Below are 114215 nucleotides of genomic sequence, written 5' to 3' on the forward strand. Positions count from 1 at the left end.
AGATCGAACCGCGCGGCACCATCGAGACCGAAGCAGCACGCCGCCTCGCCGACGACCTCAACAACCAGTAGTCACCAGCTAACCCAACACTTTCTGAGTCGGTAAAGACGACAGAAGGTGTCGGGTATCGGCGGGAGAGTGGCGTTGCCGGTCCGTGCCGTGGGGTGCGGGCCAGGACGAACGACCCGACGAACGAGGAACCGACATGCGCGAGACACCCGACGACCTCCGGCGACTGCAGGCCCTGCTCGACGCCTCGCTGGCCCGATCGACGGCCCACCTGCGGTCGATCATCAGCAGCGAGCGGACCATCACCGCCGAGCAGCTCACCAGCGTGCTCACCGGGATGTGCACGCTCGCGCTGTCGACCGTGACGGCGAAGGGCGAGCCGCGGATCAGCGCGGTGGACGGGCACTTCCTGCGCGGGAAGTGGCACTTCGGGACGGCCCGCGGGGCCGCCAAGGCACGCCACCTCGCGGCGCGGCCCGCCGTCAGCGCGGCGCACCTGCGCGGGGAGGACCTGGGGGTCTTCACCCACGGCACGGTGGAGGCGCTCAATCCGCTGGACGGCCGACCGGCCGCCGACTGGCCGGAGTTGCTGGCGTACTTCCAGGAGTTCTACGGGGCGGACACCTTCGACTGGGAGCAGGAGGTCGTCTACTACCGGGTGCACCCGTCCTGGATGACCGTGTTCGCGCCGGACTTCGACAAGCTGCGGGAGGCCGGGGCGGCCGGGCTGCCGCTGCTGGACGGCCGGGGCTGAGGTCCGGCGAGAATGGGAGCACGACGTCGACCGGAACGGAAGGGGAGCAGGTGCGCGCGAGCCGGGCCATCGCGCTGCTGCTGCTCCTCCAGGCCCGTCGGACGATGACCGCCGCGGAGCTGGCGGCCGAGCTGGAGGTCTCCGAGCGCACCGTCCAGCGGGACGTCGCCACCCTGGCCGAGGCCGGGGTGCCGGTGTACGCCGAACGCGGCCGGGCCGGGGGCTACCGGCTGGTCGACGGCTACCGCACCCGGCTGACCGGCCTGGAGCGCGCCGAGGCCGAGGTCCTGCACCTGGCCGGGCTGCCGGGCCCGCTGCACGACATGGGGCTGGCCGGGCCGGCGCTGGCCGCCCGGCTGAAGGTCGCCGCCGCGCTGGGCGACGCCCCCGCGGCCGCCGGCCGGCGGTTCCACCTCGACGCGCCGGCCTGGTTCCGCGCGGCCGAGCCCCCGCCGCTGCTCGCCGAGGTGTCCCGGGCCGTGTGGGAGGACCGGGTGCTGCACGCCCGGTACGCGGCGCGCGGCGGCACCCGGGACCGGCGGCTGGAGCCGTACGGCCTGGTGCTGAAGTCCGGGCAGTGGTACGTGGCGGCGCGCGGCCCGTCCGGCCGGGTCGGCTCGTACCGGGTCGACCGCTTCGAGACCGCCGAGGCCGGCGACGAACGGTTCGAACGCGACCCGGACTTCGACCTGGCCGGCTACTGGGACGCGGCGGCGGTGGAGTTCACCCGCACGATGCTGCGCGAGCGGGCCGTGGTGCGGCTGAGCCCGCTCGCGGTCGAGCGGTTGGCCGTCCTGCTGGAGCCGACCGCGGCCGCCGACGCCCTCGCCACCGCGGGCCCGCCGGACGCGGAGGGCTGGGTCACCGTGACGCTGCCGGTCGAGAGCTGGGAGATCGGCTACTTCGAGTTGCTGCGCCTCGGCCCGGAGGCCGAGGTGCTCCGGCCGCCCGCGCTGCGGGCCCGGCTGGCCGAGGCGACCCGCCGGGCGGCCGGGCTGTACGACTGACGGGCCGGCTGTCGTTCAGGGGCGCGGCGCCGCGGGCGGGGCGCCGGTGACGGCGGCGCGGTAGAGGGCCCGGGTGGCGGCGCCGAAGTGGGCGCTGTACGAGACCTGCGGGGTGTTGCCGCCGGTGTGGAAGCCGCCGATCAGCCCGATCACCGCCCAGCCGCCGAACCAGGGCAGCAGCATCGGCCCGCCGCTGGTCCCGCTGGTGAAGGCGTCGCAGGCGATCCGCGGGAAGGTGCCCGGCTCGGCCGGGTCGTCGCTGACCCACGCGGTGGTCCAGCTCCAGCAGCCCAGCGGCTTCTCCGCGCCGGCCGGGTACCCGATCATCCGCACCGGGGCGTGGAAGTACCCGGTGTCGGTGAGCAGTTGGACCCCGCCGGTGGCGTCCTCCAGCCGCTCGCCGTCCTGGTTGGGCCCGGTGACCGCGAAGGCGAAGTCGTACTCGGCGCCGGCGTGCGGGCCTTGGTCGTAGTACTCCTGGGCGACGTACACCCCGTTGCCGACGACCGGGAAGATCCCGAACGGCTTCCGCCCGTCGTGGTACTGCGGCACGAAGCCCAGGTGGCGCAGCGGGGAGCTGCCCGCGTACCCCTTGAGGCAGTGGCCCGCGCTGAGCACCAGGTCCCGGCCGGGGCTGCGGACCACCGAGCCGCTGCAGGTGCGGCCGGCGCCGGTGGCGTCGGTCCAGAAGAACGCCCCGGCCTGCGGGATGCCGTCGAAGCTCCGGCTCGGCGGGATGTACTCCCCCGGCTGCGGCCCGTCCGTCGTCGGCGCCAGGGCCGGGGTCCGGCCCGCGTCGACCGGCAGTGCGGCCGCCATCCGGGCCGCCGTCCAGTACGTCCCCAGCTCGGCCGCCGCCGGGTCTGCGGCCACGGATGCTGCGGCCACCGGTGCCGCGGCGGACGCCGCCGGGGCGAGCCCGGCGACCGCGATCAGGGCGGCCACGACAACGGCGGCACGGCGAACGGATCTCACCCTACACATCGTCAATTCCCCTTTCACAGACCGACATTGACATGCCCATCATCCAGGCCGGACCACCGGAACGCTCCGCCGGGGCACCGAAAAGGGCGAATCGTCGTCGGCCCGATGGCGGGCCGCCCACTGGAACGGCCCCGGCTCGGTCGCCCGGCACCCCGGGCTGGAAGAATGCGCTGGGCGAGCACCCGTCGAAGCCGCCCAGCCGCGCACAGCAAGGAATCGGTCCCGGATGGAAACACCCAGCAACCTGCCGGAGGACGCCGGAGAGGTCTTCCGGCGCTACCTCGGGGCCGTGGTCCTGCACAGCCAGGCCAGCGCCGATGCCGTCGGGCTCGGCGCCACCGACGCCTACGCGCTCAACGCCCTCCAACTCAAAGGGCCGATGACCTCCGGTGAGTTGAGCGTCCGCACGGGACTGACCACCGGCGCCACCACCCGCCTGATCGACCGGCTGGAACGCGCCGGGTACGTCCGGCGCAGCCACCCGGCCGAGGACCGGCGCAAGGTGATCGTCCAGGCCGTCGCCCAGCCCACCGAGCTCGACGCCGTCCTCGCCCCCGCCCGGCGCAGGCTCGGCCACCTGTTCGAGGGCCTCACCGCCGAGCAACTCGCCACCCTGTTCGACTACTTCGGCCGCGCCGCCGAAGCCCTGGAGGAGGCCACCGAGGAGCTCCACGCCGCCCGCTGAGCGAGCGGGGCTGTTCCCGGACGGCTCATTCCGTACGGACCCTGCGGCGGTTCGACCAGTGCCGGAGGCGGGCCAGGCTCAGCTCGACGGTGTTGACGGAGTCCCGGATCCGGTCGCGGTGCCGACCGTGGCCGACCAGGTCGCTGAGGTGGTCGCGGACCTCGGCCACCAGGTCGCCGATCAGCACCAGCACGGTGGCCGTGGTGACCTCCTTGCCGGTCACCGAGCCGATCGCCCAGTCCGCCTCGGCCCCGAGTTCGACCAGCAGCACCAGCAGGATCAGGGCGACCCAGATCGCCGTCTTCTTCAGGAACGCGACCAGGTTGACGCTCTCCAGCCGTACCGCGAGCCCGGTGCTGGCCACCACGACCACGCCCGCGGCGATGGCCAGTGCCTGCCAGGACTGATGGCCCAGGTCCAGCCCGAGGGCCAGGACCACCAGGACCCACGCGGTGCCCTGGATCAGTGCCCGCTCGGTGTACGGCGGTACCGCCGCGTGCCCGCCGGCCAGTGCCATCCCCAACTCCCCCTCGACCTCAGACAGATGCTCTCTGCGAGTGCAACGCCGGAGACGCCCGCCCGGCAGCGCCGCCGGTGTTAGGGCACCGTCAAGCCGGGCGCGCGCAGCCAGCGGTGCGCCCCCGTACGCGCCCCTGCGCCGCTTCGGCCCGAGCGGCCGTGGGCAGCGTTCCCTGGCGGGGGATTCCGATCGGAGGAGGACGGTATGCACCAGAACGACGGCCGGCAGCCCGGGAACGCACCCGGCAACGGGGACGGCGACCCCGACGAGCGCTACCGCCGGTCCAACGCCCTCCTGGTCGACGAGGTCCTCGGCTTCCTCTTCGCCGCCGCCCTGCGCGCCGCCGCCGAGGTCGGCGTGGCCGACCACCTCGCCAAGGGCCCCGGCACCCCCGCCGACCTGGCCGCCGCCACCGGCACGGACGCCCGCAACCTGTACCGGCTGCTGCGGCTGCTGGCCACCCGCGGCCTGGTGGCGGAGGACGAGTCGGGCCGCTTCGCGCTGACCGAGGCCGGGCAGGCGCTGCGCAGCGACGTCCCGTACTCCGCGCGGGCGGCGATCCTGATGCTCAGCGACCGCACCTTCTGGCTGCCCGCCGGGGAGTTGACCCGCTGTCTCACCGAGGGCGGCTCGGCCTTCGACGAGATCTTCGGGATGCCGTTCTTCGACCACTTCGCCCGGGACGCGCGCACCGCCGCCGTCTTCCACGACGGCATGGCGGCGATGTCCGACGCGGAGAACGCGATCCTCGCGGCCGGCTACGACTTCCCGTCGACCGGCACCGTGGTGGACATCGGCGGCGGCCACGGCGGCCTGTTGCTGGAGGTGCTGCGCCGCAACCCCGCGCTGTCCGGCGTGCTGTACGACCGCCCCCACGTCCTGGCCGGCCACCGCCTGGGCACGGCCCCGGAGGTCGAAGGCCGCTGGTCCCTCACGGAGGGCGACTTCTTCGAGGCCGTACCGCCCGGTGACGTCCACCTGCTCAAGCGGATCACCCACGACTGGGACGACGACCAGTGCGCGACCGTGCTGGGCCACTGCCGCCGCGCCCTGCACCCGGGCGGCCGGGTCCTCATCCTGGACGCGGTGGTCCCGCGCGGCAACGCCCCGCACCAGTCCAAGGCGCTGGACCTGCTGATGATGGTCTCCCTCACCGGCCGCGAGCGCACCGAGGAGGACTTCGCCGAGCTCCTCGCGAAGTCCGGCCTGCGGCTGTCCCGCATCATCCCGACCCCGACCGTCCTCTCCGTGGTCGAGGCCGTCCCGGCCTGACGCCCCCCGGGCCGGCCACCGCGCCGGACCCTTCGAGCAGGGCCGTCTCCAACTCGGCCAGCGCCCGCCACCAGCCGTCCACCAGGGCTTCCGGGCACGGCAGTCCGGCATCCGGGTGGAAACAGATCCGAGCCTGCTCGCCGTCACCGCTCAGGACGACGGCGAGCAGGTGGCCGGGGGTGAGCGGGCCGCGTGCCAGGAACGAGACGACCCGCAGCCCGTCGGGCGGGGTGTGGGCGGGCAGCGGACAGGACGAGACGATCGCCGCACTGTAGCCGGGGGCGCTGAACAGCCGCACGGCCGTACGGGCCACCGACGCGGGCAGGTACCGGACGGTGTCCTGTACGGCATGCCGGGCGGTGACGGTCCGGTGGTGCAGGGCCCGGATGACGCGGGCCAGCCGCTCGGCAGGGGAGACGCCCTGGCCGGGCAGCAGCAACCGGGTGGAGAACAGCCGGTTGCCGTGCTGGAGGCCGTGCCAGGTCTGTTCGGTCGGGTGCCGGGCGTCGAGCGGGACGAGCACCGGCAGCTCCGCCAGGTCGAGGCCGCAGGCGGTGGCCCAGTGGGCGACCGCCGTCCCGACGGCGCCGAGAAAGACGTCGTTGGCGGTCCCGCCGCTCCGGGCTCCGATGGCCTTCAACCGGGCCAGGGGCAGGTCGACCACCCGCATCGGTCCGGGCCGGCCGGTGAGGAACGGGAACGGTCCGGGTCGGTACGCGAGTCCCCGGGTCACGTCGGCGGCGGTGCGGGCCGCGAGCCGGACCAGGTCGGCGGCGTGGCGGCGGGCCGCCGGTCGGGGGCGTACCGGGGCCGGCCGCGGGGTGCAGCCGAGCAGGGCGAGCCCGGTGCGGGCGGCGGCCAGGCCGTCCTGGAGGGCGTGGTGCACGGTGTGGACGACGGTGAACCCGGCGGCGCCGGGGGTGTGGACGATGCGCAACCGCCAGGCCGGACCCGGAACATCCAGGGGTTCGTCCAACCAGGTCCGGGCCAGGGCCTGTTGATGGTCGGCGTCCACCGCCTCGACGACCGCCACCTGCTCGGCCGCGTCGAACGGATCCGGCGCCCAGCGGCGGGCACCCGCCGGCCCGTGCAGGCGCAGCGCCAGGAACGGCAAGCGGGCCACCAACTCCTCGGCGCGACGGCGTAGTTCGGCGGCGGTCGGCACGGGACCCAGCACGGTGTACTGGAAGGCCATCTCCCAGCGGGTGGTCGGCGGGTAGCCCTCCATGGCCGCCAGGAACGCCACGTCCAGCGGGTGGGGGCGACCGGTCACCCCGCCGCCGTCCCGGTCAGGGCGGTGATGCGGTCGGCCGCCTGCTCCAGGCCCGGCACGACGTGGGCGACCAGGTGCCGGTGCGGGCTGTTCCCGATCGGGTCGATCAGGACGCTGTGCGGGGTGGCGGCGAACAGGCCGAGGTCGTTCGGCCCGTTGCCCACCACCAGTACCCGGTGCGCCGGCAGGTCCAGCGTGCGCAGCACGGCGCGGAACTGGCGGGCCTTGAGCGCGGCCATCTCCGCCTCGTCGGCCGCGTACATCTCCAGGTCCGTCAGCACTCCGTCGTGGCCGTACCGCAGGCGTCCGCCCCCGTGGGCGAGGGCGGCGCCGAGCCTGCGGGCGGTGGCGTCGGCGTACTCCTGCGCGGAGGAGGTGATCAGCACCAGCGGCACCCCCGCCGCACGGAGCGCGCCGAGAAAACGGTCGGCACCCGATCGGAGCGGCACACCGCTGAAGGCCTCCGCCAGGCGCTGACGGGTCGCACCGGCCCACAGGGTCCGCAGCGCCTGGCGCAGCGGCTCACCGGTGAGCGCGCCGGCCCGGTAGGCGCGGTACAGCCGGGCGTGGGCGGAGACCGGCACGCCCAGGGCCCGGGTCACGGCCAGGGCGGAGCTGGTGGCGGTCAGGGTGCCGTCGATGTCGCACACCACCGCCCCGAGACCCGCCCGCGCGGTGTCCTGGCCCTTCACCGACCCGGGCCGTTCGCGGCGGCGCAGGCCCGGTAGTAGCCGACCGGCATGGTGGCCAGTGCCTCCAGGCCGGTCCGCCGGTCGGGGTCGGGGACGGCCTGCGCGATCAGCTCCAGCGCCCGGCGGGTGTGCAGTTCGACGGCGTCCAGGGCCCGCTGCCCGGCGCCGGTGGCCGCCGCCAGCTCGGTGGCGCGGGCGGTCCGCTCCTGGCTCAGCGGGGGTGCGGAGGAGTAGAGGGCGGCGAGTTCCCGCCCCGCCGGCCCCGGGTCGGCGAGCGCGTCCACGGTGACCAGGGTCCGCTTCAGGCTGGCCAGGTCCGAGCCCGTCCGCTTGCCGGTCCTCGCTTCGTCGCCCCACACGCCCAGCAGGTCGTTGACGTACTGGAAGGCCACTCCCGCCGTGGTGAAGGCCTCGGTCAGCTGCTCCACCACCGCCGGGGCGGCGTGCGCGGCATGGGCGCCCAGCCCGGCGCAGGCGCCGAGGAAGATCCCGGACTTCTGCCGGCTCATGGTCAGGCACTCCGCCATGGTGACGTCGTCCCGGGTCTCGAACGCGGTGTCGGCGTCCGCGCCCTGGCACATGGCGGCCACCGTCGTGCCCAGCAGCGTCACGGCCGCCGCGGGCAGTTCCGGGTCGGTGCCGAGCACGCTCGTGCCGAGGGCGAGCAGCGCGTTCCCGGTCAGCAGCGCGGTGGGGGTGCCGAACACCGACCAGACGGCCGGGCGCCCGTGCCGGACGGCATCGCGGTCCAGGACGTCGTCGACCACCAGGGTGAAGCCGTGGACCAACTCGACGGCGGCCGCGGCGGGCAGGGCCGCGTCGGTGTCCGCCCCGAGCGCCTCCGCCGTGGCGAGGACGAGCGCGGCCCGGATCGCCTTGCCGGTGGCCGCCCGGGCGGGGGTTCCGTCGGCGTCGGTCCAGCCGAAGTAGTAGCGGCCGGCGTCGCGCACCGCGCCCGGTGGCAGGCCGTCCACGGTCCGGCGCAGCACCGGATCGACCAGGCGGCGCGCCTCGGCCAGATGGGCGGCCGGGACCTGCCCGGCGGGGGGCGTGGGGGTCGTGGTGGTCATGCCGCGTTCTCCTCCCAGTCGGCGACACCGGGCAGCGCCCGGTCCGTCATCGCGGTCAGCAGCGCCCGTCCGGTCCCGGTGAACGGGCCCCGGGCCGCCGTGTCCAGGGCCGCCCGCCGCCGTTCCAGCACCATGGCGCGCACCCGGGCGACCGCTCCGGTGGCCGTGAGCACGGCCCGCAGTTCGGCCAGCTCGGCGTCGGTCAGGCCGGGGCGACCGAGCAGCCGCGCCATGGTCGCCCGCTGGGCGGCCGTGCCCGCCTCGGCGGCCAGCGCGACCACCGCGGTGCGCTTGCCCTCCCGCAGGTCCTCCCCGCCCGTGTCGGCGGCGGTGACGTCCTCCAGGTCGTCCTGGAGCTGGAACGCCTCCCCCAGCGACCGGGCGTAGCCGGCGAGCGCGTCCGTGCCCGCCCGGTCGGCCCCGGCCATCGCCGCCCCGATCAGCAGCGGGCCGCGCACCGTGTAGGCGACGGTCTTCGCGTCGATCACGGCGAACGCCTCCTCGACGGTGCCGAAGGGCTCGGACGGCTCGGCCAGGTCCAGGAGTTGCCCGGTCAGCAACTCCTGCCTCATCAGCCCCAGTTGGGTGCGGGCCGCGGCGGGTACCCCGGGTTCGTGCAAACGTTGGAAGCACTCGTCGGCCCACAGGGCCGCCAGATCCCCCAGCAGCACGGCGGCGCTGATGCCGTACCAGGCGTCCCCGCCGCGCTGCGCCGCGCAGGCCCGGTGCACCGTGGGACGGCCGCGGCGCAGCGCGGAGCGGTCCACCACGTCGTCGTGCACCAGGGCGTGGCCGTGCAGGAGTTCCAGTCCGACCCCGATGTCCGCCAGGCGCGGGTCCGGGGGACCGTCGCTGACGGCCCGCCATCCGATCCGGCAGAACAGCGGCCGAACCCGCTTGCCCGGGCCGCCCAGGAAGGCCCGCAGGGCGTCGACCGGCGCGGCCGGTCCTCCGGCACCGGGCTCGCCGGAGAGCCGCTTGGCGTCCAGGAACGCGTGCAGGGCCCGGTCGACGGCCGCATGGGTGGCGGCCAGCCAGTCGCGGGCGGCGGTCGTCTCCGCCACCGGCGTCAGCCGGGGTACTGCTGCTGGTGCGCTCATGCCGTGAACCGCCCCCTCCCGTCCGCCGCGACGCGTTCGGTCGCGTACGGGACCATCCCTTCGGGCACCCGGTAGGCGCCCGGCGCACAGCCCCTCGCCGCGCACCCGGCCGAGCCTGCCCCACCAGTCCCATGCCATTCGCGGCCACTCGCCTGCCCCACCTGTTCGAGTGGTTACTGTGCGATTTTCCGACCGTACGGTGAGGCCGGCTGGTAAAGGGACGGCGGCGGGCGTGGGAAGTCGCTCTGTCGACTTCCCACGCCCGCTGTACCCGCCGGACCAGGTCACCCTCCCGTCAGGTGGCGGTCAGCGGAGCTGGAAGGTCCACTCCTGCTTCCAGCCGCCCTCGCAGGTCCACACGCCGAGCTGCTTGAAGTCGGAGTCCTCGGTCAGGCAGTTGTCCTTGTCGATCTGGATCCGGAACTTGCCGCCGCCGAGGCTGACGACCTGCCACTTCTGGTTGTCGGTGCCGCCCCACGCCTGCTGCTCGGCGACGTAGGTGTCGGGGTTCTCGGTGAGGTTGTAGCCGAGGTCGTTGACGATCCGGTAGCGGTCGCCGCCCAGCGGCTTGATCGTCCAGGTGGACCCCTTGTAACCCAGGACCCCGGCCGCGATCGGCGCGCCCCAGGTCGAGGTCTCGGTCGGTGCCGTCGCGCCCAGTCCGTTGGAGAGCTTGATGAACAGCGGCCGCTCGGTCGGAACGGACTCCGCCGGGTTCGGGTTCGGGTCCGGCTTGGGCTTCGGGTTCGGGTCCGGCTTGGTCGGGTTGGTCGGGTTGGTCGGGTTGGTCGGCGTGATCACGCCGCCGGACGCGTTTTCGAGGACCCACCCCTGGTGCCAGTCCTGCTTGCAGGTCCACACACCGAGCTGCTTGAAGTCCTCGTCGTGGGCGAGGCAGTCGTCACCGGAGATCCGGATCTGGTACTTGCCGTTGCCGATCCCGACCAGTTCCCACTTCTGCCGGTCGGCGTTGCTCCACGGCTGGAGTTCCGCCAGGTAGCCGCTGTTCTCGGTGAGGTCCAGCCCGTACGAGCTGGTGATCCGGTAGCGGCCGCCGCCGACCTGGGTGAGCTTCCACTTGGACTCGTTGCCGCCGCGGATCCCGGCGACGACCGACGCGCCGGCCGAGCCGCTGACCGGGACGGCGCCCAGGCCGTTGTCGAGCTTGAGGGTCACATCGGCGCCGTTGCCGGGCGTGGGCGGATTGGTCGGGTTGGTGGTCGGCGGGGTGCCGCCCCAGGCCCAGTTCTGGTTGGGCGCGTCCCGGTTGGTCTCGGAGCCGCAGGACCAGGTCACCACCGGGCTGCCGTTGCCGGTCTGGCCGCTGTAGTCGTCGATGCAGGCGTCCTTGGAGCGGTCCTCCTGGTCCACCAGGTGCCGGAACCCGCCGCTGGCCGACATGTTCCAGCGCTGTCCGGGGTTGTCCAGGCAGTCCCAGATCTGCAGCTTGGTGCCGTTCCCGGTGTTGTTGCCCGGCACGTCCAGGCACTTGCCGTTGGCCGCCTGCAACCGGTACCCGTTGTAGGTCCACCGCTGGGCGTCGCCGCCGTTGCACTCCCACATCTGCACGGGGGTGCCGTTCGCGGTGCCGTTGCCGCTGACGTCCAGGCAGGCGTGGTAGCCGGGGCGGCTGGAGTCGGGGGTCAGGCTGCCGGTCCTGGTGCCGTAGCCGGAGCGACCGGGGAAGTGGATGGTGCGCACGTCACCGTCGCACTTGTACGGCCGCGCGGTGCCCGAACGGCAGGTCCACGACTCCTTCTTGACGCTGTCGCCGTCGTTGCCGACGAACGCCCAGTTCATGAAGCCGCCGTCGGTCCGGTTGCGGAACGTCGAGTCCCCCTGGAAGACCCAGATCCGGAACACGTCGTAGCCGGAGGGGTCCCGCTTGTCCTTGTCCATGTAGTGCTTGAGCTTGTAGGTGGTGTCGAGCAGCACCCCCTTGATGTCCGCCTTGTACTCGCCCTTGAACCATTCGGTGTCGTACAGGTCGGTGCCCACCGTCTTGTACACCATGACGTTGAACCCGGGGAACTTCTGGCTCAGCTTCGACGCGGTGTCCTGGGTGAACTGCGCATTGTCCAGCTTGTTGTTGTTCGCGGCGTCGCGCATGCCCCGGATCATGTCGAAGGCCGAATTGATCAGCGAGGTCATGCAGTTGCCGCCGCCCACCGAGGCGGGCGTTCCGCAGCTGGTGTCCACGGGGGCGGCCGCGGACGCGGTCTGCGCCTGCACGGTCATTCCGCCGGTGAGCACGGCGACCGCGACGACCCCGTGAGCCAGGGCGCGTTTCAGTCGGAACAGGGACTTCATATCGGATCCGTCTTTCTACTCGGTAAAGACGGATCGTAGGCCCCGGAATCCTCCGAATGGATTCTCCATACGGAATCCATATGACGGAATCGAAAGCCCTGACAACTTCCGGATCGACCCGATAAGAATTCATTACCGAATGAACCGGAATGCGGGATCCCCCGTTGCCCGGCCTGAGCGGTCCCGCGCCACCCGATGGCCCGGCGGCAACCGCCCAAGCCGTGGCGGCATCCGGTCAGGCCTTGGCGGCCGCCAGGACCGTGTCCGTCGTCACGACCTTGGCGAAGCGCATCGCGTGCAGGGTCGTGGCGGTGGCGCGGGCGAACTCGGCGGCGCGGACGACGGTGCCGTCCGGGCCGGTCATGTCGAAGGCGTGCATGGCGTCGGTCGGGAAGATCGCGTCGTAGCCGAGGTTCCCGGCCATCCGGGTGGTGGTCTCGCAGCACACATTGGTGATCATCCCGCTGATCACCACCTGCCGGACGCCGCGCTGCTGGAGCCAGGCGTGCAGGTCGGGGGTGCCGTAGAAGGCGCTGTTCACGGTCTTGGTGATGTGCAGTTCGGGCGTGAGCGCCGCCACGAAGTCCTGCAGCCGGTGGCCGGGCGTGCCTGCGGCCAGCGGCCCGCCCGGGGCGGTGTGCTGCACGGTGACGATCGGGCGCCCGGTGGCCTGCCAGGCGTCGATCAGGTCGGCCATCCGCTGCTCGGCCTGGGGGTTGTCGCGGGGGCCGAAGTAGTCGGCGTCGTGGAAGCCCTGCTGGACGTCGATGAGCAGCAGGACCGCGTCGGGGTCGAGGGTGAGCGGGGCGTCGAAGGCGTCGGTGTTCGTCATGACGTCCATCCTGGGCGGCGGCCGGCCCCGGGCGTGATGGGCAGGAATGCCAACCATCGATATATTCCTGCCATGCGAACGGTGGGTTGCCTGATCTTCGACGGTGTACGGGCCTTCGACTACGCGGTGATCGGCGAGGTGTGGGCGCAGCGGTCCTCGCGGACCGCCGTGCCCGCCTTCGAGCTGCGGGTCTGCGGGCCGGACGGCGCCCGGGTGCGGCTGGACGGCGGCCTGGAACGCGTCCCCGACCACGGGCTGGACGCGCTGGCCGACTGCGACCTGGTCATGGTCCCGGGCGTCGAGGACCCGTCGGCCGTCCCCGGTCCCGACGTCCTCGATGCGCTGCGGGCCGTCCACGCCCGCGGCGTGCCGCTCGCCTCGCTCTGCGCGGGCGCCTTCGTGCTCGCCGAGGCCGGGCTGCTGGACGGCCGGGAGGCCACCACCCACTGGGCGCTCGTCCCCGAACTGGCCCGCCGCTACCCGGCGGTGACGGTCCGCCCCGAGGTGCTGTTCACCGGCGGCGACGGCCTGTGGACCTCGGCGGGGGTGGCGGCCGGGATCGACCTCTGCCTCCACCTGGTCCGCACCGCCCACGGCCAGCGGGCCGCGGCCGCCATCGCCCGGTCCATGGTCACCGCCCCGTTCCGGACCGGCGGCCAGGCCCAGTTCATCCCCAGCCCGGTCCCGCCGCCGACCGGGGACGACCCGCTGGCGCGCGTCCGCGCCGGGATCCTCGCCTCCCTCGACACCCCGTGGACGGTGGGCCGGATGGCCGCCGACGCCGTGATGTCGGAGCGCACCTTCGCCCGCCGCTTCACCGCCGCCACCGGCACCACCCCGCTGCGCTGGCTGCTCGACCAGCGCATCCTCGCCGCCCAACGCCTGCTGGAGGAGAGCGATCTGCCGGTGGACGCCGTCGCCACCCACTGCGGCTTCGGCTCGGCGGTCTCCCTCCGCCCGGTCTTCACCTCCCGGGTCGGCGTGCCGCCCCGGGAGTACCGCCGGGCGTTCCGCGGCCGGGAGGACGGGTAGGGCTCGGGGCGATTGGCGCTTCGCGGCGCCCAGGACCGCCGCGAAGCGGCAACAGGACCGAACGGGATCCACCACAAGTCAACAGCCCGGCACACCGCGGCGGTCCCGCTCGGCCCGACGGGCGCACCGAATCGCCTGGACGACCGGATCCCGGGTGCGGGAGGGTGTCCGACAGCCGGACGCCAATCGGGCCGTCCGCTCGTGAAGGAGTGCTGACCAGGTGAGACTCGACTACGACACCGCGTGCGACTGCGCCGACCTCTCGGCGACGGCGGAGGAGTACGAACGCCTGGCGGACGCGGTGGCCGCCGATGGAGGGAGGGTCGACGTCAGGATCGAGCCGGGCGTCGACGCGCTGGCGGGGATCGAGGTCACGGGGACAGCCGGCCCCGGGGTACTGCTCGGCCTCGACTCCGAACGGCGGGTCCTGGTGGTCAGCGGTGACGACGCCGGCCGGGCGCTGCTGGCGGACATCCTGCGCGACCTGGGCAGCTACGAGGACGGCGGCCACCTGCACATCGAGTACCACCCCGGGCACTACTACCTCGTCGAGGGATCGGTGGCATTGATCGCCAGCAGCCCGCACGGGGGCATGCCGCGCCGCTAAGTGGACGTCAGGGCGCAGGGGGGCGCAGCACGAGCTGTGGGAACCGACCGCAAGCGGAAGTCACGTGCGATTCTGTTCGCAAATGTTGACTCCTGGGCAATTCCGCTTCATATTGGCCGTGTTCACGCAAAGGCACCTTCCCTCTCCCCCGGCCCACCACAGGCCGGGACCCCCAAGGAGCCGGCTTGTTCCCCATGGCCTCACCGCGCCGCACACCCTCCCGCCCGCTGTCCGTCGCCGCGCTGGGCCTCGCCGCCGGGCTCGCGCTCACCGCCTGCTCCACCGGCCAGGAGTCGACCTCCGGGGGCGCCGCCTCGGTCGCCCCGGTGAGCGGGAAGATCTCGATCAGCTACCTGCAGAAGCAGGGCGACCAGGAGTACTTCGTCGGCGAGGCCGCCGGTGCCAAGGCCAAGGCCGCCGAACTCGGCGTGGACCTAAGGGTGGTGGACCTCGGCAGCGACGCCAACAAGACCGTGAGCGAGGTCCGGTCCGCCATCGCCCAGAAGAGCAACGGCCTGATCGTCGTCGTCCCGGACCCGGCCGTCGGCCCCCAGGTGGTGCAGCTGGCCAAGGACGCCAGGACCGCGCTGCTCACCTCGGACGACCAGGTCTGCGCCACCGGGCCCGACCCGGCGAAGTGCGCCAAGGCCGACCTGGTGCCCCGGGTCGGGTTCTCCGGCACGCAGATGGGCACCGAGGTCGGCAAGCGGGCCGCCGAGGAGTTCACCAAGGCGGGCTGGAACCCGGCCGACACCCGGATCATCTCCGCCTGGCAGCAGGACGTCACCGTCTGCGGTGACCGGGTCAAGGGCGCCGAGGCGGCCTTCTCCGCGACGGTGCCCGGCGTGCGGACCATCGACGTGGCCACCGACAACACCCCGACCGGCGCCCAGGACAAGGTCGCCGCCACCCTCACCGCCAACCCGGGCGTCAAGCACTGGGTGGTCTGGGGCTGCAACGACGAGAACGTCCAGGGCGGCGTCACCGCGCTGCAGAACGCGGGCGTCTCCCCCGCCGACATCGACGGCGTCGGCCTGGGCGCCTACCTGGCCTGCAAGGACTGGGGCAGCGGCAAGCCGTCCGGAATGAAGGCCGCGCTGTTCATCAACGGCAAGGACGTCGGGGCGCTCGCCGTCCAGACCCTCTACGACCGGCTGAAGAACGGCAAGGAGATGCCCGCCGAGGCCTTCGCCCCGACCAAGATGGTCGACGCGGCGAGCTGGCAGTCCGTCGGAGTGCCCTGCAGCTGACCCTCCGGCCGAGAGGCCGGACCCGCTCCGCCAGGGAGGCCGCGATGACGCACCGCTCCCCCGTCCCGCCCTCGGGACCCGCCACCGAGGGACTCGCCGCCGAAGGCATCGGGAAACGTTTCGGCGCCGTCCGGGCGCTGGACGACGTGACCCTGCACTTCCCGCCCGGCCGGGTCACCGCCCTGATGGGCGAGAACGGCGCGGGCAAGTCCACCCTGCTCAGGATCCTGACCGGCGACCACCGCCCGAGCGAGGGCACCGTGACCCTGGACGGCGTCCCGCTCGCACTCTCCTCACCGATGGACGCCCGCCGGGCCGGGATCCGGATCATCCCGCAGGAGCCGGAGATCATCCCGCACGTCTCGGTCGCCGAGAACGTGTACGCCGGTTCGCTGCCGCGCCGCACCGGCCACCGCCTGGACCGGCGGCTCGACCGGACCGAGCTGCGCCGCCGGATCACCGCCGACCTGGCCCGGCTCGGCTTCGCCAAGGTCCTCGACCCCGACCTGCTCGGCTCCGAACTCACCGCCGCCCAGCGTCAGTTGGTGGAGATCCTGCGCGCCCTCACCGGCCGGGTGCCGGCCCGCGCGATCGCCTTCGACGAGCCCACCTCCTCGCTCTCCGAGCAGGAGAGCGAGGCGCTCTTCGCCCTGATCGGACGGCTGCGCGCGGAGGGGATCGCGGTCGTCTACGTGTCGCACCGGATGAAGGAGGTCTTCCGGCTCGCCGACCGGATCGCCGTCCTGCGCGACGGTGCGCTGGCGGGGGTGGTGGACGCGGCCGGGGCCGACGAGGCCGGGATCGTCCGGCTGATGGTCGGCCGCGACCTGTCCGCCCTGTTCACCCGGGAGCGGGTCGCCACCGACCGCGTCGTCCTCGACGTCCGGGGCCTCACCACCGACGCCGTCCGCGGCATCGACCTGCGGGTCCACGCGGGCGAGGTGGTGGCCCTGGCCGGACTGATCGGCGCCGGCCGCTCCGAACTCGCCCTCGCCCTGGCCGGGGACGCGCCGATCCGCTCGGGCACCGTCCTGCTGGACGGCGAACCGCTGCGCCTGCGCGGCCCCCGGGACGCGATCGCCGCCGGGATCGGCCTCGCCCCCGAGGAGCGCAAGGCGCAGGCACTGCTCCTGCACCGGACCGTCCGGGACAACACCGCCCTGGTCAGCTACCCCGCGCTGCGCCGCCGCCGGTTCGTCCGCCGGGCGCAGGAACGCGCGCTCGCCCAGGAGTACGCCGACCGGCTGCGGGTCCGCGCGCCCTCGATCGAGGCCGAGGTGCGCACCCTGTCCGGCGGCAACCAGCAGAAGGTGGTGCTCGCCCGCTGGCTGGCCCGCCGCCCCGGGCTGCTGATCCTCGACGAGCCGACCCGCGGCGTCGACATCGGCGCCAAGGCCGAGATCTACCGGATCATCGCCGACCTGGCCCGCGACGGCGTCGCCGTCCTGGTGGTCTCCTCCGAACTGCCGGAAGTGCTCGGGCTCGCCGACCGCATCGTGGTGCTGCAGAACGGCCGGGTCACCGGCGAACTCGACCGCGCCGGGGCCACCGAGGAGGCCGTCCTCGCCCTCGCCATGGCCGACGACCTGGCCGCCCCCACGATCGCCGACGACCTGGCCGTCCCTGCCCCGCCCCCGTCGCCCCAGGACCCCAACTCCCCGACCGGAGCCGCCTGATGAGCACCAGCGCCGTCCCCGACAGCGGACCGGAGCGGGCGCACCCGGCGCGCCGCGCGCTCGCCCGGCTCGCCGCCCTCGGCGGGCAGAACCTCAGCCTGCTCGGCGCGCTGGTCGCCGTCCTGGTCCTCTTCGGCTGGCTCAACGACAACTTCCTGAGCTGGGACAACATCCAGGGCATCACCGAGGCCGTCACCATCGCCGGCCTGCTGGCCGTGGTCCAGACCGTGGTCATCGTCTGCGGCGGCCTGGACATCTCGGTCGGTTCCCAGGCCGGCCTGGCGTCCGTCACCAGCGCGATGGTCTTCACCTCCACCGGGTCGAGCGCCCCGCTGGGCATCGGCGCGGCCCTGCTGATCGGGGCGGCCATCGGCCTGCTCAACGGCGGCGTCATCGTCTACGGCCGGGTCAACGCGACCATCGCCACGCTGGCGGGGCTGGCCGCGTACAAGGGCCTGGCCCAGCTGGTCTCGGGTGGGCGCGCCCAGGGCTACGTCCTCGGCGACCCGGTGTTCGTCTTCCTCAGCCGCGGCAAGGTCGCCGGGCTGCCCACCATGGTGTGGCTGCTGATCCTGGTCGCCGCGGCCGTCCACGTGCTGCTCACCTACACCGACATCGGCCGCAACATCTACGCGATCGGCGGCAACCCCACCGCCGCCCGGCTGGCCGGCATCGCCCTCAACAAGTACCTGATCTCCGCCTATGTGCTGGCCGGCACCGTCGCCGCCCTGGCCGGCGTCCTGCTCACCGCCCGCACCGGCTCCGGGCAGCCGGTCTCGGGCAGCGAGGGCCTGGAGCTGCAGTCGATCACCGCCGCCGCGCTCGGCGGCTGCGCCCTCAAGGGCGGCAAGGGCGGGGTGGGCGGCACCCTGCTGGCGGTGGCGCTGCTGGGCGCGCTGCAGAACGGGCTCACCGTCGAGGGCATCAACTCCTTCTGGCAGAACGTCGCCCAGGGCACCCTGCTGGTCGCCGCCGTGGTCGCCCAGCAGCGCCGCAACCGGGAGCGCGCCATCGGCCTGCCGGCCTGAGCCGGCTGCCCGCCCCGGCCCTCACCCCGGCCCCCGCCCCGGCCTCCGATTCACTCTTTCGGCTACTTGCCCAGCAGGAAAGTAGGGCGTACTTTCCTTGTAGGAAAGTAAGCGTCCGAAGGGGAGACCACCATGAGTACACCCACCCCCTCCGAGGCCCGGGACGCGCTGGCCCGCGTCCGCAAGGCCCGCCTCCACGCCGCCGAGTCGCTGCGCGCCCCCTGGTGGGTGTGGGCGGTGTTCGGCGCCGTCATGGCCTCGTTCCTCGCCGCCGACGACTTCGGCCCCACCGCCCGGAGTGTCGCCTCGCTCGGCCTCGGCGCCCTCGCCGTCGCCTGGGTCGTCGCCGGGCGGCGCAGCCCGCGGATGGCCGCCGCCTCCGGCACCCCGCACCGCAGCGCCCTGCCCACGTACGCGGGGCTTCCCGTGACGCTGGTCGCGTTGGTCGCCGTCGCCGTCGGGTACGGCACCGGCCATGCCGTGCACAGCCTGCTGACCGGCTCCGGCATGCCCGCCTGGATCCGCGAGCACCCGTACACCACCGCCGCCCTCCCGTACGCCGCCCTGTACGTCGCCGCGGGCCTGCTGGCCGGCGCGGTGCTGCGGCGGCTGGCCCGTCGCACGGCGGTCCGGTGAACGTGACCGGACCGACCGCGGGCGCCGGGTCCGGCCTGGACCAGCTCCTCCTGGACCCGACCAGGCTGACCATCGTCTCCCTGGTGTCCGCGACCACCTGGTGCGAGTTCGCCTTCGTCCGCGAGCACGCCGGGCTGAGCGACTCGGCGCTGTCCAAGCAGCTCACCACGCTCGGCGGCGCCGATCTCGTCGAGATACGCAAGGGCCGTGTCGGGGCACGCCGCTGCACCTGGGTGCGGGCCACCGACGCGGGCCGGGAGCGGTTGCGCGCACACGTGGCCGCGCTCCAGCAGATCGCCGACCGGGCCGGACAGGCCGGGCGGGCCGCCGCGGAGCACCCGGCGGGTGGCCCCGACCCGGGGCCCGGCCGACCGGTGTGACGTCGGGTCATCGAAGCCTGCCCCCGACTCTGCCCTTCCGGCCCTTGTACGGGCAACGCCGCCCGCCGTACACCGGCATGGATACACAGCGACCGCGGTGCGAACCGCCTGTCCAGGAGGTGGATGTGCACGCGCACGACCCGAAGACGCAGAGCCAGTCCGAGCGCCGCGACCGCGGCCGGCCGGCCGCACAGCGGCAGTCCGTCCCGGCGGACCCCCGCTCGCTCGCCGCACTGCAGCGCTCCATCGGCAACGCGGCCGTCGTCCAACTGCTCAAGCTGCAGCGGGAGTCGGAGGAGGAGACGGTCCAGCGCTCGACGGTCCACCAAGTGCTGCGGTCGCCGGGCCGTCCGCTGGCCGACGGCGTACGGACGGAGATGGAGGCCCGCCTCGGCGCCGACTTCAGCAGCGTGCGGGTCCATGACGGCCCCGCCGCGGCCCGCTCGGCGGCCGAGATGAGCGCCCGCGCCTACACCTCAGGCGAGCACGTCGTGATCGGCCAGGGCGGCGGCGACAAGCACACCCTGGCCCACGAGTTGACCCATGTCATCCAGCAGCGCTCCGGCCCGGTGTCCGGCACCGACCACGGGAACGGCCTGTCCGTCAGCGACCCCGGCGACCGCTTCGAGCGCGCCGCCGAGGCGAACGCCGTCCGGGCGCTGAGCGGGCCCGTGCCCGACGCCGCCGTCCAACGGGTCGCCGAGCAGTCCCCGTCCGCAGCTCAGGAGCTGGCGGTGCAGCGCGCGTACACCGGCACCCCGTACGAGATCTACGGCGGGGTGAACGGCAACGGCGTCGGCACCACGATGCACGCCGAGCTCCACCCCGGCCAGCTCCCGACAGGCTCCATCCCCAAGGAGCAGCCGGCCTGGTGGCCCAAGAGCGGCGCGACCGGCGCCTGGTTCTCGAACTTCATGGTGCAGGGGCACCTGCTCAACCACAACGTCGGCGGCCCCGGCGTCATGAAGAACATGACGCCGATCACCGCGTCCGCGAACTCGGCACACCACAAGACGGTCGAGAAGAAGCTCAAGGAGGAGGTGCTGAAGAAGGGCCACATCGTCGAGTACTACGTGGAGGCCGACTACAGCACCCACCCCGACGCCGCGGACTTCCTGACCGGCGACGCCAATGTGGACGCCGACATCGACGCCAACTACGCCGACAAGCTCGCCGGCAAGCTCCACGCCGAGTACACGGTCTACGACACCACCGGCAAGGAACTGGGCGGCGACGCCTGGGAGATCGAGAACAACCGGCTGAAGTGACCGCACCCGCTGGCGCCGCCGAAGGCGCCGAAGGAGACGTACGTACGTGATCGACCCCCGTGCCCGACTGACCGCGATGATCACCGACCTGGAGCGCAACCCCCGCGTGGAGCTCCTGGAGGCCACCGTCGCGCCACCGACCCCACCGGCCGACCTCGAGTCCGCCGTCCGCCTGGCCGACGGCCGCCTCCCGGCGGGTGTCGAGGCCTTCTACCGCGAGGTCGGCGCGGTCCGCCTGACCTGGCGGCACACCGTTCCCGAGCTCCTGAACAACGACCTCTCCGACCAGGGCCTGATCAACCTGCTGCCGCTGCACCAGGTCCTCGGCGACTGGCAGGGCATCACCTGGCACTCGGAGGAGGACCAGGAGTTCCGCGCCGTCCGGCCCTTCGACCGGTTCACCTCCGAGGCCTGCGCGGCGTTCGTCCCCCCGCGCGACTCCGTCCACTACCACTACCTCGGCGAGGAGCTGCACGACACCGGGTACTCCTTCGACGCCTATCTGGAACGGCTGATCGCCTCCCGCGGCTTCTGGTACTGGCCGCAGACGCTCTGCCCGGGCCTGGAGAAGAGCGCGGAGGTCACCGCGTTCCGCCGCGTGATGCCGGCCGTCTTCCCGGACTACGACGACGCGCTGTTCCACCCGGCCGGGCACTGAGCCCGCTCGCGGGGCCCGCCACCTCGGCCGGGCCCCGCGAGGGGTGGGTGCGTACGGGGCCCGACCTCCTGATAGAACGATCGGGCCCTGCTCACCAGCGCCCGGAGAAACACCGTGAGGAAACCGTTCAGCCCGCTGTCCTACACCCCCGAGGAGAGCGCCCGGGACCACGAGGACTCCGCCGCGGGCAAGACCGGCACGGCGCGCCTGCGGTACATGGCCCAGGCCGCGCAGGACTGGACCGATGCCGAGTTCCACGAGCGCGCGCTGGCCCTGCTCGACGGAGTGGCGGCGGCCCGCCCCACCTTCCGCAAGCTGAAGTGGGCGCTCCCGGACTACGCGTCCGCCCTGTTCCGGGCGGGCCGGACGAAGGAGGCCTGGGCCACGATCGAGGCGGCGGAGAAGCACGCGCGCAAGGCGGGCGGCTCCGACGCCTACGAGGACCTGGCCGACTGCCTGGCCGCCGCCGGCCACCCGGCCCGGGCCGCCGACCACTACACGACCGCCCTCGACCTCCTGCTGCTGCGCGGTGACGACCCGCACCCCGCCCGGGCCCGCGGCAACCCCCGGACCGAACCGATCCCCCGGATCCGCGCAGCCCGCCACCGCGTGCGCGAACTGCTCGCCCCGGGCCGGGAGCAGGACCGGTCGGCCCGGATCGCCGCCTGCCTCGACGCCGTCCGAAACGTCGACCGAACCGCCGGCCAGGGACGGCGCGAGCTGGTCGTGAACCTGGCCGCCACGGTCGAGGTCACCGACCCGGGCGGCCCGGGCCACCTGATCCTCCAACACACCGAGACGCACGCCGAGTGGCGGCTGGCCCTGTCCGCGTGCGGCACCTTCGCCATGCTGCTGCGGGTAACCACGGGCCCTCCCCGCCGCCTCCGGAGACTCCGGACCGAACCGGTCGAACCCGCGGCCACCGACACCGAGCGGGCCATCCTGGACACCGTCCTGGAGGCCGGCTGCACCCTGCTCCGGGCCGAGGACGCCGAGTCCGCGGTGACCTGGCCCGGCCCGCTCGGCGAACCGGTCGACGGCCCGCTCCACCGGGCGCTGTTCGGCCCCCTCCCGGGCATCGGCGGGCGTCAGAAGCGGCAGGTCAGCAACTCGCCCCGGGCTGCACGGGCTTGAGGTCCACGAGGTAGCCGTCGACGGCGTCGGTCACGCAGGCGTTGCTGCGCCCGTAGGCGGTGTGGCCCAGACCCTGGTAGGTGAGCAGCATGCCGCCGGGGAGCTGGGCGGCGAGGCTCCGGGCGTCCTGGTACGGGGTCGCCGCGTCGCCGGTGGTGCCGACGACGAGGACCGGTGGCAGGCCGTCGGCCTGGACGCGGTGCGGCTTCGTCGGGCCGGTCGGCCAGGTGCGGCAGGTGAGGTCGGCGAGCACGGTGGCGGCGCCGAAGGGGCCGGACTCCTGGTGGGCGCGGTCGAGCAGCCGCCAGTAGGCCTGCGGGTCCTCGGGGTGCGGGTTGTCCAGGCAGTTGACGGCCGTCAGGACCTCGCCGCTGTTGTCGCGCGGGGCGGGATCGGCGGTGGCCTCGGCGGAACCGTCGCCCTGGAGGTCCTGGCCGTGGTCAGCGAGGTCCGCGAGCTTGCCGCCGTCGCCCTTGCACGCCGCGGTCAGGGCCTCGGAGAGCGGCGCCCACTGCGCCTCCGGCGTGTACATCGACGCGGTGAGGGCACCGTGCAGGGCGTTCTCGTCGAGCCGCCGGTCGCTGCCCTTGATCCGCAGCGGGTGGCGGGCGGTCTTCGCGTAGAGGTCGGCGATGAGCGTGCGGATGCCGTCCGGGGTGGCGGCCGGGCAGACCGGTCCGACGACCTTGGCACAGTTGTCGGCGTAGTCGTCGACGGCCTTGCGGAAGGCGCGGCCACCGCTCAACGCCTCCTCGGACCAGTCCTTCGCGGGGTCCATGGCGCCGTCGAGGACGAGGGCGCGCACCCGCTGCGGGAACTGCTCGGCGTAGATGGTCCCGAGGTAGGTGCCGTAGGACCAGCCGACGTAGCTGAGCTTGTCGTCCCCGAGCGCCGCGCGCAGTACGTCCAGGTCGCGGGCGGCGTCGAGGGTGCCGATGTGCGGGAGGATCTCGCCGCTGCGGGCCCGGCAGGCGGCGGCCGTGCGGTCGGCGTCGGCGAGGGCGGCCCGGCGTTCGGCGTCCGTACGCGGGTAGAGGGGCTGCGGCGCCTCGTCCCCGGCCTGGTCGGGCGCGTCGTCCGGCGGGGTGCAGTCCACGGCGGGCTTGCTGCCGGCGACGCCGCGCGGGTCGAAGCCGACGATGTCGAAGTGCGCCCTGGCCGCCTTGGTGAAGGAGTCGACGCCACCGTCCTTCAGCTGGTCGACGCCGGAGGCGCCCGGTCCGCCCGGGTTGAAGACCAGGTTGCCGATGCGCTGGTCCGGCATCGCGGTGGCCGCCTTGACGACGGGGAGGACGAAGGTCTTCCCGTTCTCCGGGTGGGCGTAGTCCATCGGGACGGTCAGGGTGGCGCAGCGCAGGTCGCCGCAGGCGGTCCAGGCGAGCTTCTGCCCGTAGAAGGGCTGGAGTGCCGGCCGGGACGAGGCCTCGACCGTCATCGTCGCCCGTGCGGCGGTCGCGCCGGGGGTGCAGGCCGCGAGCGGGACGGCACCCAGCACGGTCAGGGCCAGGGCGAGGGCGGCACGCTGCTGGAGGGCGCGGCCCGCTGTCCCGGGGACGCGCGCGGCCGACCGCTGCTCCCGGTGCTCGGCCGGCTGCCTGTTCCTGGTGAATCGCTGCACTGCTCCGGTCCCATCCCACGTCGGCTGTCGGGTACGGGGCAGGAGCTTGACCTGGGCACCGTGAGGTTTCGATGAAGCCGGTGCGGCTATCCTTGGCCGCCGTGCGAGTACTGGTGGTGGAGGACAACGACGACCTGCGGTTCGCCCTGACCGCTGCCCTGCGGGCCGACGGCCTCGCGGTGGACGAGGCGGCGGATCTACCCGGAGCCGACGAGGCGCTGTTCATCACCGACTACGACTGCGCCGTGTTCGACCGGATGCTGCCCTCCGGTGACGCCCTCGACCACGTGCGGGAGCTGCGCCGGGCCGGCCGTACCGTGCCGGTGCTGTTCCTCACCGCCCGCGACCGGGTCGCCGACCGGGTCGACGGGTTCGCCGCGGGCGGCGACGACTACCTGGTCAAGCCCTTCGCCGTGCCCGAGCTGATCGCCCGGGTCCGCAACCTGTGCCGCCGGGCCGGCACCGTCGCCCCGCCCGTGCACCGCCTGGCCGGCCTGGAGATCGACACCGCCCGCCGGCAGGTGCGCCGGGACGGCGTGCTGCTGCTCCTGACCGCCAAGGAGTTCGCCGTCCTGGAACTGCTGGCGACCCGCGCCGACCGGGCCGTACCGCGCGGCGAGATCGTCGAGAAGTGCTGGGACGAGATGGCCGAGCCCAACTCCAACGTGGTCGACGTCCTGGTCTCCCAGCTGCGCCGCAAACTCGGCGACCCGCCGCTGATCCACACCGTCCGGGGCGTCGGCTACCGGCTGGCCGAGGCCGGCCCGTGAGGGCGCCCCTGCGCCGGCACCGGCCCGTGAGGGCGCTCCTGCGCCGGCGCCGGAACACGGCCGCCCGCACCCCGGCCGAGCACCGGGCCCGACGGCTCCGCCGGCGCCTCACCGCCCTGTACGTCCTGACCAGCGCCGTCGGCCTGGTCGCCCTGGCCGCTTTCGCCGTCCACAGCGACGGCGTCTCCCGGCGCCACCAGACCGACAGCGAGCTGAAGGTGCAGGCCACCCAGGCCCTCACCGAGCTCTCCTTCGACGACAACGGCGCCCTCGACACCCACAACCTGGCCGAGTTCGTCGACGTCTCCTGCCCCGCCGTGACCGTGCTCTCCGGAAGCGGCGCCGACCACCTCCGGACCGTCTACACCCCGCGCCAGCCCTGCGCCCGCACCCACGCCCCCGACACCCTCGCCGCGGCAGCGGCGGCCGTCGAGGACGGCAGCACCGCCACCGTCGACGCCCACGACGACCGCGGCCACCCGCTGCGCCTGCTCGCCCAGGTCTTCACCGGCCCGGACGGCAACAGCACCGGCGGCGCCGTCGTGGTGGCCTCCGACACCGCCGCCGACCGGGCGGCCCACCGCGACCTCGCCCTCCTCCTGGCCGGCGGCTGCGCCGTCCTGCTGGCGCTCTCCGCCCTCGCCGGCCACCTGCTCTCCGGCCGCGCCATCCGACCCGCCGTGACCGCCGTGCACCAGCACGAGGCCTTCCTCGCCGACGCCGCCCACGACCTGCGCACCCCCGCCGCCTCGCTGCGCCTGCTCGCCGAGACCGCCCTGCGTGACGACGCCGCCCGCCCCGAGGCGCTCCGGCGCACCGTGAACCTGGCCACCCGTATGGGCGACCTGGTCGACGGCCTGCTCACCAGCGCCCGCCTCACCGCCGGGGTCACCGCCCTGGCCACCGAGCCGCTGCGCCTGGACCAGCTCGTCGAGACCGTCGTCGAGGACACCCACACCGACGGACACGGCGTCACCCTGCGCACCGAACCGACCGTCGTCGTGGCCGATCCGGACCTGCTCCGCCGGGCCGTCACCAACCTGCTGGCCAACGCCCTCACCCACGGCCACGCCCCCGGCCGGCCCGCCGAGGTCGAGCTCACCGTCACCGCCGACGGCGTCCTCACCGTGGACGACGCCGGACCGGGCGTCCCGCCCGAGCTCGCCGACTCGCTGTTCCAGCGCTTCCGCAGCGGCTCCGACTCCACCGGCACCGGCCTCGGCCTCTCCATCGCCGCCTGGACCGCCCGCGCCCACCACGGCACGCTCACCGTCACCACCAGCGCCCGCGGCGGCGCGCGCTTCACGCTGACGCTCCCGGTGAAACGGCGGCCCTGACACCGGACGGTTCGTACTCCCTCCGGCTCCTCACGAAAACCTCAGGTCGCCTCGGACACGCTGCGCGGAGCACCGAGAGGGGAACTCCCGTGACCACCACCGCCCGCCACCGCTGCGCCGTCGCCCTGCTGGCGGCCGTCGTCCTCGGCACCTTCCTCGCGGGGATCGGCGCCGCCACCCCGAGTACCGCGGAACCCCGCGGCGGAACGGTCCAGACCACGGCCGACCGGCTGCGGCCGCTCCACTCACTGCTCCGCCGGCACCACACGGCCCGCGCGTCCGTGCTCGGCCGACTGCGGCTGCGCCCGCTGACGGTGGTCCTCACCCGGACCGGCCGCTGAGCGGCTGCCGTCCTTCCGAAGGTGATCACCGGGTTTTCCGACATCCCCACACCTCCGGGATCGGCTACCTATCGTGGTCGGATGATCTCCCACGTCTGGACGCCCTCCTCGTTCTGGACCCCGCCGCTTCCGTTGCTGCCGGGCAGCGGCGGGACGGAGACCTTCACCCTGGGCCAGTGCCGGGAGTTGACGCGTCGGGGCATCGACAACCAGGTGGTCACCTTCCGCCTCGGTGAGCAGGACGGCCGGGCGCAGGCGCCCGACGTGCGCTTCACCGGCTACCCGGCCCCGGACGACGTCGGCCAGCTGGACGGCGAGGTGATCCTGGCCACCGAGCCGCTGCGGATCCCGACCGTCCGGGTGCCGTACGTGATGATGCACAACCTTCCGCTGGTCGGCCGGGATCCGGCGTTCTACCGGGACGGCTACGCGGCTCACCGGCTGCTCGCGCCCAGCGCCGCCGCCCTCGGGTGGGCCGCCTTCCTGGGACTCGACCCGGGCGGGATCGGCGTCGTCCACCCGTTCGCCGGCGTCGAGTTCGCGACCGAGCCGGAGCCGGCGCGCGGGGCCGGCCCGGTGCGGGTGCTGTTCGCGGGACGGCTCGGCCCCGAGAAGGGGATCTACACGCTGTTCGAGGCCCTGCACGCGTTCGCCGGGGACGGGGACTTCGCGTTCACGGTGGTGCTGGCGGGCGGCCAGGACGCCGCCTACCCCCTGGTCGAGCCGCTGGTACGGGCCCACCCGATGATCGAGGCGGTGGCACCGCGCACCTCCGCGCGGGAGATGGCGCGGCTCCTGGTGACGCAGGACGTGGTCGTGATGCCCAGCCACAGCGTCCTGTGGGTCGAGCCGTTCGGCACCCTGTCCGCCGAGGCGCAGCACGCGGGCTGCCGGGTGGTGGCCAGCGACCTGGGCGGCCTGCCCGAGTCCGATTGCGGCGGCCTGGTGCTGTGCCGCCCCGACGACCCGCTGGCGCTGGCCCGGGCGATCCGCCGGGCGGGCGCGCTCGGCCGTCTGACACCCGCCGAGCGCAGGGCTGCCGCTGGCCACCGCACCGTCGCGCACTCGGTCGACGAACTGTTGACCGCGCTGAACGACGGGCTGCCCGTCCTCAGCTGAGGCCCGCCGCGCCGACGCGCGGGGCGGCCACCCGGCGGTAGATCTCCCGGATGCCGTCGACCCACCGCTCGGCACCGTAGACCCGGGTGGCGCGGTCCACGCAAGCCTGTCGGCGTCCTGCCGAACCTGACGCCAGCACGTCGACCAGCGCCTTCGCCAGCGCGACCGGATCCCGCGGCGGCACCAGCGCCCCGACGCGCGGGTCGGCGACGCTCCAGCGCAGGCCGCCTACACCGGTCGCCACGACCGGTGTGCCGCAGGCCATCGACTCCACGGCGACCAGGCCGAAGGGCTCGTAGTGCGAGGGCACGGCCGTGACGTCCGCGGCGCTGTAGTAGCGGGCCGTGGCCGCGTGCGGAACCGGTCCACGCAGGTCCACGCTCCCGGTCAGGCCGTGCCGCTCGACCAGCGCCGCCAGCGACTCCGGGCCGCCACGCCGCTCCGGCGCCTCGCCGCCCACGACGACGAGCACCGCATCGGGGAGCGTCCGGCGCACGAGGGCGAAGGCGGGGACGAGATCCTCCCAGCCCTTGCGCGGTTCGAGCCGCCCGACGAACAGGACCACCGGGACGTCCGCCGGCAGGCCCAGTTCGGCGCGGGCGAGGGCGGGGTCGCGCGGGGTCAGGAGCTCGGTGTCCACCCCGGGAGGAACCATGCGCAGGGTGTCGCGCGGCGTTCCCAACAGCCGCCGCAGGTCCGTGAGTTCGCCGGGACTGCTGGCCACGACTGCGGCGGCGCGCAGACCGATGCGCCGTTCGACCCGGTGCCTGGCCGCGAAGTGTTCGCCGTCCTCGTCGGCCGTGTCCCGCCCGATCGCCGCCCGGCGCACCACCCCCAGGGAGTGGTGGGTGTGCACCAGCGGTACCGGGTGGCGGTCGCCGAGCCGCAGGGCCGCGACGGCGGAGTACCAGTAGTGACTGTGCACCACGTCGTAACCGCCCACCTCCTCGTGGAGCCCGACGACCCCCGCGCAGAACTCGTCGAGGACGTCGCCGAACCGCTCACGCGGCAGCGGCCCGACCGGTCCGGCCGGCACCCGGACGGTCCGTGCGCCCGGGGCGATCGGCTCCTGCCGGGCCAGCCGCCCGTCCGCCCAGCGGGTCACGACGTCGACCGTGCAGCCGGAGCCGGCCAGCCGTCTCGCCAGCTCCCGGACGTAGACGTTCTGACCGCCGCAGAACTCGCCTCCCGGAGTGGCCAACGGGTCGGCGTGGTCGGAGATGTGCAGGACGCGCATGCTGCTACCTCGGCGGGGACGGAGTCGGTCGGATTCGTCGTACGGGGGATGTCGTACGGGGGATCAGGGCGCCGGCGGCCGAAGGTCTCCTCGATCCAGCGGGCGTCCGTCAGGTAGCGGCGGTCGTGGCCCTCCGCCACGTGGCGGCCGAACGCCGGATGACCCGCTGCCGCCTGCTCGCGCATCCAGGCGACGAGCGCTCTCAACCGCTCCGCCGCCGTGGCGGGCAGTCGGTCCCGCTCGTCCTGGGAGAGACCGTAGGAGTCGGCGAACAGGAGGAGCCGGCGCTTCGCCTCGGGTACCGGCAGGGTGTGTTCGACCTCGTCCGGGGCGTACAGCGGGACGAAGCGGTAGGCGGTGTAGGCGGCATCCCACAGCCGGGGGCCGGGGTGGGCCGTGTCGAAGTCGATGAAGGCGACCGGAAGACCGTCCCGGAAGACCGTGTTGTACGTCGCCGCGTCGCCGTGGCAGATCACCTCGGCCGGCTCGCGAGCGGGAAACTGCCAGACGTCGCCCGGCTCCCGGACGAAGTCGGCGGAGGCGTCGTGGAGGGCACGCAGCAGCCGTCCCGCGGCCACCAGCGAGGCGTCGCTCCGCACCTCGGGCGCGGCGAAGTCGTGCCCCACCGTTCCGGGGAGGTACTCGACGAGCTCCTCGGCGGCGTCGTCGCCGATCCCGTACGGGCGCGGCGCACCGGTGAATCCGGCCTCGCGCAGCTGCGCCAGCAGGCGCTGGACGGTGCCGCTCCAGGGGCCGGCCGGGCGCCGGACCAGGCCGCCCTCCCGGGTGACCAGGTTCACGCCGCCGACGAACACTTCCCGATCTTCCACCGGGCCAGGCTAACGAGGACGCGCGCCCTCGGCAGCCGGAATCCCACGATCCTCCGTATCCGCACGCCCGGAAGTCCCAGGCGCAACGCCGTGGTCAGGCCGAGTCCTTGACGATCGACCAGCCGCCGTCCACCACCAGGCTCGCCCCGGTGATGTAGGAGGCGTCGGAGGAGGCCAGGAAGGCGACGGCGGCGGCCACCTCCTCGGGGGTGCCGAGCCGCTTGGCGACCGTGCCGGCCACGCTGTCGGCGCGCCCGGCCTCGTCCACCCGGTCCCAGGCGGGGGTGAGGATCGGGCCGGGCAGCACGGTGTTGACGCGCACCCGGGGCCCGTACTCGACGGCGAGCTGGCGGCCGAGCGCGCACAGCGCACCCTTCGCCGCGGCGTACGCCGGGTGGCCGGGCAGCCCGACCAGGGCGTGCACCGAGGAGGTGAGCACCAACGTGCCCTCACTGTCGGCCAGTTGGGCGGCGAAGGCACGGACCGCCAGCCAGCTGGCCTTGAGGGTCACGGCAAGTTGGCCGTCCCACTCGGTCTCGTCGAGTTCGTGCGCGGGCTTCACCACGACGGCGTAGGCGTTGCTGTGCAGGACGTCCAGGCGGCCGTAGCGGCGGGCGACGTGCTCGGCCAGCTCCTCCCACATCGCGGCGGAGCCCACGTCGCCGTGGCGGTACTCGGCCCGGCCGCCCGCGCGGGTGATGGCGTCCGCCAGCTGCTGCCCGGCCTCGTCGGCGATGTCGACGGCGATCACCGCCGCGCCTTCGGCGGCCAGCCGCCGGGCGGTCGCGGCGCCGATGCCGCTGGCGGCGCCGGTGATCAGCGCGACCCGGCCCTGAAAGCGTCGGCAGGTGTGCTCGTTCATGCGGTCACCGCGGTCCTCGGTCGTGGTCGGGGAGGGGCCTCAGCCGGTAGCTCGTTTCGGCCTCCGCCTCGATCGTCATGATGCCAGGGGTGGTGGTGCGGACGGCGGACGTCACCGCCCGGATGCCCGGCGGCAGTTGCACGGTGAGACGCTGGGCCCGGGTGGTGCGGACGGTCGCTTCGGTGAGGCGGCCGTCGGCCCAGGACAGGTCGACGGTGCTGCCGCCGCGCGCCCGAAGGCCGGTGGCCCGGCCGTCGGGCCAGGCGGCGGGCAGGGCGGGGAGCAGCCGCAGCACGCCGTTGTGGCTCTGCAGCAGCATTTCGGCGACGGCGGCGGTGAGGCCGAGATTGCCGTCGAGCTGGAAGAGGTCCGGCGGGTGGAGGCCGAACAGGTTGGGCGCGGTGTAGTCGGTGAGCAGGGAGCGGAGGGCGCGGTGGGCGAGGTCGCCGTCGCCGAGGCGGGCGGCCAGTGCGGCGGCCCAGGCGGCGCTCCAGCCGGTGCTGCCGCCACCGTGGGCCAGCCGCCGTGCCAGGGCGAGGCGGGCGGGCGCGACCAGGGCGGGCGCGGTGAGGGGGTCGATCGCGCTGCCCGGGTGGAGGCCGTGGAGGTGGGAGAAGTGCCGGTGGCCCGGGTCCTCCTCGGGCAGGTCGCGCCACCATTCCAGCAGCCGTCCGTCGGGACCGGTCGCGGGCGGGCGCAGCCGGGCGCGGGCGGTGTCGAGGGCAGCCGTCAACTCCTGGTCGGTGTCCAGGAGTCGGGCGGCGGCCGCAGTGGTGGCGAAGAGTTCGGCGGTGAGCCAGTGGTCCAGGGTGGCGCCGGCGGTGACGGCGGCGAGGCCGCCGTCGGGGAGCCGGAAGTGGTGCTCGGGCGAGGTGGAGGGGCAGGTGACCAGGGTGCCGTCGTCGTCCTCGGTGAGCAGGTCGAGCAGGAAGCGGGCGGCGTCGCGCATCAGCGGGTAGGCGTGGTCGGCGAGGAAGTGCCGGTCGCCGCCGAAGAGGTAGTGCTCCCACAGGTGGGCGCAGAGCCAGGCGGCGGCGGTCGGCCAGTTGGCCCAGGACGGCGAGCCGCTGACCGGGTTGGTGGCGCGCCACAGGTCGGTGTTGTGGTGGACGGTCCAGCCGGCGGCGCCGTAGTAGGTGCGGGCGGTGCGGGTGCCGGGTTCGGCGAGGTCGGCGATCAGGTCGAGGAGGGGTCGGTGGCAGTCGGCCAGGCCGGTGGTCTCGGCGGGCCAGTAGGCCATCTGAAGGTTGATATTGGTGGTCCAGTTGGCGTTCCAGGGCGGGGCGACCTCGGTGTTCCAGAGGCCCTGGAGGGTGGCCGGCTGGCCGCCGGGGCGGGAGGAGGCGATCAGCAGGTAGCGGCCGTAGGCGAACTGGAGGGCCGTCAGGCCCGGATCCTCGCCGCCGGCCCGGACGGCGGCTAGCCGTTCGTCGGTGGGGCGGTGGTCCGGTGGCCCGGCTTCGAGGCTGAGCGTGCAGGCCCGGAACAACCGCCGGTGGTCGGCCAGGTGTTCGTCGAGCAGTTCCCGGTACGGCCGCCGCTGCGCCGCCAGTTGCTCCAGCGCCTCGGCGAGCGGCCCTTCCTCCGGGCCGACGGGTGGCGTACCGGGCCCCCGGTAGCCGGTGGCCACGGCGACCAGCAGCAGCACCTCGTCGGCGCCGTGAACGGTCACCGCTCCGCCGCTCCGCGCCACCCGGCCTCCGGTCGCCAGCACCCGCAGTCCGGCGGCGAAGCCCGTGCCCTCGCCGTCCCGGTAGTGGGCCGGATCCTCCTCGCCGAAGGCGACGTGGGCGGGCGCCCGGCCGGTGACGGCCAGAGTGCCCGGGGCCGGGTGGTGGTGGCGGGCTCCCGGGTGCGGGGTGGCGAACCGGGCGGTGAGGGTGACCGCACCGAGGGTGGAAGCGCTGATCCGGGTGACCAGCAGTCCGGCGGGCGCGGAGGCGAAGGACTCCCGTAGCAGGTCGACACCGTCGGTACGGCAGGACACCCGGTGGACGGCGGCGTCCAGGTCCAACAGCCGTACGTGGTCCGACACTTCGCGGCCTGGAAACGCCAAGTTCAGCGTGGCCAACGGCTGGAAGGCCTCGGTGAACGGCCCCTGCATGTGCTCGGCCAGCCGGTCGGCGAGGCCGGGCGCCCGCTCGTCGAGGACAGCGGCCCTCAGCGCCGCCAGGTTCTCCGCCGCGCCCTCACGATCACGCGGGCCGGGCCCGCCGGACCACAACGTGTCGGCGTTGAGGTGGACGGTCTCCTCGGCGGCGCCGCCGTACAGCAGCGCGCCGAGGCGGCCGTTGCCCAGCGGCAGTGCCTCCAGGAAGCCGGTGGCCGGTCCGCGGTACCACAGTTCGGTCGGGGCGTGGGACAACTGAGCGCTCCTGTCGACGAGTTCCTTGAGCCGCCCGCCGAGCTCAGCCGGCCGGCGGCGCGGTGCTCCCCCGGACGATCAGCTCCGGGCGCATCAGCTGCACCGAGTTGGCGGGGGTGCCGGTCTTGGTGAGGGCGCGCAGCAGCAGTTCGGTGGCCTGCCGGGCCATCTCCCGCTTGGGGATGGACACCGTGGTGAGCGCCGGGTGGGTGAGCAGGACTTCGGAGATGTCCTGGCCGATCAGCGAGAGGTCGTGCGGCACCGAGCGCCCGGCCGCCCGGGCGGCCTCCAGGGCGCCGAGGGCGAGCACGTCGTGGGTGGTGAACAGCGCCGTCACCCCGGGGTCGGTGGCGAGCAGCGCCTCCGCCGCGGCGAAGCCGCCCGCCGGGGTCGGTGCGGCGGCGTAGCGGACGGCGTCGTCGGGGACGGTGAGCCCGTCCGCGGCGAAGGCCCGGCGGAAGCCGGCCACCCGCGCGGTGTGGGCCGGGCTGGCGAGCACGGCGACCCGCCGGTGGCCGAGTTCGCGCAGGTGGCGGCCGGCCAGGTAGCCGGCCCGCTCATAGTCGATGGTGACCACCGGGAAGCGGTCCGGTGCCTCGGTCTCCCAGGCGCAGAGCACCACCGGGAAGCGGGCGTCGGAGAGCAGCGGGAGGTGGCCGAGCAGGTCCTGGTCGCCGGCGATCAGCAGGGCGTCGACCGAGCGGCTGGTGAGCCCGGCCAGGTGTCGCCGGGCCCGTTCGCCGTCCAGCCGGGTGGTGCAGAGCAGCAGGTGGTGGCCGGCCTCCTCCAGGACGTCCTCGACCTCCTCGACCATCTCCCCGTAGAACGCGCCGGCCACGGTGGGGACGAAGAAGCCGACGGTCCTGGTGCTGCCGGTGGCCAGGGAGCGGGCCACCAGGTTCGGGGTGTAGCCGAGTTCGTCGATCGCCGCACGTACTCGGGCGGCCGTGGTCGGGCGGACCGCGACCCGGCCGGTGATGACGTTGGAGACGGTCTGCTTGGTGACCCCCGCCCGCTCGGCCACGTCCTGCATCGTCACCATCGGCGTTCCCTCGTATTTGACCGGTTAAGTGGAGCAGCTCGCAAAGTAGTCACGCCACGTCACCCCGTCAAGCCACCTGCGCCTCACGACCTTTGGTCCAGCCGGGATCCACCGGGGACGCGGCGTCCAGGGACGGTTCCCGTTCCGGATTTCTTCGACCGGCCTCTTGTTTTACCGGTCAAAGCCGCACTACGGTTCCGAGCCAGTCGGGGGCCCCGGTGCGAGGGGCCCGCCGACCGCTACCCCGCGCGGCTCCCGCGCCTCGGAGAGGACACACTCATGGGCAGAACGACGATGCCGTCCCGGCGGGTGGCCGGTGCGGCCCTGGCGGCCGCGCTGGTCGCGGGCCTGACGGCCTGCGGCTCCGGCGGCGGCGGGGGGAACGGCGGGAACGGCTTCACCTACTGGTCGATGTGGCGCGCCGACGAACCGCAGGCGCAGGTGCTCAAGGGCGCGATCGCCGACTTCACCGCCGCCACCGGCGTCAAGGTCACCGTCAACTGGACCGGTCGCGACATCGCCAAGAAGATCGGCCCGGCGATCGCCGCCAACCAGGCCCCCGACCTCTGGGACGAGTCCAACGACGTGGTCTACGGCTCGGTGGCCGCCGCCGGCCAGGCCCTGGACCTCTCCCCCGTGCTGTCCCTCCAGGTCCCCGGCGAGAACGTCCCGGTCTCCGCCGTCGTCCCGGCCAAGTACCTCGACGTGCTGCCCAAGGACCCGTCCGGCCAGAACCACTACCTGATCCCCTACTACCTGGCCACCACCGGCATGTTCTACAACGCCGCCGACCCCGACCTCGCCGCCGCGATGCCGAGCGCCCCCACCGACTGGCCCGGCCTGCTCAAGGTGTGCGACGCCCTCAAGGCCAAGGGCAAGGCCTGCCTCGCCTCCGAGGGCGAGGACCCGTGGACCAACGGCCTCTACTTCGACTACCTGCTGAACGCCGCCGGCATCGACTTCGCCAAGCTCTCCGCCGACCGGACCGGCGCCCTCTGGGACGATCCGGCCGTCCTCAAGGCCGCCCAGGACCTGGAGCAGCTGGTCAAGGGCGGCCACCTCATCCCCGGCTACGACGCCACCAAGTACCCCGCCCAGGAGACCAACTGGGCCGGCGGCAAGGCGGCCTTCTACATGGACGGCAGCTACGTCACCGGCGAGGTCGCCAAGCAGGTCCCGACCGGCTGGAAGTTCGGCTCCATCCTGCCGCCCGGCGCCAAGGCCCCGGACGTCTCGCTGTTCGGCTTCTCGATCCCCAAGCGGGCCAAGAACGCCGGGGCCGCCGAGAAGTTCATCGCCTTCTTCCTGCAGAAGAAGCAGGTCTCCGGGATGGCCACCACCGCCCTCAACCTCACCCCCCGCACCGACGTCCCCGCCCCCGCCGGGCTGGAGGACGCGCAGAAGTCCCTCGACGCCCCGACCGTCCGGCTGCCCTACGACGGCGTGGCCGGCGACTGGTCCGCCAAGGTGTTCGAGCAGAACTTCCTGGACTTCTGGCACGCGAAGACCGACGCCGCCGCGTTCACCGCCAAGTGCAAGGCCGACCAGGTCGCGTACTGGAAGACCCAGGGCTGAGCCGGTGGCGACCACGATCCAGCACCGGCCCCGGACCCCCGGCGTGCGGGCCGCCCGCACCGCCCGCCGCCCACCCGGCGCGGGCCCCCACGAACGCCAACAGCGCCGGATGTTCTGGCCGTTCACCGCCCCCGCGCTGCTCGCCTACGCGGTGCTGTTCCTCGCCCCGGTCGGCTACGCCGTGTGGACCAGCCTGTACAAGTGGGACGGCATGGGCGCGATGCAGTGGCGCGGCCTGAAGAACTACCAACAGCTCTTCGACGACCCGGTGTTCCGCACCTCACTGGTCAACACCCTGGAGCTGATGGCGGTCGGTGGCACGATCACCTTCCTGATCAGCTTCCTGCTGACCCTGGTGCTGCGCGAGATGAAGGGCCGGCTGTTCGCCCGGTCCGTGCTCTTCTTCCCCTCCCTCGTCAACGGCATGGTCTTCGGCATCGCGGCCGGCTTCCTGTTCTCCCCCTCCGGCCCGGTCAACCAGGCGCTGGAGTTCCTCGGGGTGACCACCCCGCCGAAGTGGCTGTCCACCACCAACCTGTTCCCGATGGTCCTCGGCACCGTGATCTGGACGGCCACCGGCTACTACACCTCGATCATCATGGCCGCCGTCGACCAGATCCCGCCCCACCTGTACGAGGCCGCCGAACTCGACGGGGCCAACGCCTTCCAGCGCTTCCGCCACGTCACCCTGCCCTGCGCCTGGGACGTCATCTCGGTCTGCGCGGTGCTCTGGACGGTCAGCTCGGTGAAGATCTTCGAGCTCATCCTGCTCTTCGGCGGCAGCAGCAACCGCTTCCCCCCGGTGGACAGTTGGAACACCGCCATGTACGTGTACGCCGAGGCGTTCCCCCGGGCGACCATCCCCCGGCTCGGCGTGGCCACGGCCGCCGCCGTGGTCACCCTGCTGATGGTCACCGTGGTGACCGTCGTGCTGCGCCGGGTGCTGCGCCGCGAACCGATCGAGTACTGAACCACATGCGTACCGCATCAAGCCCCGAGCCGATGAACCCGCTACGAAAGGCCACCACCGTGCCCGGCACCCGCCGATCGGCAGGCCCGGCGGTCCGGATCGGCACGGCGGTCGTCTGGACCGTCGTCGCCGCCAACCTGCTGCTGCTCCTGTGGATCCTGCTCACCTCGCTGCGCGACGGCCCCGACATCCTCAAGCACAACTTCGCCCTCCCCGACGCCCTGCGCTTCGGTAACTACACCACCGCCCTGGACGAGGGCGGCTTCGCCCAGGCCGCGCTGAACAGCGTCGTCGTCGCCGTCTGCTCCTCGCTGCTGGCGATCGCCCTCGCCGCGCCCTGCGCCTACGCGCTGGCCCGGCGCCGCTCCCGTACCTCCTCCGCCGTCTCCCTGCTCTTCGCCCTCGGCCTCGGCGTCCCCGGCCAGGTACTGGTGGTGCCGCTGTTCGTCGGCCTGGCCCAGGTCGACCTCACCGACAGCGACCTCGGACTCGGCCTGGTCTACATCGGCCTGGCCATGCCCTTCACCGTCTTCCTGCTGACCGGCTTCTTCTCCGGCATCCCGCGCTCCCTGGAGGAGGCCGCCGTCCTGGACGGCGCCGGACCGCTGCGCACCTTCCTCCAGGTGGTCCTGCCGGTCGCCCGCGGCGGACTGATCACCGCCTTCCTGCTGCAGTTCATCACCGGCTGGAACGAGACGCTCTTCGCCATCGTGCTGACGAACAGCCAGAGCCACGTCACCCTCCCGGTGGCCCTCTCCTCGTTCGTCGCCTCCCAGCAGTTCAACGGCCTGGACTACGGCACCACCTTCGCCGGAGTCTGCATCATCCTCGCCCCGATGATCGCGCTGTTCTCCTGGATGGGGACCCGGATCATCCAGGGCATGACCGTAGGGATCGGGAAATGACCTCCAGGACCTCCACGACCTCGACGCTGCGCACCGACCTGCTGCGGATCGACGGGACGGCCGACCCGGCCGCCGGGGTGCTGCCGATCCTGCACGGCCTCTCCCCCTCCACCGCCGACGGCGCCGGGGTGGACGAGGAGATGCGCCGCAACCTCGCCTACGGCGCCCCGCCCTCGCTGCTGCCGTACACCCGGCAGGGCGACTACGACCGCAACCGCACCGAACGCGAACTGCCGTCCGTGGTCCTGGAGAACGAGCAGCTGACCGCGACCTTCCTGCCCTCGCTCGGCGGCCGGCTCTGGTCACTCGTCCACCGGCCGAGCGGCCGCGAGCTGCTGCACCGCAACCCGGTCCTCCAGCCCGCCAACCTCGCACTGCGCGACGCCTGGCTGGCCGGCGGGGTGGAGTGGAACCTCGGCATGACCGGCCACTGGCCGCTCACCTGCGAGCCGCTGCACGCCGTCCGCCTCACCGCGCCGGACGGCACCCCGGTGCTGCGGATGTACGCCTTCGAGCGGCTGCGCCGGGTGGTGCTGCGACTGGACGCCTGGCTGCCCGCCGGATCGCCCGTCCTCCTCGTCCACGTCGAACTCCACAACCCCGCCCCGCACACCACCCCGGTCTACTGGTGGTCCAACATCGCCGTCCCCCAGGACGCCGGCACCCGGGTGATCGGCCCGGCCGACCACGCCTTCCACTGCGACTACGTCAACGACCTCACCCGGGTCGGCTTCCCCCACCTGGACGGCGGCGACCGCAGCTACCCCGGCCGGGTCGCCCGCGCCGCCGACTACTTCCTCGACCTGCCGGACGGCGAACGCCGGTGGATCGCCGCACTGGACGCCGACGGCACCGGCCTGGTCCAGGCCTCCACCGACCGGCTGCGCGGCCGCAAACTGTTCTGCTGGGGCACCTCCACCGGCGGCCGGCACTGGCAGGAGTGGCTCTCCGGCCCGGACGCCGCCTACCTGGAGATCCAGGCCGGCCTGGCCCGCACCCAGCTGGAACACCTGCCGATGCCCGGCGGCGCGACCTGGTCCTGGACCGAGGCGTACGGGCTGCTCGGCGTCGACCCGCTTGCGGTGCACGGCAGTTGGGACCAGGCCAGAGAAGCGGCCGGCGCGGCTCTCGCCCGACTCCTGCCGCCCGCCGCCCTGGACGCGGCCCACCGACAGGCCGCAGCTTTCGGGGAACCCGTGGAGCAGCTCGCCGAGGGCTCCGGCTGGGCCGCCCTGGAGATCGAGGCCGGGGACCTCCCGTCCTCCCCCCTGCTGCCGTTCGGCACCCCGGGCCCCGAACAGGAGCCCTGGCGGCGGCTGCTGACCACCGGCACCCTCCCGGTCAGCGACCCGCCCGCCGCCCCGGTCACCGGCGCCCACTGGCGCACCCGGCTGGAGCAGGGCGCCGAGGACTGGCACGCCCTGTACCACCTCGGCCTGCTGCGCCTCGCGGACGGCGAAACCGACCCGGCGCGCGAGGCGTTCAAGCGCTCCCTCGGCGAGCAGCGCACCCCCTGGGCCCTGCGTGCGCTGGCCTTCCTCACCGCCGACCGGCGGGAAGCCGCCGACCTGATGTCCGAGGCCCATCATCTCCGCACGGATCTAAGGGAGTTGACCATCGAGACGCTGGACGCCCTGCTGGCCGCCGACCGCGCCCGGCAGGCCCTGGCCGTCATCGAGTCCCTCCTCGGGGCGACCCGCGCCCACGGCCGGATCCGGCTCGCCGAGGCCACCGCCGCCCACGCCCTCGGCGACGACGACCGGGTGCGCCGACTGCTGGCCGAGGGCATCCGGGTGGACAACATGCGCGAGGGCGAGGTCTCCCTGGACACCCTCTGGCTCGCCGTCCACCCCGACCTGCCGGTCCCGGCGCACTACGACTTCCGGATGTCCGACAGCTGACCTCCCCCGCCGCACCACCCCACGAGCCGGTCGGGACCCCCACCCCGACCCGCCGACGCCGACCCCCGGCGCCGGTACACCCGGGGCCCACCCCCACCCCAGGGCCCCGAGAGCAGAAGGAGTCCCTGTGTCAGCTCCTCGACGAAAAGTGCTCGGCGCGGTGACCGCCCTGACCCTGGCCCTGGTCGGCGGCACCACCCTCTCCACCCCGACGGCCTCGGCGAAGCCGTCCGCCCCCTCCTCGGCCGGGTACACCGTCACCATCGGCTCCACCGGCCCGTACAACTACGCCGACGACACACCCGCCGCCCCGTTCCTCGACAAGGACGGCACCTTCCACTTCCAGGAGTCCCACTCGCTCTACGGCGCCACCGACTCCCGCCAGTGGAACTTCTACACTGGGAGCAACTTCGAGACCGCCACCCCGGATTCGGGCCTCGACAACGCCGTGAACCCGGCCAACCCGAACGACCGGAACAACGACACCACCTGGCGCTGCAACCACAGCCCCACCGGGGTCAACTCCACCTCCGCGCCCGCCGGTTCGGGCTACTCCCAGCCGAACTACTGCGACCTGGTCGGCGTCTGGGTCGACCCGGACACCGGTGACTGGCACGGCCTGGTCCACAACGAGTTCACCCCGCAGCCCTTCGGCGACGGCCTGCACTACGACGCGATCGACACCGCCGTCTCCCACGACCAGGGCCACACCTGGACCATCTCCGGCCACGCCATCACCTCCCCGTACAGCACCACCCGGGGCGACAACTCGGCGTTCCCCAACCAGACGTACAACTACGGCGACGGCGACCAGCGGCTGTTCGTCGACACCGCCTCCGGCTACTTCTACGTCTTCTACGGCTCCCGGATCGTCCCCAAGGCGGGCGTCGGCGGCAGCAACGGCGGACTCGCGCACGTCGCCCGCGCCCCGATCTCCGGCAAAATGGCGCCCGGCAGCTGGCAGAAGTGGTACGACGGCAGCTGGACCCAGCCCGGCACCGGCGGCCTGGAGAGCAACATGGTCCCGGCCACCACCGCCGCCCCCAGCGGCTACACCCCCGTCGCCCAGGACTACGACCCCGCCAACACCGGCAGCGTCGACCAGCAGGTCGCGGCCGGGGTACTGCCCGCCAAGTCGCAGCTGTTCATCATGAACGTCTCCTACGACGCCTACCTCGGCCTGTACATCGGCGAGCCCGAGGTGGTCTCCGGCACGGCGCCCCAGCAGTTCTACGTCACCGACAACCTCGCCACCCAGCAGTGGCACCTGGCCGGCGACTCCGGCAGCTACACCTCCGGCTCCTGGTACCGCTGGATGCTGGACAGCGCCAACCTCACCAGCACCACCGTCATCGGCAAGACCTTCCGTTCCTACTGCTCGATCGCCTGCGCCAAGTCGGACGGCGAGTACGCCGACGTCACCGTCGACTCCACCTCCCCCGCCGCCGCGCCCTTCGACCCGGCCAGGACCTACCGGATCGCCAGCGGCGACGGCCGGATCCTGACCCAGGCCGCGAGCGGCTCCGCCACCGCCTCCACCGCCACCCCGACCGGCTCCGCCCTGGAGACCTGGACCTTCACCGGCAACGGCGACGGCTCCTACCGGATCACCAACGCCGGCAGCGGCCGGCTGCTCGGCGTCGACGCCACCGGGACGGCGGGCCGTGCCTGGGGCGCCAAGCCCACCGTCACCGCCCCCGCCACCGGCACGGCCGCCGTCGGCCAGCAGTGGTTCGTCCTGCCCGACACCACCGGGAGCGGCGGCTACCGCCTGGTCAACCGCTACAGCGGCCTGGTCATCGGCCTGACCGCCGGCAACGGCGGCACCGCCGAGACCGCCGCACCCCGCACCTGGACCGACACCAGCGGCAGCAGTGTGGGCGGCGGCCGCACCGCCGCCCAGCAGACCCTCACCATGACCGCCGTCGGCACCGCCGGCGGCAACCTCGACGGCACCCACACCCTCACCGCGAGCGGCAAGGCCCTCGACGACCCCGGCCACAGCACCACCGCGGGCACCCAGCTGATCACCTGGACCCGCAACGGCGGCGCCAACCAGAACTGGCAGTTCACCCGGCAGCCCGACGGCTCCTACCAGCTCGTCAACGCCGAGTCCCGGCTCTGCGCGGACGACGACGGCGGCTCCACCGCCACCGGCACCGCCGTCATCCAGTGGACCTGCACCGGCAACGACAACCAGCACTGGACCGCCACCCGACTCCCGGACGGCACCTACACCCTGACCAACGTCCACACCGGCCTGCTCCTCACCACCGCCTCCACCACCGACGGCGCGCTGGTCACCCAGCGGCCGAACACCGGCTCGGCGCTCCAGCGGTGGACCCTCGGCTGACACCGCACCGGCCGCCGCCCGTCCCGCGGGCGGCGGCCCTTGCCGTCCCACCGGGTAAACAGTCACCCAAGACCTGGCCGACACCGCCCTGACCTCGCCTGATACCGTGCCATCGCCGTGGTGTACGGGAAACCGGTCTGAGTCCGGTGCGGCCCTCGCCACTGTTGCCGCGGAGTTCCGCGGCCCTCGCTGACCGGCTCGCCCAGCGGTCAGGGCCACTGCGCTGCTCGGAAGAGCCGCTCGGGAAGGTCGGCCGCGGCACGTCGATGCGGAAGCCAGGAGACCGGCCACGGCGCGACATGTTCCACGAGGGTTTTGGAGAACACGTGCCCAGCGGTCTGCCGCGTCCGGTCCGAGCCATACGTTCCGTACGTCCCATGAGTCCGATACGTCCCACCGGTCCGATCCGCGTCGGCCGGGCGGCCGCCACGGCCTTCCTGCTCACCGGCGTACTCGGCGCCTGCACCGGCGCCCCCGCGCCCAGCACCTCCGCCGGGGCGACCGGCAGCGCCGCGCCGGTCAGCGTGGACAACTGCGGGACCACCGTGACGGTCGGCGCGCCGCCCGCCCGCCTGGTGACGCTCAACGAGGGTGCCACCGAGGTGGCCCTGGCCCTCGGTCTGCAGTCCCGGATGGCCGGTACCGCCTACCTCGACGACTCCATTCCGGAGAAGTGGAAGGCCGCCTACGACTCCGTCCCGGTGCTCTCCGAGAAGTACCCGACGAAGGAGAAGCTCCTCGCGGCCCGTCCGGACTTCCTGTACTCCTCCTACGCCAGCGCGTTCACCGACAAGGTCGCGGGCACCCGCGGGGAACTCCAGGGCCAGGGCATCCCGTCGTACGTGTCCCCGTTCGGCTGCTCGGACAAGAGCAAGGTGGCGCCGACCACCTGGCAGTCGGTGTGGGGCGAACTGACCGACGTCGCCAAGGTCTTCGGCGTCCCGGAGCGGGCCGCCGCGATCCAGCAGCAACAGGAGCAGCAGCTGGCCCGGTTCAAGGCGACGGCCGCGGGCAAGGACCTGAAGGTCCTGTGGTTCGACTCGGACACCAAGGCGCCGTTCGTCGGCGCCGGCCACGGCGGGCCGCAGCTCGTGCTGGACGCCGTGGGCGCCCGCAACGTCTTCGCGGACCTGCCCGGCGGCTGGCAGAACGTGAGTTGGGAGAAGGTCGTCGCGGCGGACCCGGACGCCATCGTCCTCGCGGACGCGAGCTGGGACACGGCCCAGTCCAAGATCGACTACTTGGAGCAGGACCCGGTGCTGAGCAAGCTCGGCGCCGTGCAGCGCAAGGCCTTCGTGGTGGTCCCGTTCTCGGAGTCGACTCCCGGCGTGCTGCTCGCCGACGGTGCCGCCAAGGTGTCCGCGGGACTGGGTCAACTGCACCCGGCTTCATGACCACCGCACCCCACGCCGTCGTGCGGCCCGCCGGTCGGGGCCGCGCGACGGCGGCCCTGGCCGTCGGTGCGGCCCTGCTCCTGGCCACCGTGCTCCTCGGCCTCGCCGTGGGCTCGCAGCCCGAGCCGGTCCGGACGGTGATCGACGTCGTGGTGCGCCGACTCGGGCTGGCCGACCCGCACGTGACCCTGCTGGACGACCAGATCGTCTGGCAGTTGCGGCTGCCCCGGGTGCTGGGAGCCGCCGCCACCGGCGCCGGCCTCGCGGTCTGCGGTGCGGTGTTGCAGACGCTGACCGGGAACGACCTGGCCGATCCCTTCCTGCTCGGGATCTCGGAGGGAGCCGCCGTCGGCGCGGTCACCGTGATCGTCCTCGGCGTCGGCGTGTCCGGCGCCGTGGGCACCGGCGCGGTGGCGCTGGCGGCCTTCGCCGGCGCCCTGCTCACCACCGTCGTCGTCCTGGCCCTGGCCGGCGCGCGCACCCGCTCGCTGCCGAGCTCCCGTACGGTGCTCGCCGGCGTCGCGGTGGGACAGCTGTGCGGGGCCTACACCACGTTCGTCGTGATGGTCCTCGGGGACCGCAACGCGGGGCGCAGTGTCATGGAGTGGACGCTGGGCTCGGTCGCCGGCGTGCGGTGGCCCACCGCCGTCTTCCTGGTGGCGGTCGCGCTGGTCGGTGTCACGGTCCTGTCCTCCTCGGCCCGCGACCTGGACGCCTTCGCCTTCGGCGAGACCGCCGCCCGCTCCCTGGGCGTCCACGTCGACCGCACCCGCTGGGCCCTGATCGCCACCACCGCACTGGTGACCGCGTGCCTGGTCGCCAACACCGGCGTGATCGGGTTCCTCGGCCTGGTCGTCCCGCATCTGGTCCGGCTCGTCTGCGGCCCGCGCCACGCCCTGCTGCTGCCCGTGTCGGCCCTGGTGGGCGCGTCCCTCCTGGTGGGCAGCGACATCCTGGCGCGCTCGGTCCTCCCCGACCGGGAGATCCCCGTCGGCGTCATCACGGCCGGGCTCGGAGCACCCTTCTTCGCCTGGCTGCTGTGGCGCCAGGGGCGGGCCGACGGGAGGGCGCTTTGACCGTGTCCTCCCCCGTCGACCTGCGCGCGGAGGACCTCGGCGTGCGGATCGGCGGAGCCACCCTCCTCGACGCGGTCTCGGTCGCGTTCAGCCCCGGCCGGGTCACCGGCCTGCTCGGGCCCAACGGCGCCGGGAAGACCACCCTGCTGCGCGCGGTCGCCGGACTGACCCGGCCGAGCACGGGACGGGTCCTCCTGGACGGCGCGGACCTCCACGCGCTCACCGCCCGCCGACGCGCACGCCAGGTGGCCTTCATGGAGCAGCAGGCGGACACCCGGCTGTCGCTGCCGGTCCGTCAGGTCATCGAGCTCGGCCGCACGCCGCACCGGGGCCGCTGGCCCGTGCCGCCGAACTCCGCCGCCGACGCCCACGAGCGGTCCGTGCTCGCCGAGGCCGTCGCCGCGGCCGACGTCGGCCACCTGCTCGACCGGTCCTGGCCGACGCTGTCGGGCGGCGAGCGGCAGCGCGTCCAGCTCGCGCGGGCGCTGGTGCAGGAGCCCGGCGTGCTCCTGCTCGACGAGCCCACCAACCACCTCGACCTGCGCCACCAGCTCGGCTTCCTCGAAACCGTCCGCGGGCTGGGCATCACCACGGTGGCCGCGCTGCACGACCTCGAACTCGCCGCCGCCTACTGCGACGAGGTCGCCGTCCTGCGCGACGGCCGGCTGGTCGCCCACGGGCCCGGCTCCGAGGTGCTCACCTCCGCCATGATCGCCCAGGTCTACGGCGTCGACGCCACCGTGGAACGCCACCCCCGGCACGACCGGCCGCACATCCGGTGGAACGGACTGCTCCCCGAAGGGACTTCGCCATGACCCCCCTCTCCCCTCGCGCCGCCGTGGTCCTGGTCGGCATGTCGATCGGGGAGGCCGTCCGCCGTGACGAGCTGCTCCGGACGGCGGCGGCGCACCGGGCCTCGATCGCCTTCCTGCAGCAGGCGGACCCCTCCCTGTCCGCCGAGCTGACCAGGCTGGCCGATGCCGGCACCGAGACCGTGGTCCTGGTCGGCGTCCGCCTCGCGGGCTCCGGCCCGGCCCAGTCCTGGCTGCGGCGGATCGCCGCACACTGGTGGCGCGAACGCGCGGGCCACCGCCCCGAACTCCTCGTCGCGACCCGCCTCGCCGACTCACCGGACGCGGTCGCCACCGTGGCCGCGGCGACCAAGGCCGTCACCGGCTCGGAGCCCGGCCTCACCTCCGCGGCCTGGGAGGACGTCACCGGCCACCGCCACCAGGTCCTGGTCTGCCGGGGCCCGCGCTGCACGGCCCTGGGCGCGGAGGAGGGCGCACGCGCCCTGGTACGGGAACTGGCCGCGCAGGGCCTCGGCGACGACGACGTACTGGTCACCCAGACCGGGTGCCAGTTCCCCTGCAACCAGGCCCCGGTCGTCACCGTCCAGCCGGACGACGTCTGGTACGGGAGCGTCGACCCGGCCGCCGCCGGCCGCATCGTCACCGAACACCTCGTCGACGGACGCCCGGTCGAGTCCCACCGCCTCCCCCGCCACCGGAAGGAGCAGGCAGGCCACCACGACACCTCGCCCTGAGCGCCTGATGCTCCGGACGGGGGAACGGGGGCCGCCGCGCAGCGGTTCGGGGGCAGTCGTGGAGAGGGCGTCCGTACTGTGCTGCGGCAGGTTCCCGGTCGGTCCGAACGTGAGGACATCGATGCGCCGCACCTCCCAACTGGCCTCGGGCCTGGTTCCGTTGCTGCTCGCCGCCGCCACCGTGCTGGCCGTCCCCTCCTCCGGGCGCGCCGACACCCTGCCGGGCCCGGGCTTCCCGCCCCGCTACACCGCCCCGTTCCTCGGGACCTGGGATTCGGGGGACCTCCTGACCGAGGCCCACCGGGCCACGGGGCTCGACTACTTCACGCTCGGCTTCGTCCTCAGCGACGGCGGCTGCAACGGCGCGTTCGACGGCACCATCCCGGTGACGGAGGAGGGATGGCCGAGCGCCGTGAGCCGGCTGCGGGCCGACGGCGGCGATGTCATCGCCTCGTTCGGCGGTGGCTTCGGCACCGAACTCGCGCGGGCCTGCGACTCGGTGGACGCGCTGAAATCCGCCTACCGGCGGGTAGTCGACGCACTCGACCTGACCAGGATCGACTTCGACGTCGAGGGCGCCGCGGTGGACGACACCGTCTCGGTCGATCGCCGGGACCAGGCCGTGGCCGCGCTGCAGCGCGAGTACGCCGCCACCGGCCGCACCCTGCACGTGCACTACACGCTTCCCGTCAACCCCGACGGCCTGTCACCCGACGCCGTCCGGCTGCTGCGGAACGCCAAGGACCGGGGTGTCACCGTCTCCGTGGTCAACATCATGACCATGGACTACGGCCCCGACCTGGACATGGGCGGTGCGGCCGTCGAGGCTGCCGAGGGACTCCTCGAACAGATGGCGCAGATCTGGCCCGAGAAGACGACCGCCGAGCTGTGGAGGATGCAGGGCAACACCCCGAGGATCGGGGTGAACGACTTCACCAACGAGGTCTTCTCCGCCGAGGACGCCAGGACCCTGGCCGCCTTCGCCGACGACAAGGGAATCCAGTTGCTCGCCTTCTGGTCGGTCGGCCGCGACCGGGCCTGCCCGACGACCGGCGAACTCAGCGAGAGCTGCAGCGGCGTACCCCAGCAACCGGCCGACTTCTCGCACCTGCTCAGCCGCTCACGGCCTCGGCCCGCTCCCGACCGGTGGCCGACGGGCTGCCTCGGCGTCGACCCTCCGTACGCGGCCTGCGCCGGCACGCTCACCCCGTCCCCGGGGGTGCCGCTGTTCGCGACGCCGGGCCCGGACCCCGGCACCCCGGCAGGCGCCTGGTGCCACGACGGACGGAGTCGGAGCGTCTGGTCCCGGCCGGCGGCCTCGTGTCCGTGGCCGGTCGGGCCCTGAGCGCCGGGGCGGGCGTTTCATGCCGGTTCCTGTTCCACGAGGGAACGGAAGCCGCGCGGCGGGCGGTCGGTGAGGCGCTGGACGGTGTCGGTGACGCGGTCCTCGGCGCCCTCGGCGATGGCCCGGTCCATCGCGGCGAGCATGGTGGCGAACTCGGCGGGGATGCCGGTGCCGGTCAGGTGCTCGCGCATCTGCTCGTCGGTCAGCCGCCGGTGGACGACCGGCCGGCCGGTGACGCCGGCGAGGATCACGGCCACGTCGGCGTAGCTCAGGGCCTGCGGCCCGGTGATGACGAGGTCGGTGTCGGGGGCCTGCGGGTCGGTCAGGGCGTGTACGGCGACGGCGGCGATGTCGTCGGCGTCGACGAAGCCGACCCGTCCCTCGCCGGTCGCCGTGAGCAGGACACCGTCGGTCCGCACGCTGTGGGCGTGCGGGTGGTCGCCGGTGAAGTTCTGCATGAACCAGGAGGGCCGCAGCACCGCCCACTCCTCGAAGAGCTCGGGCAGGGCCCGGTGGACCGGTCCCGTGGCCGGGCCCCCGGCGGGGATCGCCGAGGAGCTGAGCAGCACCGCACGGCGCACCCCGGCGGCGCGGGCCTGTTCGAGGAAGGGCAGCATGACGGCGGCCGGTTCCATCGCGCCGATCGGCGGGACGAGGTAGACCCGGTCGGTGCCGCTCAGGGCGGCGGCGAAGGTCGCGGGATCGTGCCAGTCGAAGCGGACCGCCTCGGCGCCGGCCACCGGGGTGGCGCGGCGACTCGCGGCCTTGACCCGGTGCCCGCGGGCGACCAGACGGGCGGTGACGCGGCTGCCGGTGGTGCCGGTGGCGCCGATGACCAGGGTGGCGCGGGCCGTGCTCATCGGGCGCTCCTCGTGAAGTCGGCCGCGGGGTCCGGCGCGAAGGGGGACTCCGGCACTCCGTCCTCGTGCCAGAGACCGGTCCAGCCGGCGTTGTCCTTGTCGAGCAGTAGTCGCAGGCCGTGACGGAAGACGTCCGTCGCCGATGGGTCGATGGTCATGGGTGCTCCATCCCGTACGATACGGACCGCGGGTCCGCTTACGGGCTCGACACTACGGACCGGCGGTCCGCTTCACAACCGGAGGATCCGTGGAACCCGTCGCCGAGCGCCGGCCGCGCAAGGACGCGGCCCGCAACCGGGAGGCCGTCCTGGCAGCCGCCGACGACCTCTTCGCGCACTGCGAGAGCCCCGAGGCCGTCACCATGGCCGACATCGCCGCCGCGGCCGGCGTCGGCAAGGCCACGCTCTTCCGCGGCTTCGGCGACCGCACCGGCCTGATCCACGCCCTCTACGAAGCGCGGCTGGAACCGGTCAGGATCGCGATCGAGGCAGGCCCGCCACCCCTCGGGCCCGGCACCCCACCCCTGCAACGGGTACCCGCGCTCCTCGACGCCGTGCTGTGCTTCAAGCTCGACAACCGCCACCTCGCCCTGGCCCTGGAGTCGGCCGGCAGCAGCGACAGCCCTTACCGGGCAGCGCACTACGACCGCTGGCACCGCACGCTGCAAGCCGTGCTGGAACAGATCCCCGGGCTCACCGACAACGCCTTCACCGCGCACGCCCTGCTCGCCGCCACCCGCGCCGACCTCGTCGAGTACCTGGCCGGCCACGAGCAGGTGCCCCGCGAGCGGCTGCGGGCCCAACTCGCCGCCTACACCGCCAGACTCCTGGGCCGTTCCGCAGCTCGGCGATGCTGACATTGCGGTAGAGGCGGCCCGCCGGCCTGGCCCGGCGTCTGAACACCGAGGCCGCAGCCGACGGGCTGCGGCCCCGCCACGGTGAACGCCGTCCGCCGTACCGGCTGTGGTTCCCGGCGGCTCACGTGCCCCGGTGGATGAGCTTCTGGACGGAGGCGGGCGGGTCGGCACCCAGGTCCTTGACGTGCGAGTCGGGAACGGCCGGCCCGTAGACCTGACGGATCGGGAGCAGGCCGCCCCAGGCCCTGCCACCGTCCCAGTCCCGGTCGTCCTGGTGTTCGTGTTCCGGCTCGGGGGCGTGGTGCCGCTTGACCCGCACCGTCGCCTTCTCCGTGAGGCTGATGGAGAGGACCCCGACGGTGGGGGTCTGCTTCCCGTCCGAGTCCAACTCGCTGGCCTTGCCGTCGCTGCCGTCCTTGATCGGGCGCAGCTCCGCCCACCGGCCCGGGATGACCTGGTCGGTGAGCGCCTCGAACGCCTTCGTCCGGTCCTTCCGGTCGACCTTCCTCGCCGTGCCGTCCACCACCACGGAGCGGTAGTTGAGGGAGGTGCTGATCGCCGCGCGCCCGACCAGCAGGCTGTCGAGGACGGTGACGGTCAGGCAGACCGCGACCCCGTCGGCCTTCCACAGCTGCCGCAGCGAGGGATTCAGCTTCGACTCCGGCGGCCAGTCGACGGAGCCGTGCAGGTAGAGCAGCTTCTCGTTCCCCTGCTCGTGGTACGCGTAGACCATGGGCACGCACCTCGGCCGGCCCGTCTCGGGGTCGACGTGGGCGAGGGTGCACACGTATCCCTGTTTGAGGACGGCGATGGCCGCCGACAGGTCGTCCGTCTCCTTCGTCCTCTTGACGTGACCGCTCACTCGGTCTCCTTGTCGGCGTCCGCCTGGGCCTTGGCCAGGACGGCCCGGGCCGCGCTCTCGGGGTCCTGGCCGTGGAAGGGGCGGTCGAACAGCCAGTTGTAGAGCATCTCCCGGCAGATCCGCGGCTGGTAGGCCGGTACCTCGTGCCCGGAGTCGGGCACCGCGACCTGGGTGACGTTGTTCAGGGTGCGGACGAAGCCCTTCGGGTGGCCCTGCGCCTGCTTCCAGATCAACCGCGGGGCGCTGCGCCAGCCGTTCTTCATGATCTCGTCGAGGATCTCCTCGGTGCTCTGGTACCCGCAGGCGGTGTCGAAGTCCCCGGTGTAGAGCAGGACTTTGTAGTTCTCCTCCGCGTGGATGAGCTCGGCGTACAGCGGCGAGGCGTCCGCCATGTTGTCGGCCTTCAGCGCGGTGGCCACCGGGCCGGAGTTGTCCGCGGACGCCCACGCGTGGTCGACGTGCAGGGCCTCCTTGACGGCGGGGGTGTTGAGGTAGACGGGCAACGCGCCGGCGGACAGGTCCTCCCAGCGCCGTACGTCGTAGACGTCGAAGTCGCCTCCGTAGGCCAGGATCGCGTTGACCAGGCCGTTGCCGAGATCGGTGGCCTTCTTCATCTCGCCGGCCTTGAGCACGTCCTGGAAGTGCTTGTACGAGGAATCCAGGACGTCCTTCTGGCCCTTGCCGACGAACCCGGACGCGTAGGCGTAGTCGATCATGACGCGGATCGAGAGTTCCGGTCTGATCCAGCCGTTGCCCACCGCGATCCCCTTCAGATCGAGGTGCGTTCTGGGCTTCTTGAGGTTCTCCCGGTGGATCTTCCGGGCGATGTACGGCACGTACTTGCCCGCGTAGCTCTCACCGCAGACGTAGAGGGGGCAGTTCTGGTACTCCGGGTACGTTTCGAGGAACTGGACCAGCGCCCGGTGGAACATCTCGCTGAGTTCGTCCTCGTCCTGGACGTACGTCTTCGACGTCTTGCAGTAGCTGTACCCCGCGCCGACCGGCTGGTCCCAGTAGAGGACGTGGGCTTCCTGGTTCCAGGTGTCGGGGCTGACCGAGACGGTCCCGGCCGCGTCGTCACCGACGCGCAGCGGTCCGTTCTCCAGGAACAGGCCCAGGAGCGACGAAGCGCCGGGACCGCCGTTGAGCCAGATCAACAGGGGCGCCTCCTCGATCACGTCCTTCTGCTGATCGGCGTCCAGGTGGGGGTCGCAGGTCTGGCTCTCGAAGAACCAGTAGAACAAGCGGCTCGTTTCGGTGCCGGGGCCGTCGACGTCCGCGTACCCGGCGTAGGACCGGACCGTCTTCGGGCTTCCTTCCTCCTCCTTCTTCCCGGGGTCGGGAAAGAAGTGGATCGTCCCGGTGTTGAGCGCGTTCGCCGGGATCGCGTAGACGGGCTGACGGAGCATGGTTCACCTTCCGTTCCGGGAGGGAGGTCAGGACGTCGGCGCGACGCCGCCGGGCAGCGGGCGGACGTAGCGCTCGAAGTGGCGTTCGGTGTGCGCGACCTCCTGGAGGACGCCGATGCGCTGGCCCAGGAGCAGCTGGAGCGCGGGGAACCGCTTCTCCTCGAACAGCAGGATGTTCAGTGAACCGCCGTACTGGAAGTAGCCGATCTCGTCGCCCTTCTTCACCGCGACCGGGGCCGAATCCGCCGTGATCTTCCGGAACGGATCGCGGAACCGCACGGAGCCGATCGAGTTGAGGCCGACGGGCACCAGGGCCACGTAGCCCTCGCCGTCCGGATCCCCGTTGTGGTCCACGTACGGGGTCTTGATGATGGCGTATCCGCGCCGGAAGTCCTCGAACAGGCTGTAGTCGTAGCCGTAGCCGACGTTCCCCTTGTTGAGCAGGTCGGGGAAGTCCCGGATCCCGTAGTAGACGCCGCCGATGTCGTCGCGGGACTCGACCACCTCGCCGCCGACCGGGGCGTGGTAGCGGTGGTAGGTGTCGGGCATCAGGATGCACGACACGGCCGTGCCGCCGATGAACTTCTCGGCGTACTCGGAGCCGTCGAGCAGCCTGCTGACGCTCATGGTCACGGCCGCCTTGATCGGGAGCGGCGTGTCGGGTGCCAGATTGTCGACGATCATGTTGACGATGCAGTCGGTCGGGGCGGTCACGACGCTGGGGTCTTCGGGGTGGTCGATCGGCCGCTTACCGGGTTTCAGTTCCCTGATGAAGAACTTGTTGAGGGTCGACCAGTCCCCCTTCTTGAAGTCGGCCATCCGCTTCGGGCCGAGTTCGTCGATCCACTGCAGGACCAGCTTCTCGGAATCCGGGGAGTCCATCTGACGGCCCTGCAGCTGCGTGAAGTCGGCCAGCACGTCACGCCCTGACGCGCTGGTCACGAACGCGAGCCCGGCAGCGTTCTCGTAACTGATCCAGCTGAATTTCCGGATGTACTTCAGCCCGTCGGAAATGGGCTGCTTCCAGCCCCAGTCGTACCATTCGACGAAGAATTCGGCCAGGGTCTTTCCGGTCGCTCCCCGCCAGTCCTTGTAGACGTCCGAGTCCGGGTACACCGTGGGCGGTGTCAACCCCCTGATCGCCGCGTCGAATTTCTTTCTGAAATCGCTTTCTTCGTCATCGTAGAGCTTCTCGACCTTTTCCTTGAACTCTTTGATGTTCTGCGAGGCCACGTCGGGCTTCCTTCCGTGCGGTGGGATCCCCCGGGTGCTGTCGCACCCTCCCGACCAGTACGTCCCGACCCGTGGAGAACCGCGCCCGCAGCTACGCCGTTCGTCTGGAAACCACCTCCGCGTGGCGGCACGGCTACGGCAGGAACGCGCCGAGGTCGACCGTGTCGGCCATCGCCTGGTAGCCGGCGTCGTTCGGGTGGAGGTGGTCGCCGGAGTCGTAGGCGGGGTCGAGCGCGAGCGTGTTGTCGGAGCTGCGCATCGCCTGGTCGAAGTCGATGACGCCGTCGAACGCTCCGCTGGTCAGGATCCACCGGTTCACGGCCTCGCGGATCTGCTCGCCGTAGGTCGTGTAGTACTTGGCGCCCTGGAACGGCAGGATCGTTCCGCCGGTGATCCGCACTCCGGCCGCGTGCGCCTGGCAGATGACGTCCAGCAGGCCGTTCTCCAGGTCGGTCGCCGTCAGCGGGCCGGTGCCGTCGGGGCCGATGTTGTCGCCGATGTCGTTGATGCCTTCGAGCAGGATGACGTCCTTGACGTGCGGCCGGCTGAGCACGTCGTGCCGGAAACGGCTGATCAGGGACTTGTTGAAGCCGTCGGTGCCGGCGTCCGTGAGGATCCGGTTGGAGCCGATCCCGGCGTCCACCAGGCCGCGGGTGGCCCCGCCGTCGCTCGCGCCCAGGCGGCGCGCGAGGTCGTCGGGCCAGCGGCGGTTGGCGCCCGGGGTGGAGCCGACCCCGTCGGTGATGGAGTCGCCGACGGCGACCAGGGTGCCGGTGGCCGTCGGCGAGGCCACGTCGAGACCGGCCAGGACGAACCACTGCCGGCTGGTGGCGGGGTAGTTGCCGGTGCCGTCGTCGGTGACGTGGTTGCCGGTCGTGGAGATCCACGTGGTGTCGAGGGCCCGTTGGTGCCAGGTGTCGGCGCCGGCGGGGCTCTCGGGCAGGTAGACGCTGACCAGCAGGTCCTGGTCGGCGTCCACGTCCATCGGCACCGGGTCGCTGAGGACGTCCTGTCCGGCGGGGATGGTGACGGTGCTGGAGCCGTCGAACGTCACCGTGCGGTGGGTGCCGTCCACGGCCGTGCCGGCGGTGGCGCTCTGCCGGGCGAGGTCGACGGCTCCGACGGTCAGTGGCGAGCCGCCGTAGAGGTTGCTCAGCCGCACCCGCGGCAGGGCGCCGGACACCGAGGTGTGGGCGACCATGCGGATGGTCCGGTCGTGGAAGGTCGCCCCTTCGGTCCGGCCGCGGGCCATCAGGCCGTTGCCGAAGGTGGCGACCCGGGTCGGCCGGGTGGGCTTCCGGTGCGGGTGCGCGGCGTGGTGGGCGCGCCGCCGGAAGTCGGCGGGCCCGGCGGCGTCGGCGGCGTCCTCGGCCGGCGGGCAGGAGCCGTCGACGCGGGCCGGGGAGTTCCACTTCTGCGTCGCGGCGGCGGCCGGCGACCAGGCCGGCGCAGCCGTGGCGAGCACTCCGGCCACGGTCAGGAGGGCGAGCCGTGATCTGACCTGACGTCCCATGGGATTCCTTTGTTCGTAAAGGTGCTTGGTGCCATCCAAGGGCACGACGGCCGGGTGGTCATCGAGGTGGCACGAGTTGCTGCCGCACCCGGCGGAGGCCCGTGCGGAGGCTGTCCACCGGGCTCGGGTAGCGTCAGCGACCGGTGAGGCGGTGGATCAAGGGGGCCCGGTGGACGTGGGACTGCGGCGGCTGTCCGTCCGGATGCGGGCGGCCATCGCCTCGGCGCTGGCCTCGGTCCTGGCGTTCGGACTGGCGACGGTGTGGGTGAGCGACGCGGTGCGCGGGCAGTGGCTGCCGGCGGCCGAGGCCCGCGCCGCGGGCGACACGGCGCTGCTGGACGAGGCGATCACGGCCGGCATGGGCTGGAACGGCCCGCCGCCGCTGCCGGGGTACCAGGACTCCGCGTACGTCGTGCTGTTCCAGGACGGCACGTGGGCCAAGTCCGACCGGTTGACCCGTTCCGAGGTCGTCGACCTGCCGTCCCTGCCGCCCGGCGCCCCGCGGTTCGTCAACCGGCGGGTCGAGCTGCCGGTGCCCGCCTCCGCGCGCGGCGGTGGCCGGCCGGAGCGGACGGCCACCTTCATCTGCCGGACGACCGGGACGGTCCCGTCCGCCGATCTGGCGGCACTGTTCGGTGCGAGCCGACCCCCGCAGCAGCTCACCCTCTACGTCATGGTCGACGACACCATGGCCAACCGTGCCTCGGAGCTGGTCACCCGCATCCTGGGCTGGTACCTGGTGCCCGGCGCCTCGCTGTTCGTCGCCGCCGTCGCCTGGCTGGTCACCGGGCTCGCGCTGCGCCCGGTGGAGGCGATCCGCCGGCGGATGGCGCGGATCGGCGGCGGCGCGTTCCACGAGCGGGTGCCGGTGCCGCCCGGGCGGGACGGCATCGCGCGGCTCGCGGAGACCACCAACGCCACGCTCGGCCGACTGGACCACGCCGTCAGCGAGCAGCGCCGGCTGGTCGCGGACGCCTCGCACGAGCTGCGCACCCCCATCGCCGTGCTGCGCAACTCGCTGGAGGTGGCGCTGGCGCACCCGGAGCAGGCCCGCTGGCCCGAGGTGGCGGCGGACGCGCTCGCGGACACCGAGCGCCTCCAACGCCTCGCCGACGACCTGCTGTTGCTCGCCCGCACCGATGAGCAGCGGGTCGGCGAGGGCGTCGCGGAGTGGATCGACCTGGACGACCTGGTCACCGAGCAGGTGGCCGAGCGCGGCTGCTTCCCCGGCGGGCCGCGGGTGCTCGCCACCGCGCTGGATCCGGTGACCGTCCCCGGCACCGAGCTGCTGCTCGGCCGACTGCTGCGCAACCTGCTGGACAACGCGGTGCGGCACGCCACCGACGAGGTGCTGGTCTCCCTGCGGGCGGTCGACGGTCGGGCGGTGCTCGTCGTCGCCGACGACGGTCCGGGCATCCCGGCCGCGGACCGGGAGCGGGTCTTCGAACGGTTCGTGCGGCTCGACGAGTCCCGGGACCGGGCGGACGGCGGCGCCGGCCTCGGGCTGGCGCTGGTGCGCAGCATCGCGGCCGCGCTCGGCGGGACGGCGCGGGCGGTCGAACCGCGGGCGGGCCGGGGCGCGGAGCTGGTCGTCAGCCTGCCCACCGGTACACCGTGATCCCACCGCCGGAGGCCGCCTCGCGGTACCCGGCGGCCGGGAGTCCCGCGACGGCGTCACGCTCCTCGACCGAGGCCGGTGAGGAGTCGCCGCCGCCCTCGTCGCGGCGGTCCAGCACGGCCACCCACTCGGCGACCGGTCGGGCCCACGGCCCGCTGGTGCCCGGGGGCGTCAGCCGGGGGAAGAGCGAGACCGTGCAGCGACTGGTCAGTTGCGCCGCCAGCTCGTTCGAGGCCGCGACCCGGGCACCGTCCGGGATCACCGCCAGCACCTGCCGCGCCTCGGTGATCCGCAGACCGGCCGGGCCGGGCGGGGGCACCGGCAGGGCGACGGCCGCCACCAGCAGCGCGAGCACCGGGACCGCCAGGCGCAGCCAACCGGCGTACCACCGGCCGATCCGCCGCAGGCCGTCCGCGAAGGCCAGGAAGAGCACCGGCATCAGGACCGCGCTGTAGTGGTACCGGGTGCCCCAGTAGAGCGGGTTGACGGCCCAGAAGCGGGCGGCCAGCGGCGCCACCGCGAGCAGCACCAGCGGGGAGCGCAGCGCCAGGTACCCCGTGGGGGCCAGCAGGGCGAGCACCGTCCACCACTTCGTCCCCGGCAGCAGCAGCCGGGAGAGCGGATCGCCGCCGTCCCACTCCCCCGCGTCGGCATAGGCGTAGCGCCCGTCCGGATGGTGCGCCGGGATCACCAGCAGCACGACCACCGCCGTCACCACGACGGCCGTCACCACCACCGCGGCCCCCAGCCGCCGGTGCCGTCGCGCCATCAGGTACACCCCGACACCGGCCACCAGCAGCCCCTGGTCCTCCTTCACCAGCAGCAGCGGCAGCGCCCAGCAGGCGGCCGCCACCGCCCGGTCCCGGGCGAGCGCCTCGACCGCGAAGGCGGCCAGCGGGACCGCGAAGGCCACCTCGTGGAAGTCGAACTCCAGCGCGGCCCACAGCCCCCAGGACAGCCCGTACGCCGCGCCGAGCAGCGTTCCGCCGACCCGGCCGTACACCTCGATCGCCAGCCTGGTCACCGGCACCACCGAGACGGCGAGCAGCACGGCCTGCGCGACCAGCAGGGTCACCGCGCCGGGGAAGAGCCGGTACACCGGGGCGAGCAGCGCGATCACCGGGCTGAAGTGGTCCCCGAGCAGGTTGAAGCCGGTCCCCTTCAGGGTCGACACCGGCGGCCCCAGAGCGGCGTAGCCGCGCACCCCCTGCTCGAAGATCCCCAGGTCGAACCCGTAGGTCTCGAAGCGGAGTTGGCGCGGCACCGAGACCGCGCAGTACAGCGCGCAGAGCACGGCGGCGAGCAGGTACGGGATCGATCGTCTGGACACGGCCGAGACCGTAGGGAAGCCGCGCTGAAGGCTTCCTGAAGCAAGCTGAAGATCCTTTCAGACTCCGGCCGGTGCGCCGGGGCCTGGACTACGCTGCCCTGGTGAAACTCCTGTTGGTCGAGGACGAGGAACGGCTGGCGCGCTCGCTCAGCCAGGGGCTGCGAGCCGAGGGCTACGCCGTCGACGTGGCGCGGGACGGCGTCAGCGGTCTGGCCCACGCGGCCTCGGGCGGCTACGCGGCCGTGGTGCTGGACCTCATGCTGCCCGGGATGAACGGCTTCCGGGTCTGCGAGGAACTGCGCCGGGCCGAGAACCCGGTGCCGGTGCTGGTGCTGACCGCGAAGAACGGCGAGTACGACGAGGCGGAGGCACTGGACTCCGGCGCCGACGACTTCCTCAGCAAGCCGTTCTCCCACGTGGTGCTGACCGCCCGGCTGCGCGCCCTGCTCCGGCGCGGCGGGGCCGGGCGCCCGGCCGTCCTGGAGGTCGGCGACCTCCGGGTGGACCCGGCCGCCCGGCGCTGCACCGTGGCCGGGGAGCAGGTGCGGCTGACCGCCAAGGAGTTCGGCGTCCTGGAGTGCCTGGCCCGCCGGCCCGACCAGGCGGTCCCGAAGGGGGAGATCCTGGACGCGGTCTGGGACAGCGCGTTCCGGGGCGACCTCAACATCGTCGAGGTGTACGTCTCCGCCCTGCGCCGCAAGCTCGCCCGTGCGGCGGCCCGGTGCGAGATCGAGACGGTCCGCGGCGTCGGCTACCGCCTGGTCCCGCTGCGACGCCCCGGCCGGCTCGCGCACTGAGCCCCCGTGCGCCGTCGGCGCCGCCGGATACCGGCCATCGTGCCCGGTCAGGTCGCCGAAGAGCCACCGCCCTATGGCAGTTGACGCGTCCCCGGCCCTACCATGAAAGCGGTCGGAGGGGGGGGCGATGGCCGGGATCAGGGCTGAGCCGGGACGGCGTCTGGAGCGCGCGCTCGCCTGGGCGATCAGGAACTCGGACGGCGTCGTGGCGTTCACCGGCGCCGTGGTCGTCGGTGTGCTCGACCTGCTCGGCGACGTCGTCCCGGAGCGGGTCGTCTCCGGCGCCACCCTCCTGGTGCTGGCCGCCCTGGTGTACGGGACGCTCGCGGACCGCAGGCGCCGCGCGGCGGACATCCAGGACGCGATGGCCGGGACGAGGCGGGCACTGGAGGACATGACGGCGATCCGCGAACTGGCGGGCTCCGAGGTCGAGCAGGCGCTCGCCCGGGCGCGGCAGAACACCGACCGGTGGGTGTTCAAGGGCGGCACCGGGACGTACCTGCGCGCCGTGACCCTCCCCGAGTGCGTTCGCGAGGCCCAGCACCGGCGCCGCGCCCTCACCGTCAAGATCGACATCGTGCACCCCGCCGACGAGCGGGCCTGCCGGGCCTACGCCCGCTTCCGCCAGAGCTTCGGCCGCCCCTCGGACGGCGAGCCCTGGACCACCGGCCGCACCCGCAAGGAGTCGCTCGCCACCGTGCTCGCCGCCTGCTGGTACCGCCAGCGGCTGGACACCCTGGAGATCGACGTCCACCTCTCCTCGGTGGTGCCGACCCTGCGCTACGACCTCTCGGCCTCCTGCGCGATCGTCACCCAGGACGACCCGAGCCGGGTGAGCCTGTACGTCGAGAAGGGCCGGCCGCTCTACGACTACTACGTCACCGACCTGCACCACTACCGCGAACAGGCCGTCAAGCTCGACCTCCGCGACGCGGAACCGCTCGGCGACGAGCCCACCGTCGAGGAGGTACGGCGGCTGTTCGACCGGCTGGGGCTGCCCCTGCCGACCGACCTGACGGACCGGGACGTCGGCGACGTCGTCGACAAGGCGCTGCGGGCGGAGAACCCGTACCGGAGGTGACACTGATGGACTTCGCCGTGCTGGAACGGCTGGCCGGGCGCACCGCGGCCGCGCCCGCGCTGCCCGGACTGGTGATCCGGGAGCTGGAGGAGATCGCCTCCGGCGCCCGCCCGCTGAGCGCCGTGGTGCACCCGCTCGGCTTCTACTGCCTGCCGGTGCTCCGGGAGGGCGAACTCGGCGTGTGCGTGCACGTCTTCGAGCCGGGCGGCCCACCGGAGTCGCTGGTGCACTGCCACAGTTGGGAGTTGACCAGCAGCGTGCTGTACGGGCGGATCGGCAACACCCGGATCCGGGTGTCCGACACGCTGGAGCGGCCGACGCACCGGCTCTTCGTGGTCGAGAGCGACCGCTCGGGCGTGGACCGGGTGCGGCCGACCTCGCGGCTGGTGCACAGCGAGGTCGAGTCCCGGCACACCAGCGCCCGCGGGGACACCTACACCCTGGCCGCCGGGACGTTCCACACGACCGTCGTGCCCGAGGGCGTCCCGGCGGCCACGCTGGTCCTCGCCCGGTCCCTGCCGGACGGCCGGGACCTCATGCTCGGGCCGGTGCACGCCCCCGCGTGGCGGACGGTGCGCCGGACCTGCGACCCCGACCGGACCACCCGGCTCGCCCGGACCTGCGCGAGGAGGATCCGTGAGCGGGGATAGCGGGCACCTCGGGCACAGCGGGCACGGCGGACACAGCGGAGGTGGCGGCCGTAGCGGGGACCCGGCCGGACCGCCGGGCCCGGGCGCCGGGTTCGCCGCCGAGTGCCGGACGGCGGTGGAGGCGGCGGAACAGGCCGGTGCGCTGCTGCGTTCGCGCTTCCAGCAGGAGCACACCGTCCGGACCAAGGGCGACCGCGGCGACGTCGTGACCGACCTCGACCTGCTGGCCGAGAGCCTGGTGGTGGCCCGGATCCGGGAGCGCTACCCGCACGACCGGATCCTCGCCGAGGAGGCCGGTCTGCTCGACGGCGACCGGCCGGACCGGACCTGGCTGATCGATCCGCTCGACGGCAGCAACAACGTGGTGATCGGCCTGGCCGCCTACGTGGTCGGGATCGCGTTGTGCGTCGGACAGCAGCCGGTGGTGGGCGTCGTGCACGACCCGGTGACCGGCCGGACCTGGCAGGCGCGGCGCGGCTGCGGAGCGTACGGCCCGCACGGGCGGATCGCCGGACAGCCGTACCGGCGGCCGGCGGCCGGGCCGGTGCTGGCCTGGACCCAGGGGCACGGCGTGGCCAGGGACGACCCGACGGCCCGTGGGCTCCGGACGGCGCTGGAGGGCGGCTCCCGGCGGCTGCTCCAGCTGTGGGCCCCGCTGCTCACCTGGTCGATGCTGGTGCACGGGGGCATCGACGGCTTCGTCGGCTACCGGCCGGAGGAGATCGACCTGCCGGCCGGCAGCCTGCTCGCCGCCGAGGCCGGGTTGGCGGTCCGGCGCCTGGACGGCGGCGAGTTCAGCCACCGGATCGGGCAGCGGGACACCGACCGCAGCTTCGTCGCCGGGCGCCCCGAGGCGATCGGCCACCTGCTAGACCTCGTCGCACGGGCGGACCGCATGCCGTGACCCGCCGACGCGGCGCCCGCGTCACGCCGTGGCCCGCCCGCGCGGCACCCGCGTCACGCCGTGAGCGCGAGCGCCGCCGTCGCCGCGAGCACCGCCGTGACGGCCAGCACGCCGCCCGCCGCGGTGACCCGCCCGACCGGCACCTTGACGCCGAAGGAGCGGCACCGCTCGTACCAGATCAGCGTCGCGAGCGAGCCCCACGGCAGTATCACCGGGCCCGCGTTGGTGCCGACCAGCAGCGCGAGCAGCTGGGTGTGGTTGCCGGCCGGCACGGCGGCCTCGCCGGCCAGGTAGACCGGCAGGTTGTTCAGCACGTTGGACAGGCCCGCCCCGGCCAGTGCGGCCCGGAACTGCCCGGCCGCGCCGCCGTCGGTGCCGATCGCGTTCTCCAGCAGGTGGTGCAGCCCGTGCGCGTCGACGGTCTGGACGACCAGGAACATGCCCGGCACCAGGACCAGCAGCCGCCACGGCACCAGCGAGGGCCGCAGCTCCGCCGGGCGGCGGACGGCGAACGCCACCACCGCGACGGCGGCCGTCGCGCTGGAGGCCAGCCACAGCGGCAGGTCGGCCAGCAGCACGGCGAGCAGGAAGACGCCGCAGCAGGCCGCGCAGATCCGGAACAGCACCGGATCGGCCGGCCGCAACGGCAGCGGCGGCCGGTAACCGTCCGCGCCGCGCCGGCCGCGCCGCCAGAAGAACACCCACAGGCAGGCCATCGTCACGGCCACGGCGGCGAGTTGGGGTGCCCACATCACCCGGGCCATGCCGGCCGGGGAGAGCGCGACCCGGTCCGCCGCCAGCAGGTTGGTCAGGTTGGAGACGGGCAGCAGCAGGCTGGAGGTGTTCGCGAGCCAGACCGTGGTCATCGCGAGCGGCAGCGGCGCGATCCCCACCCGTCCGGCGAGCGCCAGCATGACCGGCGTCAGGAGCACGGCCGTGGTGTCCAGGTTGAGCGTGACGGTGGTGAGCGAGGCGAAGGCCACGCACAGCACGAACAGCGCGGTGTAGCTGCCCCGGCCGGCCCGGGCCACCCAGGTCGCCACGGAGTCGAACACCTCTGCGGCGCTGGTCAGTTCGGCGAGCACGATGACGCTGGCGAGGAAGCCGAGCAGCGGCCCGATCCGGGCCATCGCGGCCCCGGCCGACGCGGTCGGCAGCAACCCGCTCGCCACGCAGGCCAACCCGCACGCGAGCAGCCCGGCGGCCACCCAGTCCAGCACTTCCAGACGCCTCAGGAACAACACGGGCAGTAGCATCGCACGCCGGTCCGGGTCCGGACAGGCCACCGTCCCGGCCCGACCGGGCTCGTCGCACCCTCCCCAAGAGCTGATGAACTGTCATAAAATTGGCGCATGGGAGCGCTTGACGCCGACCACGGGGACACCTCCGGGCCGCTCGATTTCTTCATCAGCTACTCGCCGGCCGACGAACGATGGGCCACCTGGATCGCCTGGACGCTGGAGGAGTCCGGGTACCGGACCTTCCTCCAGGCCTGGGACTTCGTTCCGGGCACCAACTTCGTCGACTTCATGGACCGCGGGATCACCGAGTCCGCCGCCGTGATCGCCCTGCTGTCCAGCCACTACGCGCGCTCGCGCTACGGCCGGCTGGAGTGGCAGGCCGCGCTGCGGGCCGATCCGGACGCCCCGGAACGGCGGCTGATCACCGTGCGGATCGAGGACATCGCGGTCGACGGCCTGCTGGCCATGATCTCCTACGTCGACCTGGCCGGCGTCGGGGACCCGGAGCGGGCCCGCCGACTGCTGCTGGCCCGGATCGAACAGGCGCTGGACGGCCACGCCCGGCCGCGGCTGCGGCCCGGCTTCCCCGGCGGCCCGGGCGGCGGAGCCCCCGCCGGGCCGCCGACCGGCGCCACCTACCTGCCGGACGGCGCCCTGGCGCCCTCGCCGCTGGTCCGCCCGATCGGCCTGACCGGCTGGAGCGGGCGGCGGCGCCCGTCCGCCCGGCCCGAGTTCCCGCCCGCCGCGCAGGACCGCACCGGGCGCGATTCGGTCACCGTCCTGCAGCTGGCCGGTCCGGCGTTCGGCCGCGGTCAGGACCCGGTCGACCTCCAGGCCGCGATCTGGGGCGACCTGGTCGCCCTCGCCGACGGCGGTGCGCCCGCCCCCGAACTGCTCGTCGTCACCGGCGACCTGACCGCCTCCGGCAGCCCCCGCGAGTGCGACCAGGCACTCGCCTTCCTGACCGGCCTGCGCACCCTGCTCGGCCTGGAACCGCACCGGGTCGCCGTCGTACCCGGCCCCCAGGACGTCAGCCTCGCCGCCTCCCGCGCCTACTTCAACACCTGCGAGGCCGACGAACAGCCGCCGCGCCCGCCGTACTGGCCCAAGTGGCGCCACTACACCCGGCTGTTCCAGGAGCTCTACCAGGGCCTGGACACGGTCTTCGACAGCGACCAGCCGTGGACGCTGTTCCCCGTGCCCGAACTCGGCACCGTGATCGCCGGACTCAACTCCTCGCTCGCCCACAGCCACCGGCCCGACGACCAGTACGGCTGGCTCGGCCCCGAGCAGGCCGCCTGGTTCGCCCAGGCCCTGCGACCGTACGAGGCCGAGGGCTGGCTGCGGATCGGCGCGCTGTCCCACCCGCTCACCGCCCCGTCGAGGACCGCCGCCACCGGCACCGGCACCGCCGCGGGCTCCGGCGCCGGCCGGCACCCGGGCGCGCTGCGCGACCTCGACCGCTTCACCCGGCTCACCGCGCCCCGGCTCCAACTCCTGCTGCACGGCCCGACCGACGGCCGCACCGCGGTGTCGGCCCTGCCCGTCCCGAACGGCGAACTGACCGTCGCCCGGGTCGCCGCGCCCGGCACCCACCAGCTGCTCCGGCTCACCCCCGACGGCCTCACCCGCTGGCCCGGCCCGTCCGGCAGCTCCCACGAACACCTCGACCGCCCGTGGCACGGCACCCACCGCGCCTTCGGCCCCGCGCCGGGCCCGGCCGCCGCCACCCCGCCCGTCGAGACCCCCGACCGCGAGGTCCGGGAGCTCGCCTCCCCGCTGGAGGCACTCACCGCCCGCGTCGCCGAGGTGTGCCGCACCCGGCACCAGGGCGCCCAACTGCGCTCCGTCGACGGCCCGCTGCCCCAACTCCTGGTCACCTGGAACGAGTCCGGCTTCGTGCGCCAGCAGCGCGTCGCCGTCTGCCTCGGCACCCCGCAGGCCGACGACATCGACCGCTTCATCTCCCAGGTGCACGCCGCCGAGTCGGCGGCGCCCGCCGGCACCGGGGGCGACGCCGAACTCGTCTACGAGGGCGCACCGCCCGGCCGCGGGCTGCGCGACCACGCCCGCCGGCGCGGCGTGCGGCTGCGCAGCTTCGTCGAGTTCCAGGGCCTGCTGGACCTGCACGACTACGTGGCCGCGCAGGGCGAACGGCTGCGCTCCGACGACCGGTACCCGCCGAGCCTCTACCTCCCGCAGCGCTTCCGCCGGCTCGACCACGACTCCGCCACCGAGGGCGACGCCCTGGTGGACCACCTGCTGGCCCGGCTCGACGGCGACCAGGGCCGCTTCGTCCTGCTGCTCGGCGACTTCGGGCACGGCAAGACCTTCGCCCTGCGCGAGCTCGCCCGCCGGATCCCGATCGAACTGCCGCAGCTGACGCCGCTGTTCATCGAGCTCCAGGCGCTCGACCGGGCGCACTCCTTCGACGAGCTGGTCGCCGCCCACCTGGCCGGCCACGGCATCGACACCATCGACCTGCGGGCCTTCCGCTACATGCTCCGCCAGGGCCGGATCGTGCTGCTCTTCGACGGCTTCGACGAACTCGTGAACCGGGTCAGCTACGAGCGCGCCGCCGACCACCTGCGGGTCCTGCTGGACGCCTCGGTGGACAGCGCCAAGATCGTGGTCAGCAGCCGCACCCAGCACTTCCGCTCCCAGCAGCAGGTGCTCACCGCACTCGGCGAGGCCGTCCGCCTGCACCCGCAGCGCGAACTGCTCGACCTCCAGGAGTTCACCCCCGCCCAGATCCGCAGCTACCTCGTCAACCGCTACGGCGACGAGGCCGTCGCCGAGCGCCGGCTGCGCCTGCTCCAGGACATCCCCGACCTCCTGACCCTGTGCCGCAACCCCCGCCTGCTCAGCTTCGTCGCCGAACTCGCCCACAACCGGCTCCGCTCGGTGGCCAGCGCCGGGCGCGCACTCAGCGCCGCCCGGCTCTACCAGGAGGTCTTCAGCGCCTGGCTGGAGTTCGAGGAGCGGCGCGGCCGGGGCGGTCCCGGTTCCGCCCCCGGACTCAGCCTGGACCAGTTGTGGGCGGCCGTCACCGAACTGGCCGTCCGGCTCTGGGAGAGCGGTCGCGACACCCTGCCGCTGGACGAACTCACCGACCTGGCGGGCACCCTGACCCCGCTCGCGGACGCCCGCCAGTCCGCCGCGCACACCGCGCACGCGGTCGGCTCCGGCAGCCTCCTGGTGCGCACCGACGACGGGATGTTCGAGTTCATCCACAGCTCGGTCATGGAGTGGCTGGTGGCCCGGGAGGCGGCCGTCCGGCTGACCGCGGCCCCGGCCGGCGGCCGCCCCGACGGCGGACTGCTCACCCGGGCGCGGTTCAGCCGCCTCGCCGTCGAGTTCCTGTGCGACCTCGCCGACCACCGGCTCTGCCAGGAGTGGGCGGAAGGCGTCCTGGCCGCCCCCGCCCCGGAACCGGCCCGGGCCATCGGCCGGCTGCGCGTCCCGCGCCGGACCGCCCCCGACGACGAGGTCGCCCGCGCCAACGCCCTGCGGATCCTGGCCCGGCTCCGGGTGCCCTCCCGCACCGACCTGCGCGGCGCCCTGCTGGTCGGCGAGGACCTCTCCCACCGGGACCTCTCCGGCGTCGACCTCAGCCACGCCGACCTCACCGACGCCCGACTGGTCGGCACCGACCTGTCGGGCGCCGTGCTGCGCGGCGCCCGGCTGGTGGGCGCCCGGCTCTCCGCCGCGAACCTGTCCGACGCCGACCTGTCCGACGCGGACCTGCGGCGCGCCCGCCTCATCCGCACCGACCTGCGCGGCGCCCGCGTCACCGGCGGCCACTGGCAGCGCGCCGCCGTCATCTCCGCCGACACCGACCCCGCGCTGCTCGCCACCCCCGAACTGCGCGTCGCGGCCGTCGCCCCCGGCCTCCCCGTCGAGGCCGGCTTCCGGCCCTCCGAGGTCGGCGTGCCGTACGGCTTCAGCGCCCGGACCAGCCGGCTGCCCGAGCCCGTCGCGTTCAGCACGGACGGCCAGTTGCTCGCCGTCGGCAGCGACGACGGGACCGTGCTGGTCTGCGACGCCCTCACCGGCACCGCGCTGCGCACCCTGCGCGACCACGTCGGCCGGGTGTACGCGGTGAAGTTCGCCGACGGCGTGCTCGCCACGGGCAGTGCCGACGGCACCGTCCGGCTGTGGGACCCGGTCTCGGGCGCCTGCCGCCACCGGCTGGAGGTGCACCCGGACGGCGTGTGGCCGGTCTCCCTGCGCCCGGACGGCCGACTGCTCGCCACCGGCGACGCCGAGGGCACGGTGACGCTCTGGGACCCCGCCGGGGGCCGCCCCCTGCACCGGCTTCCCGGCCACACCGCCCCGGTGTACACCGCCGTGTACAGCCCCGACGGCACCCTGCTGGTCACCGGCGACGCCGCCGGGGACGTCCGGATCTGGGAGGTCGGCACCGGGCGGCTCGTCACCTCCCTCAGCCGCCACCACGGCCCGGTCTACCGCGCCCAGTTCAGCCCCGACGGCACCCTCCTGGCCACCGGCGACGGCGGAGACCCGACCGGCGGCACCCCGCTCGGCGGGCGGCACCCCACCACCGGCGGCGCCGTCCGGCTGTGGAACACCGCCGGCTGGCACCTGCGCCGCACCCTCACCGGCCACACCGGCCGCGTCTACACCCTCGCCTTCCACCCCGAACAGCCGCTGCTGGCCAGCGGCGACACCACCGGTCAGGTCCGGCTCTGGGACACCGCCGCCGACGCCCCGGCCGGGCGGCTCACCGGCTGCGACGGCGCGGTGTACCAGGTCGCCTTCCACACCGGGCCGGAGGGAGCCGGGCCCGGCGGCCTGCTCGCCGCCGGGGACAGCTCCGGGGCGGTCCGGGTCTGGCAGCTCGGCACCGGCGGCGGCGACGGCGAACCCGCCGTCCTGTTGCGCCGCCAGCCGCAGGAGCACCACGGGTCCGTCTGGGCCTGCCAGTTCCGCCCGCACGGCGGCCCCGAGGGCTCCGACTCCGGGACGCTGCTGGTCACCGGTGGCAACGACGGCGCGGTCCGGCTCTGGGACGCCGCCACCGGGCAGAGCCGGCGGCTGTTGCGCGGGCACGGCCGCCGGGTCGGCGCGCTGTCTTTCAACAGCACGGGGAACCTGCTCGCCGCGGCCGGCAACGACGGGACGGTCCGCCTCTGGGACCCGGCCACCGGCCGCCGGGTCCGGGAGATCACCGGCCGCAGCAACCGGCTGGTCTCGGCCGAGTTCGGCCCGTCGGGGCCGGTCCTCGCGACCGCCAGCAACGACGGCGACATGTTCCTGTGGAACGCGGCGACCGGCGAGTACCAGCGGCGCCTGGACGTCGAGACCGAGCACGTCTGGGCCGAGGCCTTCAGCCCCGACGCCACCCTGCTGGCCACCGCCAACGACGACGACACCGTCCGGATCTGGTACCGCTCCACCGGCGCCCACGTCGTGACCCTCGCCGAACACCGGGGCCGGGTGCGCTCGATCGCGTTCGGCGCCGACGGCGAGAAGCTCGCCACCGCGTGCGACGACGGCAGGGTCCGGCTCTGGACCCTCTCGGACGGCCGCCTGCACAGCACCCTGGAGGGCCACACCGACCGCGTCTACGCCGTCGCCTTCGCCCCGGACGACTCCTGGCTGGCCAGTGCCTCCTGGGACGGCCGCGCCCTGGTCTGGGCCGACGGCCGGCCCCGGCACGAGCTGACCGGGCACACCGGCCGGCTGTGGACCGCCGCCGCCCACCCCGGCGGCGGTCTGCTCGCCACCGCCGGGGACGACCGGGTGATCCGGCTGTGGGACCCGCGCACCGGCGCCGGGGCGGGCCTGCTCTCCGGCCACACCGGCCGCGTCCTGGCGCTGGAGTTCAGCCCGGACGGCACCCTGCTGGCCAGCGGCTCGGAGGACGGCACCGTCCGGCTCTGGACCGTCCCCGCCGCGGGCTCCCCCGCCGCAGGTTCTCCCGGCGCCGGCTCTCCCGCCGTCCTCCGGGCCACCCTGCTCGCCACCCCCACCGGCTGGGCCGCGATCGGCCCGGACGGCGGCTACAAGTACGAGGGCGACCTCGCCGGGGAGTTCTGGCACGCCGTCGGCATGTGCCGCTTCGAGCCCGGCGAACTCGACACCGACCTGCCCGGCATCCGCCGGCTCCCGCTGGACGCGCCGCTCTGACCACCGGCCGTTCGGGTCCCGGCCGTCACCAGGGCAGCGGGCCGTCCTCCCCGAAGAAGCCGCCGCTCGGGCCGTCCGGGCCCAGGGTGGCCAGCCGCACGATGACGGCCGCGCCCTGGGCGGCGGTGCGGTCCACCTTGAACCCGGCGTCCTGCAGATCCCTGGTCAGGTCGGTGTCGCAGGGGCCGGGCGTCACGGCGTTGACCAGGATGCCGTGCGGGCGCAGCTCGTGGGCGTACTGGACGGTCAGCGCGTTGAGCGCGGACTTGGACGCCGGGTAGGCGGCGGTGGGGGGCACCCGGTACAGCGGGCTGTCCGGGGAGCTCTGCATGGTCAACGAGCCCAGTCCGCTGGACACGTTGACGATGCGCGCGGCGGCGGAGCGGTGCAGCAGCGGGAGCAGCGCGTTGGTGACCGTCAGCACACCGAAGACGTTGGTCTCGAAGATTCCACGGACCGCTTCGAGGTCGGCGGCGCTGGGCAGGTGCCCCGGGTCGTCGCCCTGGCCGGCGTTGTTGACCAGCACGTCCAGCCGCCCGAACCGTTCACCGATCCACCCGGCGGCCTGCCGCACGGTCTCCGGGTCGGTGACGTCCAGCGTCACCGGGTGCACGTCGGCCCCGGCGGCCAGCAGCTCGTCGGCGGCGGCCCGGCCGCGCTCGGGGTCGCGGGCGCCCACCACCACCGTCAGCCCGCGTTCGGCCAGTTGAAGGGCGATCTGGTAGCCGATGCCCTTGTTCGCCCCGGTCACCAGTGCCACCGCACCGGCCCGGGTTGCAGTCTCCGTCATGGTGACAGCCCATCACACCGCACGTGGCACTGGTCAAGACCATGGCGGCGGCGCGGCCTCCGTCCCGGTCCCGTGCGCGGCGGAGGTGGGGCCGTCGATGCTCTTGGCCATCGCGGCGAAGAACAGCGAGAGGTCCATGCTGCGTACCAGGTCGGACGCGCCGGTCGAGGTGGGCCGCTGGGCGTGGCCGGTCCGCAGCTCCCAGGCGCCGCTGAGGTAGGCGTTGCGCCAGGTGCCGTTCTCCGCGCCGTAGCCCAGCTGGGTCAGGGTCCGCGCCTGGAGGTCCTTGGCCCGAGCCAGCACGTCGGCGGGCACCGGGGCACCGGTGCCCGCCGGCGGCGAGGACGACGTGGTTGAGCAGCTCGGCGGCCCAGCGGTAGTCGTTCGTGTCGTAGGCCTGCTGGGCCAGCGTCACCACCGTGGCGGCGCCGCCCATGGCCTGGAGGTAGTTGACGGCCGCCGGGGTGGGCGGGAGCTTCCACAGGTTGGCCGGGTTGCCGTCGTACCAGCCCATGTACCGCTGGTCACTTCCTTCCCAGCGCATTGCATCCTCGATCGGAACTCGCACCGTTCCGCACACAGTGCGTCTTTCGGCGGACATCGGCCGGCCGAGCTGGGAATTCGACCACGAACAGGGGACGCTGGCCCGTGACACGAGGGGGCAATATGCCTGATGGCACCCGGATCGGGCGCGCAGTGGTGATCGGAGCGGGCGTGGCGGGCCTCACCGCCGCCCGGGTACTGGCGGACCATGCCGAGACCGTGACCGTCATCGAGCGGGACACGCTTCCGAGCGGGCCCGCGCCACGGCCCGGGGTGCCCCAGGCGCACCACGTCCACGCCCTCCTCGCCCTGGGGGCCGAAGTGCTGGAGGGCCACTTCCGCGGGCTGCGGGCGGAGTTGGAGCGGGCCGGCGCACCGGTGTGGGACTGGGGCGAGCGACTGTGCGCCGCGCTGCCCGGGGGCACGCCACCGCCGCTGCGCATGGGGATGCCGATCCAGACCCTCTCCCGGCCCCTGCTGGAGCACGTACTGCGCGGCCGGGTCGCGGAGTTGAAGCCCGTCACGGTCCTGGACGGACTGACGGTGACGGGTCTGCGCACGGGCGGCCCCGGCGAGGTCAGCGGGGTCCGCGTCGCGGGCGACGACGGCGAGGAGGAGATCGGCGCCGACCTCGTCGTGGACGCCTCGGGCCGTTCCTCCCACCTGCCGCAGTGGCTCGCCGGCCACGGCCTGCCCCGTCCCCGTGCCACGGTGGTCGACGCGCGGATCGGATACGCCTCCCGCACCTACACCTACCCCGAAGGCCGGTCGCGGCCCTCGTGGATGGGCCTCCTGCAACCGCTGCGGGCCCCCGACTTCCCCAGGGGCTGCTATGCCATCCAGATCGAGGACGACACGCTCCACGTCACCCTGCACGGCGCCGGCGGCACCCGACTGCCCCGGGACGAGGACGAGTTCCTGGACTACGCCCGCACGCTGCGCAGCCCGATCGGCGACACCATCGCCTCCCTCACCCCCGCCTCCCCGGTGCGCCGCTACGCCCGCACCCTCAACTCCAGGACGGCCTACCACCGGCTGCCCCGCTGGCCCACCGGGCTGATCGCCCTCGGGGACGCGGTGTGCGCCTTCAACCCCGCCTACGGGCAGGGCATGACCGTCGCCGCCCTGGAGGCCCGGCTCCTGGACCGGACGCTCCGCCGCCGGGCCCCGCTCGACGGACACGGCTTCCAGCGGGCACTGGCCCGCGTCACCGCCCTCCCGTGGCTGATGGCGACCGTTCCCGATCGGGCCTGGGAGCGGTCGGGAACGGCCTGGACGGTCAAGTCCGCCAACTGGTTCCTGAACCGGCTGATCGACACCGTCCCCCACGACCCACGGACCTACACCACGTTCTCCCAGCTCTTCCACATGACGGGAAGTCCCCTGGCCCTGGCGGACCCGCGGCTCCTGTCCCGAGTCCTCGCCCCTTCCCGCCCTGGCGGCCCCCTGGGGACGCCCGCGCCCTGAAACCCTCGGGCCGCGTCCTCGCAGGCAGGTTCGACTCGGGAAGAACGGGACTTCGCGAGGACCGCACTGCGGCCCGGCGGGGCCGCCACGAAAGCTCGAAAGCACGTCCGAAAGAACCCCGAAATGACTACCCGTCACCACCGCTGGGCCGGTCGAGGTACCGGGCCGTCAGCAGGTGGGAGAAGCCCATGATGGTCTCCTGCGGGCTGACCCCGGTGGCGCCCGGCAGGACGCTCGCGTCGCACAGCCGCAGGTTGGTGAAGCCGTACGGGCGCCCCTGGGCGTCGCACACCCCGCCCAGGTCGGGCGGGCCCATCCGACAGGACGCCATGGCGTGGACGGAGATCAGGTCCCAGTTCTCGGGCCGGGCGTGCCGCGCGAAGTCGGCCGCCTGAGCGGCGGTGGTCAGGCCGACGGGTGCGGGCGGCAGCAGTTCGACCGCGCCGGCCTCCAGGAGGAGTTCGGCGGTGTGCCGGAAGGCGGAGCGGAGCAGGTCCCGGTCGCCGTCGGTCAGGCGGTGCCGCAGGACCGCGCCGAGGCCGGGGACCGCCAGCAGCCGGGCGGTGCCCCGCACGCTCACCTGGGTCGTGTAGACCGCGATCCGGTCCAGCTGGGCCAGCATCCGGTCGACGGTCCCGGCGGGATGGGCGGCCAGCGCCGCGGCGAGCGACCCCGGAGTGAGGTTGCCGGGCATCACCAGCACGCCCCGGGCGGCGAACTCCTGCAGCTGCGCGGTGAAGATGGTGCCCTCGGTGGCCCGGACGGATTCGCCGAACCGCGCCACCGTACGGAAGTTGACGTGGAAGGCGATGGCCCGGCCCGGTCCGCGCCCGCCGATGCCGCTGCGCCGCAGCAGCAGCGCGCTGCCGATCGGACCGGCGGCCAGGAACACCGTCCGCGGGAGGTAGCGCACTCGTCGGCCGTCGCGCAGCGCGTGCACGACCGTGACCCGGGTGCCGTCGTGGTCGAGCCGGACGACCCGGGTGTCGGGCTCGACGACCGCCGCGAGCCGTTCGGCGGCGGGCAGGTAGCTCACCAGCATGCTCTGCTTGGCCCCGGTGGGGCAGCCGGTGACGCACCGGTTGGAGTGCCGGCAGCCCCGGACCACCCGGCGGGCCGGTGCCCAGCGCCAGCCGAGCCGGTCGGCCGCCTGGGCGAGCAGCACCGAGTCGCGGTTCCCCGGTCCGGGCGGCTGATCGACGACTCCGAGACGCCGCTCCGCCTCGGCCAGGTGCGGGGTGAGCTGGTGGGCCGCGAAGCCGTCGACGCCGGCGGCCGCCCAGCCCGCCAGCAGGCGTTCGGGCGGGCGCCAGAACAGCCCGCCGTTGACCACGGTGGTCCCCCCGACGCAACGCCCCTCCCCGAAGGGGATGGTGGGTGCGCCGTGGATGGGCACCAGACCGCCCTGGCGGTAGAGCAGCCGCAGGTTCTCGGCCGGTGACGCCCGGGTGATCCGCTCCTGGGGGACGAGCGGGCCCTCCTCCAGGACCCGGACCTCCCGGCCCGCGCCGGCGAGTTCCAGGGCCGCCGTGCTGCCACCGGCCCCCGAGCCGATCACCAGGGCGTCGCAGCGGACGATCCGGACGGCCCCGGTCATCCGAGCTCCCGCCGTGGTGCGGCGGCGGGTCCGTCCAGGGCGCCGTGCAGGGCCAGCGCCAGGCTCACCCTGAGCAGTTCGGCGAAACCGGGCACCGTGGACAGCCGGTCGGCGACCCGTTGCGAACGGGCCCGGTCCGAGGTGCCCCGGAACGGGCCCGTCGGGTCCGCGAGGACGACGGCGACCGGGAACACCCGCATCAGCAGCGCGAACACCACCCGGTACGGCCTCGGGAGAGCCGCCAGGGTGGCGGCCGTGTGGTGGACCGCGGCGGCCCGGCGGGACGGCTCGGCCAGGGCCGTGCAGCGACCCGCCCACAGCGGCGGGAGCCCGGCGGAACGCACCCGCCGTTCCCAGGCCCGCAGGCGACGGTGCTCCCGCACGGTCCGGAACCCTTCGACGGCTGATGCGGCGGGGGCCGCCGGGGCGCTCATGCGGTGACCTTCTCCCGGACCAGGCCCGCCAGCAGCCGGGGCATGCCCTTGGCCAGGACCGCGTCCAGGGCCTTCAGGAAGACGTCGAGGTCGGCGTCCTCGGCCACCAGCGGAGGCGCCGCGATCAGCGGGAGGTCCCGGTTGGAGCCGTAGTAGGTGAGCACACCGTGGTCGCGGTAGAGGGCGGCGACCACGGCGGCGGTGGCCAGCTTGGCCCCGGCCTGCGGGTCGCGCGCGAAGGAGGACGGCAGCAGCCGCAGCGCGTGGTCGAGGGCGGCCGGACCGTGCCGCAGGACGACGCCCTGGAGGGCGCCGGTGCCCCGCACCTCCGCGATCAGCTGCGGGTGGTCGGCGGCGAGCGCGGTGAGACCGGTGTGCAGCCGCTCGCCGAGGTGGCGGGCCCGGGCGGGGTAGTCGTCCTCGACCGCGATCGCCACGGCCTCCAGCGCGGTGACCGTCTCCTCGCCGAAGCCGTAGTAGGTGGTGCTGTGCAGGGTGGCGTCGGGGAGCGAGTCGTAGGCCCGGCGGAAGACCGGTTCCCTGGCCACGTAGCCGGAGATGGACGCCTTGCCGCCGCCGAAGGACTTGGAGGTGGTCACCACGTCCGGGACCAGACCGGGGTGGCGCATGAAGTGGAAGAGCGAACCGGTCCGGCCCCAGGAGGTGTAGACCTCGTCGAAGATCAGGACGATGTCGTGCTCGGTGCACAGCCGGCGCGCCTCGCGCAGGAACTCCTCCGAGCACTCGCGCAGGCTGGAGGCGCTGAAGGGTTCCAGGACCAGCGCGTAGACGTCGCTGCCGCCCTCGGGCGTGGTGTGCCGCTCCAGGGCCAGTTCGAGGGAGGCGAGGTCGTCGAAGGCGAAGCCGTCCGTGCCGGGGATCCGCGGGAAGCTGAAGTGCACCTCCGGCGAGGCGGTCAGGCTCCCGGCGCCGAGCAGCTTGCCGTGGAAGGCGATGTCGGAGTGCAGTACGGTGCCGCGGTGGCCGCGGTGGTACTTGTAGGCCATCTTGAGGGCGCCCTCGACGGCCTCCGCGCCCGAGTTGGGGAAGTAGCTGACGTCGAGGTCCGCGGGAAGCAGCTGGGCCAGGTTGTGGCCGAGCGCGGCGACGTACGGGGAGAAGTAGTTCTTGTGCACCTCCATCCGCCGCAGTTCCTGGAAGCGTCGGCGGGCGGCCAGGATGCGGGGGTGGTTGTGGCCGTGGTTGAGGACGCCGATCCCGCCGGTGAAGTCCAGGATCCGCCGCCCGTCGCGCAGGGTGATCCAGCAACCGGAGGCGCTGTCCACCACATCGCGGCCGAACCCGAAGGCGGAGAGCAGCGTCACCTGGCCCCGGCTGACATGACGACGGTAGAGCTCGTGCACCCGCGCGATGGGCATCCGCTCGCAATCCTCGGTGCTGATCAGGGAGTTCATCGCGTCGCCTCCTCAGGGACGGTGCGGTGGGCGGTGCGGATCCGGTCGGCGATCAGGCGGCCGACCTGCCGCCCCTGCCGCACGGCGTAGTTGGTGCCCCGGTCCTGGGGGTAGACCTGGGCCATGCTGGCCAGGTAGAGCCCCGGCACGTCGGTCTCCACCGCGGGGATGCGGTCGGAGTAGTGCGGGGTGATGACCGGCTGGGCGTGGTCGGCCCGCCAGACGTGGTGGCGGCGGACCCAGTCGCGCCGGAACTGCGGGAACATCCGGCTCAGGTGCGGAAGGCTGGCGTCGAACACCGCGTCGTCGTCCATCCGGTACAGCTCGGCGCTGGTCGGGAGGTAGGCGGACAGGTAGACCAGGTGCCGCCCGGCGTAGGCGTCGGAGGCCTCCAGGTTGGTGTGCTCGATGACGCCGACGTAGGGGAAGGACGGGTCGGTGACGTTGAGCCAGTAGGTGTCCGACAGGGAGCGGTCGGTCTGCAACACCAGGCACAGATTGGCGAGGTAGGGGATGTCGGACAGCCGACGGCGGACGGCCGGCACGTCCGGATGGGGCGGCGGTCCGGCGGGGGCGGCTGCGGGGGCGTCGACGGGGACGGGGGCGAGGAAGCCGGCCAGCAGGTCCGGTGCCGTGGTGGCCAGCACCCGCCGCGCGGGCAGCACGCCGCTGTCGGTGCGGACCCCGCACACCCCGCGGGCGTCGGTCAACACCTGCCGCACCGGGGTGCCCGTGCAGATCCGGACCCCCAGTTCGGAGAGGCGCGCGACCCACGCGTCCAGCAGGGCGGCGCAGCCACCGCGCAGGTAGTAGAGGACCTCGCGGCCGCTGTGCGACCGGCTGCCGCCGCGCAGGTGGAGCTTGGTCCACATCCAGGTGGCGCCGACCTCGGCCGCGTACTCGCCGAACTTGCCCTCCAGCAGCGGACGCCAGACCGTCTCGTAGACCTGCGGCCCGCTCAGCTCCAACAGCCACTCCCGGGCCGTGAGGTCCTCCAGGTCCCGCCAGTGCTTCACCTGGTGGGCCCGGACCGCGGACCAGCCCAGCCGGACCCGGTCGGGCAGCGGGAGCGGGGCGAAGCGCAGCACGTCCCACGGGCTCGACAAGCGGTACACCGAGTTCGCGTAGTAGACGCCGGTCCGGGTCCGGTGCGGCTGGAGGAGGTCGGAGCAGCCGAGCTCCGCACACAGCCCCTGGACCTCCAGGTCGGAGGAGAACCAGTGGTGGTAGAAGCGTTCCAGCCGGGCTCCCCCGACCTCGAAGGACCCTGCCAGGCCGCCGACGTACGGCTCGCGCTCCAGCACCCGGCAGGGCACCCCGGCCAGGGCGAGTTCATGGGCGGCGGCCAGGCCGGTGAACCCGCCGCCGATCACCAGGACCTCGTCGCCGGACGCCGGGGCCGGCGCCCGGCCGTTCGCTCGGCCGTTCGCTCGGCCGTTCGCTCGGCCGTTCAGCGGTGCCGTGCCCGCCGTCGGGCCGCTCAGGTGCCGCGGACCGGGTCCCGGGGCCGCGCTGTTCTCGGACATCGCTGCTCCCTTCGAATCCTCCGGTGCTGTTCCGTCCGAAGGCGATGGGTGTGGGAGGTGTGGAGGGCCCGGGCGGCGCGGGCCCGCCCTCGTCGGCATCGGAGGCGCCCCGCGGTCCCGCCGCAGGGCGCAGCAGCCGCGGTACTCCGGTCGACCACTGCTGAGAGGGGAGGGTGGCGTGCCGTCCGCCGAAGGGACGCCGCCACGCGGGGAGGGCGTCGGAACCGCCGCCGGTGATTCGGGCTCCCAGAGGACCGTAGCACCGGGCCCGGCTCCCGGCCTGCGGAGGAGCGTCCGCCCGCCCGCCCACGGCCGCCCCAGCCCCCCGGCCAGGTGGCCGGGGGCCGCCGTTCCGGTTGCCCGGGGCGTCGCGCAGCCGACATCATCGAGGCGGGAACCCGGCCGCGTCGGCGACCGCCGGATCCGGTCGGGAGACCGCCCAGGAAGCCGCTCGGGAAGCCGATCGGCGAACGGCGACCAGGAAGGCGACGACCGATGGACGCCACGCCACAGCAGCCGCTGCGCTACGCCGTCGGACTGCCCAACCGGCGCGAGTACGCGGATCCCCGGCTGCTCCGCGAACTGGGACTGCTGGCCGAACGGTCCGGCTGGGACGGCTTCTTCGTCTGGGACGGCCAGGTCGCGGAACACCCGGACGAGCACCTCACCGACGCGTGGACCACCCTGGCCGCGATCGCCGCCGACACGGAGCGCCTGCGACTCGGCGTCATGGTGAACGTGCTCGCGCTCAAGCATCCCGCCGAAGTCGCCCGCGCGACCGTCGCGTTGGACCTGCTCAGTGGCGGTCGGCTGGTCTTCGGTGCCGGCCTGGGGTCCTCCGCCGCCGAGTTCGAGGCGCTGGGCCACGATCCGGACCCGCGGGTGCGTGCGGAGAAGCTGGACGAAGCCCTGCACGTCCTCGACGGGCTCTGGACGGGCCGGCCGTTCACCTTCCACGGCCGCTGGTTCACGGTCACCGACCTCACCTTCCAGCCGGTGAGCCCGCAACACCCCCGCATCCCGGTGTGGATCGCCGGCACCTGGCCCGCGCGGCGCCCGATGCGGCGGGCCGCGCACTGGGACGGCGTCTTCCCCACCCGGGCGGGAGTGGGCCACACCGAGATGATGCCCCCGGCCGACCTGGCGGCCGTGGTCTCCTACGTCCGCGCCCAGCAGGCGGACCGGGAAAGGCCGTTCGACGTCGTCATGGAGGGGCAGACGTCCGGGCTCCGGCCTGAGGCCGACGAGACGGTCATCGCACCGTACCGGGCGGCCGGCCTCACCTGGTGGGTGGAGAAGCTCGGCTGGTTCCGGGGCCCGGTCGACCTCGTCCGCGCTCGGATCGGAGCCGGGCCCCCTTGCCCCACCGACCCGGGAGCCGCCCCCACCGGGAGCACGTCCCCGGTCGCGTTGTAGGCGGCCCGCCCGACCCCGCAGAACGGGACCACGTCGGGGTCGATCGTGATGTTGTTGGCGCGCAGACGGTTCCGGACGAAGAAGTGAGGTGGTTGCGAACATATGACCTCCGGTCAGCCCTGGTCACCGCGGCTGCTCGCCCGCGTCTCCCGGGTTCCCGGCCGAAGGCGACGGCGGGTAGGGCCGGCGGGCGCGCTCGGTGATGTTGCGGGCCATGCCGCCGAACACCACCGTGTGGAACGGTGCGACGGACCACCAGTAGACGTGGCCCGCCAGGCCCTGCGGGTGGAACAGGGCGCGCTGGCGGTAGCGGGTGCGGTGGTCGCCGTCCGGGGTGACGGACAGTTCCAGCCAGGCCAGGCCGGGCAGCCGCATCTCGGCGCGCAGCCGGAGCAGCCGGCCCGGCTGGATCTCCTCGACGCGCCAGAAGTCGAGGGAGTCGCCGACCCGCAGCCGGGCGGGGTCGCGGCGGCCCCGGCGCAGGCCGACGCCGCCGACCAGGCGGTCGAGCCAGCCCCGCAGGGCCCAGGCGAGCGGGAAGGAGTACCACCCGTTGTCGCCGCCGATGCCCTCGATCACCCGCCAGACGGCGGCGGATGAGGCGGTCACGGTGCGTTCCTGGAGGTCCTGGTAGAGGCTGCCGCCGGCCCAGTCGGGGTCGCTCGGCAGGGGGTCGCTGGGAGCACCGGGCAGGGAGGCCGAGGACCAGCGGGTGGCGACCTCGGCGTCCTTGATGCGGCGCAGGGCGAGGGTCACGGCCCGGTCGAAGCCGGTCAGGCCCTCCGGTGGGTCGGGCACCCACCGGGCGAGGTCGTGCTCGCCGCAGACCACCTCGTGGCGCAGCGACTCCACGAGCGGACGGGCGATGGCGTTCGGTACCGGGGTCACCAGGCCGACCCAGTGACCGGAGAGCCGCGGAGTGAGCACCGGCACGGGCACGATGAGGCGCCGCGGCAGTCCGGCGATCCGTGCGTAGCGGTGCATCATCTGCGCGTACGTCAGGACCTCCGGGCCGCCGATGTCGAAGGTGCGGTTGACCTCCGGCGGCAGCTCGGCGGCGCCGGCCAGGTAGCGCAGGACGTCCCGGACGGCGATCGGCTGGATCCGGGTGGCGACCCAGCGCGGCGTGACCATCGCGGGCAGGCGTTCGGTGAGGTGGCGGAGCATCTCGAACGAGGCGCTGCCGGAGCCGATGATCACGGCCGGTTCACGCCCGGAGGCCCAGTCGAAGCGTTTTTGCAGCGTTTCACGAGAGCGGCCGCAGGTCCCGGAGAGTGTTCACACCGGTGCGGCGCGACACGAATCACCGTAGGGTGTCATCCAGACGATGACAGGGGCGCGGGTCAGCGGGAGGGGGACGACATGGATGCGCACGACGACGCCATGAACGCGCGGGACGCCGGCGGGGCCGGGGCGGGTCCGGCCTCGTTCCCGGCCGCGGCCGCCGCGCTGGGCGCGATGGAGGCCGCCGCCCGCACCGCCCGGCAGGCACCGCCGGACGACGCGGCGGAGCGCGACCCGCAGCAGGCCCTGGCCGCGCTGGTGGTCCTGCACCGGCTGCGCGAGGAACTCGCCGAGTGGGAGACCGGCCTGATCGAGACCGCCCGCGAGGCCGGCGCGACCTGGGCCGACCTCGCCGAACCGCTCGGTGTCCGGAGCCGGCAGGCCGCCGAGCGCCGCTACCTGCGCCTGCGGCCCGACGCGGACGCCGGCACCGAGGCGGGCAGCACCGGCGAGCAGCGCGTCCAGGCCGTCCGCGGCCGGCGCGCCGCCGACCGCGCGGTGACCGCCTGGGCCCGCGAGCACGCCGCGGAGCTGCGCCGCCTCGCCGGGCAGATCGGCGCCCTGGACGACCTGAGCGCCGCGGCCGTGCCCGCCCTGGAGCGCCTCATGGAGGCGCTCGGCCACCACGACCCCGCACGCCTGCTCGCCCCGCTCGCCGAGACCCGGCCGCTGCTGGCGGCGGACCACCCGGCGATCGCCGATCGCCTCGACGAACTCACCGCCCGGACCGACCGGTTGCGCGCCGACAGCGACCTGCGGCGCCGCACACCCCCGGCCGGGCCGTGAGCGGCCGGGCCGTTCCCGAACCCCTTTCCACTTTTCCACCTCTTGAAGGAGACGCCCTCCGTGGCCAGTTCGACCCAGACGCTGGAGTTCCAGGCGGAGACCCGCCAGCTGCTCCAGCTGGTGATCCACTCGATCTACTCGAACAAGGACATCTTCCTGCGCGAGCTGATCTCCAACGGCTCCGACGCCCTCGACAAGCTCCGTCTGGAGTCCCTCAGCGACTCCGCCCTCGACGCCGACACCTCCGACCTGCACATCGTGCTGGAGGTCGACCAGGAGGCCCGCACCCTGACGGTGCGGGACAACGGCATCGGCATGACCCGTGAGGACGTCGTCGAGCTGATCGGCACCATCGCCAAGTCCGGCACCGCCACCCTGTTGGCGAAGATCAAGGAGGCCAAGGACGCGGCCGCCGCGCAGAGCCTGATCGGGCAGTTCGGCGTCGGGTTCTACTCGGCGTTCATGGTCGCCGACAAGGTCACCCTGCGCACCCGGCGGGCGGGCACCGAGCAGGGGACCCTGTGGGAGTCCGACGGCGAGGGCACCTACACCATCGCGGAGGCCGAGGGCCTGCCGGTGGGCACGTCCGTGACGCTGCACCTCAAGCCGGTGGACGGCGAGGACGGGCTGGGCGACTACCTGGCCGGGTGGAAGATCCGCCAGATCGTCAAGCAGTACTCGGACTTCATCCGCTGGCCGATCCGGATGGCCGCCGAGACCACCGGTGTCGCTGCCGAGGCGGAGGACGAGACCGCACCCGAGGCGGAGAAGCCGTCGGAGAAGCTGGAGACGCTGAACTCGATGAAGGCGCTGTGGGCCCGTCCCCGCAGCGAGGTGACCGAGGCCGAGTACCACGAGTTCTACCAGCAGATCAGCCACGACTGGCAGCCCCCGGCCGAGACCGTCCACATGCGCGCCGAGGGCACCTTCGAGTACGAGGCGCTGCTGTTCATCCCCTCCCACGCCCCCTTCGACCTGTTCTCCCGCGACACCAAGCGGGGCGTGCAGCTGTACGTCAAGCGCGTGTTCATCATGGACGACTGCGACGCGCTGATGCCGAACTACCTGCGGTTCGTCAAGGGAGTCGTCGACGCCCACGACCTGTCGCTGAACGTCTCCCGCGAGATCCTGCAGCACGACCGCCAGATCACCGCCGTGCGCCGGCGCCTGGTCAAGAAGGTCCTCGGCGCCCTGAAGGACGTGAAGACCAACAAGGCCGAGGCCTACACCGCGCTGTGGGAGCAGTTCGGCCGGGTCCTCAAGGAAGGCCTGCTGGAGGACCGCGACAACACCGACGCGCTGCTGGAACTGGTCTGCGCCGCCTCGACCAACGACCCGGAGAAGCCGACCACGCTGCGCGAGTACGTGGACCGGATGAAGGACGGCCAGGACACCATCTACTACCTGTCCGGCGAGAACCGGGCCATGGTGGAGAACTCCCCGCACATGGAGGCCTTCACCGCCAAGGGCTACGAGGTGCTGATCCTCACCGACCCCGTCGACGAGGTCTGGACCGACCAGGTCCCCGCCTTCGACGGCCACGCCTTCCAGTCCATCGCCAAGGGTCAGGTCGACCTCGACGGCGACGCCGACGGGGACGACGGCGACCAGGCGAAGGCCGAGAAGGCCCAGCGCGAGCAGGACTTCGCCCCGCTGGTCGGCTGGCTCCGGACCGCCCTGGCCGAGCACGTCAAGGAGGTCCGCCTCTCCACCCGGCTCACCACCTCCGCCGCCTGCCTGGTCGGCGACGCCCACGACCTGACCCCCACCCTGGAGAAGCTGTACCGGGCCATGGGCCAGGAACTCCCGGCCGTCAAGCGCATCCTCGAACTCAACCCGACCCACCCCCTCGTCACCGCCCTGCGCCGGGCGCACGAGGCGAACGCCGACGACCCGGCGCTGGTCGACACCGCCGAACTCGTCCACGGCAGCGCCCTGCTCGCCGAGGGCGGCGACCTGCCCGACCCGGCCCGCTTCACCCGCCTGCTGACCGAGCGCCTCACCCACACCCTGTAACCCCGCCCGCCCGGGGTGCGGCCGGCCGCACCCCGGGCAGCACGGGCTCTGCCGTTCGCGTGCGCACCCACGCGGCCGGGTATGCATCGGTGCACCGGACGAACCTCCCACCGGCAGAAGGCACTTGCTCCCCCGCTCGGCAGCCGCAGGCCACCGTCCCCGCGATGCCGCGGGTGAGGCCGCCGACGACGCGAAGGAGACACGAGTGCTGGGCATCAACGAGCCCTCGGGCCAGGGCTGGCCCCAGTTCGCCGAGTTCGTGATCGCGCTGGTGCTGTCGAGCGCGATCGGCCTGGAGCGGGAGATCCGGCAGAAGGCCGCCGGGCTGCGCACCTACACCGTCGTCGGCCTGGGTGCGGCACTGTTCACCCTGGTCAGCAAGTACGGGTTCAGCGACGTGCTGCGCACCGGGCAGGTCGAACTCGACCCGTCCCGGATGGCGGCCCAGATCGTGTCCGGGCTCGGCTTCATCGGCGCCGGGGTGATCTTCGTCCAGCGCGGCTCGATCCGCGGCCTCACCACCGCGGCCACCATCTGGCTCACCGCCGCCATCGGCTCGGCGGCCGCGGCCGGACTGCCGATACTGGCCACCGTGGCGACGGCCGCCTACTTCCTGGTCGCCTCCGTGCTGCGCCCGCTGACCCACCGCCTGCCCCAGCTGCGGGCCCGTCCCGCCACCTGCCGGATCAGCTACCTCCAGGGGAGCGGCCTGCTGCGCGACCTGATCACCGGGATCACCGAGGAGGGCTTCTCGGTGACCGAGCTGACCACCGTCGTCCCCTCCAACGGCGGGCAGGGCCTGCTCGGCCCATCCCTCGAGCAACCGCCGGCGGTGCCGGACGACGACGGCCGGATCACGGTGGTGTCCGTCACGGTCGAAGGCCGCTCCGACCTCGCCGCCCTCACCGAACGCCTGTCCCGCATCCCCGGCGTCCTGACCTGCTCGGTCAGCCGCCCGGAGGACTGACGCCCTCGCGTCGCCCCCGGACGTGAGCACGGCGGGCCGCCGACGAGCGACCCGCCGTGCCGACCGGAGCCACTCCGGCCCCTACCTGCCTCCGCCCCGGCCGCGGCCCAGCCGCACCCCGCCGAACAGCCGCACCCCGCCGAACAGCAGGGCGGCGACGAACAGGACGATGCCGATGACGAGGAGCCACAGCAGGCCCTTCACCAGGACTCCGACGAAGCCGAACACCACCGCGACGAGCAGGATCACGAGGATCAGTGCCATGTCCGCTCTCCTCCTTCCGCTCTATCCGCTCCTTCCGTGAACGTCCCCCATCAGTCGTGCCGCTTCAGGGCACCCTTCACCTGGTCCGCGGCGCCCTGTACGGCGTCCTTGACGTCGTCGGCGGCCTGCTTGACCTTCGACTCCACCTGGTCGGCCCGGCCCTCGCCCTTGAGTTCCCGGTTCCCGGTCAGGTCGCCGGCCTTCTCCTTCGCCTTGCCGGCCAGTTCCCGCGCCTTGTTCGACAGGTCACCCATCGGTTTCCTCCAGTCCTCGGTCGACGGTGCGGCGGCACCGCACTCCCAACACCGTTTGCCCGGTTCTGGGGCTTTCATTCCCCTTCGATCGCTCTCCAGTGCGAGGAACCGGACGGCGGGATGCGGAGCAGGTCGGTCGAGACCGCCCAGAGGTGCTCGGCGATGGCGGGGTCGAGTGCCCATTCCTTGACACCGTGCGGGTGGTGCGCGAGGTCAGCGTCGTTCGGCACGGTGTAGGCCTCCCGCGAGTCGTCGAGGTAGTGGCCTCCGGAGCGGGCGAACTGCGGGGCGACGGCCGCGACCAGGGTGGTGGCGGCTCCCTGCTGGACCGTCTTGTACGTGAAGACTCCGGCGGCCTCGGCCGCATCGAGTGACGCCTTCTGCTGCGCGGTGAAGTTCCGCTGCAGGCCCGTCGCGACGCCGCCGGGGTTGACCGCGTTGGCGACGATGCCGTCGGAGGCCCACAGCCTGGTCGCCTCCACGGCGAACAGGGAGTTCGCCGTCTTCGACCGGGCGTAGGCGATCTGCGGGTCGTAGGCGCGCCGCTCGAAGTGGAGGTCGTCGAAGTCGACACCGGAGCGCATGTGCGCCGTGGAGCTGACCGAGACGATCCGCGCCCCGTCGCGCTCGGACGCTCCGCGAGCCAGGGCGTCGTGCAGGCCGACGGCGAGGCCGAGGTGCCCCAGGTGGTTCGTCGCGAACTGCAACTCCCAGCCCTCAAGGGTTCGTTCGAGGCCGCCGGTGACCACGCCCGCGTTGTTGACCAACAGGTGGAGCGGGCCGCTCCACGCGGCGACGAACGACGCGACGGAGCCCCGGTCGGCGAGGTCCAGCCGGGCGACCCGGGGGCGGATCCCTCCGGTCGAGCTCTCGATCGTTCCGGCCACGGCGTCACCCGCGTCCGTGTTCCGCACGGCGAGCGTCACCTGCGCCCCGGCCGCGGTCAACGCCCGGGCCGTCTCGACCCCGATCCCGGAGGAGGCTCCCGTCACGATCGCCCGGACTCCGGTGAGGTCGACGCCCCGGACCACCTCATCGGCCGTACTGGACGCGGTGAAGGACGTGGAGAGTGGCACGTGAGCCGTCATGACGGCGACGCTATACAAACTGAACCGAACTTGTACAGTGAGGTTTCCCGCTCCTATGCTCGCCTCATGAGCAGCCCCGAGGCCGACCCCCTGCCATCGCCCACCACCGCCGCCACCACCACGGACCGTCGGACCGTCGTGCTGGACTCCGCTCTGGCCACGTTCGCGCGATACGGCTACCGCAAGACGTCGATGGAGGAGGTGGCGCGGGTGGCGCGCATCTCCCGCCCCGGGCTCTACTTCCTCTTCTCCTCGAAGGAGGCCCTGTTCCGCGCCGCGGTCACCCAGGCCCTGTCGCGCGACCTCATGGCGGTCGAACACATCCTGGCCGACACCGGCCGCCCCCTGGCGACCCGCCTCCTCGAAGCCTTCGACCGGTGGGCGGGCCGCTACGTCGGCCCGCTGGCGCGCGATGTCGTGGTGCTGATCGAGGACAACCCCGACCTCCTCGGGGAGATCGCGGAGACCGCTCCGCGACGCTTCGAGGAGCTGATCACCGACGCGATCGCCGTCGAGTCGGGACACGGGACGGCCACCGCCGTCGCACGGACCGTGATCAGCACATCGATCGGCCTGAAGTACCAGGCCGGGTCGCGGGAGTTCTACCTCGAACGCCTGAAGGTCGCCATCGAGCTCCTGGTGCGCTGAAGGTTCACGGCTGCGGGCGACCACGCCGCAGGGGCCCCTGCGGCGTGGGGTGTCGTGGGGGGCGGCGGGTCAGGCGGTGCGGAGGAGGGTGAGCAGGCGGGTGACCTCGGTGGTGACCGCGTCGCGGCCGGCGCCGAGGTAGCGGCGGGTGTCGACCAGGTCCCGGTGGGCGTCGAGGGAGGCGCGGACGGCGGCGGTGAAGGCCTTGTTGAGGTGGGTGGCGATGTTGACCTTCGTCATGCCGTGCCGCACGGCGGCCGCGAGGTTCTCGTCGGCCACGCCGGAGGAGCCGTGCAGCACCAGGGGCACCGGGACGGCGCGGTCGAGGGCGGCTATCAGGTCCAGGTCGAGGACGGCGTCCCGGGTGAGCATGGCGTGCGAGCTGCCGACCGCGACGGCGAGGGCGTCCACGCCGGTGCTGGCCACGAAGGCGGCCGCCTCGGCCGGGTCGGTGCGGGCTCCGGCGGCGTGGACGCCGTCCTTGCCGCCGACCTCGCCGAGCTCGGCCTCGACCCAGACGCCCTCCGCGTGGCAGCGGGAGACCACCTCGGCGGTGGCCCGGACGTTGGCCTCGTAGTCGAGTGTCGAGGCGTCGAACATGACGGAGCCGAAGCCGAGTCGCACGCCCTCGCCGACGAGTTCGACGGAGGTCACGTGGTCCAGGTGGACCGCGACCGGGACGTCGGCGGCCCGGGCGACGGCGAGCGCGGCCTGGCCGATCGGGGCGAGGGCGCCGTGGTAGCGCACGGCGTTCTCGCTGATCTGCAGGATCACCGGGGCTCCGGCCCGCTCCGCGCCGGCGACGATCGCCTCGGCGTGTTCCAGCTGGATGACGTTGAAGGCGCCGACGCCGTGCCGGCCGCGGGCGGCCGGTCCGACGATCGAGCCGGTGGCTACGAGGGGCATGGTGTTCCTTACCAGGAGGAGGCAGATGAGGGTGCCGGGTAGACCGGACGGACCGTCACCTGCGGCAGCAGCCGCCGGTGGTCGGCCGGGTCGAAGCCGCCGGCGAGCGGGGCGAGGACGGTGGCCGCGGACAGGGCCACGGCCTCGGCGAGGCGTTCGGGCCAGGGGGTACCGGCCACCAGGCCGGCGGTGAGCGCGGCGACGGCGGAGTCCCCGGCCCCGGTGGGGTTGCCGCGCACGTCCTGCGGGGGCCGGGCCCGCCAGTCGCCCTCGGGGCTGCTGAGCAGCAGTCCGCCGGGGCCGAGGGAGACGGCCACCGCCCGGGCACCGGCCGCGCGCAGCTTGCGGGCCCCGGTGAGCGGGGTAACCGGGCCCGCGGTGGCGGCGAGTTCGGCCGCGTTGGGCTTGACCAGCGCCGGACCGGCGGCCAGTCCGGCGAGCAGGGCCGGGCCCTGCGCGTCCAGGACGGCCGGGACGCCCGCCTCGGTCGCGAGGGTGATGAGAATGCCGTAGGCGTCCGGGGGGACGCCGGCGGGCAGCGAGCCGGACAGTACGACGGCCTCGGCGGTGCGCAGCAGCCGGCGGTAACGGTCGGTGAAGTGGGACCACTCGTCGGGGCTGATGACCGGCCCGGGTTCCAGGTAGACGGTGGCGTCGCCGGCCGCCTCCTCGACGACGGTGACGGTGCGCCGGGTCGCTCCCCCGATCGGGACGAACTCCTCGCGCAGTCCGGCCTCGGCGAGGTCGGCGCGCAGTTGCCGCCCGGTGGCGCCGCCCGCGAAGCCGGTGGCGACGGTGTCGTGGCCGAGCGCGGCGAGCACCCGGGCGACGTTGACCCCCTTGCCACCGGCCCGCTCGGCCACCGCCGCGACCCGGTTGCTGCCGTGCGGGACCACCCGGTCGAGGCGGTAGGTGGTGTCGATGGCCGCGTTGAGCGTGACGGTGAAGATCACCGGGCACCTCCGGGGGCGGGAACGGAATCGACGGCCAGGTCGAGGGCGAGCAGTGCCGCGCCCAGGCACCCGGCCCGGTGGCCGAGTTCGGCCCGGACCAGGCGCGGCGCGGGCCGGAAGGTCAGCCGGTCGGCGAGCGCCCGGCGGAGCGGGCCGAGCAGGTCCTCGCCGGCCCGGGCCAGTCCGCCGCCCAGGACGATCCGTTCCGGGTCCAGCAGGGTGGTCGCGGCGGCCAGTCCGTCGGCCAGCGCGTGCACCGCCTCGGCCCAGATCCGTACGGCCGTCTCCTCGCCGTCGCACAGCCCGCGGTGCACGGACTCGGCGGTGGCGTCGGGGCGGCCGGTGAGCCGGGCGTAGCGGCGGGCGAGGGCGGCGGCCGAGGCGACGGTCTCCAGGCAGCCCCGGTTGCCGCAGGCGCAGCGGTCGCCGTCGGGGCGGACGACCAGGTGGCCGAGTTCCCCGGCCGCGCCGATGGCGCCGGTGAGGGCCCGGCCTTCGTGCAGGACGGCGGCGGCGATGCCGGTGCCGACCGGGACGAAGAGGAAGGAGTCGCTGCCGCGGCCGGCGCCGAGCCTGGCCTCGGCGAGGCCGCCGGCCCGGACGTCGTGGCCGAACGCGACCGGCAGGCCGAGGTGTTCGGCCAGCCAGGGGCGGATCGGGACGTCCTGCCAGGCCAGGTTGACGGCGCGCAGGACCGTCCCGGTCCGCTCGTCGACCACGCCGGGGACGACGATTCCGGCGGCCCGGGGCGGGGTGTCGGACTGGCGGGCGAGGTCGACGAGGTCGGTGGCGCAGCCGAGGACGGTGTCGATGACGGCGCCGGGGCCACGCTCGGCGCGGGTGAGCCAGCGTTCGGACCGCAGCGGGGTGCCGTCGTCGGCGACGACGGCACCCTTGATCTCGGTGCCGCCGACGTCGAGGGCGATGACGGTCACGGCTGGGCGAGGATGATCGAGCGGGTGAGGTTGCGCGGCTGGTCCGGGTCGACGCCCCGGGCCTCGGCCAGGGCGACGGCGAGGCGCTGGGCGCGGATCAGTTCGGCCATCGGGTCCAGATCGGAGCCGGTGACGGCGGTCGCCCCGGTCGCCTCGACCTGGGCGAGCAGGCCGGCGGGCGGTTCGCCGAGGAACCAGACGACCCGGCCGGGGGCGCTGATGCTGACCGGGCCGTGCCGGTACTCCATGGCCGGGTAGGACTCGGTCCAACTGCCGGACGCCTCCCGGACCTTGAGGGCCGCCTCGTGGGCGAGGCCGGTGGTCCAGCCGGTGCCGAGGAAGGTGAACTGCTCGGCGCCGACCGCACCCTCGGGCAGGTCCTGGCGCAGGGCCCGGGCGGCGTGCTCGGGCAGGTCGGTGGCGACGAGGCCGAGGTGGCCGCGGAGCAGGGCCAGGGTGGTGGTGGCGAAGCGGGTCTGCACGACGGACTTCTCGTCGGCGAAGGAGAGGTCGACGACGGTGTCGGCCGCGCCGGTGATCGGGGTGTCGAGGTCTCCGGTGATCGCCGTGGTCGGGGTGCCGGAGGTGCGGTGGAGGGCTTCGAGCACCTCGGTCGTGGTGCCGGAGCGGGTGATCGCGAGCACCCGGTCGTAGCGGCGGGTGTGCGGGTGGGCGGAGGCGGCGAAGGCGTCGGTCTCGCCGAGGCCGCTCTCCTCGCGCAGGGCGGCGTAGGCCTGCGCGATGTAGAGGGACGTGCCGCAGCCGAGGACGGCGACGCGCTCACCGGGCTGGGGCAGGCCTTCGGGATTCAACTCCAGGGCACGGGACCAGCATTCGGGCTGGCTGGCGATCTCCGCGGCGACGTGTGACATGAAGACTCCTGCGCAAAGTTGCAGTGTTCTGCTTGAAGATGAGCACAACATAGACCAATCAATCAGAATTGAACACAGGCGATCGAGTGGCCGGGGCAGGTCGCAGTCGACCCACGGAACGTCCGACAACAGGTCCGACCAGGCCTTTGATCGAATTTCGATCGTGCGATACGATTCGATCGAAAATCACTGGCTACCCTGCGGCCAGGAACGACCCGGAGGAGACACCGTGGCCATCTCGGCGGAGGAGCGTCGGGCCCGCATCCTCGACGTGGTGCGTGAGCTGGGCTCCGTGCGCGTGACCGACCTCGCCGAGCGCCTCGGCATGCCCACCGTCACGGTCCGCCGGGACGTCGCGGCGCTGGCCGAGAGCGGCCTGCTCCAGCGCTCGCACGGCTCCGTCTCGCTACCGCAGGGCGCCGCCGCCGGCCACCGCCGCCCCGGTGGCGCCGGCCCGGTCGTCGGCCTGCTGGTCCCGACCGTGGGCTCCTACTTCGACGAGATCATCGAAGGCGCCCGGTCCGCCGCGACGGCGGCCGGCGCCCGTCTGGTGCTCGGCATCTCCCCCTACGAGGCGCAGGACGACCGCGCCCAGGTGGAACGCATCCTCGGCTCCGGCGTCGACGGCCTGCTGTTCACCCCGAACTGGCGCCCCGGCACCCCGGACGAGGGCGACTGGCTCACCAAGCTCCCCGTCCCCACCGTGCTGGTCGAACGCCGCGCGGCCGCCGGGGCGGTCGCCGCCGACCTCGACGCGGTCGTCTCCGACCACCGGCACGGCGTCCTGCTGGCCCTGCGCCACCTCGCCGCCCTCGGCCACCGGTCGGTGCTGCTCGCCGCCCGCAACGACACCTGGACCGCCCACGAGGTGCGGGCCGGCTACCGGGAGGCCGCCCGGCTGCTCGGCCTGGAGACCCATCCCGTCGTCGAGGTGCACCCCTGGGGCACCGACCCGATGGCCCCGGCCGACCCCGAGTGGCTCGCCGACCGGGTCGCCGAGCACGCCGAACAGGGCGTGCGGGCCGTCCTGGTCCACAACGACCGGGACGCGATCCAGCTGCCCCAACTCCTGCGCGCCCGGGGCCTGCGGGTGCCCGACGACCTGGCGCTGATCTCCTACGACGACGTCTTCGCCTCGCTCACCACGCCCCCGCTCACCGCCGTGGCCCCGCCGAAGCAGGCCGTCGGCACCGTCGCCCTGGACCTGCTGCTACGCCGCCTCTCCACCGGCGCCGACCTCCCGGCCCACCACATCGGCCTGCTGCCGTCCCTGGTGGTCCGCTCCTCCTGCGGCGCCCTGCCCGCCCGGGGCTGACGCCGCGCCGGCCGGGCGGAGGGCCGCTCAGCCGGGGCGGAGGGCCGCCGGCGGGCGGCAGCGTGCGCCCAGCAGGATCCGGGAGAGCGGGCCCGGGACGGAGTCGATCGCTCCTCGACTGCTCGCGGAACCGGGTGGGACGACGTGGTGACCTGGGCTGCGGTGGACGGTGCCCCGGTGCTCAGGCGTCGGCTTCGAGGGCGAAGGTGTTGCCGTCCGGGTCCTGGAACCACGCGATGCGTCCGCCGCCGGCCCGCGCGGTGATGCCCCTGGCGTCGTACGCCAGCCCGTCGTAACGGACGAAGTCGACGCCGGCGGCGGTGAGTTCGTCGACGACCCGCTCGATGTCCTCGACGTACCAGACCGCCACGGTCGCCCGCGCCGTCCCCGCGGTGCCCGACTGGTACACGTTCAGCGCCGGGCCGCCACCGGAACCGTAGACCCGGCTGCCGTCGGGGATGTCGGCGCTCGGACCGGCCCGCAAGGCCCGCAGACCCAGCTTTCCTTCGTAGAAGGCGACCGCGCGCCGGATGTCGGACACGGCGACCGAAGCGCGCAGGTGGAAGTCGCTCAAGGGCATGAGCCACCCTCCCACACCCGATCCGGTACCCGCTTGGCGAACCTGTACGACCACTGCTACCTTTCCGGAGGCCGTGCAGGAGAACGAGGAGGTGGTACCCGTGAACGCAGGATCGACATGGGTGCTCCCCTCCGGGGTCACGGTCGGGCGATAGGTCGTCGTCCGGGAGCGCCTTCTCTGAGCACTCCCGAAAGGCACCACCATGCACATCACTTCTGAGCAGCGTTTCGACGACGGCGTCGTCGAGCGCGAGTTCACCCTCGGCGAGATCCCCGGCATCCTCTGGACGCCCGCGTCCGCCTCCGAGTCCGCACCGGCGCCGCTGATCCTGATCTCCCCGCCGCCGCTCGGTCTGGCCAGGATGTACCCCCGGCTGGCGGGGCGGGCCCGGTACTACGCGGCGGAGTACGGCTTCGCCTCGGCCACCATCGAGCTCCCCGGGAGCGGTGAGCGTCCCCGTTGGGCCGCCGCCGACCAGGCCCGCGCCGACCTGCGCCGGGTGATGGAGGCCGGCGAGCCGGTCACCGGCGAGATCGTCGACGCCCTGATCCTCCCGCTGGTCGAGCGGGCCGTCCCGGAGTGGCGGGCGGCGCTCGACGAGCTCCTCGCGCTGCCCGCGATCGCCGGCCCGGTCGGGTACGAGGGGGGCATCATCTCCATCGGCGTCCGAATGGCGGCGGTCGAGCCGCGCATCGCCGCCGCCAACCTGTTCGCCGGGAGTCTCGTGCCCGCGGCCGTCTTCGAGGAGGCCCGGCAGGTCACCGTCCCGCTGCACGTCCTGCTGCAGTGGGACGACGAGGGGAACCCCCGGCAGGCGGCCCTGGACCTGTTCGACGCCTTCGGCTCCAAGGAGAAGACCCTGCACGCCAACATGGGCGGGCACACCGGCGTCCCGCAGTACGAGCTCGACGCCGGGGCCCGCTTCTTCGCCCGGCACCTGAGGTGAGGCCGGACCGCCGGGCCGTCAGCAGGCGGTAGGCGGTAGGCGGCGTCGGTGAGGACGCCGCTCGTCGAGGACGGGCGCGGGCCCTCACCGGCCCGCTGCACCGCGTGCCCCTGCCGAGTCGGCAGGGGCACGCGGTGTCCGAACCCATGGGCGCTGACCGACGCGGCAGCAGGTGAGGGTCGGCGACGGGATCACCGGAACGGGCTGGACGGGACGGGCCCCGGCTCAGCGGCTGGGTCGACCGTCGAAGGACAGCCAGGACCTCAGCGACCGCGCGCCCTGCGCCAGGAGCGGCGGCAGCGGGGCCGCCGACGGGTGCCAGGGCGCCTCGTACTCCCAGCAGACCCAGCAGTCCGGCGGCAGCAAGCGCAGGCAGTCGGCGATCGGCAGCCGGCCCGCGCCGAGCGGCAGCGGGGTGAGGTCGTCCGGGCCGGCCACGTCCTTGACCTGGACGTGGCCGAGCCGCCCGACGAGCGCGGCACGGGTGGCGGCGGGGGTCTCACCGGCCAGCCAGGTGTGCAGCAGGTCCCAGAGCGCGCCCGCCGCGTCGGGCGGGACGCCGTCGAGCAGCCGGGCCACGTCGCGTCCGGCGCGGTGCGAGTCGTGGGTCTCCACCAGCACCCGCACACCCAGCCGCCGGGCCTCCTCCGCGACCGCCGTCAGCCGGCGCACCGCACGGTGGTCGGCCTCGGCCGCCGGGCCGTCGCCGCCGTGCGGGAAGACCCGGACGGCCGGGCAGCCCAGGTCGGCGGCGAGGCGCAGGGACGCCCGGAGTTCGGCGAGCACCGGCCGGTCGTCGCCGGGGGCGGCCACCCCGATGTAGCCGGCGAGCGCGATCGGGGCGATCCCGGCCGCTGCCAGGGTGGCCGCGGCGGTGCGGCGTTCGGCCGGCGTCATCGCCGGATGGACCGACTCGCCCTGCGCGCACCGCAGTTCCAGCCCGTCCCAGCCGCTGTCGGCGGCGAGGCGGACGGCGGCAGGGAGGGCGAGCCCGGGCAGGCCAAGGGTGGAGAGGGCGAGCGGCATGGCGGCCTTCCTCAGACGGCGCGGACGGTGACGGACCCGGCGGCGAGCTCGGCCCGGTGGGCGGTGCCGTCCGGCCAGGTCACGGTCAGCCGGTGGCCGTCGCGGGTCGGTTCGGCGCGCACGCCGGGCGGGTCACCGACCGGCGTCGGCGCCGCGCTGAGGCGGCCCACGGAGACGAACAGGGACGGCCCCTCCCCCGTGGCGCCGGTCAGGACGGGCACGGCCGCGGCGGGTCCGAAGGCGGTGCCGGCGGGGGCGGGGTCGACGGCGGCCCGGGTGTAGCCGTGGGCGCCGGTGAGGTCGGCGTGCAGCCGTCCGTCGGCGCGGACCCGGGCGGTCAGCCGTTCGGTGCCGGCCTCGACGGTGGCCCCGGCCACCGCCCAGCCGCTCTCCCGCACCGCGCTCCCGGACTCGGCGCCGACCACCAGGTGGGCCCGGACCTCGTGGTGGCCCCGGGTCAGGGTGAGCGAGGTGACGCCCACTCCGGTGAGCGGTTGCCCTCCGCTGCGGGGACGGTGGGCGGAGGCGGCCCAGCCCGGGCCGGTGCCCAGCGGGCGGATCCGGCCGCGTTCGGTCGGTTGCCCGGCCACGACCAGGCCGAAGTGGTTGTCGGCCGGGCCGTCGTGGACGGGGGCGGTCGCGGTGGAGTGGGCGAGCCGGGCGTACAGCGGGTCGTCGGCGTGTACCTGGTCGGCGGGCTGGTCGTCGCTGCCGTGGTTGTGCAGCCGCACCAGGCCGTCGGCGGCGGTGGACTGGACCAGCCAGCCCGGTTGCGGCAACGGCGTTACGGTGTCGGCGCGTTCGGCCGGGCCGGGCTCCTCGGTCGCGGTCCAGACCGGGTGGTCGGCGGGGAGCAGCAGGCCGAGGAAGCCCTTGCTCGCCCAGTAGGGGGAGGCGGGGCCGGAGTACTCCTGGACCAGCGGCGGGTACGCGCCGTACCAGCCGAGCGGCAGCAGGCCGTCGGGTGTCACGGCGCCCCGGTCGAGGAAGTGGCGCAGCGTGCCGGAGGCGAGCCGGCGGGTGGTGCCGGGGCCGAGCGGGGTGTGGCCGGTGAGGGCGCCGGCCCACAGCGGGGCGGCGGCGGCGAACCGGTAGGTGAGTGAGCGGCCCTGGTGGACGGGGGCGCCGTCGGCGCCGAACAGCCGGGCGTAGCCGGTGAGATGGGCTTCGAGGCGGGCGCCGTAGCGGGCGAGCAGGACGGGGTCGCCGGCGAGGTGGGCGTGCAGGACGGGGTAGAGGTGCAGGGCCCAGCCGTTGTAGTGGTCGAAGGCGCGCGGGCGGCCGTCGGTGTACCAGCCGTCGCCGAGGTACCAGCGTTCGATCCGGTCCAGGCCTCGGTCGACGGCCGCTTCGGCGGCTTCGGTCTCGATGCCGGCCTCGGCGAGGAAGCCGCCGACGGTGAGCGGGAAGAGCCACCAGTTGTTGTCGACGGGGGTGTGCCGCAGGGCGCCGGCCAACCAGTGACCGGCGCGTTGGCGGACGGCGTCGTCGAGCCGGTCCCAGAGCCACGGGCGGGTCACCCGTAGGGCGAGGGCGACGGAGGCGGCCTCGACCATGGGCTGGGAGCGGTCGGCGACGGCGCCCCAGGACTCCGGGTCGCCGTCGGCGAGTTCGCGTTCCGGGGTGGGGTGGCGGGTGCCGGCGTCGAGGCCGGCGGCGTAGCGCTCCAGCAGGCCGTGCGGGTCGGCGCCGTCGGCTCCGGCTACGCGGAGGGCGGCGAGCAGGAAGGTACGGGCGTAGCCCTCCAGTCCGTCGGAGCGCGGTCCGGAGATGCTCGGGCGGGGGCCGGGGAGGTGGATCAGGCCCTGGCCGGGGCTGGCGTACGGGCGGACGGCGGCCAGCAGGCCGTCGGCGGCGGCCTCCCAGTGGGATCTGGTCCAGCCGGTGTACGGGCTGGTGCGGCGGTCCTCGGGGGGCAGGTGCATGGGGGATCCTTCGTCGGCCGGCTGACGCGCCGCCGAATCTAGGCAGATATCGATCACTCGTCAATGTTTCTGATCGAATGATCAATCGGGGAGATCGACCGAGAGCCCCAGGAGGCCCGGCCGATCGGCGATATCAGCAGCTCATCCAGGAGGGACCGGTCCTGACGACCGACCCTGGAGAGTTTCAGGAAATCTGGATCATTCGATCAAACGGTCTTGACGGCGATCGAATGCCGGGGTCAGGATGTCCCCGCCCCGCTCGGCCCGTGCCGAGCCCTCGGGTTCCCTCCGGCGTCTGCCACCTTCACCCTGGAGCTGAACCATGCTCTCCCCCACACCCCGCCGCAGAACTCCCCGGCTCACCGCCGCCGCCGTCATCGCCCTCTCCACCACCCTGCTGGCCGGCTGCGGCGGCAGCGGAGGCCACGACGGGCCCGCCGCCGACGGAAAGCCCGTCACCATCACCTTCTGGGGCTGGGCCAAGGGCACCAAGGAGGTCGTCGCCGCCTTCAACGCCTCCCACACCGACGTCCAGGTCTCCTTCGAGGAGATCCCCTCCGGTGTGGCCGGGGGCTACGCCAAGATCTCCAACGCGGTGAAGGCCGGCAACGCCCCGGACGTCTTCAACACCGAATACCAGCAGTTGCCCGACTTCGTCAGCCAGGGCGCCGTCCAGGACATCGGCAAGCTCGTCCCGACCGAGCTCCGGAACAAGTACCTGCCCCAGGCCGTGGAGCTCACCACGCTCGGCGGCAAGACCTGGGCGCTGCCGCTGGACGCCGCGCCCCAGGCCTTCTACTACCGCAAGGACCTCTTCGAGCAGGCCGGTGTCACCGTCCCCCGGACCTGGGACGAATTCCGCACCGCCGCACAGAAGTTGAAGCAGGCGAACCCCGCGACCCGGATCGCCACCTTCTTCCCCGACGACCCCAGCCCCTTCGAGACCCTGGCCTGGCAGGGCGGCGCCCACTGGTTCGGCACCGCCGACGGCGCCTGGAAGGTCGACATCGACTCCCCCGACACCCGGCGCGTCGCCGACTACTGGCAGCAGCTGATCGACGACGACCTGGTCCGGGTGCAGCCCTCGTTCAGCCAGCAGTGGACCGCCTCCCTGCAGAAGGGCGAGACCGCCGGGTACGTGGGCGCCTCCTGGGGCGCCGGCGTGCTGAAGAGCTCGCTGCCGGACGCCTCCGGCAAGTGGGCCGTCGCCCCGGTGCCGACCTGGGACGGCACCCCGGCCAGCGGCATGCTCGGCGGCACCACCTTCGCCGTGTCCAAGGACAGCAAGAAGGCCGCGGCCGCCGTCGAGTTCTCCACCTGGGCCACCACCACGCCCGAGGGCATCAAGGCCCGGATCGCCTCCGGCACCTCCTCCGCCTACCCGGCCGCGCCCGAGCTGGTCCCGACCGCCAAGGCCGCCTTCAACACCGACTTCTACGGCGGCCAGGACGTCTACGCGCTCTACGCCGACGCGGCCAAGTCGATCCGCACCGACTGGACCTGGGGCCCGACCATGGGCGCCACCAACAACTCCCTGAAGGACTCCTTCGCCAAGCTGACCGGTGGCGGCACCATCGCCCAAGCCGACGGTACGGCCCAGCAGGCCACCACCGCCGAGCTGAAGAACCGCGGGCTCAAGGTCGCCCAGGGATGACGACCGGCACCACCTCCACGGCGGACGACCGCCACGGCTCCGTCCGCGCCGCCACCGTCAGGCGGCGCGGACGGCTCGGGGCCCCCGCCCTGCTCCTCGGGCCCTTCCTGCTCCTGTTCACCGCCTGCACCCTCGTCCCCATCGGCTACGCCGTCTACCTGAGCCTGTTCACCGAACACCGCGACGGCCTCGGCTTCGGCGACGCCGAGACCGTCTTCACCGGCCTGGGCAACTACGCCCGCGCCCTCGGCGACGACGCCTTCCGCAACGGCCTGCTGATCACGGCCGGCTACTGCCTGCTGTACATCCCGCTGATGGTCGGCCTCTCGCTCACCCTCGCCCTGCTGCTGGACTCCACGCTCTCCCGGGCCCGCCGGTTCTTCCAGCTGGCGCTGTTCCTGCCGCACGCCGTACCCGGCATCATCGCCGCGCTGGTCTGGATGTACCTGTACACCCCGGGGATCAGCCCGGTGGTCGACGCCCTCGGCTCGGCCGGCCTCCAACCGGACCTGCTCGGCCACCCGCTGCCCGCCGTCGTCAACATCGCGCTCTGGGAGTGGACCGGCTACAACATGGTCATCTTCTACGCCGCGCTGCAGGCCGTGCCGCGCGAGGTGCTGGAGGCGGCCGTGGTGGACGGCGCCGGACCGCTGCGCACGGCGCTCGGCATCAAGGTGCCGCTGATCCGCGCCTCGATCGTGATGGTCGCGCTGTTCACCCTGATCGGCTCGCTCCAGCTGTTCACCGAACCGATGATCCTGCACGGCGTCGCGCCCGGCGTGATCAGCACCTGGACCCCCAACATGTACGGCTACACGGCGGCGTTCGACCGCAACGACTACAACCTCGCGGCCGCCTCCTCGGTCCTGCTCGCCCTGCTCGCGGCCGGCCTCTCCTTCGTGGTCACCCGCCTCACCGGCGGCTCGCGGCCGAAGCGCAAGGAGACCCCGGCATGACAGCGATCGCCCCCGAACGCCCCGTGCGCACCCCGCCCCCGGGCACCCCGGCCCCGCCCCGACGCCGCCCCTGGACCCTCTCCAAGGCGGCCGTCAACGGCGCCCTGCTGCTCGCCACCGCCTACACCCTGCTGCCGCTCGGCTGGCTGCTCACCGCCGCCGCCAAGAACACCGGCGACCTGCTCGGCGGCGTGGCCCTGAGCCCCTCCCGCTGGCACCTCGGCGAGAACCTCCACCAGCTCGCCACCACGGGCGACGGCATCTACTTCCGCTGGTACCTCAACTCCCTGCTCTACGCCGGGTTCGGAGCCCTGCTCTGCGCCCTGCTCTGCGTCGCGGCCGGCTACGCCTTCCACGTGTACGCCTTCCCCGGCAAGGAGAAGCTGTTCGGCCTGGTGCTGGTCGGGGTCCTGGTGCCGACCACCGCGCTCGCCCTGCCGATGTACCTGCTCGCCTCGAAGCTGCACCTGGTCAACACCTTCTGGGCGGTGTTCCTGCCCTCCCTGGTCAACCCCTTCGGCGTCTACCTCGCCCGGGTGTTCTGCGCGGGCTACCTGCCCGGCGAGGTGCTGGAGGCGGCCCGGATGGACGGCGCCGGCGAACTGCGCACCTTCCGGTCGATCGGGCTGCCGATGGTCATGCCGGGCTTCGTCACCGTCTTCCTGTTCCAGTTCACCGCGATCTGGAACAACTTCTTCCTGCCGCTGGTGATGCTCTCCGACAACCGGCTCTTCCCGGTCAGCCTCGGCCTCTACAGCTGGAACAGCCAGACCCGGGCCTTCCCCGAGTACTACCCGCTGGTGGTCACCGGCTCGCTGCTCGCCGTGCTCCCGCTGGTGGTCGCCTTCACCGTCCTCCAGCGCCACTGGAAGGCCGGCCTGACGGCGGGGAGCGTCAAGTGAACACCCGCGAAGCACAACACCCCACTGTCGAACGGGAGTCCCCGGTGCCCACCGCACCCGCCACACCGACCGACCCGCCCGAGCACCGCACCCGCCGCCCCCGCGCGCTGCTCGCCATGGAACCCGGCCTGGCCGAGCGGCTGATCGACCCGGCCACCATGGCCCGGCTGACCGAACTCGCCGACCTCGACCCGGCCCTGGTCGCCGCCGACTTCACCGCCCCCGGCGCGGCCGCCGCCCTCCGCGAGACCGAGGTGCTGATCAGCTCCTGGGGCTGCCCGCCGCTGGACGCCGCCGTCCTCGCCGCCGCACCCCGGCTGCGGGCCGTGGTGCACGCCGCCGGTTCGGTCAAGCACCATGTCACCGCGGCCTGTTGGCAGCGCGGCATCCGGGTGAGCTCCGCCGCCGCGGCCAATGCGCTGCCGGTCGCCGAGTACACCGTCGCGGCCGTCCTGTTCACCAACAAGCGGGTATTGCAGCTGAGTTCCGCCTACCGGCGGCAACGCGACCGGTTCGACTGGCAGTCCGCTCCCGAGGCCCCCGGCAACTACCGGCGCACCGTGGGCGTCGTCGGCGCCTCCCGGATCGGGCGGCGGGTGCTGGAACTGCTGCGCCCGTACGACCTCGACCTGCTCCTCCACGACCCGTACGTCGACCCGGAGCAGGCCGCCGCGCTCGGCGCCCGGTCCGTCGGACTGGACGAACTGTGCGCCGCCGCCGACGTGGTGAGCGTCCACGCCCCCGAACTGCCCGAGACCAGGCACCTGATCGACCGCACCCGCCTGGCCGCGATGCGCGACGGCGCCACCCTGGTCAACACCGCCCGCGGCTCGCTGGTCGACCAGGACGCGCTCACCGCCGAACTCGTCACCGGACGCCTGAACGCCGTCCTCGACGTCACCGTGCCCGAGCACCTGCCCGCCGACTCCCCGCTGTACGAGCTGCCCAACGTGCTGCTCACCCCGCACGTGGCCGGCTCCCTCGGCGGCGAACTGCACCGGATGGCGGCCGCCGCGGCCGACGAGCTGGCCCGGTACGCCGCCGGCCTGCCCTTCGCCCACCCCGTGCTGCCCACCGACCTCCCCCGCACCGCCTGACCCACGCCGAGCACCACCCCGTACCACCCGTACCGCCCCGTACCACCAGAGGAGAACTCCCATGTCCCGCAAGGTCATCGGCATCGTGATGAACGGCGTCACCGGCCGGATGGGCTACCGCCAGCACCTCGTCCGCTCGATCCTCGCGATCCGCGAGCAGGGCGGCCTCCCGCTGCCGGACGGCCGGACCCTGTGGCCCGAGCCCATCCTGGTCGGCCGCAGCGAGGCCAAGCTGCGCGCCCTCGCCGAACGGCACGACCTGGCCCACTGGACCACGTCCCTCGACGAGGCCCTGGCCCACCCGCTCGCCGAGATCTACTTCGACGCCCAGGTCACCCAGGCCCGCGAGCCGGCCATCAAGGCCGCCATCGCGGCCGGCAAGCACGTCTACACCGAGAAGCCGACCGCCGAAACCCTGGACTCCGCCCTGGAGTTGGCCCGGCTGGCCCGCGAAGCCGGGGTCGCCAACGGCGCCGTGCAGGACAAGCTCTTCCTGCCCGGCCTGCTCAAGCTCAAGCGCCTGGTGGACGGCGGCTTCTTCGGCCGGATCCTCTCGGTGCGCGGCGAGTTCGGCTACTGGGTCTTCGAGGGCGACTGGCAGCCCGCCCAGCGGCCGTCCTGGAACTACCGCGCCGAGGACGGCGGCGGCATGATCCTGGACATGTTCCCGCACTGGCGCTACGTGCTGGACAACCTGATCGCCCCGGTCCGCTCGGTCTACGCCCACACCGCCACCCACCTGCCGCGGCGCCACGACGAGCAGGGCCGCCCGTACGACGCCACCGCCGACGACGCCGCGTACGGCATCTTCGAGCTGGAGGGCGGCATCACCGCCCAGATCAACTCCTCCTGGGCGGTCCGGGTGGACCGCGACGAGCTGGTCGAGTTCCAGGTCGACGGCACCGAGGGCAGCGCCGTCGCCGGACTGCGCAACTGCCGCGTCCAGCACCGCGCCACCACCCCCAAGCCGGTCTGGAACCCCGACCTGCCGGTCACCGAGCCGTTCCGCGACCAGTGGCAACCGGTGCCCGACAACGACGAGTTCGACAACGGCTTCAAGGTCCAGTGGGAGCTGTTCCTGCGCCACGTCACCACCGGCTCCCCGTACCACTGGGACCTGCTGGAGGGCGCCAAGGGCGTCCAGCTCGCCGAACTCGGCCTGCGCTCCGCCCGCGAGGGCCGCCGCCTCGACGTCCCCGCGCTGGAGCTGTGATGACCACGATCCTGCTGCCCGGCCACGGCCCGCTGCGCCTGCGCGACCCCGAGCCGCTCGACCTGCCCGCGCACCCGCCGCGCTCGCGTACCGCCTACGCCGCCGCACACGTGGTCGCCGACCCGCTCGGCGACAACGCCCCCGGCGCCCCGGCCGCCGTCGACTGGGACACCACCCTCGCCTTCCGCCACCACCTGTGGTCGCTCGGCCTCGGCGTCGCCGACGCCATGGACACCGCCCAGCGCGGCATGGGCCTGGACTGGCCCGCCACCCGCGAGCTGATCACCCGCTCCGGTGCCGAGGCCCGGGCCGTCGGAGGGCTGCTCGCCTGTGGGGTCGGCACCGACCAGCTCGCCTCCCCCGCTCCCTCGCTCCAGCAGGTCACGGCCGCCTACGAGGAGCAGCTCGCCGTCGTCGAGGCGGCCGGCGCCCGGCCGATCCTGATGGCCAGCCGGGCCCTCGCCGCCACCGCCACCGGCCCCGAGGACTACCTGACCGTCTACGGCGGACTGATCCGGCAGTCCGGCCGGCCGGTGATCCTGCACTGGCTCGGCGAGATGTTCGACCCGGCCCTGGCCGGGTACTGGGGCTCCACCGACCTCGACCGCGCCACCGCGACCGTGCTGGACCTGATCCACGCCCACGCCGACCGGATCGACGGCATCAAGGTCTCCCTGCTCGACGCCGACCGGGAGATCGCCCTGCGCCGCGCCCTGCCCGTCGGGGTGCGCCTCTACACCGGCGACGACTTCCACTACCCCGAGCTGATCAAGGGCGACGAACTGGGGCACAGCCACGCCCTGCTCGGCGTCTTCGACCCGCTCGCCCGCCGGGCCGCCGCCGCCCTGCACGCCCTGGACGCGGGCGACGTCGAACGCTACGACGCGCTGCTCGCCCCGACCGTGCCGCTCGCCCGGCACCTGTTCGGCGCGCCGACGTACCACTACAAGACCGGGATCGTCTTCCTCGCCTGGCTGACCGGGCACCAGGACCACTTCACCATGGTCGCCGGCGCCCAGAGCGGCCGCTCCACCCGCCATCTGATAGAGCTGTTCCGGCTCGCCGACGCGGCCGGCCTGCTGCCCGACCCGGAGCTCGCGGCTGACCGGATGCGCGCCCACCTCCGACTCGCGGGGGTGACCGCATGAGCAGGCTGTCGCTGAACCAGATCACCACCCGGGGGTGGAGCCTCGCCGAGGCCGTGGCGGGCTGCGCCGCGGCCGGGATCCCGGCGATCGGGCTGTGGCGCGACAAGGTCGCCGAGATCGGCGTCCCGCACGCCGCCAGGATCGTCCGGGAGGCCGGACTGGCCGTCAGCAGCCTCTGCCGGGGCGGCTTCCTCACCGCCACCGGGCCGGAGGCCGCCCGGGCCGCGCTCGCCGACAACCTCGCCGCCCTGGAGGAGGCCGCCGAACTGGGCACCGACACCCTGGTGCTGGTGGTCGGCGGGCTGCCCGAGGGCAGCCGCGACCTCGCCGGGGCCCGGGCCCGGGTCGGCGAGCTGCTCGGCCGACTCGCCCCGCACGCGGGCGACCTGGGCGTCCGGCTGGCGATCGAGCCGCTGCACCCGATGTTCTGCGCCGACCGCGCGGTGGTCTCCACCCTCGGCCAGGCCCTGGACCTCGCCGAGCCCTTCCCCGCCGAGCAGGTCGGCGTGGTGGTGGACAGCTACCACGTCTGGTGGGACCCGCAGCTGGACGCCCAGATCGCACGCGCCGGGCGCGGCGGCCGGATCGCCGCCTACCAGGTCTGTGACTGGACGCTCCCGCTGCCCGCCGACGCCCTGCTGGGCCGCGGCCACGTCGGCGACGGCCACATCGACTTCGCCGCGCTCACCACGGCGGTCGGCGCCGCCGGCTACACCGGCTGGATCGAGGTCGAGATCTTCAACGAGCGGATCTGGCGCACCCCCGGGGACCGCACCCTGGCCCTGCTCGCCGAACGCCACCGCACCCACATCGAGCCGCACCTCGCGCCGGCGGCGGGCCCGGCCCCGGCGGACGGCCCGTGAAGGTCGTCCTCGCCCCGGACTCCTTCAAGGGCACCGCGACGGCCACCGAGGCGGCCACCGCCCTCGCCGCCGGCTGGCACTCCGTCCGGCCGCAGGACGAGCTGCTCACCCGGCCGATGGCCGACGGCGGCGAAGGCACCATGGCGGCCGTCGTCGCGGCCACCCCGGGGGCCGTCGTCCGGCGGGTGCGCGGCTGCACCGGACCGGACGGACGCCCCGTCACCGGCGCCTACGCCCTGCTGCCGGACGGCACCGTCCTGGTCGAACTGGCCGTCGCCAGCGGCTTGCCGCTGATGGCCGCCCCGGCCCCGCTCACCGCCACCACCCGCGGCACCGGGCAGCTGATCACCGCGGCGCTCGCCGCCGGGGCCCGTCGGATCACCGTCGCGCTCGGCGGCTCCGCCTCCACCGACGGTGGCGCCGGGCTGCTCACCGCGCTCGGCCTGCGCCTGCTGGACGGGCAGGGCGCCCAACTGCCCGACGGCGGGGCCGCCCTGGCCGGCGCGCGCCGGGCCGACCCGAGCCGGCTGCTGCCGCCCCCACCGGGCGGGGTACGGCTGCTCACCGACGTCACCAATCCGCTGCTCGGCCCGGACGGCGCCGCCGCCGTGTACGGCCCGCAGAAGGGCGCCGGGCCGCGCGAGGTCCGCCTCCTGGAGGCGGGCCTGACCCGGCTGACCGTGGTGCTCGGCGGCGACCCCGCGTCCCCCGGCGCCGGTGCGGCCGGCGGCACCGCCTACGGGCTGGCCGCCGTCTGGGACGCCGTCACCACCCCCGGCGCGGGCGCCGTCGCCGACCTGCTCCGGCTGGACGAGGCGCTCACCGGCGCCGACCTGGTGATCACCGGCGAAGGCCGGTTCGACGCCACCAGCCTGCGCGGCAAGGCCGTGGGCGAGGTCCTGCGCCGCGCCCGCCGGGCCGGTCGGCCGACCGTCGTGATCGCCGGGGAGGCCGCCGAGCCCGCCGTGACCGCCACGGAGTCCGCCGACCCGGCGGTCCACACCCTGACCCGGCTGGCCGGATCGGCCGAGGCGGCTCGCAGCCGCCCGCTGCACTGGCTGCGCCGCGCGGGCGCCCTGCTGGCCGCCCGTTACTGAGCAACTCCCTCCCCTGCACCCACTCCCAAGGAGCCCCCCCGTGCGCCGCACCACCCTGCCCGCACTCGCCGCCGCGGCCCTCGTCGCCGCCGCGACGGTGACCGCGCTGCCCGCGCAGCCGGCCGCCGCCGAGTCCGCCCCCGGCAACGTCGCCGACCACACCCTCCAGCCGACCCCCACGATGATCATCCGACCCGGCAGCTGGCGGCAGACCAATGACGCCCTGGTCCGCGCCGACACCGACGCCGCCGTCGCCGACGGCCTGGCCGCCAAGGGCTGGAACACCGTCGCCGTCGACGACGACTGGATGATCAAGGACAACGGCCAGGACTGGGACGGCACCCAGGTCGTCCCCGCCGCCCGGCACGGCCGCGACGCGAACGGCAACCTGATCTCCTCCCCCAGCAAGTACCCCCAGGGCATCAAGGCCACCATCGACTACGTCCACGCCAAGGGCCTCAAGTTCGGCATCTACGAGGACGGCGGCGACCTCACCTGCGACGGCGGCTCCGGCAGCTACGGCCACTTCGCCCAGGACGCCGAGTACTTCGCGTCGATGGGCGTCGACTACATCAAGATGGACTACTGCTACCCGCACACCCGGACCTCCACCTCCGGCCTGCTGCTCACCACCGACCACGACGCCGACGTCGCGATCGACGCCTACCGCCAGGCCGCCCGGGCCATCGCCGCGGCCAACGCCGCCCACGGCACCCACATGGTGCTCAACTGCTCCGCCCCGGCCTACTTCAACTGGGACAACCGGAGCACCGGCTCCCCGGTCTTCCAGAAGGTCATGGCCGGGATCGGGCTCTCCTCCCAGGAGTGGCGGATGGCCGCCGACGTCGGCGGGAACAGCTGGGCCGCCGCCCTGACCAGCATCGACCAGACCGACGCCACCGCCGGCTACGCGAAGGCCGGCCACTTCAACGACCCGGACCAACTCGCCCTCGGCCAGAGCTCGATGACGGTCGCCCAGCAGCGCGCCCAGCTCAGCATGTGGGCGATGTACGCCGCGCCGCTGAACATCAAGCTGGCCGGCGCCGCCGCCTTCACCCCGCAGGTGGTCGCCGACGCGGGCAACACCGACGTCATCGCCGTCGACCAGGACCGCCTGGGCGTCCAGGCCACCCAGGTCTCCGGCGACGAGGACACCGCCGTCTACGCCAAGCCGCTGGCCGACGGGGATCTCGCGGTGGCCCTGCTCAACCGCTCCGCCACCGCGCGGACGATCTCCACCACCGGCGCCCAGGTCGGCACCTCGGCCTCGGGCTTCACCCTCAAGGACCTGTGGAGCAAGGCCGTCACCACCAGTTCCGGCGCCATCGCCGCCACCGTCCCGGCCACCAGCACGGTGATCTACCGGCTGCACCCCGACGCCGGTGCGACGTACGCCGACTGGACCACCGCGCTGAACGCGACCTCGATCAGCGACGACGACGCGGCCACGGCCGGCTCCTTCGACCGGGCCGGGGACAGCTTCTCCTCGGACGCCCTGGCCGCAGCCGGCGTGACCCGCGGCTCCACCGTCGAGGCCGGCGGCCAGACCTTCAGCTGGCCGGCCGGCGGCTCCGGGCAGTTCGACAGCATCGTCGCCCGTGGCCAGACCCTCGCCTACCCGACCGACAGCTCCACCCTCGGCTTCCTCGGCGCCTCCAGCGGCGGCGACGCCTCCGGCACGCTCACCCTCCACTACACCGACGGCACCAGCAGCCGGGCCACCCTCGGCTTCCCCAACTGGCTGACCGCCCACCCGACCGCCTTCGGCGACAGCACCGCGATCACCACCACCCACCGCGACACCCCGCACGGCCCGGACCGGTTCGGCACCCGCTACCTGGTCTCCTACGCCTCGGTCACCGTGCCCGACGGCAAGACCCTGCAGTCGATCACCCTGCCCGACGACCCGGCCCTGCACCTCCTCTCGCTGACCGACTCCTGAGGCCCCCTGCCCCACCGACCCCCTGAGGGCGGCACCGCTCCGGCGGTGCCGCCCTGCGTGGTTCCCGGCTCTCATCCGTCGGCCGGGAGCACCCGATGGACGTTGCCCCGGGTCGTGCGCAGCTTCCGGAGCACCTGGGCCACGTGCTTCTCGACGGTCCGCTGGGACAGCACCAGCTTCCGGGCGATGTCCTGGTTGGTGGCACCCCGGACCAGCAGTTCGGCCACCTCCCGCTCGCGCGGGGAGAGTTGGTCCCCGTAGCCGCGACGGGCGGGTGGCTCCGAGTCCGCGAGCCCGAGGTCGCGCATCGCCCGGCGGCAGCGTGCCGCGTCCTCGGTCGCACCGAGGCCGGTGAAGGCGTCCAGCGCCTCGGCCAGGCGTCCGGCCGCCACTGCGGGCTGCCGATGAGCCAAGGTGCGCCCCAACTGCTCGGCGGCGTCGGCCTGTTCGTACGGGCGGCCGATCTCCCGCCAGCGCCGGAGGGCGCCCTCGAAGGCTGCCGCCGCACCCTGCGGGTCGTCCGCGCGGAGCAACAGGCCCCGGGCCAGGGCGAGTTCCGCGGTCGTCGCCGGGGCGTCCCGTCCCGCGAGGCCCCGCTCCGCGTCCTCGACGAGACGCTCGGCGAAGTCCCGGCGCCCGGCCTGCAGGGCGGCTTCGACGGCCATGCGGACCAGTCCGACGGTCCTGGCCCAGGTACCGGCCTCGCGCAGTGCGGCGACGGCCGGGAGCACCAGGGCGAACGCCCCCTCCGGGTCGTGCCGCGCGAGCCGGACGGCGGCCCGGCCGGCCGCGACCCACAGCACGTCGCTGACCTGGGCGTGCCGCTCCGCGTAGCCGGAGGCCGTTCCGAGGTGCTCGACGGACTGCCGGAACTTCCCTTGAGCAAAGGAGAGTTGGGCAAGTATCTGCTCCTCCTTGAGGTCGAAGAGCGGCGCCATGTCGGGATACTCCGCGCGCAGCCCGGTCAGCTGTTCCTCGATGCCGACCCAGCGACCGGCCAGGAACTCCAGGTGCAGGAGCCCGAGCCGGCTGAAGCAGGCCAGGCTCGTCAGGCCGAGCTGTTCGGTCAGTGGCCGGCATTCGGCCAGCAGTTGCCCGGCGCGCCGGTCGTGGCCGGTCTCGATGGCCATCCTGGCGGAGTTGTACAGCGCCCGGGCGGTCTGCCGAACGACCTCACCGGTCTCGCCGCCGCGCGGCAACCGGTCCAGCGGTTCCCAGGCGCCGGGCTCGCCGTCCCGGACCATCAGGCTCAGCCGGGTGGCCTGGAGGGCGGCCCGGGTTGCCGCGTCGTCGCTTCCGCTCTCGCGAAGCGTCCGATCGGCCCGGTCGAGCCAGCCCCGGGCCCGGGCCGTGGCGCCGTCGCGCTCGGCCACCGCCAGCGCGGCCATGGCTCGCGCCGCCAGCACCGGTCGCTGTGCCAACTCCCCTACGGCTTCCTCCAGTTCGTCGAACCCCGAGCGATCTCCGAGCTGGTTGATGGTCAGCAGCCCAAGGGCGAGCCTGATCTCCCCACGCACCGGAACGGGCAGGCGCACGTCCCCCAGCAGCCGCCGCAGGAGGGCCGCGCTCGCGGTGAAGTCCGCCCCGTTCACGGCGAGCCGGGCGAGCGCGCGGGCCACCCGCACCCGGCGTTCGTCCGGCAGCTCCGGCCGGTCGAGGAGGTGGCGCAGCAGCGTCGCGGCAGTGCCGGTGTCCCCGAGTGCCGTGGCCTCCTCGGCGGCCTCCTCGGCCCGGTCGTACCAGGCCGTGAGGTCGCCGGCGGCGAGGGTGTGGTGGGCGATCTGCACCAGCGGCGGCGGGGACCAGCTCCGGAGCTCGTCGACCGCCCGCGCGTGCAGCCGGGTCCGGGTGGGCGCCGGAACGTGCTGGTACGCGACCTGTTGGGCCAGGGCGTGGCGGAAGACGTACCGTCCCGGCTCGCCCTCGCGCAGCACGGCCGCGCGGAGGGCGGCGGCGACCCCCTCCGCGCCGGGGCCCGGATCCAGCCCGGCGACCCGGCTGAGCACGGGCTCCGTGCTCGGGACGGCCAGGACGGCGGCGGCCGCGACGATCGCCGTCCCCGGTGCGGGCAGCGCGTCGAGCCGTCCGGTGACCGCCTCGCTCAGACCGGTCGGTACGGCGGCACGGCGGAGTCGGGCGACGAGGTCGCCGCGCTCCCGGCTGCCGGCCGGTTCGCACAGGGTGATCAGGTCCTCCTCGGCGACCAGCGGCAGGCCGTCGCTGCGGATGTACAGCGCCTCGCCGAGCCCGGCCGCCCCGGGCCGCCCCAGCGCGGCCTCGGCCAGCTCCCGGACGTCCGGCTCGGTCAGCCGCTCCAGTCGGATCGAGGTGCCGCCGACCCCGGGCGGACGGCTGTACGCGGTGCCCAGGACGGAGGTCCCGGCCGGCAGGTCCTCCGCCCGGTGGGTCAGCACCAGGCCGAGTTGCTCCGGCACGTCCCGCGCGAGCAGCAGGAGCAGCTCACGGGTCGCCTCGTCGGCCCAGTGCAGGTCCTCGATCACGAGGACCACCGGCCCGATGGCGGTGAGCAGGGACCGGACGGCCTGGGCGATCTGGTGCCGGTGGACCCGCGCCTCGTCCGGGATGCTCTCCGGCGGCGGGGGCAGGCGGTCCGCGAGGTCCGGCAGCAGCGGCGCGAGCGCACCGGCCGTGGGCGGGATGCCCGCCACGCCCGGGAGCAGCGGGCCGGTCCCGCGCAGCGCGTCCACCACGGGCCCGTACGGGAACGGTTCGCGCAGCGGGTGGCAGAGCCCGATCAGCACCGGGCGCCCCTCCGCGGTCAGGACCGCCGACGCCTCGCGGACCAGCCGGGACTTGCCGATGCCCGCCTCGCCCTCGACCAGGACGACCGCGGGCGGCCGCCTGACCGCGTCGAGCAGCGCCCGGAGCTCGCGTCCCCGCCCGACGAGGGCGAAGCCCCGACCGGGCCCTCCGCCGGCGCCGGGTCCGGCAGTCCGCGCCACGCGATCACCGCCTCTCCCGGTCACGCTAGCCCGCGCCCGGACCCCCGGCAAACAGACCGGGGTCCGGGCGAACCGGCTGGTCAAGCGCGTGCGAGGGGCACGGGGAGGGTGGCCACGACCCTGGTCCCGGTGGCGGAGAGGAAGGCCAGCCACCCGCTGGTGGCGTGCGCCACCAGGTCCAGCCCCCGCCCGAAGGCCGCTCCGGCGTCCTCGGGCACGCGGCGCGGCGCCTGCCGGACCCGCCACCGGCCGGAGTCCTTGACCTCGACCGTCAGCTCCCCTCCGTGGTAGGTGATCAACACCGTGACGTCCGGGCTCCCGCTGTGCAGCACCGCGTTGGAGACCAGCTCGGTCACCACCAGTTCCAGGGCGTCGACGGTGGTCCGCGGCACCGACCACCGCAGGGCGGTGTGCCGGGCGAACCGCCGCATGGCGGGGACGGCCTGCTCGGTCGCGGCCATGCTGCTGGCCGCGACCGTCACCGGAGGTGGCGGGGTCGCACCCCGCGGACGGGAACGGACGGAGGGGCGGGGGGAGGCCTCGACGGTGAGCACCATGAAACTCCTGGATCGTCCCGCCGTCGCTGTACCGGCGGGCTTGCTTCGACCGTGCGCCGGAAGGGGCGGCCGGGGCAAGGGGTGCGGCCGTGAATGCGTATACCCAAACCGGGCGGCGGCGGCCGCTGGGTAGCCCGCTCTCGGTGCGCGGGCGCGCCGGTCCACCGCGAGCGCGGTGGCCGAAGCCGCTCCGGTGGCCAAAGCCGCTCCGGTGGGCGGACGGTCCCGGGCGGGTGCGGTCAGTCGAGCGACTGCTCGGCCCAGATGGTCTTCCCCCGCGGCGAGTAGCGGGTGCCCCAGCGGTCGGTGAGCTGGGCGACCAGGAACAGGCCGCGCCCGCCCTCGTCCTCGTCCGCCGCGTAGCGCAGGTGCGGCGAGGTGCTGCTGCCGTCGGAGACCTCGCAGATCAGGCCGCGGTCGTGGAGCAGGCGCAGCCGGATCGGCGGGCGGCCGTAGCGGATGGCGTTGGTGACCAGCTCGCTGAGGACCAGCTCGGTGGTGAACACCGCCTCGTCCAGGCCCCAGCGGATCAACTGCGCCGTCGCTCCGGCCCGTACGGCGGCGACCGCCGCGGGGTCGACGGGGACGTCCCACTCGGCGATCCGGTCGGCGGCCAGCCGGCGGGTGCGGGCGACGAGCAGCACGACGTCGTCGCCGTGCCGGTCCGGCCGCATCGCCTCCAGGACGGCGTCGCAGGTCTCCGCCGGGGTGCGGCCGGGGTGGGCGAGGGCGGCGGCCAGCACGGCGAGTCGGTCCCCCGAGCTGTCCTCAGGCCGTTCACCCGTGAGCAGCCCGTCCGTGAACAGCACCAGCCCGCTGCCCTCGGCGAGGGTCAACTCCGCGCTGCGGAAGGGCATTCCACCGATGCCGAGGGACGGCCCGGCGGGCAGTTCGGGGTAGTCGACGGTGCCCTCCGGGTGGACCAGGGCGGGCGACGGATGTCCGGCCCGGGCCAGCACGCAGGTGCCCCGGGTGGGGTCGTAGACCGCGTACAGGCAGGTGGCACCGGCGACCGGGGCCTCGTCGTCCGCCTCCTCCTCGATCAGGGTGACCAACTCGTCCAGGTGGCCGAGGAGTTCGTCCGGCGGCAGGTCGAGGGTGGCGAAGTTGCGGACGGCCGTGCGCAGCCGGCCCATGGTGGCGGCGGCGTGCAGGCCGTGGCCGACCACGTCGCCGACGACCAGGGCGACCCGGGCGCCGGGCAGCGGGATGACGTCGTACCAGTCGCCGCCGACCCCGCTCCGCGCGGGCAGGTAACGCGCCTCCACCTCCAGGGCGTTCTGTGCGGGGGTGGCGCCCGGCAGCAGGCTGCGCTGGAGGGCGACGGCCACCGCGTGCTCGCGGGTGAAGCGCCGGGCGTTGTCGATGCAGACGGCGGCGCGGGCGGCCAGTTCCTCGGCCAGCGCCAGGTCGCCCTCGTCGAACGGCCCGCTCCCGCGCAGCCGCCACAGGTTCACGATGCCGAGCAGGAGGCCGCGGGCCTTCAGCGGGACGGTGATCAGCGAGCCGAGCCCGTGCTCCAGGGTCTCCCGGGTGCGCTGCTGGGTCCGCCACCCGGGATCGGCGGCGAGATCGGGGACCAGGACGGGCCGGCCGCTCACGAAGCCGACCGCCGGCGGGGTGGGGGCCGCGAAGCCGATCAGCTCGCCGGTCCGGTAGAGCGGGGAGTCGTCGGGGGCGCCGCTGCGTGCGACCCGGCGCAGCTCCACCGGCGCCCCGGCGACGGGCGGTGGCGGCTCCTCGCCGTGCAGCACGGGGTCGGCGAGGTCCACCGAGGCGTAGTCGGCGAAACCGGCCGTGGCCAGTTCGGCGAGTTCGCGTGCCGTGGTGGTGACGTCGAGGGTGGTACCGACGGCCGCGCCCGCCTCGTACAGCAGGCGCAGCCGGTCCTGCGCGACCTCGGCCCGACCGGCCAGGGCGCGCAGTTCGGTGGAGTCCCGCAGGGTGGCCACGCTGCCGGCCCCGGCCGGGCGGACGTTCACGGCCAGCAGCCGTGGCCCGGCGGGGAGCATCCGGTCGTCGACGGCCCGGTGGGCGAGCAGGAGCGCCGCGGTCCGCTCGTCAAGGCCCAGTTCGGTGACCGGTCGGCCCTCGGCGTCGGGCGGGAGGTCGAGCAGGCGGCGGGCCTCGTCGTTGGCCAGCAGCAGCCGGTCCCCCTCGCCGACGATCAGGACGCCCTCGCGGACGGCGTGCAGCACCGCGTCGTGGTGCTCGTACATCCTGGTCATCTCGGCCGGTCCGAGCCCGTGGGTCTGCCGACGCAGCCGACGGACGGCGTAGCCCGTGACGCCCGTGGCCAGCGCGAGCGCGACCAGTCCCGCCCCGATGACGACCGGCAGCTCCCGCCCGGCCAGGCCGTCGGCGCGGTCGACGGTCCGGCCGGGGGCGTGCGCGAAGGCCTCGGCGGCGGCCGGCGACCGGGCCCGCACCTCCTGCCGAGGGTCGGTACGGGCCTGCAGCACCAGCGCGACCACCGCGGCCACGACCAGCAGCAGGACGACCAGCACCTGCACCAGGAGCACCGGCCCGGCGACGCCGCCGAGCACCGCCCGTACCCCACCGGGACGGCCGGGACGGGCGTCGTGGCGCGGCTGACGACGGTTCGGCTTCTCTCGCATGCCCTTGTCTTACCGCCCGGGCCCGCCTGCGCCCCGCCCACCACACCGGCGCCCGTCGCGACCGAACCCGGTCCGACCAGCATCGATCGCGGGTGGCCGGGACGACCACCGCCCCCGGCCGCTGCCGGCCGGGCGGTCGCCATGACGGACTACGAGGGCCTGGGCACCCACGGCAACCACCCGTACCTGCTCGGCGAGTGCGAGGGCGCGGCATCATCGACATCGCCGGGGCGGCCGCCCGACCGCCCTTCACCGCCGGTCGGATCTCCGACCGGTACTCGACCGCATCGACCCGGACAACGCCGTCCAGGTGGTGGCCTACGACAAGGGCGTCGTGGCGACCCCGGATCCCGCCTCGCCCGGCGAGCATTCCGGCCTGCTCGTCGACCCGGCCGAGGTCGACGCGCTCGTTCGGTGGAGCGGGACGCTGCTGAGCCGAGTCCCTGCCGAGGCGGGCCGTGACGACACGTCGTGCGGCTTCCCGTCGACATCCGCCTCCTTCTTGCAGAGTTGTGTCCGGTTTGTCACAGCTCGAAGGAGGCCCTGATGTCCCTGCCCACCCGGCCGCCCACCCCAGCGGGGTGAGCGGGTCCACCGCGGGCGCGGTGCCGACGCTGGAGCTGGCGGACATCCAGGGCACCGTGCTGCGTCGCCGCCCGGACGACTACCACGGCACCTACCTGCTCTACCGGATCGACGACCCGGCCGCGGCCAAGCGCTCCCTGCGCGACGTCCTGCCGAAGATCACCAGTGCGGCGGACTGGGAGAAGCCCCGCCCGTTCACCCTCAACATCGCCTTCTCCTACCGCGGCCTGGCCCGGCTGGGCCTGCCCCCGGACGCGCTCGCCTCCTTCGCCCCGGAGTTCCGGGCCGGCATGGTCGCCCGCAAGGAGGTCCTGGGCGACTCCGGCGCCAACGACCCCGCCCACTGGACCCCGCCGCTCGGCGGACCCGAGGTGCACATCGGAGTGATGATCATCTCCGGCAGTCCCGGCGGGCTCCGCGAGCCGGTGGAGGCGGCCGGGCGGCTGACCGGGGTGAGCCTCGTCTACCGGCTCGACGTCGGCGTCCCGGTCACCGGCCGCGAACACTTCGGCTTCCGCGACGGCATCTCCGGTCCGTACCTGATCGGCAGCGTCGAGGAGCCGCTGCCCGGCCAGGACCACGTTCAGCCGGGCGAGTTCGTCTTCGGTTACCCGGACGAGTCGGGGTCGGTGCCGAACGGGCCCGCCCCGGAGGTGCTCGGCCGCAACGGCTGCTACCTGGCCTTCCGCCAGTTGCACGCGGACGTCGCCGCGTTCCGCAGGTACCTGCGCGAGCACGCCCGCTCACCCGAGGACGAGGAGCTGCTCGCCGCCAAGGTCGTCGGCCGCTGGCGCAGCGGTGCGCCGCTCGCCCTGGCGCCGGAGCACGACGATCCGGACCTGGGAGCCGACCCGCTGCGCAACAACGACTTCCGCTACCGGGACGACCCGCGGGGCCTGCTCGTCCCGTGCGGCTCGCACATCCGGCGCGCCAACCCGAGGGACGGCCTCGCGGACACCGTGGTGCAGACCCGCATCCACCGGGTGCTGCGGCGCGGGGCTGCGTACGGGCCGCTGCTGCCGGAGGGCGTGCTGGAGGACGACGGCGCGGAGCGCGGGATCATCTTCGTCTTCATGGGCGCCAGCCTGTCCCGGCAGTTCGAGTTCGTGCAGCAGGTGTGGCTGAACGACGGCGACTTCGCCGGCCTCGGCGCCGAGCAGGACCCCCTGGTCGGCAACCGCGACGGCGCCGGTGTGCACACCGTCCCCGCCCGGCCGGTCCGGCGCCGGCTCACCGGGCTGCCCCGGTTCGTGACCGTACGCGGCGGCGAGTACCTGTTCCTGCCCGGCCTCACCGCGCTCGAATGGCTCACCACCCTGCCCGACCCGACCGTCGACCCATCCACCCCGGAGGACACCAAGTGACGGCCCCAGAGCTGGACTTCACCCCCGTGCGGTACTCACCCGAGATCGACCCGCCGGAACCCGACTTCGAGCGGAGCCTGGCGAAGTGCCTCGACGTCGTCGAGGACTTCGAGCGGAACTCGGTCCAGGGCGAGGGCGAGAACCGGGCCGTGCGCTTCGCCCACGCCAAGGCCTACGGACTGGTCCGCGGCACCTTCGAGATCCTCGACGGCGTACCGCCCGCGTACGCCCAGGGCGTCTACGCCCGGCCCGGAACGCACGACGCCCTGGTCCGCTACTCCAACGGGCTCTCCCACCTGGGCGCCGACCGGATGCTGGGCAACGTCGTCGGCATGGCCACCAAGGTCTTCGGGATCGACTCGCGGACCACCCTGCCGGACGAACCGGTCAGCCGCACGCTGGACTTCAACATGATCAACGGGCCGATCTTCTTCTGCAACACCGCGGCCCACTACACCTTCCTCTCCAAGCTCTTCATCGACCTGCCGAAGTACCGTCTGGACGGCCGCCGGGGCAACCACCGGATGTACTACGACTGGGTCACCGGCTACGGCACGCTGCCCCCGGAGCAGTGGGCCTGGGACGAACTCGGCGCGCTGCTGCGGCTCGGCGCCCGGGCCCGCTGGCAGAACCTGCTGCTCTCCTCGTTCTTCTCGATGGGCGCGGTGCGCCACGGCGACCACGTGGCCAAGCTCCGGATCCGCCCGACCGACGCCTCGGCGGCCCGCGTGCGGCTGCGCGACCTCGACCCGAACAGCCGGGACGAGGTGTTCCGGCCCGCCCTGGTCGACGAACTCGCCGACGCGGACCACGAGTTCGACTTCCAGGTGCAGCTGTGCGCCGACCTGCGGACGATGCCGGTGGACGACCTCACCGTCGAATGGGAAGAGCACGAGTCCCCGTTCGTGACGGTCGCCAGACTGCGCTTCCCCCGCCAGGACATCGGCGACGCGGCCAATCTGGTCGCCGCGGACGGCCTCTCCTTCACGCCGTGGCGCTGCCCGCCCGAGCACGTGCCGATCGGCCCGATCCAGACCGTCCGCAAGGAGGTCTACCGGCGCTCCTCCGTACTGCGCCACGACCTCAACGGCCAGCACCGCGCCGAGCCCGCCTCGGCCGCCGACGTGCTGCCCGGCCATGAATGACGACCTACGGAAAGGCAACCGCATGTACGACTTCGACCCGAAGACCTATCAGCCGATCTCTCCCGACGTCCCGGTCGAGGAGATCGCCAAGGCGTTCCAGCATCCCCGCCAGCAGACCGAGGGCGTCGGCCTGCGGGCGGTGAACCGCTCGGAGTTCACCCTGATCGCGCCGGTCATCCAGCCGACCGGGCCGGCCGTCTTCCGGGAGCGCGCCGTGAAGGCCTGCATCGAGGCGCCCTACTGGGAGAACCGCCTCGGCACGGTGCACGACCTGCGGGTCGCCCTGGTCAACGACGGTCAGCAGGTGCTGTTCTGCGCGACCTACAGCGACGAGTTCAAGCCCTATGTGCTGGACGTCATCCGCTTCGCCACCCCCTGGATCGACCACATGTTCACCGATGTGGCGCTCGGTTACCCGGGCCTGCAGTCGGAGGACGCCATTCCCTACATCGCCAAGTACCAGGTGCAGGCCAGCGTCTGGTACGGCGGGCCGAACCCGGAGGCCAGCCCCAGGGACATCGGCAAGGCCATCGCGGTGGCCGGGGCCTTCGACAACCTCCTGGACGCCGCCCAGAGCTGATCCCCCGCCGACGCCGGCGGCCGGGGCCCGGTCCTGATCGGCGTCCCCGATGAGGACCGGTCCGGCCGATCCGGCGGTCCCCGCGGGCGATGAGGCGGGGTTGCCAGGGAGTGACCCGCCGTGAAGACTGTGGCGGGATCCGGGCGGGGAGACTCCGTGTGGAGGACGACACACCCGTCACGCCCGTGGGTCGCGACTCAGGAGGACCGGTGCTCGGAGTTCAACCAGGCAACGTGCCGACGCTGTTGGAAGAGATCTCCGGCCGGTGGCAGCACCTGCGCGAGGCCGGGCCGGTGCGGTACGACGAG

General features: G+C 73.8%; 97 protein-coding genes, 2 pseudogenes and 1 riboswitch (1 of these 100 running past the window's edge). Of the genes and pseudogenes, 56 read left to right on the forward strand and 43 right to left on the reverse strand.

The features are described from left to right. Positions 1–205 precede the first annotated feature (205 nt). Both ABTZ03_RS00005 and ABTZ03_RS00010 read left to right on the forward strand, forming a co-directional pair. Positions 206–763, forward strand: coding sequence for a pyridoxamine 5'-phosphate oxidase family protein (locus ABTZ03_RS00005; protein ID WP_350510520.1), 558 nt, complete (start codon positions 206–208; stop codon positions 761–763). 50 nt (positions 764–813) lie between these two features. Continuing rightward, on the forward strand, positions 814–1770 hold the full coding sequence (locus ABTZ03_RS00010; protein WP_350510521.1) for a helix-turn-helix transcriptional regulator: 957 nt from the start codon (positions 814–816) through the stop codon (positions 1768–1770). A 15-nt stretch (positions 1771–1785) separates the two neighbouring features. Here the strand turns inward: ABTZ03_RS00010 and ABTZ03_RS00015 are convergent, their stop codons facing one another. Next, complete coding sequence (locus tag ABTZ03_RS00015; protein ID WP_350510522.1) at positions 1786–2754, reverse strand: trypsin-like serine peptidase; 969 nt, start codon at positions 2752–2754, stop codon at positions 1786–1788. A gap of 226 nt (positions 2755–2980) precedes the next feature. Between ABTZ03_RS00015 and ABTZ03_RS00020 the strand changes: the two genes are divergently transcribed. Next, positions 2981–3439: a MarR family winged helix-turn-helix transcriptional regulator gene (locus ABTZ03_RS00020; RefSeq protein WP_350510523.1), complete on the forward strand. Its 459-nt coding sequence runs from the start codon at positions 2981–2983 to the stop codon at positions 3437–3439. Positions 3440–3464: 25 nt separating this feature from the next. On the opposite strand, the gene ABTZ03_RS00025 is transcribed toward ABTZ03_RS00020, so the two are convergent. Next, positions 3465–3956 carry a hypothetical protein gene (locus ABTZ03_RS00025; RefSeq protein WP_350510524.1) on the reverse strand — a complete coding sequence of 164 codons (492 nt, stop codon included), beginning with the start codon at positions 3954–3956 and terminating at the stop codon, positions 3465–3467. 207 nt (positions 3957–4163) lie between these two features. Between ABTZ03_RS00025 and ABTZ03_RS00030 the strand changes: the two genes are divergently transcribed. Next, positions 4164–5231, forward strand: a complete 1068-nt coding sequence (locus ABTZ03_RS00030; protein ID WP_350510525.1) for a methyltransferase — start codon at positions 4164–4166, stop codon at positions 5229–5231. Here ABTZ03_RS00030 and ABTZ03_RS00035 read toward each other — a convergent pair. From ABTZ03_RS00035 to ABTZ03_RS00060, 6 genes are all read right to left on the reverse strand, one after another. Further along, on the reverse strand, positions 5182–6504 hold the full coding sequence (locus ABTZ03_RS00035; protein WP_350510526.1) for a hypothetical protein: 1323 nt from the start codon (positions 6502–6504) through the stop codon (positions 5182–5184). The genes ABTZ03_RS00030 and ABTZ03_RS00035 overlap by 50 nt on opposite strands. Further along, positions 6501–7196 carry an HAD family hydrolase gene (locus tag ABTZ03_RS00040; RefSeq protein WP_350510527.1) on the reverse strand — a complete coding sequence of 232 codons (696 nt, stop codon included), beginning with the start codon at positions 7194–7196 and terminating at the stop codon, positions 6501–6503. Before ABTZ03_RS00040 ends, ABTZ03_RS00035 begins: the two co-directional genes overlap by 4 nt. After that, positions 7193–8266 carry a polyprenyl synthetase family protein gene (locus ABTZ03_RS00045; protein WP_350510528.1) on the reverse strand — a complete coding sequence of 358 codons (1074 nt, stop codon included), beginning with the start codon at positions 8264–8266 and terminating at the stop codon, positions 7193–7195. The genes ABTZ03_RS00040 and ABTZ03_RS00045 overlap by 4 nt, the downstream gene beginning before the upstream one ends. Beyond that, on the reverse strand, positions 8263–9366 hold the full coding sequence (locus ABTZ03_RS00050; protein ID WP_350510529.1) for a polyprenyl synthetase family protein: 1104 nt from the start codon (positions 9364–9366) through the stop codon (positions 8263–8265). The genes ABTZ03_RS00045 and ABTZ03_RS00050 overlap by 4 nt, the downstream gene beginning before the upstream one ends. Before the next feature lie 306 nt (positions 9367–9672). Then, positions 9673–11676, reverse strand: a complete 2004-nt coding sequence (locus ABTZ03_RS00055; RefSeq protein ID WP_350510530.1) for a ricin-type beta-trefoil lectin domain protein — start codon at positions 11674–11676, stop codon at positions 9673–9675. A gap of 235 nt (positions 11677–11911) precedes the next feature. Then, positions 11912–12508: a cysteine hydrolase family protein gene (locus ABTZ03_RS00060; protein ID WP_350510531.1), complete on the reverse strand. Its 597-nt coding sequence runs from the start codon at positions 12506–12508 to the stop codon at positions 11912–11914. Positions 12509–12580: 72 nt separating this feature from the next. Here ABTZ03_RS00060 and ABTZ03_RS00065 point away from each other — a divergent pair, with 72 nt between their 5' ends. The 10 genes from ABTZ03_RS00065 (at position 12581) to ABTZ03_RS00110 (ending at position 22177) form a co-directional block, all read left to right on the forward strand. Further along, positions 12581–13540, forward strand: a complete 960-nt coding sequence (locus ABTZ03_RS00065; RefSeq protein WP_350510532.1) for a GlxA family transcriptional regulator — start codon at positions 12581–12583, stop codon at positions 13538–13540. A 220-nt stretch (positions 13541–13760) separates the two neighbouring features. Beyond that, entirely contained in the window at positions 13761–14147 is a 387-nt protein-coding gene (locus ABTZ03_RS00070) for an Imm32 family immunity protein (protein WP_350510533.1), read from the forward strand. A gap of 194 nt (positions 14148–14341) precedes the next feature. Further along, complete coding sequence (locus ABTZ03_RS00075; protein WP_350510534.1) at positions 14342–15397, forward strand: substrate-binding domain-containing protein; 1056 nt, start codon at positions 14342–14344, stop codon at positions 15395–15397. Between the two features lie 44 nt (positions 15398–15441). Then, positions 15442–17073: a sugar ABC transporter ATP-binding protein gene (locus ABTZ03_RS00080; RefSeq protein WP_350510535.1), complete on the forward strand. Its 1632-nt coding sequence runs from the start codon at positions 15442–15444 to the stop codon at positions 17071–17073. Next, positions 17073–18101 (forward strand): ABC transporter permease, encoded by a 1029-nt coding sequence (locus ABTZ03_RS00085; protein WP_350510536.1) that lies wholly within the window; start codon positions 17073–17075, stop codon positions 18099–18101. The genes ABTZ03_RS00080 and ABTZ03_RS00085 overlap by 1 nt, the downstream gene beginning before the upstream one ends. Before the next feature lie 132 nt (positions 18102–18233). Further along, on the forward strand, positions 18234–18737 hold the full coding sequence (locus ABTZ03_RS00090; RefSeq protein WP_350510537.1) for a hypothetical protein: 504 nt from the start codon (positions 18234–18236) through the stop codon (positions 18735–18737). A 2-nt stretch (positions 18738–18739) separates the two neighbouring features. Further along, the gene (locus tag ABTZ03_RS00095; RefSeq protein WP_350510538.1) at positions 18740–19117 is read left to right on the forward strand and encodes a transcriptional regulator; all 378 of its coding nucleotides are present in this window, start codon (positions 18740–18742) and stop codon (positions 19115–19117) included. Positions 19118–19242: 125 nt separating this feature from the next. Next, positions 19243–20385, forward strand: coding sequence for an eCIS core domain-containing protein (locus tag ABTZ03_RS00100; protein ID WP_350510539.1), 1143 nt, complete (start codon positions 19243–19245; stop codon positions 20383–20385). A gap of 46 nt (positions 20386–20431) precedes the next feature. Further along, positions 20432–21043 (forward strand): hypothetical protein, encoded by a 612-nt coding sequence (locus ABTZ03_RS00105; protein ID WP_350510540.1) that lies wholly within the window; start codon positions 20432–20434, stop codon positions 21041–21043. A gap of 114 nt (positions 21044–21157) precedes the next feature. Next, positions 21158–22177 (forward strand): hypothetical protein, encoded by a 1020-nt coding sequence (locus tag ABTZ03_RS00110; protein WP_350510541.1) that lies wholly within the window; start codon positions 21158–21160, stop codon positions 22175–22177. On the opposite strand, the gene ABTZ03_RS00115 is transcribed toward ABTZ03_RS00110, so the two are convergent. Then, positions 22146–23795 (reverse strand): alpha/beta hydrolase, encoded by a 1650-nt coding sequence (locus ABTZ03_RS00115; RefSeq protein WP_350510542.1) that lies wholly within the window; start codon positions 23793–23795, stop codon positions 22146–22148. The two genes, ABTZ03_RS00110 and ABTZ03_RS00115, sit on opposite strands and share 32 nt — an antisense overlap. A gap of 101 nt (positions 23796–23896) precedes the next feature. Here ABTZ03_RS00115 and ABTZ03_RS00120 point away from each other — a divergent pair, with 101 nt between their 5' ends. The 4 genes from ABTZ03_RS00120 to ABTZ03_RS00135 all read left to right on the forward strand — a co-directional run bounded on the left by ABTZ03_RS00120 (position 23897) and on the right by ABTZ03_RS00135 (position 27362). Continuing rightward, entirely contained in the window at positions 23897–24565 is a 669-nt protein-coding gene (locus ABTZ03_RS00120) for a response regulator transcription factor (RefSeq protein WP_350510543.1), read from the forward strand. A gap of 26 nt (positions 24566–24591) precedes the next feature. Next, positions 24592–25902, forward strand: coding sequence for a sensor histidine kinase (locus tag ABTZ03_RS00125; RefSeq protein WP_350510544.1), 1311 nt, complete (start codon positions 24592–24594; stop codon positions 25900–25902). Between the two features lie 89 nt (positions 25903–25991). Further along, complete coding sequence (locus ABTZ03_RS00130) at positions 25992–26243, forward strand: hypothetical protein (protein WP_350510545.1); 252 nt, start codon at positions 25992–25994, stop codon at positions 26241–26243. A gap of 81 nt (positions 26244–26324) precedes the next feature. Continuing rightward, positions 26325–27362, forward strand: a complete 1038-nt coding sequence (locus ABTZ03_RS00135; RefSeq protein WP_350510546.1) for a glycosyltransferase family 4 protein — start codon at positions 26325–26327, stop codon at positions 27360–27362. Here the strand turns inward: ABTZ03_RS00135 and ABTZ03_RS00140 are convergent. The 5 genes from ABTZ03_RS00140 to ABTZ03_RS00160 all read right to left on the reverse strand — a co-directional run bounded on the left by ABTZ03_RS00140 (position 27355) and on the right by ABTZ03_RS00160 (position 33698). Next, complete coding sequence (locus ABTZ03_RS00140) at positions 27355–28563, reverse strand: glycosyltransferase (RefSeq protein ID WP_350510867.1); 1209 nt, start codon at positions 28561–28563, stop codon at positions 27355–27357. The genes ABTZ03_RS00135 and ABTZ03_RS00140 overlap by 8 nt on opposite strands. Continuing rightward, a complete protein-coding gene (locus ABTZ03_RS00145; protein ID WP_350510547.1) occupies positions 28464–29429 on the reverse strand; it encodes a phosphotransferase enzyme family protein in 966 nt (321 codons plus the stop codon). The genes ABTZ03_RS00140 and ABTZ03_RS00145 overlap by 100 nt, the downstream gene beginning before the upstream one ends. Before the next feature lie 94 nt (positions 29430–29523). Then, positions 29524–30291 carry an SDR family NAD(P)-dependent oxidoreductase gene (locus tag ABTZ03_RS00150; RefSeq protein ID WP_350510548.1) on the reverse strand — a complete coding sequence of 256 codons (768 nt, stop codon included), beginning with the start codon at positions 30289–30291 and terminating at the stop codon, positions 29524–29526. A 4-nt stretch (positions 30292–30295) separates the two neighbouring features. Next, positions 30296–32656: a glycosyl hydrolase family 95 catalytic domain-containing protein gene (locus tag ABTZ03_RS00155; RefSeq protein ID WP_350510549.1), complete on the reverse strand. Its 2361-nt coding sequence runs from the start codon at positions 32654–32656 to the stop codon at positions 30296–30298. A gap of 43 nt (positions 32657–32699) precedes the next feature. Continuing rightward, the gene (locus ABTZ03_RS00160; RefSeq protein WP_350510550.1) at positions 32700–33698 is read right to left on the reverse strand and encodes a LacI family DNA-binding transcriptional regulator; all 999 of its coding nucleotides are present in this window, start codon (positions 33696–33698) and stop codon (positions 32700–32702) included. Positions 33699–33977: 279 nt separating this feature from the next. On the opposite strand from ABTZ03_RS00160, the gene ABTZ03_RS00165 reads away from it, so the two are divergent. From ABTZ03_RS00165 to ABTZ03_RS00210, 10 genes are all read left to right on the forward strand, one after another. Beyond that, the gene (locus ABTZ03_RS00165) at positions 33978–35273 is read left to right on the forward strand and encodes an ABC transporter substrate-binding protein (RefSeq protein ID WP_350510551.1); all 1296 of its coding nucleotides are present in this window, start codon (positions 33978–33980) and stop codon (positions 35271–35273) included. 4 nt (positions 35274–35277) lie between these two features. Continuing rightward, positions 35278–36243: a carbohydrate ABC transporter permease gene (locus ABTZ03_RS00170; RefSeq protein WP_350510552.1), complete on the forward strand. Its 966-nt coding sequence runs from the start codon at positions 35278–35280 to the stop codon at positions 36241–36243. Positions 36244–36248: 5 nt separating this feature from the next. Further along, entirely contained in the window at positions 36249–37148 is a 900-nt protein-coding gene (locus ABTZ03_RS00175; RefSeq protein ID WP_350510553.1) for a carbohydrate ABC transporter permease, read from the forward strand. Further along, positions 37145–39049, forward strand: a complete 1905-nt coding sequence (locus ABTZ03_RS00180; RefSeq protein ID WP_350510554.1) for a DUF5107 domain-containing protein — start codon at positions 37145–37147, stop codon at positions 39047–39049. The genes ABTZ03_RS00175 and ABTZ03_RS00180 overlap by 4 nt, the downstream gene beginning before the upstream one ends. Before the next feature lie 160 nt (positions 39050–39209). Next, positions 39210–41402: an RICIN domain-containing protein gene (locus ABTZ03_RS00185; RefSeq protein WP_350510555.1), complete on the forward strand. Its 2193-nt coding sequence runs from the start codon at positions 39210–39212 to the stop codon at positions 41400–41402. Between the two features lie 101 nt (positions 41403–41503). Continuing rightward, a riboswitch (cobalamin riboswitch) is annotated at positions 41504–41708 on the forward strand. 71 nt (positions 41709–41779) lie between these two features. Then, a complete protein-coding gene (locus ABTZ03_RS00190) occupies positions 41780–42796 on the forward strand; it encodes an ABC transporter substrate-binding protein (RefSeq protein ID WP_350510556.1) in 1017 nt (338 codons plus the stop codon). Continuing rightward, the gene (locus ABTZ03_RS00195; RefSeq protein WP_350510557.1) at positions 42793–43872 is read left to right on the forward strand and encodes a FecCD family ABC transporter permease; all 1080 of its coding nucleotides are present in this window, start codon (positions 42793–42795) and stop codon (positions 43870–43872) included. The genes ABTZ03_RS00190 and ABTZ03_RS00195 overlap by 4 nt, the downstream gene beginning before the upstream one ends. A gap of 2 nt (positions 43873–43874) precedes the next feature. Continuing rightward, positions 43875–44687 (forward strand): ABC transporter ATP-binding protein, encoded by an 813-nt coding sequence (locus ABTZ03_RS00200; protein WP_350510868.1) that lies wholly within the window; start codon positions 43875–43877, stop codon positions 44685–44687. Next, the gene (locus ABTZ03_RS00205; protein WP_350510558.1) at positions 44684–45418 is read left to right on the forward strand and encodes a (2Fe-2S) ferredoxin domain-containing protein; all 735 of its coding nucleotides are present in this window, start codon (positions 44684–44686) and stop codon (positions 45416–45418) included. The genes ABTZ03_RS00200 and ABTZ03_RS00205 overlap by 4 nt, the downstream gene beginning before the upstream one ends. Before the next feature lie 121 nt (positions 45419–45539). Continuing rightward, the gene (locus ABTZ03_RS00210) at positions 45540–46763 is read left to right on the forward strand and encodes a chitinase (protein ID WP_350510559.1); all 1224 of its coding nucleotides are present in this window, start codon (positions 45540–45542) and stop codon (positions 46761–46763) included. Positions 46764–46780: 17 nt separating this feature from the next. Here the strand turns inward: ABTZ03_RS00210 and ABTZ03_RS00215 are convergent, their stop codons facing one another. Both ABTZ03_RS00215 and ABTZ03_RS00220 read right to left on the reverse strand, forming a co-directional pair. After that, positions 46781–47623 (reverse strand): NmrA family NAD(P)-binding protein, encoded by an 843-nt coding sequence (locus ABTZ03_RS00215; RefSeq protein WP_350510560.1) that lies wholly within the window; start codon positions 47621–47623, stop codon positions 46781–46783. Continuing rightward, on the reverse strand, positions 47620–47781 hold the full coding sequence (locus tag ABTZ03_RS00220) for a hypothetical protein (protein ID WP_350510561.1): 162 nt from the start codon (positions 47779–47781) through the stop codon (positions 47620–47622). Before ABTZ03_RS00220 ends, ABTZ03_RS00215 begins: the two co-directional genes overlap by 4 nt. 89 nt (positions 47782–47870) lie before the next feature. Here ABTZ03_RS00220 and ABTZ03_RS00225 point away from each other — a divergent pair, with 89 nt between their 5' ends. Next, on the forward strand, positions 47871–48479 hold the full coding sequence (locus ABTZ03_RS00225) for a TetR/AcrR family transcriptional regulator (RefSeq protein ID WP_350510562.1): 609 nt from the start codon (positions 47871–47873) through the stop codon (positions 48477–48479). 121 nt (positions 48480–48600) lie between these two features. On the opposite strand, the gene ABTZ03_RS00230 is transcribed toward ABTZ03_RS00225, so the two are convergent. From ABTZ03_RS00230 to ABTZ03_RS00245, 4 genes are all read right to left on the reverse strand, one after another. Further along, positions 48601–49341 carry a pyridoxamine 5'-phosphate oxidase family protein gene (locus ABTZ03_RS00230; protein WP_350510563.1) on the reverse strand — a complete coding sequence of 247 codons (741 nt, stop codon included), beginning with the start codon at positions 49339–49341 and terminating at the stop codon, positions 48601–48603. After that, positions 49338–50750: a S10 family serine carboxypeptidase-like protein gene (locus ABTZ03_RS00235; protein WP_350510564.1), complete on the reverse strand. Its 1413-nt coding sequence runs from the start codon at positions 50748–50750 to the stop codon at positions 49338–49340. Before ABTZ03_RS00235 ends, ABTZ03_RS00230 begins: the two co-directional genes overlap by 4 nt. 27 nt (positions 50751–50777) lie before the next feature. Continuing rightward, on the reverse strand, positions 50778–51983 hold the full coding sequence (locus tag ABTZ03_RS00240) for a phosphatidylserine decarboxylase (protein WP_350510565.1): 1206 nt from the start codon (positions 51981–51983) through the stop codon (positions 50778–50780). 133 nt (positions 51984–52116) lie between these two features. Further along, entirely contained in the window at positions 52117–53496 is a 1380-nt protein-coding gene (locus ABTZ03_RS00245; protein WP_350510566.1) for an SGNH/GDSL hydrolase family protein, read from the reverse strand. A gap of 169 nt (positions 53497–53665) precedes the next feature. On the opposite strand from ABTZ03_RS00245, the gene ABTZ03_RS00250 reads away from it, so the two are divergent. After that, the gene (locus ABTZ03_RS00250; protein ID WP_350510567.1) at positions 53666–55114 is read left to right on the forward strand and encodes a sensor histidine kinase; all 1449 of its coding nucleotides are present in this window, start codon (positions 53666–53668) and stop codon (positions 55112–55114) included. Here ABTZ03_RS00250 and ABTZ03_RS00255 read toward each other — a convergent pair. Further along, positions 55089–56444 carry a DUF2079 domain-containing protein gene (locus tag ABTZ03_RS00255; protein ID WP_350510568.1) on the reverse strand — a complete coding sequence of 452 codons (1356 nt, stop codon included), beginning with the start codon at positions 56442–56444 and terminating at the stop codon, positions 55089–55091. The two genes, ABTZ03_RS00250 and ABTZ03_RS00255, sit on opposite strands and share 26 nt — an antisense overlap. Before the next feature lie 101 nt (positions 56445–56545). Here ABTZ03_RS00255 and ABTZ03_RS00260 point away from each other — a divergent pair, with 101 nt between their 5' ends. From ABTZ03_RS00260 to ABTZ03_RS00275, 4 genes are all read left to right on the forward strand, one after another. Further along, positions 56546–57241, forward strand: coding sequence for a response regulator transcription factor (locus ABTZ03_RS00260; RefSeq protein ID WP_350510569.1), 696 nt, complete (start codon positions 56546–56548; stop codon positions 57239–57241). Positions 57242–57368: 127 nt separating this feature from the next. Continuing rightward, positions 57369–58322: a hypothetical protein gene (locus ABTZ03_RS00265; RefSeq protein ID WP_350510570.1), complete on the forward strand. Its 954-nt coding sequence runs from the start codon at positions 57369–57371 to the stop codon at positions 58320–58322. Between the two features lie 5 nt (positions 58323–58327). Continuing rightward, a complete protein-coding gene (locus ABTZ03_RS00270) occupies positions 58328–58972 on the forward strand; it encodes a hypothetical protein (protein ID WP_350510571.1) in 645 nt (214 codons plus the stop codon). Then, complete coding sequence (locus tag ABTZ03_RS00275) at positions 58959–59876, forward strand: inositol monophosphatase family protein (RefSeq protein WP_350510572.1); 918 nt, start codon at positions 58959–58961, stop codon at positions 59874–59876. Before ABTZ03_RS00270 ends, ABTZ03_RS00275 begins: the two co-directional genes overlap by 14 nt. 53 nt (positions 59877–59929) lie before the next feature. On the opposite strand, the gene ABTZ03_RS00280 is transcribed toward ABTZ03_RS00275, so the two are convergent. Then, a complete protein-coding gene (locus ABTZ03_RS00280; protein ID WP_502894357.1) occupies positions 59930–61132 on the reverse strand; it encodes an ArsB/NhaD family transporter in 1203 nt (400 codons plus the stop codon). A 96-nt stretch (positions 61133–61228) separates the two neighbouring features. Between ABTZ03_RS00280 and ABTZ03_RS00285 the strand changes: the two genes are divergently transcribed. Further along, positions 61229–67270, forward strand: coding sequence for a WD40 domain-containing protein (locus ABTZ03_RS00285; RefSeq protein WP_350510574.1), 6042 nt, complete (start codon positions 61229–61231; stop codon positions 67268–67270). A 25-nt stretch (positions 67271–67295) separates the two neighbouring features. Here the strand turns inward: ABTZ03_RS00285 and ABTZ03_RS00290 are convergent, their stop codons facing one another. The 3 genes and pseudogenes from ABTZ03_RS00290 to ABTZ03_RS00300 all read right to left on the reverse strand — a co-directional run. Then, on the reverse strand, positions 67296–68060 hold the full coding sequence (locus tag ABTZ03_RS00290) for an SDR family oxidoreductase (protein WP_350510575.1): 765 nt from the start codon (positions 68058–68060) through the stop codon (positions 67296–67298). A 33-nt stretch (positions 68061–68093) separates the two neighbouring features. After that, a complete protein-coding gene (locus tag ABTZ03_RS00295) occupies positions 68094–68375 on the reverse strand; it encodes an alkyl sulfatase dimerization domain-containing protein (protein WP_350510576.1) in 282 nt (93 codons plus the stop codon). Between the two features lie 76 nt (positions 68376–68451). Beyond that, positions 68452–68661, reverse strand: a pseudogene (locus ABTZ03_RS00300) (alkyl sulfatase dimerization domain-containing protein); the annotation flags it as partial. A gap of 65 nt (positions 68662–68726) precedes the next feature. Between ABTZ03_RS00300 and ABTZ03_RS00305 the strand changes: the two are divergent. Next, positions 68727–70070, forward strand: coding sequence for an NAD(P)/FAD-dependent oxidoreductase (locus ABTZ03_RS00305; protein WP_350510577.1), 1344 nt, complete (start codon positions 68727–68729; stop codon positions 70068–70070). Between the two features lie 127 nt (positions 70071–70197). Here ABTZ03_RS00305 and ABTZ03_RS00310 read toward each other — a convergent pair whose 3' ends face one another. From ABTZ03_RS00310 to ABTZ03_RS00325, 4 genes are read right to left on the reverse strand one after another with little or no spacing between them, the layout of a single operon-like run. Continuing rightward, positions 70198–71667, reverse strand: a complete 1470-nt coding sequence (locus tag ABTZ03_RS00310; protein ID WP_350510578.1) for a GMC family oxidoreductase N-terminal domain-containing protein — start codon at positions 71665–71667, stop codon at positions 70198–70200. After that, positions 71664–72101, reverse strand: a complete 438-nt coding sequence (locus ABTZ03_RS00315) for a hypothetical protein (RefSeq protein WP_350510579.1) — start codon at positions 72099–72101, stop codon at positions 71664–71666. The genes ABTZ03_RS00310 and ABTZ03_RS00315 overlap by 4 nt, the downstream gene beginning before the upstream one ends. Further along, entirely contained in the window at positions 72098–73516 is a 1419-nt protein-coding gene (locus tag ABTZ03_RS00320; RefSeq protein ID WP_350510580.1) for an aspartate aminotransferase family protein, read from the reverse strand. Before ABTZ03_RS00320 ends, ABTZ03_RS00315 begins: the two co-directional genes overlap by 4 nt. Next, complete coding sequence (locus ABTZ03_RS00325) at positions 73513–75042, reverse strand: NAD(P)/FAD-dependent oxidoreductase (protein WP_350510581.1); 1530 nt, start codon at positions 75040–75042, stop codon at positions 73513–73515. The genes ABTZ03_RS00320 and ABTZ03_RS00325 overlap by 4 nt, the downstream gene beginning before the upstream one ends. 495 nt (positions 75043–75537) lie before the next feature. Here ABTZ03_RS00325 and ABTZ03_RS00330 point away from each other — a divergent pair, with 495 nt between their 5' ends. Further along, entirely contained in the window at positions 75538–76458 is a 921-nt protein-coding gene (locus tag ABTZ03_RS00330) for an LLM class flavin-dependent oxidoreductase (RefSeq protein WP_350510582.1), read from the forward strand. 123 nt (positions 76459–76581) lie between these two features. Here ABTZ03_RS00330 and ABTZ03_RS00335 read toward each other — a convergent pair. Beyond that, positions 76582–77661 (reverse strand): annotated as a pseudogene (locus ABTZ03_RS00335) (SDR family oxidoreductase); the annotation flags it as partial. A gap of 159 nt (positions 77662–77820) precedes the next feature. Between ABTZ03_RS00335 and ABTZ03_RS00340 the strand changes: the two are divergent. The 3 genes from ABTZ03_RS00340 to ABTZ03_RS00350 all read left to right on the forward strand — a co-directional run bounded on the left by ABTZ03_RS00340 (position 77821) and on the right by ABTZ03_RS00350 (position 81511). After that, the gene (locus ABTZ03_RS00340; RefSeq protein ID WP_350510583.1) at positions 77821–78528 is read left to right on the forward strand and encodes a type III effector protein; all 708 of its coding nucleotides are present in this window, start codon (positions 77821–77823) and stop codon (positions 78526–78528) included. A gap of 60 nt (positions 78529–78588) precedes the next feature. Continuing rightward, on the forward strand, positions 78589–80544 hold the full coding sequence (gene htpG, locus ABTZ03_RS00345; protein ID WP_350510584.1) for a molecular chaperone HtpG: 1956 nt from the start codon (positions 78589–78591) through the stop codon (positions 80542–80544). Between the two features lie 205 nt (positions 80545–80749). Next, positions 80750–81511: an MgtC/SapB family protein gene (locus ABTZ03_RS00350; protein ID WP_350510585.1), complete on the forward strand. Its 762-nt coding sequence runs from the start codon at positions 80750–80752 to the stop codon at positions 81509–81511. Between the two features lie 81 nt (positions 81512–81592). Here the strand turns inward: ABTZ03_RS00350 and ABTZ03_RS00355 are convergent, their stop codons facing one another. The 3 genes from ABTZ03_RS00355 to ABTZ03_RS00365 all read right to left on the reverse strand — a co-directional run bounded on the left by ABTZ03_RS00355 (position 81593) and on the right by ABTZ03_RS00365 (position 83117). Next, on the reverse strand, positions 81593–81775 hold the full coding sequence (locus ABTZ03_RS00355) for a hypothetical protein (RefSeq protein WP_350510586.1): 183 nt from the start codon (positions 81773–81775) through the stop codon (positions 81593–81595). 50 nt (positions 81776–81825) lie between these two features. After that, entirely contained in the window at positions 81826–82029 is a 204-nt protein-coding gene (locus tag ABTZ03_RS00360; RefSeq protein ID WP_350510587.1) for a CsbD family protein, read from the reverse strand. A gap of 74 nt (positions 82030–82103) precedes the next feature. Then, a complete protein-coding gene (locus tag ABTZ03_RS00365; protein ID WP_350510588.1) occupies positions 82104–83117 on the reverse strand; it encodes an SDR family NAD(P)-dependent oxidoreductase in 1014 nt (337 codons plus the stop codon). A gap of 66 nt (positions 83118–83183) precedes the next feature. On the opposite strand from ABTZ03_RS00365, the gene ABTZ03_RS00370 reads away from it, so the two are divergent. After that, complete coding sequence (locus ABTZ03_RS00370; RefSeq protein ID WP_350510589.1) at positions 83184–83765, forward strand: TetR/AcrR family transcriptional regulator; 582 nt, start codon at positions 83184–83186, stop codon at positions 83763–83765. 69 nt (positions 83766–83834) lie between these two features. Here ABTZ03_RS00370 and ABTZ03_RS00375 read toward each other — a convergent pair whose 3' ends face one another. The 4 genes from ABTZ03_RS00375 to ABTZ03_RS00390 are packed head-to-tail and all read right to left on the reverse strand — an operon-like array spanning position 83835 to position 87431. Beyond that, positions 83835–84671: a class II fructose-bisphosphate aldolase gene (locus ABTZ03_RS00375; protein ID WP_350510590.1), complete on the reverse strand. Its 837-nt coding sequence runs from the start codon at positions 84669–84671 to the stop codon at positions 83835–83837. 8 nt (positions 84672–84679) lie between these two features. Beyond that, positions 84680–85624, reverse strand: a complete 945-nt coding sequence (locus ABTZ03_RS00380) for a 1-phosphofructokinase family hexose kinase (protein WP_350510591.1) — start codon at positions 85622–85624, stop codon at positions 84680–84682. Beyond that, a complete protein-coding gene (locus ABTZ03_RS00385; RefSeq protein ID WP_350510592.1) occupies positions 85621–86559 on the reverse strand; it encodes an ROK family protein in 939 nt (312 codons plus the stop codon). Before ABTZ03_RS00385 ends, ABTZ03_RS00380 begins: the two co-directional genes overlap by 4 nt. Continuing rightward, the gene (locus ABTZ03_RS00390) at positions 86556–87431 is read right to left on the reverse strand and encodes an SIS domain-containing protein (RefSeq protein WP_350510593.1); all 876 of its coding nucleotides are present in this window, start codon (positions 87429–87431) and stop codon (positions 86556–86558) included. Before ABTZ03_RS00390 ends, ABTZ03_RS00385 begins: the two co-directional genes overlap by 4 nt. A 229-nt stretch (positions 87432–87660) precedes the next feature. Here ABTZ03_RS00390 and ABTZ03_RS00395 point away from each other — a divergent pair, with 229 nt between their 5' ends. Continuing rightward, positions 87661–88746, forward strand: a complete 1086-nt coding sequence (locus ABTZ03_RS00395) for a substrate-binding domain-containing protein (protein WP_350510594.1) — start codon at positions 87661–87663, stop codon at positions 88744–88746. A 181-nt stretch (positions 88747–88927) separates the two neighbouring features. On the opposite strand, the gene ABTZ03_RS00400 is transcribed toward ABTZ03_RS00395, so the two are convergent. Then, the gene (locus tag ABTZ03_RS00400) at positions 88928–89326 is read right to left on the reverse strand and encodes a VOC family protein (protein WP_350510595.1); all 399 of its coding nucleotides are present in this window, start codon (positions 89324–89326) and stop codon (positions 88928–88930) included. 202 nt (positions 89327–89528) lie between these two features. Here ABTZ03_RS00400 and ABTZ03_RS00405 point away from each other — a divergent pair, with 202 nt between their 5' ends. Continuing rightward, the gene (locus ABTZ03_RS00405; RefSeq protein ID WP_350510596.1) at positions 89529–90272 is read left to right on the forward strand and encodes a dienelactone hydrolase family protein; all 744 of its coding nucleotides are present in this window, start codon (positions 89529–89531) and stop codon (positions 90270–90272) included. Positions 90273–90497: 225 nt separating this feature from the next. Here the strand turns inward: ABTZ03_RS00405 and ABTZ03_RS00410 are convergent, their stop codons facing one another. After that, a complete protein-coding gene (locus ABTZ03_RS00410) occupies positions 90498–91298 on the reverse strand; it encodes a sugar phosphate isomerase/epimerase family protein (RefSeq protein ID WP_350510597.1) in 801 nt (266 codons plus the stop codon). Positions 91299–91309: 11 nt separating this feature from the next. Then, entirely contained in the window at positions 91310–93223 is a 1914-nt protein-coding gene (locus tag ABTZ03_RS00415) for a DUF2264 domain-containing protein (protein ID WP_350510598.1), read from the reverse strand. Positions 93224–93545: 322 nt separating this feature from the next. Here ABTZ03_RS00415 and ABTZ03_RS00420 point away from each other — a divergent pair, with 322 nt between their 5' ends. From ABTZ03_RS00420 to ABTZ03_RS00460, 9 genes are all read left to right on the forward strand, one after another. After that, a complete protein-coding gene (locus ABTZ03_RS00420; RefSeq protein WP_350510599.1) occupies positions 93546–94877 on the forward strand; it encodes an ABC transporter substrate-binding protein in 1332 nt (443 codons plus the stop codon). Beyond that, positions 94874–95833 carry a carbohydrate ABC transporter permease gene (locus ABTZ03_RS00425; protein ID WP_350510600.1) on the forward strand — a complete coding sequence of 320 codons (960 nt, stop codon included), beginning with the start codon at positions 94874–94876 and terminating at the stop codon, positions 95831–95833. Before ABTZ03_RS00420 ends, ABTZ03_RS00425 begins: the two co-directional genes overlap by 4 nt. After that, positions 95830–96735 (forward strand): carbohydrate ABC transporter permease, encoded by a 906-nt coding sequence (locus ABTZ03_RS00430; protein ID WP_350510601.1) that lies wholly within the window; start codon positions 95830–95832, stop codon positions 96733–96735. The genes ABTZ03_RS00425 and ABTZ03_RS00430 overlap by 4 nt, the downstream gene beginning before the upstream one ends. A gap of 116 nt (positions 96736–96851) precedes the next feature. Further along, entirely contained in the window at positions 96852–97832 is a 981-nt protein-coding gene (locus ABTZ03_RS00435) for a hydroxyacid dehydrogenase (RefSeq protein ID WP_350510869.1), read from the forward strand. A gap of 61 nt (positions 97833–97893) precedes the next feature. After that, entirely contained in the window at positions 97894–99045 is a 1152-nt protein-coding gene (locus tag ABTZ03_RS00440) for a Gfo/Idh/MocA family protein (protein WP_350510602.1), read from the forward strand. Continuing rightward, positions 99045–100193 (forward strand): dihydrodipicolinate synthase family protein, encoded by a 1149-nt coding sequence (locus tag ABTZ03_RS00445; protein ID WP_350510603.1) that lies wholly within the window; start codon positions 99045–99047, stop codon positions 100191–100193. Before ABTZ03_RS00440 ends, ABTZ03_RS00445 begins: the two co-directional genes overlap by 1 nt. Continuing rightward, on the forward strand, positions 100190–101056 hold the full coding sequence (locus tag ABTZ03_RS00450; protein ID WP_350510604.1) for a sugar phosphate isomerase/epimerase family protein: 867 nt from the start codon (positions 100190–100192) through the stop codon (positions 101054–101056). The genes ABTZ03_RS00445 and ABTZ03_RS00450 overlap by 4 nt, the downstream gene beginning before the upstream one ends. Further along, entirely contained in the window at positions 101053–102153 is a 1101-nt protein-coding gene (locus ABTZ03_RS00455) for a glycerate kinase (RefSeq protein ID WP_350510605.1), read from the forward strand. The genes ABTZ03_RS00450 and ABTZ03_RS00455 overlap by 4 nt, the downstream gene beginning before the upstream one ends. A 40-nt stretch (positions 102154–102193) precedes the next feature. After that, on the forward strand, positions 102194–104095 hold the full coding sequence (locus ABTZ03_RS00460; protein WP_350510606.1) for a glycoside hydrolase family 27 protein: 1902 nt from the start codon (positions 102194–102196) through the stop codon (positions 104093–104095). 71 nt (positions 104096–104166) lie between these two features. On the opposite strand, the gene ABTZ03_RS00465 is transcribed toward ABTZ03_RS00460, so the two are convergent. From ABTZ03_RS00465 to ABTZ03_RS00475, 3 genes are all read right to left on the reverse strand, one after another. Continuing rightward, positions 104167–107058, reverse strand: a complete 2892-nt coding sequence (locus ABTZ03_RS00465; RefSeq protein ID WP_350510607.1) for an ATP-binding protein — start codon at positions 107056–107058, stop codon at positions 104167–104169. Positions 107059–107138: 80 nt separating this feature from the next. Beyond that, positions 107139–107615 carry an ATP-binding protein gene (locus tag ABTZ03_RS00470; protein ID WP_350510608.1) on the reverse strand — a complete coding sequence of 159 codons (477 nt, stop codon included), beginning with the start codon at positions 107613–107615 and terminating at the stop codon, positions 107139–107141. A gap of 239 nt (positions 107616–107854) precedes the next feature. Next, positions 107855–110233: a SpoIIE family protein phosphatase gene (locus ABTZ03_RS00475; protein WP_350510609.1), complete on the reverse strand. Its 2379-nt coding sequence runs from the start codon at positions 110231–110233 to the stop codon at positions 107855–107857. A 581-nt stretch (positions 110234–110814) separates the two neighbouring features. Here ABTZ03_RS00475 and ABTZ03_RS00480 point away from each other — a divergent pair. The 4 genes from ABTZ03_RS00480 to ABTZ03_RS00495 all read left to right on the forward strand — a co-directional run. After that, complete coding sequence (locus ABTZ03_RS00480) at positions 110815–112182, forward strand: Dyp-type peroxidase (protein ID WP_350510610.1); 1368 nt, start codon at positions 110815–110817, stop codon at positions 112180–112182. Further along, the gene (locus ABTZ03_RS00485; RefSeq protein WP_350510611.1) at positions 112179–113327 is read left to right on the forward strand and encodes a catalase family protein; all 1149 of its coding nucleotides are present in this window, start codon (positions 112179–112181) and stop codon (positions 113325–113327) included. Before ABTZ03_RS00480 ends, ABTZ03_RS00485 begins: the two co-directional genes overlap by 4 nt. Positions 113328–113349: 22 nt before the next feature. Further along, positions 113350–113907: a hypothetical protein gene (locus tag ABTZ03_RS00490; RefSeq protein WP_350510612.1), complete on the forward strand. Its 558-nt coding sequence runs from the start codon at positions 113350–113352 to the stop codon at positions 113905–113907. Between the two features lie 233 nt (positions 113908–114140). Beyond that, a protein-coding gene (locus ABTZ03_RS00495) for a cytochrome P450 (RefSeq protein WP_350510613.1) crosses the window boundary here: on the forward strand, positions 114141–114215 show its start. 1110 nt of this gene lie beyond the right edge of the window; 75 of the gene's 1185 nt are visible here — the first part of the coding sequence; it begins with the start codon at positions 114141–114143; its stop codon lies off the right edge, out of view.

The sequence above is a fragment of the Kitasatospora sp. NPDC096077 genome (assembly GCF_040303245.1).
Taxonomy (GTDB): Bacteria; Actinomycetota; Actinomycetes; order Streptomycetales; family Streptomycetaceae; genus Kitasatospora.

Coding starts and splice junctions, on each gene's coding strand:
- ABTZ03_RS00005 (WP_350510520.1), top strand. CDS start 206: ATGCGCGAGACACCCGACGACCTCCGGCGACTGCAGGCCCTGCTCGAC.
- ABTZ03_RS00015 (WP_350510522.1), bottom strand. CDS start 2,754: ATGTGTAGGGTGAGATCCGTTCGCCGTGCCGCCGTTGTCGTGGCCGCC.
- ABTZ03_RS00020 (WP_350510523.1), top strand. CDS start 2,981: ATGGAAACACCCAGCAACCTGCCGGAGGACGCCGGAGAGGTCTTCCGG.
- ABTZ03_RS00025 (WP_350510524.1), bottom strand. CDS start 3,956: ATGGCACTGGCCGGCGGGCACGCGGCGGTACCGCCGTACACCGAGCGG.
- ABTZ03_RS00030 (WP_350510525.1), top strand. CDS start 4,164: ATGCACCAGAACGACGGCCGGCAGCCCGGGAACGCACCCGGCAACGGG.
- ABTZ03_RS00045 (WP_350510528.1), bottom strand. CDS start 8,266: ATGACCACCACGACCCCCACGCCCCCCGCCGGGCAGGTCCCGGCCGCC.
- ABTZ03_RS00050 (WP_350510529.1), bottom strand. CDS start 9,366: ATGAGCGCACCAGCAGCAGTACCCCGGCTGACGCCGGTGGCGGAGACG.
- ABTZ03_RS00055 (WP_350510530.1), bottom strand. CDS start 11,676: ATGAAGTCCCTGTTCCGACTGAAACGCGCCCTGGCTCACGGGGTCGTC.
- ABTZ03_RS00060 (WP_350510531.1), bottom strand. CDS start 12,508: ATGACGAACACCGACGCCTTCGACGCCCCGCTCACCCTCGACCCCGAC.
- ABTZ03_RS00065 (WP_350510532.1), top strand. CDS start 12,581: ATGCGAACGGTGGGTTGCCTGATCTTCGACGGTGTACGGGCCTTCGAC.
- ABTZ03_RS00075 (WP_350510534.1), top strand. CDS start 14,342: ATGGCCTCACCGCGCCGCACACCCTCCCGCCCGCTGTCCGTCGCCGCG.
- ABTZ03_RS00080 (WP_350510535.1), top strand. CDS start 15,442: ATGACGCACCGCTCCCCCGTCCCGCCCTCGGGACCCGCCACCGAGGGA.
- ABTZ03_RS00085 (WP_350510536.1), top strand. CDS start 17,073: ATGAGCACCAGCGCCGTCCCCGACAGCGGACCGGAGCGGGCGCACCCG.
- ABTZ03_RS00090 (WP_350510537.1), top strand. CDS start 18,234: ATGAGTACACCCACCCCCTCCGAGGCCCGGGACGCGCTGGCCCGCGTC.
- ABTZ03_RS00135 (WP_350510546.1), top strand. CDS start 26,325: ATGATCTCCCACGTCTGGACGCCCTCCTCGTTCTGGACCCCGCCGCTT.
- ABTZ03_RS00150 (WP_350510548.1), bottom strand. CDS start 30,291: ATGAACGAGCACACCTGCCGACGCTTTCAGGGCCGGGTCGCGCTGATC.
- ABTZ03_RS00160 (WP_350510550.1), bottom strand. CDS start 33,698: ATGGTGACGATGCAGGACGTGGCCGAGCGGGCGGGGGTCACCAAGCAG.
- ABTZ03_RS00165 (WP_350510551.1), top strand. CDS start 33,978: ATGGGCAGAACGACGATGCCGTCCCGGCGGGTGGCCGGTGCGGCCCTG.
- ABTZ03_RS00175 (WP_350510553.1), top strand. CDS start 36,249: ATGCGTACCGCATCAAGCCCCGAGCCGATGAACCCGCTACGAAAGGCC.
- ABTZ03_RS00180 (WP_350510554.1), top strand. CDS start 37,145: ATGACCTCCAGGACCTCCACGACCTCGACGCTGCGCACCGACCTGCTG.
- ABTZ03_RS00190 (WP_350510556.1), top strand. CDS start 41,780: ATGAGTCCGATACGTCCCACCGGTCCGATCCGCGTCGGCCGGGCGGCC.
- ABTZ03_RS00195 (WP_350510557.1), top strand. CDS start 42,793: ATGACCACCGCACCCCACGCCGTCGTGCGGCCCGCCGGTCGGGGCCGC.
- ABTZ03_RS00205 (WP_350510558.1), top strand. CDS start 44,684: ATGACCCCCCTCTCCCCTCGCGCCGCCGTGGTCCTGGTCGGCATGTCG.
- ABTZ03_RS00210 (WP_350510559.1), top strand. CDS start 45,540: ATGCGCCGCACCTCCCAACTGGCCTCGGGCCTGGTTCCGTTGCTGCTC.
- ABTZ03_RS00215 (WP_350510560.1), bottom strand. CDS start 47,623: ATGAGCACGGCCCGCGCCACCCTGGTCATCGGCGCCACCGGCACCACC.
- ABTZ03_RS00220 (WP_350510561.1), bottom strand. CDS start 47,781: ATGACCATCGACCCATCGGCGACGGACGTCTTCCGTCACGGCCTGCGA.
- ABTZ03_RS00235 (WP_350510564.1), bottom strand. CDS start 50,750: ATGCTCCGTCAGCCCGTCTACGCGATCCCGGCGAACGCGCTCAACACC.
- ABTZ03_RS00245 (WP_350510566.1), bottom strand. CDS start 53,496: ATGGGACGTCAGGTCAGATCACGGCTCGCCCTCCTGACCGTGGCCGGA.
- ABTZ03_RS00265 (WP_350510570.1), top strand. CDS start 57,369: ATGGCCGGGATCAGGGCTGAGCCGGGACGGCGTCTGGAGCGCGCGCTC.
- ABTZ03_RS00270 (WP_350510571.1), top strand. CDS start 58,328: ATGGACTTCGCCGTGCTGGAACGGCTGGCCGGGCGCACCGCGGCCGCG.
- ABTZ03_RS00280 (WP_502894357.1), bottom strand. CDS start 61,132: ATGCTACTGCCCGTGTTGTTCCTGAGGCGTCTGGAAGTGCTGGACTGG.
- ABTZ03_RS00285 (WP_350510574.1), top strand. CDS start 61,229: ATGGGAGCGCTTGACGCCGACCACGGGGACACCTCCGGGCCGCTCGAT.
- ABTZ03_RS00290 (WP_350510575.1), bottom strand. CDS start 68,060: ATGACGGAGACTGCAACCCGGGCCGGTGCGGTGGCACTGGTGACCGGG.
- ABTZ03_RS00305 (WP_350510577.1), top strand. CDS start 68,727: ATGCCTGATGGCACCCGGATCGGGCGCGCAGTGGTGATCGGAGCGGGC.
- ABTZ03_RS00310 (WP_350510578.1), bottom strand. CDS start 71,667: ATGACCGGGGCCGTCCGGATCGTCCGCTGCGACGCCCTGGTGATCGGC.
- ABTZ03_RS00315 (WP_350510579.1), bottom strand. CDS start 72,101: ATGAGCGCCCCGGCGGCCCCCGCCGCATCAGCCGTCGAAGGGTTCCGG.
- ABTZ03_RS00320 (WP_350510580.1), bottom strand. CDS start 73,516: ATGAACTCCCTGATCAGCACCGAGGATTGCGAGCGGATGCCCATCGCG.
- ABTZ03_RS00325 (WP_350510581.1), bottom strand. CDS start 75,042: ATGTCCGAGAACAGCGCGGCCCCGGGACCCGGTCCGCGGCACCTGAGC.
- ABTZ03_RS00330 (WP_350510582.1), top strand. CDS start 75,538: ATGGACGCCACGCCACAGCAGCCGCTGCGCTACGCCGTCGGACTGCCC.
- ABTZ03_RS00340 (WP_350510583.1), top strand. CDS start 77,821: ATGGATGCGCACGACGACGCCATGAACGCGCGGGACGCCGGCGGGGCC.
- ABTZ03_RS00355 (WP_350510586.1), bottom strand. CDS start 81,775: ATGGCACTGATCCTCGTGATCCTGCTCGTCGCGGTGGTGTTCGGCTTC.
- ABTZ03_RS00360 (WP_350510587.1), bottom strand. CDS start 82,029: ATGGGTGACCTGTCGAACAAGGCGCGGGAACTGGCCGGCAAGGCGAAG.
- ABTZ03_RS00365 (WP_350510588.1), bottom strand. CDS start 83,117: ATGACGGCTCACGTGCCACTCTCCACGTCCTTCACCGCGTCCAGTACG.
- ABTZ03_RS00370 (WP_350510589.1), top strand. CDS start 83,184: ATGAGCAGCCCCGAGGCCGACCCCCTGCCATCGCCCACCACCGCCGCC.
- ABTZ03_RS00375 (WP_350510590.1), bottom strand. CDS start 84,671: ATGCCCCTCGTAGCCACCGGCTCGATCGTCGGACCGGCCGCCCGCGGC.
- ABTZ03_RS00390 (WP_350510593.1), bottom strand. CDS start 87,431: ATGTCACACGTCGCCGCGGAGATCGCCAGCCAGCCCGAATGCTGGTCC.
- ABTZ03_RS00400 (WP_350510595.1), bottom strand. CDS start 89,326: ATGCCCTTGAGCGACTTCCACCTGCGCGCTTCGGTCGCCGTGTCCGAC.
- ABTZ03_RS00405 (WP_350510596.1), top strand. CDS start 89,529: ATGCACATCACTTCTGAGCAGCGTTTCGACGACGGCGTCGTCGAGCGC.
- ABTZ03_RS00410 (WP_350510597.1), bottom strand. CDS start 91,298: ATGCCGCTCGCCCTCTCCACCCTTGGCCTGCCCGGGCTCGCCCTCCCT.
- ABTZ03_RS00415 (WP_350510598.1), bottom strand. CDS start 93,223: ATGCACCTGCCCCCCGAGGACCGCCGCACCAGCCCGTACACCGGCTGG.
- ABTZ03_RS00420 (WP_350510599.1), top strand. CDS start 93,546: ATGCTCTCCCCCACACCCCGCCGCAGAACTCCCCGGCTCACCGCCGCC.
- ABTZ03_RS00425 (WP_350510600.1), top strand. CDS start 94,874: ATGACGACCGGCACCACCTCCACGGCGGACGACCGCCACGGCTCCGTC.
- ABTZ03_RS00430 (WP_350510601.1), top strand. CDS start 95,830: ATGACAGCGATCGCCCCCGAACGCCCCGTGCGCACCCCGCCCCCGGGC.
- ABTZ03_RS00435 (WP_350510869.1), top strand. CDS start 96,852: ATGGAACCCGGCCTGGCCGAGCGGCTGATCGACCCGGCCACCATGGCC.
- ABTZ03_RS00440 (WP_350510602.1), top strand. CDS start 97,894: ATGTCCCGCAAGGTCATCGGCATCGTGATGAACGGCGTCACCGGCCGG.
- ABTZ03_RS00445 (WP_350510603.1), top strand. CDS start 99,045: ATGACCACGATCCTGCTGCCCGGCCACGGCCCGCTGCGCCTGCGCGAC.
- ABTZ03_RS00450 (WP_350510604.1), top strand. CDS start 100,190: ATGAGCAGGCTGTCGCTGAACCAGATCACCACCCGGGGGTGGAGCCTC.
- ABTZ03_RS00470 (WP_350510608.1), bottom strand. CDS start 107,615: ATGGTGCTCACCGTCGAGGCCTCCCCCCGCCCCTCCGTCCGTTCCCGT.
- ABTZ03_RS00475 (WP_350510609.1), bottom strand. CDS start 110,233: ATGCGAGAGAAGCCGAACCGTCGTCAGCCGCGCCACGACGCCCGTCCC.
- ABTZ03_RS00490 (WP_350510612.1), top strand. CDS start 113,350: ATGTACGACTTCGACCCGAAGACCTATCAGCCGATCTCTCCCGACGTC.